Origin of the sequence: Streptomyces sp. NBC_01264 (genome assembly GCF_026340675.1) — a bacterium.
GTDB lineage: Bacteria > Actinomycetota > Actinomycetes > Streptomycetales > Streptomycetaceae > Streptomyces.
On the sequence record NZ_JAPEOX010000002.1, the window covers coordinates 1,707,088 to 1,819,975 of the forward strand.

The window sequence follows — 112,888 nt, forward strand, 5'->3', positions numbered from 1 at the left end:
GCCCACGAACTCGGCCACAACCTCGGCCTCATGCACGACGAGCGCACCATGAACAGCCAGCTCCAGCCGATCGCGGACGCCAACAACGTCTCCATCGACTACGTCAAGCGCTACCTCAACGTGCCGCCGGTCCCGGCGGGCCAGGGCTACATCACCCCCGACGCCAAGTGGTTCACGACCATGGCCTACAAGGTCACCTGCCAGCCCTACGCCGAGCAGATCAACACCCCGGACCCCAGCTGCCAGTACACCAACACGTACTCCACGCCCCGCCTCAGCGCCGGCAGCACCCTCCTGGGCCAGCGCAACACGGCGGACGCGGCCGCCGCCCTGAACCAGACCACCCCGGCCATCGCCGCCTACCGCACCGCCAGGACCAGCTAAGAGGCATCACCCACAGCGGGCCGGCTCCTGGCGCATCCAGAAGGCCGGGTTCGCCGTGGGCGGTGATCAGCAAGGGAGGATGAGGAGCCTGAATCGCCCACTGCACACGCGCGCATGGGGCGGGTCGTCCATCACGACCGAGTTCCCTCCTCTGGAGAGCCATGAGCTTTGACATCTTCGTGATGCGGTTCGACAAGGGCGAGACGGCTCCGCTGGACATGGCCGTCGCCCACGAGGTCCTCGGCCCCTTCGCGGTGGCGCGGGACCCCGAGGCGGACGTCCTGTGGGTGAGGACGGCGGAGGGCGAGGAGGCTGACGTCTACCTCCACTGTCGCGAGACGAGACCCGGCACCAGTTGCCGGCGGCCATGGTGGACGACTACCCGGTGGTCGTCGCCCGCACCGGCGCGGAGATCGACCGTGCGATCAGGACCGCCTGAACGGACCGTAGACGCCGCGACGGCCCCTTCCCGCTACCGTCGCCCTCCGCGAGCCCGCCGCGTGCCGCCTGGCCCAGGATCACACCGGTTCCAGCAGGACAGCCTGCAGGGTGCCGCTCACGATCGGGGCCTGTGGCAGGGAGAGGCCGAGGAAGTCCGCGACGATGCCCAGCGCCGTGCGGTGTACCTCCCTGTCGTCCCGTTCCGGGTCGGGGAGGCCGGCGGCGGTGAGCAGTTCCTGGAGGCGGGCGGCCGTCGCGGGGTCGCCGTCGACCCCCTGGTAGCCCCACGAGGCGTCCAGGTACAGGTTGCAGGCGCTCAGGAGGCGACCGTCATGGCAGTACTCGAACCGCGGCGGGACCGGCTTGCCGTTCTCCTCCTCGTACTCCAGGAGGCAGACGTGTACGCCGTCACGCGAGACCGGTGCCAGGGGGCCGAACTCGCCCGGCCAGCCGCCGTACGCGACCGCGTACGTCCACTCCCCGGCGCGTCCGAGCCGCAGCCCGATGCCGTCGAAGGGATCGCCGTAGGTGTCGTCCATGAGCTCCAGGAGGGAGTCTCCGGTGTGCTCCCCGACCGCCACGACCATGTGCTCGGCGTCGTACAGGACGGTCGCGGCGAGACGGTCGGCGAGTTCTTCCGGCGACAGCACGCGGGCGAGCACCACGTGGTAGCCCCCGAAGGCGATGGACTGAGGGGCAGCGAGCCAGGTGGTTCCGTCTGTCATGACGGCCATCCTGGCTGCTGCCTCTGACAACTGGGATCGAACCGGACGGCAGCGCCCTGACGCACCTGGAGCAGCACACCTTCGCCACCCTCCTGGCCGCCGACTGCCCGGCGACAACACCCTGTTCTGACGGCGCCGCCGTCACGCCTTTCCCGTCCCGAACGCGGCTTCAGGCGTTCAACGCGGGAATGATCTGCGTTCCGTAAGCGTCGATGGTCGCCTCCCTCGCGTCGTGCATGTCGTAGACGGCGAACTGGTCGACGCCGAGCGCCTGCAGGGCGCGGAGCTTCTCGATGTGGGCCGCGGCCGGGCCCAGGAGGCAGAAGCGGTCGACGATCTCGTCGGGGACGAAGTCGGTGGACGGGTTCCCGGCGCGGCCGTGGTGGCTGTAGTCGTAGCCCTGGCGGGACTCGACGTACTCGGTGAGCTCGTCCGGGACCATCCCGGAGTGCTCGCCGTAGAGTGAGACGAGGTCGGCCACGTGGTTGCCGACCATGCCGCCGAACCAGCGGCACTGGTCGGGCGTGCGCGAGATCGTCCCCCACGTACGCCGGGGCCGCCACGCAGATGGTGATCGCGGCGGGATCGCGGCCGGCCTCCACCGCGGCCTGCCGTACCGCCTTGATCATCCACTCCGTGAGGTAGAGGTCCGCGAGCTGGAGGATGAACCCGTCGGCCTTCTGTCCGGCGAGTGCGAGGGCCTTGGGCCCGTACGCCGCCATCCACACGGGCAGCTTTCCCTCCCGGATCCAGGGGATCCGGATCGGATTGCCGTCCACGAGGGCCTCCCGGCCCTCCGCCAGGTCCCGGATGACGTCGATGGCCTCCCCGAGGCGGGCCAGGGTGTTCGGCGCGCGACCGGCGACCCGCATCGCCGAATCGCCGCGCCCGATCCCGCAGACCGTACGATTGCCGTACATGTCGTTGAGGGTCGCGAAGGTGGAGGCAGTGACCTCCCAGGTGCGGGTGCCCGGGTTGGTGACCATCGGACCGACGTGCATGCGCTGCGTGTTGGCCAGGATCTGGCTGTAGATGACGAACGGCTCCTGCCACAGCACGGCGGAGTCGAAGGTCCAGCCGTTGCGCTCCGCGCGCTTCATGAGGCTGACGACCTGCGAGGCGGGCGGGTCGGTTTGCAGGACGAGACCGAAGTCCATGCATGGCTCCTTGCTGCTGCGTGCGGGCTTACGGCTTACAGGTACTGGCAGGTGGAGCGGGGGATGAAGGCCCCGTGGCCGGCCCGGCCGGTGAACTCGCGCCGATCGATGACGAGTTCACCGCGCGAGAGGACCGTGTCGACGCGTCCGGTGATCCGCTTGCCCTCGTACGCCGAGTAGTCCACGTTCATGTGGTGCGTCTCGGCGGAGATGACCTGCTCGGCGTGCGGATCGTAGGGGACGATGTCGGCGTCGGAACCCGGCGCGATCGTGCCCTTCTGCGGGTAGAGGCCGAACATCCGGGCCGGGGTCGCGCGCGCGATCTCGATCCAGCGGCGGCGGCTGATGTGCCCGTCCAGGACGGCCTGGTGGAGGAGGTCCAAGCGGTTCTCCACACCGGGGAGACCGTTGGGAATCTTGGAGAAGTCGCCCCGGCCCAGCTCCTTCTGGCCCCGGAAGCAGAACGGGCAGTGGTCGGTGGAGACCACCTGGAGGTCGTTCGTCCGCAGGCCCCGCCACAGCGCCGCCGGGTGCTCGCGCGGACGGAGGGGGGTGGAGCAGACGTACTTCGCGCCCTGGAAGTCCGGCTCCTCCAGGTTGTCGGTGGACAGGAAGAGGTACTGCGGGCAGGTCTCGCCGAAGACCGGCAGGCCCTTGTCCCGCGCCGCCGCCAGCTCCGCGACCGCTTCCTCCGCCGAGACGTGGACGACGTAACGAGGTGAGCCGGCCACCCGCGCCAGCTGGATGGCACGGTGGGTGGCCTCGGCTTCGAGGAGGACCTTGCGGACCTCGCCGTGGTGGCGGGGGTCCGTCTCCCCGCGTGCCAGGGCCTGTTCGACCAGGACGTCGATCGCGATGCCGTTCTCGGCGTGCATCATGATCAGCCCGCCGTTGCCCGACGCCCGCTGCATCGCCCGCAGGATCTGCCCGTCGTCGCTGTAGAAGACCCCGGGGTACGCCATGAACAGCTTGAGCACTCTAGGAACCCTCAAAAGCGATCGCAGGCTGTCCATGCTCTCGATGGAGAGGGAGCGGCGGAGTGGTCAGCGGTGCGGGCCCGCATCCCGGTTCACGGCCGTGCGGCGCAGGTCGTCGTCGGCGAGGGGTTGCAGGGCGCCGCTGGTGTCCAGGCGGTAAAGCAGGACCAGCGGCGGTCCGACGAGCACGATCGCGATGACCGTGACCAGGAGCAGCCAGCGCAGTGTCGTCGGTGCTCCGGCCGCCTCGTCCACGGTCAGCGAGGTGGGGATGAGATAGGGGCGCTGGGCCAGCCCCCAGGCGATGACGACGAGGGCGACGCTCCCGACCGCGGTGATCCTCGCCCAGCCCGTGGCCGTGCGGTGGAGCAGCACGGCAGTGGCCGCGGCGCAGGCGGCGGCCGCCAGGACGAAGGCCAGGCCGACGCCGCTGGTGAGGCCGTCGTAGACGTAGCGCGCGTCGTCGTGTGTGACGACGAGGCCGACGGCGGTCAGGACGGCGATGCCCCCGAGACTGCACCAGGCCCGCAGCCGGAAGTACTGGACGAGGTCGGGGGCGTCGAAGCGGCGGGCGTCGGCGGTGAGGAACACCGCCCCCAGGAAGGCGGTCGCGGCGACGGTGAGCAGGCCGCAGAGCACGGAGGTCCCGTTGGACCACGCGTCCGCGGACGCCTTCGTCCCCGGAGCGACCCGGCCCGTGGCCAACCCGCCGACGACCGCCCCGAGGAAGAAGGGCACCAGGAGGGAGGAAACGGCGAAGGTCCTGCCGTAGATCCTGCGGTGCGCGAGGCGTGTCATGGGTTTGCGGAGGGCGAAGCCCGCACCGCGTAGGGCGAGCCCCAGGGCCGCGAGCGCCAGGGGTAGCCACATGGCGGTGAAGAGCGTCTGGAACAGGACCGGAAAGCCCGTCCACATGAACACCAGGACGAAGATGAGCCAGACGTTGTTCGTCTCCCAGACGGGCTCCATGGCGTGGTCGATCAGCCACCGGGGCCGCTTGCCCCGTACGGCGCCGCCCGCGAAGAGGTCCCAGAACCCGGCTCCGTAGTCCGTCCCGCCCGCACAGGCGTAGGCGGCGACCGCACCCAGGAGCACCCAGGCCACGACGTCCTGGATCATCGCCCTCCTCCGTCACCGCGTGCGGAGCCGTGATCGTGATCCGGTGCGGCCGCGACGGTCGCCCGGCGGGGCCCGTAGGGGGCGTCGCTTTCCGGAGTGCCGGCGGCCTGGGCAGCGCCCTCTTGTTCGTCCGCGATCCGCCAGCGGGTGCGCATGGTGAGCAGGACGCCCAGGAGGGTGCCGAAGATCAATGCGTAGACGACGATGACGACGGCGAGCATCGTCCACAACGACGCGGCCCGGGTGTCCGTGACGGCTTCGGACACCCGCATGTTCTCGTACACGATCCAGGGCTGGCGCCCCACCTCGGTGGTGATCCAGCCGCATTCCACCGTCACCAGGCAGGCCACCCCTGCCACGGCGGCGCACCGGAAGAACCACGGGGAACTCGGCAGGTCGCGTCGTCGCCACCAGCACCAGCCGTACCAGAGCGCGAGCAGGAGGAGAGCGCTCCCGATCGACACCATGATGTCGAACGCCCAGTGGGCGATGGTGGCCTGGACCGCCGTGGGGCGGTCGCTCGCGGGGACCGACGACAGGCCCGTCACCCGGGTGTCCGGGCTGAAACCGGCGAGGATCGAGTCCAGTTGGGGGAACTTGAGCCCGCCGGAGACCGTTCCGTCCTCGTGCAGGCGTCCGAACAGGATCTCCGGTTGGTGGGTGCCGGTCTTCCAGACCAACTCGGTGGCGGCGAACTTCACCGGCTGCTCCTGGAACACCGAGCGGGCGATGGAGTCCCCGAGCACGAACTGCACGGGGGTGAGGATCGCGGCGACGGTGAACGGAACGGTGAAGCCGAGCCGGTGGTAGTGGTCACGCCGGCCGCGCAGCCAGCCCACCGCGTAGACCCCGGCCACGACGTAGCCCGCCGTGAGGACGACACCCGCCACGAAGTGCCAGTACTCGGGGCCGAAGATCGGCGTGAAGATCGCCTTGCGGACGTCGATGTCCACGGGGTTGCCGCCCGCGTCGAGCGAGAAGCCGCGCGGCGTGTTCATCCAGGAGTTCGCGGCGATGATGCCGAACGCGCCCATCAGTGCCGTCAGCGGCAGGGGCAGAGCCAGCCAGAAGTGCGTCCACGGCTTCAGTCTCCGCCAGCCGTAGAGGTAGATGGCGATGAGGATCGCCTCCAGGAAGAACGCCCACGCCTCGACCCCGAACCCGAGGCCGAAGACATCGCCCCACCGGCCCATGAGGCCCGGCCAGAGCAGGCCGAACTCGAAGGAGAGCACGGTCCCGGTGACGATGCCGATGGCGAACTGCACGGCCATGACCGCCGACCAGCGCCGCGCGAGCAGCAGGGCGACCGGATCGCCCTTGCGCAGCCCGCGGTAGTGCATCAGCAGGGTGATGGCGGGCAGAGCCACGCCGAAGGGAACGAGCAGGATGTGGGAGGCCAGGGTGAAGGCCATGAGCTGGCGGGCGGGGAGCAGCTGCGCAGGGGTGTCCGCCAGGATCGCGATCGCGCTGTTCATGTGAGGCTCGGCAGTTCGTGTCGGACGGCCGGAGGAGGAACAACGGGCGTTCGGCCACGGTCACTGCTGCTGGCTTCCACTAAACCGCTCCCTGGGTGCTGGCGGGGACACGCAATCCGCGCCACCACGACAGCACCACCGGATTGCCACGGCCCGGTGGCACGACTGCCATTGACCCAATGGGGTGTTCTCCCGAACCGAACGGCTCAACTGGGGTGCGGGAGACACGGTCGGCGCCCGGCTGACCGTAGGGCCTCTCAGGCTCCCGGTCCGCTCGGCCTCTCGGTGGCGGCGGAGGCGGAGGCGGAGTCCTCGGCGTAGTAGCGCCCCAGGAGCTCCCGCTCGGCGTCCCGGTGCGGGAACATGAAGAAGATCAGCATCGCACCCAGGCCGATCGCGGCCAGGCCGACGGTGTACGCCCAGTCGTCGCCGTGGAGGAACGACCGGCGTGCTGCCTCGACGATCTGGTCGGTGTACTGGGGGTGCTGCTGGGCGACCTGCCCGGCGGAGGCGAACGACTTCGTCAGCTCGCTCTGGACCTGGTCCGACACGTCCTTGCTCTCTCGGGAGGTGGCGATCGCCGCGCTGAAGGCCGAGGCGTAGCCGGCGGTGAGGAGCAGCCCCATGATGGACTGCATGACGGCCCCGCCGAGGTCCCGTTGCAGGTCGGCGGTGCCGGAGGCCATGCCGGCCCGCCGCACGGGCACCGATCCGGTCAGCGAGTGGGATGCGGGCGTCCCGGCGAGGCCGGCGCCGATCCCGGTGAGCACGTAGGCGAGGCCGATGTGCCAGTAGCGGCTGTGCTCGCCCCAGAACAGCAGCATCCAGCCGAAGGCGAGGAAGAGGAACGCGTAGCCGATCAGCAGGGTCGTGCGGGCGCCGCGCGTCTCGACCAGCTTCGCGGACCGTGGCGCCACGAGCACCATCATCACGACGAGGGGGAGGATGGCGGCGCCGGCTTCGACGGGGTTGTACCCGAGCACGTTCTGCAGGTACTGCTGGCTGATGAACGCCGATCCCATCATGGAGCCGTACACGATGATTCCCGCGCATGCGGCGACCCAGAACGTGCGCCGTCCGGCGATGTGGAGGTCGTACAACGGGTTGGGGGCCCGGCGCTGACGCCTGAAGAACGCCGCTCCGGCGGCCAGGGCGATCACGGCGAGGCCGACGACCAGGGCTCCCTGGTGGGGGACTGCGGCGAAATTGATCGCCAGTACCAGTCCCGCGATCAGGAGGACGGACAGGATGCCGCCGAGGTTGTCCACTGGTTCGGCCGACTCGTTGACGTGTGCGGGGACGAACAGCAGGGCCATGACCAGTGCGACCACGGCGAGGGGCAGGGTGATCAGGAACACCGATCCCCAGTAGAAGCGTTCGAGCAGTGCGCCCGCGATCACCGGCCCGAGCATGGAGATGCCGCCGCCCAGGGCCGACCACAGCGCGATCGGCTTCGTCCGCCCGGGCCCTGCCCACAGGGCGGTGATCAGCGCCAGGGTGGTCGGGTAGGCCATGCCGGCCGAGAGCCCGCCGAGGATCCGGGCCATCACCAGGACCGTGTCGTTCGGTGCGGACGCGGCGAGCAGGCAGGCGGGGACGGACAGGGCGGTGCCGAGGAGCAGCAGCAGCTTGCGCCCATGGCGGTCGCCGACCGCGCCCAGGTAGAGGACCGATGCGGCCAGGCCGAGGGAGTACCCCACGGCGACCAGGTTCAGCGAGCTCTGGGAGGAGTCGAAGGCCTTCCCGATCGCGGGCAGCGCCACGTTGGCCACCGACAGGTTCAGGTTTGCCACTGCGGCAACGATGATCAGGGACGCCAACACGAGCGATGCCCGCGCCGGGGCCTCACTCGGGACGTCGATGCGGGGCGCGCCGCTTTTCGACATGGAACCTCCGGGGCGGTGTTGGGCGCTGGCGAGAGTCTTGCCTGATCTACCGTGCCGAACGTCGCCCCGTGGGGATGACACGCCCACCGGTCTCGCTGTCGCCGACCATCACGCCGAGTGCCTCGCGGCCGTCGTCTTACAGCGGGAAGTCGCAGTCTGCGGGAGAGGGGGCGGTGCGAAAGAAGTGACTGTCCGCGCGAGAGCCGCCGGCAACCTGTTGCGGGGCCGACCTCCTGGTCGGCCCCGCGCCCTCGCGAAAGTCAGCGGAACGTCGGGATGACGTCGGCGCCGTACGCGTCGATGGTGGCTTCCCGGGCGTCGTGCATGTCGTAGACCGCGAACTGGTCCACGCCCAGATCCCGCAGGGCCCGGAGCTTCTCGATGTGGGCCGCGGCCGGGCCCAGGAGGCAGAAGCGGTCGACGATCTCGTCGGGGACGAAGTCGGCGGACGGGTTCCCGGCGCGGCCGTGGTGGCTGTAGTCGTAGCCCTGGCGGGACTTGACGTACTCGGTGAGCTCGTCCGGGACCATCGAGGAGTGCTCGCCGTAGCGGGAGACCAGGTCGGCGACGTGGTTGCCGACCATGCCGCCGAACCAGCGGCACTGGTCGCGGGCGTGGGCCAGGGCCTGCGCCGAGTCGTCGGCCGTGACGTACGCCGGGGCCGCCACGCAGATGGTGACCGAATCGGGATCGCGGCCGGCCTCCACAGCAGCCTGGCGGACTGCCTTGATCATCCACTCGGTGAGGTAGGGGTCGGCGAGCTGGAGGATGAACCCGTCCGCCTTCTGCCCTGCCAGGGCGAGGGCCTTCGGCCCGTAGGCCGCCATCCAGACCGGAAGTCTCCCGTCCCGGATCCAGGGGATCTTGATCGGGTTCCCGTCTACGACCGCTTCGCGGCCCTCCGCCAGGTCCCGGATGACGTCGATGGCCTCCCCGAGGCGGGCCAGGGTGTTGGGGGCCCGGCCCACGACCCGCATCGCGGAGTCCCCGCGGCCGATCCCACAGACCGTGCGGTTGCCGTACATGTCGTTGAGGGTGGCGAAGGTTGAAGCGGTCACCTCCCAAGTACGGGTGCCGGGGTTGGTGACCATCGGGCCCACGTGCATGCGCTGCGTGTTGGCCAGGATCTGGCTGTAGATGACGAACGGCTCCTGCCACAGGACAGCGGAGTCGAACGTCCAGCCGTAGCGGAAGCCATTGCGCTCGGCGCGCTTCATGAGGCTGACGACCTGGGAGGCGGGCGGGTCGGTTTGCAGGACGAGGCCGAAGTCCATGCATGGCTCCTTGCTGCTGCTGTGTGCGGGCGTGCGGCTTTACAGGTACTGACAGGTGGAGCGGTGAACGAACGCCCCGTGACCGGCCCGCCCGGTGTACTCCCGGCGGTCGATGACCACCTCGCCGCGCGAGAGCACGGTGTCGACGCGTCCGGTGATCCGCTTGCCCTCGTACGCCGAGTAGTCCACGTTCATGTGGTGCGTCTCGGCGGAGATGACCTGCTCGGCGTGCGGATCGTAGAGGACGATGTCGGCGTCGGAACCCGGCGCGATCGTGCCCTTCTGCGGGTAGAGGCCGAACATCCGGGCCGGGGTCGCGCAGGCGATCTCGATCCAGCGGCGCCGGCTGATGTGCCCGTCCAGGACCGCCTGGTGGAGCAGGTCCATACGGTTCTCCACCCCCGGCAGCCCGTTCGGGATCTTCGAGAAGTCTCCCCGGCCCAGCTCCTTCTGCCCCCGGAAACAGAACGGACAGTGGTCGGTGGACACCACCTGAAGATCGTTCGTCCGCAGCCCCCGCCACAGCGCCGCCTGATGCTCGCGCGGGCGCAGCGGAGTCGAGCAGACGTACTTGGCGCCCTGGAAGTCGGGCTCTTCGAGGTTGTCGGTGGACAGGAAGAGGTACTGCGGACAGGTCTCGCCGAAGACCGGCAGGCCCTTGTCCCGCGCCGCCGCCAGCTCCGCGACCGCTTCCTCCGCCGAGACGTGGACGACGTAAAGAGGTGAACCGGCGACCCGCGCCAGCTGGATGGCACGGTGGGTGGCCTCGGCTTCGAGGAGGACCTTGCGGACCTCGCCGTGATGGCGGGGGTCCGTCTCCCCGCGTGCCAGGGCCTGTTCGACGAGGACGTCGATCGCGATGCCGTTCTCGGCGTGCATCATGATCAGCCCGCCGTTCCCCGAAGCCCGCTGCATCGCCCGCAGGATCTGGCCGTCATCCGAATAGAAGACTCCCGGATACGCCATAAACAATTTGAACGAACTTACGCCTTCTTCGACGAGTCCATCCATTTCCTTGAGGGAGTGCTCATTGACGTCGGACACGATCATGTGGAACGCGTAGTCGATCGCACATTGCCCGTCGGCCTTCGCGTACCAGGTGTCCAAGCCCTCTCGGAGGGAGTGCCCGGGTGTCTGCACCGCGAAATCGACGATCGTCGTCGTCCCGCCCCAGGCTGCGGCTCGGGTCCCGGTCTCGAACGTGTCCGACGCGAAGGTGCCGCCGAACGGCAGCTCCATATGCGTGTGTGCATCGACCCCACCCGGGATCACGTACTTCCGCGAGGCGTCGATCACCCTGTCGGCGGTCCACTGCTGGCTGCCCGCTGTCGCCATCGCCACGACACGGCCGTCCTCGATCAGAACATCCGCATGCAACTCGTCGGAAGCCGTAATGACAAGGCCGCCGGTAATGAGGGTTCTAGTCATGGCCGAGAATTCCCTTCGCCTTGCAATTCCGAACCAAGAGGGGTGCCGACCGGACCACCGAAAGGAATGCGCTGGTCCGGTCGCCGGCACAAGCCGTGGCAACGCCGGGAGCCCACGCCGCTGGGCACCGCGTCGTTCAGCACGAGGCGCCCGCACCCACTGGGTCGCCGAATCGCCGAGGAAATTCCTGGTCACGCGAGCCAATGAAACCCTTGAAGGAGGTGACCCCCTCCCCCACCAGGTCCATCTCCTTCAGGGTCCGCTCGTTGACGTCCGAGAGGATCATGTGGAAGGCGTAGTCGACGGCGCACTTGCCGGCGGCCTTGTCGTACCAGGTGTCGAGGCCCTCGCGCAGGGCGTGCCCCGGTGTCTGGACGGCGAAGTCCACGATGGTGGTGGTGCCGCCCCAGGCGGCCGCGCGGGTGCCGGTCTCGAAGGTGTCGGAGGCCGCGGTGCCACCGAAGGGCAGCTCCATGTGGGTGTGGGCGTCGACCCCGCCGGGGATGACGTACTTCCCGCTCGCGTCGATCGTCCGGTCGGCCGTCCACGTCTCGGCGGCCGCCGTGCCGTGTGCGGCGAGGGCGGCGACCCGGCCGTCCTCGATCAGCACGTCGGCGTGGAGCTCGTCGGACGCGGTGATGACGAGACCGCCGCGGATCAGGGTGCGGATGCTGCTCATGTACGTCTCCCCCGGTTCTAGTTGAGGGTGCGGAGGGCCTCGGCGAGGATTTCGGCGCCCTCTTCCGCCTCGGCGACGGTGAGGGAGAGCGGCGGCGCGATGCGCAGCACGCTGGTGTTGTGGCCACCGCCCTTGCCGAGCAGCAGGCCGCCGGCCCGGGCGGCCTCCAGTACGGCGGCGGCCGCGTCCGGGTCCGCCCGGTCGGTGCCGGGTTCGGTCAGTTCCAGTCCGGCCATCAGGCCCCGGCCGCGTACCTCGCGTACGGCGGGCACGGTCGCGGCGATGGCCCGCAGCCGCTCCAGCAGCAGACCGCCGACGCGGCGGGCGTTGCCCTGGAGGTCGTGTTCGAGGAGGTAGGCGAGGTTGGCCACGCCCGCCGCCATGGTGACCGGTGAACCGCCGAAGGTGGAGATGGAGTTGGAGTCGAGACAGTTCATCACCTCGGCGCGGGCCACGACTCCGCCGATGGACATGCCGTTGCCGATGCCCTTGGCGAAGGTGATGATGTCCGGCGGGCCGTTCTGGTCGTGGGCCTGCCAGCCCCAGAAGTGCTCGCCCGTCCGGCCCCACCCGGTCTGCACCTCGTCGCTGATCCAGAGGATGCCGTGCCGGTCGAGGACCTCGCGGAAGGACCCGTAGAGCCCGTCGGGAGGCGAGGTGAAGCCGCCCACGCCCTGGATCGGCTCGGCGATGAGCGCCGCGACCCCGCCCCGGGCCTGGCCCAGTACGTCCTCCAGGTCGGCGACGGCCGCGGCGGTGAAGGCGGTGTCGTCGAGGTGGGCGAAGGGGCCGCGGGTGCGGACCGCGCCGTGGACGTAGTACGTCTGCAGCGGCGAGAGGCTGGTCGGGGACCAGCCTCGGTTGCCGGTGATGGAGACGGTGGAGAAGGACCGGCCGTGGTAGCTGTTGCGCATCGCCAGGATCTGGTTGGAGCGGCGGTACGTCGTCGCGAGCATGAGGGCGGTGTCGTTGGCCTCGGTGCCGGAGGTCGTGAAGAAGACCCGGGCGTCGGGGATGCCGGACAACGCCGCGACACGCTCGGCCAGTTCGATCATCGGGCGGTTCAGGTACAGGGTGGAGGAGTGGATGATCCGCCCGGCCTGTTCGGAGACGGCCTTGGTGACCTCGGGCAGGGCGTGGGCGGTCATCGTGGTGAGGATGCCGCCGAAGAAGTCGAGGTAGCGGTTGCCGTCCGCGTCCCAGACGTGACGGCCCTCTCCGTGGGTGAGTTCGATGGGGCGGTCGTAGTAGAGCGCGAGCCAGTCGGGCAGGACGGAGCGGTGCCGGCTGTGCAGGGGGATCGGGTTGGTCACGGCTGTACGAGTCCTCCGTAGGCGTCGGGGCGGCGGTCGCGGTAGAAGGCCCACTGGTCGCGGACCTCCTTGATGAGGTCGAAGTCGAGGTCGCGGACGAGGAGTTCCTCCTCCTTGTCGCTGGCGACATCGCCTACGAACTGGCCGCGCGGGTCGACGAAGTAGCTGGTGCCGTAGAAGTCGTTGTCGCCGTACTCCTCCTGGCCGACGCGGTTGATGGCGGCGACGAAGTACTCGTTGGCGACGGCCGAGGCGGGCTGCTCCAGCTGCCACAGGTACCCGGACAGGCCGCGCGAGGTGGCCGAGGGGTTGTAGACCAACTGGGCTCCGGCCAGGCCCAGTTCGCGCCAGCCCTCCGGGAAGTGCCGGTCGTAGCAGATGTAGACGCCGACCCGGCCGACGGCGGTGTCGAAGACCGGGAAGCCGAGGTTGCCCGGGCGGAAGTAGTACTTCTCCCAGAAGCCCCTGACCTGCGGGATGTGGTGCTTGCGGTACTTGCCGAGGTAGCTGCCGTCGGCGTCGATGACCGCGGCGGTGTTGTAGTAGAAGCCCTCGGATTCCAGCTCGAAGACCGGTACGACGATCACCATGCCGGTCTCGCGGGCGAGGGCCTGCATCCGCTGGACGGTGGGGCCGTCGGGGACCGCCTCGGCCCAGCGGTAGTGCTCGGACTCCTGGACCTGGCAGAAGTAGGGGGCGTTGAAGACTTCCTGGAAGCCGATGATCTTCGCACCCTGGGCGGCCGCCCTACGGGCGTGCTCCTCGTGTTTGGCGATCATCGACTCGGTGTCTCCCGTCCAGGTGGCCTGGACGAGTGCGGCGCGGACGACTTGGGCCATGAGCTGCTCCTCGCGACGGGTTACGCCGGCTTCTACGCACGTAGAGGGTGTACGACGGCTGCGCGTAGGGAGTTGAAGGTAGGCCTCGGCCAGGCCCGGGGCAAGACCGCCTTGCGCGGTTGGAGTAGTCGATCACCAAACGCAGGAGTTACGTCGGCACGTGGTCGTTTCCGGTCAGGCGACGGGCAGATTCGCGACTCGAAGGGCGTGCAACAGGTCGCGGTGATGAGCCCCCGAGAGGGCTTCGGCGGCGCGGAGCAGCCGGGGAGCGAACCAGCGGGGATCCCGGCGCGCGAGCCGGGCCGCCTCCTCGGCGGTGCGGACCCGGACGAACGCGGCGAGCAGCGCGTCGGCCTCCTCCGTGCGGCCGGCCTCCGCCAGCACGAGGGCCGCCTCGGCGATCTCGGCGGCCGGCCGGGCGGCGCCCTGGCGCAGCAGGGCTTCGCGGTCGGCCGGTCCGAGCGCGACGGCGGCCGCGGCGAACCGGGCGGGCGGCAGCGAGGCCGCCTCCCAGAGCAGGGTGGCCCAGTCCGCGGCCAGCCCGGCCCGCCCCAGCTCCTCCCCCAGCGGGGCCAACCGCTCTGCGGGCCCGGCGGCGGCCTCGCAGAGCAGGGCGTGCGCCTCCCCGCTCCGCCCCTGGCTCCGCAGGGCCACGAGCCCCTCCACGAAGCCCCGGGGGGCTCCGGGCCACCGGGCGGACGCGCCGTGCGGGCTGCCGCCGTGCGCCGGGTCGGGCCACTGTGCCGCCGCGCCCTCCGGGCCACCACCGGGCCCCGAACCACCGGACACACCCTGCCCGCCGGCCCCGGGAGCGGGGGCCTGCCACTGCGCGGGCGTCCCTTGCGTGCCGTCGGCGGAGGCAGGACCGGCCCACATCCCGGAACCACCGTGCGGGCCGGCGTCGGAACCCGGGCCGGGCCAGTCGGCGGAGCCGTCGGGGGCACGGTCCGGCCACGGGGCGGGCTCACCCTGATGGTGGGGCCGGGGGCCCGGGTCGGGGGTACGGTCCGGCCACAGCACCGGCTCACCCTGCCGGTGGGGGCGGGGGCCCGGTTCGGGGGCGGGAGCCCTGCCTGGCGCGGGAGCACCGGGCGCGGGCCGGCTGCCGGGCGCGGGATTGTGGCCATGCAGGGGGCTGCCTCCAAGCTGGGGGTTGCCGCCGAACACGGGGTCGCCGCCGAGCGCGGGAGTCATGCCGGGCGCGTGAGCCCTGTCAGGCGCGGGAGCGCCGGGCGCGGGCCGGCTGCCGGGCGCGGGATTGTGGCCATGCAGGGGGCTGCCTCCAAGCTCGGGGTTGCCGCCGAACACGGGATCGCCGCCAAGCGCAGGGGCGCCGCCGGGAGCCGGACCGCCGCCGGGCGCGGGGTTGTGGCCCGTGCTCCACGCCGGGGTCGTGGGCCGATGGCCGCCCCGGCCCGTCGGGCCGGAGTCGTCACCCCACCGGCCGGCCGCGGGGCTCCAGGCCTCCTCTTCCGTCGGCCTGCCTCCGGAGTGCCCGCCGGCGGGCCCGGACCCGGCGTGGCCGCTCTCGCCCGCGGCGGCGGACGACTGCCCGGGGAACGGCCCTTCGGAGCCCGCCCGGGCGGGCTCGTACAGAGCTCCCCGTGCCGGACCGGCGGCAAGCCCGGCCCCGTCCGTCGAGGCGTTCCGCTCCGGCCCCGGATCTCCCGCCGGGGACGGCTCGGCCGCCGGGTGGGCGGGCCGCCCGAAGCGGGCGCCGCGCAGGGGCGTGTCGGACGAGGACTGCCCCGGGGGCACGGTGACGGCCCCCGCTTCGGACACCGCCGCCCCCGCGTACCGGGCCCCGCCACTGCGCCGCGCACCGCGCAGCCACCGGCCCTCGGCCCGCCCGACCGGCTCCCCCGCTGCTTTCGGCGCCGGGCCCGATGCCGGGGCGGATGCGGCGCCCGACGCCCGCCCCGGCGCCGCGCCCGCAGCCGTGCCCGAAGCTGTGCCCGACACCGCGCCCGAAGCCGTGCTCGACACCCACCCGGACGCCACGCCCGAAGCCGCGCCCTGCGCCTCCCCGGGATCCCCGGGATCCCCCGGATCCCCGGCCCACCCCGCATCCCCGGACTCCGACGTCGCGCCGCCGCCCATCCCTTCCCGCGGCCCCGGCCACGCCGCGCCCGGCGAGGTCGCGGCGCGCTGGGCGGGCACCGCGCCCAGGGGCTCCGGCCGCGCCGTCGACGGGTACCCGGGCCAGTCTTCCTCCGGCCGGCCCGTCGCCCCCGGGGCCACCGCCTCCAGGCGGCTCGTCAGGTCCTCGTGGCGGGCCGCCGCGCGGGCGCCGTCGTCGCGGGTCCAGGAGAGTTCCCGGGACAGGGCCTGTGCCTGCGCCGGGTCCGCCGTTTCGGCGAGCCGCGCCGACAGCACGCGCAGGGCGTCGCGGGCCCGGGCCCGCTGCTCCGCGGCCGAATCGAGCAGCGTGCGCAGTTCCTCCACGCCGCCGGGCAGCCGGTCCCAGACCCCGACCGCCGCGGCCCGCAGACCGGCCGCGTACTGCGCCTCCCGCGCGAGCGCCGTCGCGCCCGTCGATCCCGCCAAGTCACCGAGCAGCGACTCCAGTACGTCCCAGGGCGGCATCGCCGCCCCGTCCAGACAGGCCCGCATCCCCTGGGGGTCCCGTCGCAGGAACTCCCCGTACCAGCCCGCCCCGGGATCCAGTCGTTGCGTCAACCCCCGCATGTATCCGGAGAGTTGGCCGATCACCTGCGAAGTCGCGGTCTCCATACCCGCATTGGACCCCACCCGTGTTACGGGCGGGCTACAGGAGTCTCAAAGCTTGACGGCAGGCGGGGCAAGCCTGACCGCGATCGCGGTGTGCGGGCGCCCGCGCCGGACGATGGCGGCCGGCACGTCCAGCAGCCAGAACTGCCAGGTGTACTTGCGCCCCATCAGCTTCCGCACCCGCTTCAGCCCGGCCGCGTCCAGCAACCGCGCCTCGCCCTCGGCGACCTCGGCCCCTTCGGCCACCCGTCCGCGTACGTCACAGGCCACGACGGTGACCCGCCCGTCGTTGCGGATCCGCTTCACCTTCCACGCGTCGTCGCGCGTCCACACGTACAGCTCGTCGCCGTCCACGACCGCCCACACCGGCGTGGCCACGGCCGTGCCGTTCTTGCGGAAGGTGGTGAGACTGACGTACCTCGCTCTGCCCAGCTCATCGATCGTCATGCGCCCGACCCTACGCCGCCCGGTCGGCCGGAGCGGTCCGCTGGTCCGCCGGAGCCCGGTCACCGCCCGGCCGGAGCCGGTCAGCGGGAGGTGACGGCCCGCTCCAGCAGACCCCGCAGCAGGTCCTGCTCCTCCGGGGCGAGCCCGGACACCGGCGAGTCCACGGCGAGGAGGCCCAGGAGCCGGGTCCGCAGGGCGGCGCGCTCCCGCACGTGCTCGGCGATCCGGGGCGCTGGCCCGTCCGCCAGCCCGCACAGCTGCCGCTCGGCGATGACCTGGTGCTCGGGAGCCACCCGGAGTACCTGGACCCCGCGGGCCACCTCGTGGCGGGCGTCGACGGCCTGCTGGTGGAGCACGGCGGCCGCGCGCTGCTGATCGACGCGGGCTTCGGCCCGCAGACGCCCCGCGCCCCGGACGGCCCCGTCGGCGTGATCCACGGGGGTGCGCTCCCGGACGGCCTGGCCGAACTCGGCGTCGCCCCAGGGGACATCGTGGGACCGCCTCGACCTCCTCACCACGGAGGGCACGACCGAGCGGGTCGCCGCGCGTGCGCACGCTCGACGACGGGCAGGAGACCTTCCCCGGGGTCCGCGTGCGGATCACCCCCGGGGCACACCGTCGGGCACGCCGAGTACGTGATCACCGGGGGCGGCCGGCGCCTGATCGCCTTCGGTGACGCCGTGCACTCGCCGATCCAGATCTACCACCCCGACCGGTCCTCGGCCTTCGACCACGACCTCGCCCGGACCGCCGTCCACCGCCGCCACCATCGGTTTCGGCGTCCACTTCGCCGACGTGGTGTTCGGTCAGGTCCGGCAGGACGGGGAAGGCGGCCAGAGCGGGACCTCAGGCGGCCGGCGCCGCCGGCTCCCCGTGGGTGAGGGTCTCCCACGCCACGAACAGGTCGTCCGTCCCGGCCGGCCGCGTCTTCTCGACCAGCTCGCGGGTGTACGGGAGTTTCGCGCCCGTCCGCACCGCGTAGTGGTGGAGGGCGACTTCCAGGTCGGGTCCCATCGTGCGCTCCAGCTTGCCGCCGCACAGCCACCCGGGGGCCTGGGCCCCCAGTTGGTACTTCGCGTGGAACTCCAGTGCCGCGCGGAGCCGCTCGCCCTGTTCCCCGTACAGGTCGACGCCCTGGTGCCAGGCCGTCTCCGCGATGTGCGCGGACGCCGCGAGCGCGTAGCCGACGTGCATCAGGTTGCGGCAGGTCTCCTGGGCGACGCCGTCGACGTACGCCCCCTGGCCGAACCAGTACGCCGCCACCTTGTCCGGCGAGTCGATGCCGGTGCGCGGCGGCGCCAGCGGGTGCGCGCCGTCCCGCTCGAGGTAGAAGTAGGCCGGGACGCGGTCGCGGAACCGGTCCAGGGACTCCTGGAAGACGGCCCGGTCCTCCAGGAACACGGAGATGCTCAGATCCGCGTCCGTCATCGCCAGCTCCCAGTTGCCGTTGTACGCCGGCACCTGCGCGCGGACGGCCGGGAGGTAGGCCGTGCGCAGCATCTCCTTGAAGCGGGCGACCCGCCCCTCCCCCCAGGCCGGGTGGTCGGCGTGGACGATCTCGGCGGCGCGGGCCCAGGTGGAGCCGGACCAGGCGGCCTGGAGCCCGGCGTTGTCCTCGGTGTGGCGCTTCATCACGGCGGACCAGCCGTCCATGATCTCCACGGCCTTGCGGGCGTGGGAGGCCTTGCCGTTCACCGACCACAGCAGGGCGTGGGTGTACGCGGCGATCGCGTCCTGCCGTTCGTCGAGGCAGGACTGCGGCCCCGAGTTGAAGGGGCAGGGCACCACGTCGGCCGGGTGGGCCCGGTAGTCGAGGGAGGCGTAGCGGCTCTTCAGGAGCGCCTGGTACGCGGAGTTCCACGGCTCCTTGCCGGCCGCGACCATCTGCTTCGCGTGCTGGAGCCGGGTGTGGCTGACGACGACGCCCGGGTGGCGGAAGACCACGTCGCCCGGGTCCCCTGCGTGGGCCCGGCCTTCGGGGGCGGCGCAGGCCGCGAGCAGCAGGCCGCCCGCGAGGAGGGCGCCCACGAGTCCGAGGCCGATTCGCTTGGATGTGGAAGCGTTCATGTCTGACACGCCTTCACGCTTGCCCCGCGCCCCGGCCCTCCCACCGCCGATTGGGCCGTTCGGCCCGCCGGGCCCGCTCTTACGGCACGCCGAAGGGCGGGCCCGTCGGCCGAACGGCCGCGACCCGCCCGCCCTCCCGGACCTCACACGGGCACGAGGGCGCAGCGCCGCATCACTTCGTCCAGCGAGAGCCCCAGGGCCCCCGCCAGGGCGGCGACGGTGAAGAAGGCCGGGGTCGGGGCCCGGCCGGTCTCGATCTTGCGGAGGGTTTCGGCGGAGAGCCCGGCGCTGGCCGCGATCTCGACCATGCTGCGGCCACCGCGGGCCGTGCGCAACAGGGCGCCGAGGCGTTCGCCGCGCTCGCGCTCTTCGGGGGTGAGGGGGGTACGGACCATGCCCTCATCCTACCCCGGGACCCAATAAGTATCCCGTTACAGTTATACCGGTATAGTTATTGGCATGGTGGAACTCAAGACAGACCGATCGATCGACCGGATGCGTGCCGCGGGCCGCGTCGTCGCACACGCCCTCGCCGCCGCCTGGGACCGGGCCGCCGTAGGGGTCTCCCTGCTGGAGCTCGACCTGGCCGCGCGCGAGGTGCTCCGCGAGGCCGGCGCGAGCTCGCCCTTCCTCGGCTACCGGCCGCGGTTCGCCCCGGTCCCCTTCCCCGCGGTGATCTGCGCCTCCGTCAACGACGCGATCGTGCACGGCATCCCGACCGACTACCGGCTGCGCGACGGCGACCTGGTCAGCATCGACTGCGGCGCGAAACTGGACGGCTGGGTCGGCGACGCCGCCGTCAGCTTCACCGTCGGCGCGGCCCGCCCGGCCGACCTGCGGCTCATCTCGACCGCCGAGGCCGCCCTCGCCGCGGGCATCGCCGCCGCGCGGCACGGCAACCGCATCGGCGACATCGCCCACGCCATCGGCACCGTCTGCCGTTCCGCCGGGTACGGCATCCCCGACGGCTTCGGCGGCCACGGCATCGGACGCTCCATGCACGAGGAGCCGGGCGTACCCAACGAGGGCCCGGCGGGACAGGGTACGAAGCTGCGTGCCGGCATGGTCATCGCGATCGAGCCCATGCTCATCGCGGGCGGTACGGACGACTACGCCTGCGACCCGGACGGCTGGACCCTGCGGACCGTCGACGGCAGCCGCGCCGCGCACGCCGAGCACACGGTCGCGATCACCGCCGCCGGCCCGAGGATCCTCACCGCCCTGTAGGGTCTACGGCCTGCCGAAGGCCCACGGCTCCCGAAGGCCTACAGCTCCCCGAAGGCCTACCGCCCCCCGTACGGGCGCACCACCATCGCCGAGCCTCCGCCCCGTCGGCTCGTCTCGGCCGCGGCCAGCCACCGCCCGTCGGGCAGTCGCTGGACCCCCGTGGCCGCGCCGATCTCCGGGTTCTGCCGGAAGCCCTGGCCGAGGGCCTCCAGCTCCGCCCGGACCGGGCTGTTCCACAGGCCCGGCTCCAGCTCGGTGGTGGTCTGGTTGCGCTGGCTGGCCCGCGGCGCCGCGATGGCGTCGACCAGCGGCAGCCCGCGGTCCAGGTGCCCGGTCAGGGTCTGGAGCACCGTGGTGATGATGGTCGCCCCGCCCGGGGAGCCCAGCGCCAGCACCGGGCGCCCGTCCTCCAGCACGATGGTCGGCGACATCGACGAGCGCGGCCGCTTGCCGGGTCCCGGCAGGTTCGGGTCGGGGACGCCTGGCGCCGCCGGGGCGAAGGAGAAGTCGGTCAGCTCGTTGTTGAGCAGGAAGCCGCGCCCCGGGACGGTGATGGCGCTGCCGCCGGTCGACTCGATGGTCAGCGTGTAGGAGACCACGTTGCCCCAGCGGTCGGCGACCGTCAGGTGCGTGGTGTTCTCCCCCTCGTACGTGGTCGGGGCGGCCTGCCCGGAGCCGCCGCAGGCGGCCGGCTTGCGGGGATCCCCCGGAGCCAGCGGACTGGTCAGCGTCTTGGCCGGGTCGATGAGGCAGCCGCGCGAGTCCGCGTAGGCCTGCGAGAGCAGCTCCTTCGTGGGCACGTCCTCGGCGGCCGGGTCGCCGACCCAGCGGCCCCGGTCCGCGAAGGAGATCCGGGAGGCCTCGATGAAGCGGTGCAGGTACTGGGCTTCGCTGAGCGCGCCGAGGTCGGTGCGCTCCAGGATGTTCAGCGCCTCGCCGACGGTGGTGCCGCCGGAGGAGGACGGGGCCATGCTGTAGACGTCCAGGCCCCGGTAGCCGACCCGGGTCGGGTCCTGCCGCTTGGTCTCGTACGCGCGCAGGTCCCTGGTCGTCAGATCGCCGGAGCGGACCACGCGGGTGGCGTCCGGGTCCACCGGGGGCGTGCGCACGGCCCGGACGATGTCCTCGGCCAGCCTGCCCCGGTAGAGCGCGCCCGCGCCCTTGCGGGCGAGCTCGGCGTACGTGGCGGCCAGGTCGGGGTTCTTGAAGGTGGAGCCGACCACCGGGAGGGCGCCGCCGGGCAGGAAGAGCTCCCGCGTGTCGGGGAAGTCCCTGAACCGGGCCTCGTTGAGCTCGGTCTGGGCCCGGAAGGTGGAGTCCACGGTGAAGCCCTCGCGGGCCAGTTTCTCGGCGGGCTTGAGGAGTTGGCCCAGTGGACGGGTGCCCCAGGACTCCAGCGCGCTCTGCCAGGTCGCCGGCGTACCGGGGACGCCGACGCCACGGCCGCTGGTCTGGCCCTCCGCGAAGGGGATCGGCTTCCCGTCCTCCTGGAACAGCTCGGCGGTGGCCGTCGCCGGGGCCGTCTCGCGCCCGTCGATGGTACGGACCCGGCCGGACCGGGCGTCGTAGTACACGAAGTACCCGCCCCCGCCGATCCCGGCGGAGTACGGCTCGGTGACCCCGAGCGCGGCGGCCGTCGCGACGGCCGCGTCCACGGCGTTGCCGCCGGAGCGCAGGACGGCGATGCCCACCGCGCTGGCATCGGCGTCGACGCTGGCGACGGCTCCGCCGTAGCCCGCGGCCACCGGGACCTTCGGCGGTGCGGCGCCCAGCGACGACGGGGCGGCCGCCCCGGTCGAGACGAGCGCCCCGGCGAGGGCGACGAGCGCTAAGTTACGTGCGGCGGGACCACGCATTCGGTTCCTCCAGTCGACTGCCTGTCAGACCTTGGAGCGGCAGCCTAACTTCCGTGCACCCACCGCGTCATGACGGCGGCGTGAGGACTACGATCCGCCGCATGAATGAGGACGTCCGCAACATCGTGCTCGGGGTGATAGCCACCGCATGCAGCGGCGGGTTCGGCTGGTTCACCCGGACCTATCTGTGGCGCCGCGCCCTGCGCCGCAAGCAGGCCTTCTTCGGACTGCCGGCCGGCTCGGACTGCCTGTTCGTGGTCAACCGGCAGATGGGCGGCACCGATTCCTCCCTGCACCGCAACGATGCCTTCGCGCTGCTGGAGATATCCGCCCTGATCAAGGACTGCGGGGCGAACGTGCAGATCGTCACCCACGACGGAGCCCGTCAGGGCTTCGGCGAGCGGGCCGAGTTCTGCGTGGGCGGGCCCTCCTCCAACGCCCGGACCACGGCCCATCTGGCCTCCATGCTCCCCGGGGTGCGGATCATCGTCTCCAGCGAGCCGGTACCGGACCGCGGGGCCATCACCGTGGGCGGGGAGACCTACCGCTGGCAGAAGGGCCTCGTCGAGCACGTGCTGCTGGCGCGCCTGACGACCGGGCAGGGGTCCCGGCCGGTGTTCCTGCTGTGCGGGCAGACCGCCATCAGCAATCAGGCCGCGGCCCGCTACCTGGCCCGGTACCACCGGAAACTGGCCGACTCCTACGGGGACGACTCCTTCTGCGTCCTGCTCAAGGTGATCAACTCCGATGCCTACGGCCCCGATGTCACGGAGCTGGTCGCCGACGTCACCGGCCCGGCCCGGACACCCGCAGCGGCAGCCGTGTGATCCCGTTGATGAAGTTCGACACCAACCGGCGCGGCGGACCTGCCAGTTCGGGCGCCGGCATGGAGGCGGCCCACTCCTCGTGGAGCACGCGCAGCTGGAGCCGGGCGAAATGCGCGCCCAGGCACACGTGCGGGCCGTCGCCGAAGGAGACGTGCGGGTTGGGGGCGCGGCCGAGGTCGAGGCGGTCGGGGTCGGTGAAGACGCGCTCGTCGTGATTGGCGGAGGCGTGGAACACCACCACCTTGTCACCGGCCCGGATCCGCTGTCCGGCGAGCTCGGTGTCGGCGGCGGCGGTGCGGCGAAAACTCAGCACCGGCGGGTGCACGCGCAGGAGTTCCTCCACGGCCCGGGCCGGAGGGACCCGGCCGTCGGCGAGGGCGGCGTAGGCGCCCGGGTCGCGGGCCAGGGCGAGCAGGCCGCCGGGCGCGGCGCTGCGCACGGTGTCGTTGCCCGCGACGGTGAGCAGGAAGAAGAACATCTCCAGCTCCGCGTCCTGGAGTCCGGCGAGCGCGAGGGCGGTCATCACGTCGTCCCCCGGGTGGGCCCGTTTGTACGCGGCCAGCTCGCGGGCGTAGGCGAACATCTCCCCCAGCAGCGCGGGCGAGCGCGGGTTCAGCGGCTTCCCGTCCGGGCCGAGGAGCGGCGCCGGTGCGTCCTCGGGGTCCTGGTACCCGATGATCCGTACGGTCCACTCCAGCAGCAGGCCCCGGTCGGCGGCCGGGACGCCCAGCAGGTCGGTGAGGTTCAGCAGGGCGTACTCGTCGGTGACGGTGCGCACCAGGTCGGCGGCCCCGTCCTCGGCGCCGTCGCGGGCGGCGCGCAGCAGCGTACGGGCGCGGCCGCGGACCCGGGCGGCGAAGGCGTCGACGCGGGCCGGGGTGAAGGCGCGGGCCACGGTCCGGCGCAGGGTCCCGTGCTCGGGGGGATCCTGGTTGAGCATGGTGCGCCGCAGGAACGGCAGGTCGGCCGGGTCGGGGTCGCGGATCTGGGTGGCGCCCAGGTGCGAGGAGTACGTCTGGTGGTCGCGCAGCACCCGGACCACGTCGGCGTGCCGGGTGACGGCCCAGAAGCCGGGGCCCGCGGGCCAGCCGAGCACCTCGGGCTCGCGCTGCCAGGCCACCGGCCGGTGGTCGCGCAGCAGGCGGTAGCGCTCGTACGGGACGCCTTCGGCGTAGAGGCGCGGGTCGAAGACGTCGGGGGCCGGTCCTTGGTCCATGCGCCACACGGTGGCGGGGCGCGGCCCGGCCCGCAAGGGGGCTCCGCGGACCGTGACCGACGTGACGGCCGCGACCGACGTGACGGCCGCAACCGACGTGACGGCCGTCGCCGACGTGACCGACGTGCCGGCCGGCCCGGAGTCAGCCCTGCTGGTCCGCGGCGGTCCCCGGCCGGGTCTCGCACACCGCGGGCCGTTCCCTGGACTCGGTGCCGATGAGGAGGATCTCGGGGGCCGGGCTGGTGTGCGCCGCCGCGAGTGCCGTGCACGCCAGCTGGCGCAGGGCCGCTCCGGACAGCGGCTCGACCGGGATGGGCAGGACGACGCGCAGGGTCTTCCCGTCGCTGTCGGACTTGACGGCCGCCCGCGCGTAGCCCGTGCCGTCCGCGGACCTGATCTCGCGCACCGGGATCTCGGTGGTCAGACCGGCCTCCCGCGCGGCCTCGCCCGGCCCCTCCAGCAGGACGCCGATCGTGAAGCCGATGTCCGGCCGCTGCATCCGGTCGGAGACCGGGACCGGGACGAGCGCGCCGTCCGGCGCGATGAAGTACAGCAGGCCCGGGTCCGGCGCGGTGGCCAGTTTCACGGTCCCGGCGCGGCCGCTCTCGACGACCCCGGTGGTGGCGATGCCGCAGCCGGTGGCGAGCAGCAGCGGGACGGTCAGCGCGGCCGCGGCCGCGGCCCTGCGCACCCTGGTCATACGCGGGCCTCCAGCGGCATGTCGAGGGTGAAGAGCGCGCCTCCGCCGGGGCCGTTGGCGGCGCGCAGGGTACCGCCGTGCAGGCGGACGTTCTCCAGGGTGATGGCCAGTCCCAGGCCGCTGCCCGTGGAACGGGTGCGGGCGGCGTCGGCCTTGAAGAACCGGTCGAAGATGTGCGGCAGCACCTCGGGGGCGATGCCGGGCCCGCTGTCGGCGACCTCGACGAGCAGCCGTGCCCCCTCGGGCCCGCTCCCGGTGCGGACCGAGACGCGGACCGGGGTCCCGCCGTGTTTGAGGGCGTTGCCCACGAGGTTGGCGAGGACCACGTCGAAGCGGCGCGGGTCGAGCCGGGCGCGGACGTCCGGGGGCAGGTCGGTGCTGACCCGCCCGTCGGTCCAGTGGCGGCGTTCCAGGGTCTTGGTGACGGCCTCGGCGACGTCCACCTCGTCGAGGTTGAGCTCGGCGGCGCGGGCGTCGAACCGGGAGATCTCCATGAGGTCCTCGACGAGCACGGCGAGCTTCCCGGTCTCGGCGCTGATCAGGCGCAGCGCCTTGGCGGTGTCGGCGTCCAGGTCCTCGGCGCCCTCGTCGAGCACCTCGGTGACGGCGAGCATCCCGGCGAGCGGGGTGCGCAGTTCGTGGGAGACGTCGGCGGCGAAGCGGCGGGCGCGGGCCTCGGCCTCCCGGAGTTCGCTGACCGACTGTTCGAGTGCGCGGGCCGTCTCGTTGAAGGTGCGGGCGAGTCCGGCGAGTTCGTCGGCCCCGCGCACCTCGATCCGGGTGTCGAGCCGGCCGCGCCCCAGCCGCTGCGCGGCCTTGCGCATGTCCCGTACGGGCCTCAGGACGCTGCGCGCCGCGAGCAGGGCGGGGATCAGGGCGATCGCCAGGCCGGGTACGGCGCCCATGCGGGCGGCGGCGACCAGGGCCTGGACGGTGGTCTGCTCGCTGTCCAGAGGCACGACGGCGTAGAAGACGGCCCCGGTGTTCTCGTAGGCCTCGCCGTACTTGAAGACGGCGGGCATGCCCACGACGAGGGAGAGGTTGCCGTTCCGGTCCTCCGTGCGCTGGAAGGCCCCGTGCGGATGCGAGGTCACCTGGCGGCGGAGCTGTTCGGTGACGGAGGGCGAGGTGGTCGCGCCGCCCTGGTTGGAGGTGGCGCGGAGCTTTCCGTACTCCCCGTAGACGATCCAGGGGTGCGGCTGGCCGCGCTTGCCCAGTTCCCCGACGAGCCGCTGGAGTTCGGCCTGCCCCATGGGCAGTTGGGTGTACTGGGAGTCGACCAGGTCGCGCAGGGTGCTGACGGCGGTGTCCTGGCTCTGCTTGAGGATCGCGTTGCGCGCCTGCTGGTAGGTGAGTGCGGCCGTGCTCACCGCGCAGATGGCGGCGACCAGCAGGAAGGCGGCGATCAGCCGGGTGCGCAGGCCCAGCGGTGCGAAACGTCTCATGCGCGGCGCTTACAGCGGGCCGAAGCGGTAGCCGAAGCCGCGCACGGTCTGTATGTAGCGGGGGGCGCCGTCGGGGTCCTCGATCTTGTGGCGCAGGCGGCGTACGCAGGCGTCCACCAGCCGGGCGTCGGCGTGGTAGCTGTGCTCCCAGACGTATTCGAGGAGCTGCTGGCGCGAGAAGACCTGCTCGGGCGAGGCCGACAGGTGCAGCAGGAGCTTGATCTCGCTGGGGGCCAGCGGGAGGCGCTCGCCGTTCCTGGCGACGGTGAGCCCGGCCCGGTCGACGGCCAGCTCGCCGTGGAACTCCACGTCGGGGCGGCTGCCCGCGGGCTCGCTGAGGCGGCGCAGCACGGCCTTGATGCGGGCTTCGATGACCTCGGTGCGGGCGGGTTTGACGATGTAGTCGTCGGCGCCGGCCTCCAGGCCGACGACTATGTCGAAGTCGTCGCCGCGTGCGGTGAGCATGATGATCGGGACCTGGCTGGTCTCGCGGATCCGGCGGCAGACCTGGACTCCGTTGATGCCGGGCAGCATCAGGTCGAGCAGGACGAGCTCGGGGTGGAAGCTCGCCATGAGTTCGAGTCCGGCCTCGCCGGTCTCGGCGGCGCTCACGTCGTGGCCTCGGCGGCGCAGGCCGAGACCCACGCCCTCCCTGATGGAAGGGTCGTCCTCGATCAGCAGTACGCGTGGCATCGGGTCAGTATTCCAGGGTCGTCGATCGGTCCCCTCCCGCTTTCGGCCGATATGGGCGGCCGGGAGCGGGTCCGGCCTAGCGGCCGGTTCTGCGCCGTACGGAGGCCAGCAGGTCGGTGATCTCCGTGATCCGCAGGGGGCGGGCGAGGAGTACGACGACGAGGACGATCACCACGGTTCCCGCCGCGGCCCCGGTGATGTTCCCGAGCATCCCGGGGAGGTCCGCGAACCGGTCGGCGGAGCGCGCCGCGGCGTACCCGGCGACGGCCGCCGGGGCGCAGGCGGCGAGGAGCCGCAGGTGGGTCCGTACGGCGGTGTTCCGGCGTTCCTTACGGGTCCCCGCACGCGGGCCGAGCCGCCGGGACAGCACGTACGCGGTGACGGCCGCGCCCACCACGTAGGCGACCGAGCAGGCCGCGGCCATGCCCGTGACCGCCCAGCGCGGCGGCAGCAGGAGGTACGCGGCGGCCGACAGCCCGGCGTTGAGGGCGGCGATGGAGAGGTTGAGGAAGAAGGGGGTCCGGGTGTCGGAGAGGGCGTAGAAGCCGCGGGAGAGCACGTACTGCGCGGAGTAGGCGATGAGGCCCGGTGCGAAGGCGGCGAGCATGCCGGCCATGACGGTCACGTCGGCGGCGCCGGTGCGGCCGTGCTCGAAGACGGCGCCGATCACCCAGGGGGCGAGGGCTGCGTAGAGCGCGGCGGCAGGGACGACCAGGGCCGCGCTGGAGCGCAGCGCGTAGGAGACGTCCTTGCGCACGCCCGCGAGGTCGCCGTCGGTGGCGGCGGCGCTCATCCGGGGCATGAGGGCGGTGACGAGGGAGACGGTGATGATGCCCTGCGGGACCATCCACAGCAGGTAGGCGTTGCTGTAGGCGAGGTAGCCGGCGCCGCCCGCGAGGCCCTCGGCGACGGCGTGCTCGCCGGTGGCGGTGGAGAGCCGGGTCACGACCCAGTACGCGATCTGGTTGGTCAGGACGAGCATGACGAGCCAGCCCGCGTTGCGCAGCGGGCGGGCCAGGCCGCTGCCGCGCCAGTCGAAGCGGGGCCGCCAGCGGAAGCGGGCGGCGCGCAGCGAGGGGATCAGGCCGAGGGCCTGGACGACGATGCCGGCGGTGGTGCCGATGCCCAGCAGCCGGGTGTCGGAGGCGCTCAGCGTTCCACCGGACCCGTTCGAGAGGGTGAGGAACAGCGCGAAGACGGCGATGACGACGAGGTTGTTGAGGACCGGGGTCCACATCATGGCGCCGAACCGGCCGCGGGCGTTGAGCACCTGCCCCAGCAGCGTGAACAGCCCGTAGAACAGGATCTGCGGGAGGCAGTACCGGGCCAGGGCCACGGTGGTGGACTGCTGGGCGCCGCTGTAGCCGGTGTACGCCGAGACGATCAGCGGGGCGGCCAGGACGGCGGCGGCGGTGAGCACCACCAGCGCGGCCGTGCAGACGGTGAGCAGCCGGTCGGTGTAGGCGGCGCCGCCGTCGGCGTGCTCCTTGGCGGCGCGGACCAGCTCGGGCACGAAGACGGCGTTGAGGGCGCCGCCGATGAGCAGGATGTACAGGATGTTCGGGACGGTGTTGGCGACCGCGTAGCCGTCGCCGAGCAAGGCGGTGCCGAGCGCGGCGCCGATCACGGCGGAGCGGACGAAGCCGGTGGCGCGCGAGACGATCGAGCCGGCGGCCATGAGCGCGCCGCTGCGCAGCACCGAGGTCTTCTTCGGTGCCGCGCTGTCGGTGCCGGGGCCGGTCGCCGCCGCGGCGGCGGTGTCCTGCGCGGCCGGGGTGCCGGCCGCTCTGGGGTCTGCGAGGGTCACCGGCGGGCCATGTACGCCTGGAAAGCCTTGTAGAGGGCCGTGTTGGCGTATCCGTCCATGGAGGTCTCCCACTCGCCGAGGGTTTCGACGACCTGCCCGCCGGTGCCGAGCTTCCAGCGCAGCAGCCCGAAGGAACGTTCGTCGGGGTCGAGGGTGGAGGGTACCCCGCGCATGTCGTATTCGTCCGCTCCGAGGGCATGTGCGTCACACATCATGCGCCACTGCAGGGCGTTGCTGGGGCGGACCTCGCGGCGGTGGTCCGCGGAGGCGCCGGTCTGGTACCAGACCCGGCTGCCGGCCACGATCATGGTGTGCGCGGCGAGGATCTCGCCCTGGTGGATGCCCAGGTAGAGGCGCATGCGGCCGGGTTCCTCGGCGTTCAGGACCTCGTACTGCTGCTGGTAGTACGCGAGCGAGCGGCCGAGGCGGAAGCCGTCGCGTTCCTCGGTGATGCGCAGCAGCCGGTAGAACTCGGGGAGCTCGGCGGCGCCTCCGAGGACCGTCTCGACCCCCGCCTTCGTGGCCTTGCGCACATTGCGCCGCCATTCCTGGTTCAGTCCCGACCACAGGTCGTCGAGGGTGCGCCCGGCGAGCGGGACGCGGAAGACGTGGCGGGGCTGGGCGTCGCCATCGTCCTCGCCCCCGCAGCGCTTCCAGCCGCGGGTGCGCAGCCGGTCGGCGAGCGCGGCGCCGACCGGGTCGACCTCGGTGGCGAGCACGTCGGAGATCTGCCGGCCCGGGCCGGTGCCGGCCTTGGCGGCGGCCGCGTCCCAGCGGCGGTAGGCGGGGGTCGGACCGATGCGGACGGCGAAGGCGCCGGAGGCCTTGAGGTGGTTCTTGAGGGGGGTCAGCCAGCGGTCGATGTCGGGGTCGGCCCAGTCGGCGACGGGCCCTTCGGGCAGGTAGGCGAAGTATTTGCGGGTGCCCGGGAATTGACGGTAGAGAACGAGCCCGGCCCCCTCCAATTCACCGCCGGGGTAGTGCCATCCGACCCTTTCCGAGCGCCAAAGGTCCTTTACGTCACCCCAGGACGGGTACTGGAGAAAGCTGGCCCGGCCATGCCGGGAAAGGAATGCCTGATATTCCGGAACGGACAGCGAGCGCACGGTGAGCTCCCTGTCCCGGCTTCGGGTCTGCTGCGGCTGGGTGGGGGTCACGAGCAGTGCACACACGGCTGACCGGCCTTCCTGTACGTCCTGTACGCCCAAATCGGTGGATGTACAGGACTCTCACAGGTGCCCGTGACCGCCGTGTCCGGCGATTGTGACCGGACGATGACCGTATCGCTGCGGTCCATGTCACATGGGAAATCCTGAAGTTTTCCTGATCTCCCGCAACCTAGAGTTGTTCCGTGCGCATCTTCTTTTGCGGACGATCATTACTTCGGAGGGGTTTTCGTTGAGCCGCACACGCCGGGTCTTCTCTGTACGCAGCCGCACCGCCATCGCGGCCGGTACCGCTTTGCTGGCCGCCTCACTTGCGGCCTGCGGTGGTGGCGCCGCCGCGGGTGGCGGAGCCAAGGCTGAGATGAAGGAGAAGCCGGCCATGGCGGTCTCGGTGAACCTCACCGGCGACCAGGTGAAGGCGGGCGCGCCGGTGACCGTGACGATCGCGGACGGGAAGCTCGCCTCCGTGAAGGTCACGGACGCCAAGGGCGGGGAGCTGCCCGGGCAGATATCCGAGGACGGCAAGACCTGGACCTCGCAGGGCAACGCCCTGCCCTCGGCGGAGTACAAGGTCGAGGCCCAGAACACGGACAGCCAGAGCGCGACCACCACGTTCAAGACCTCGGCTCCCGACAAGGTGAACAAGGTCTCGATCAACATCTCCAAGGGCGCCACCGTGGGTGTGGCCATGCCGGTCTCGATCGTCTTCGACAACCCGGTGAAGAACAAGGCCGAGGTCGAGAAGCAGCTCAAGGTCACCACCTCGGACAACACCGTGGGCTCCTGGGGCTGGATCAAGGACTACTCGGGCCGGGACCGGGTGGACTGGCGCCCCAAGGAGTACTGGAAGTCCGGCACCGACGTGAAGGTCCAGATGAACCTGAACGGTGTCGACTCCGGCCCGGGCGGTGGGATGTTCGTGAAGGACTACAACACTGAGTTCAAGATCGGCAAGGACCGCCAGATCAAGGTGGACCTCAACTCCAAGCAGATGTCGGTCACCGAAGGCGGCCAGACCGTCGACACCATCCCGATCTCGGCCGGCACTCCGGGCGGCAAGAAGGCCTCCTGGGACGGCAAGATGGTCCTGATGGCGAAGGAGGGCACGATCCGGATGAACTCCGAGACCGTGGGCCTGGGCGACGCCTACGACAAGGACGTCGACTACTCGATCCGGCTGACCTGGTCGGGCATGTACGTGCACGCCGCGCCGTGGAACACCGCCAACTTCGGCCGGGCCAACACCAGTTCCGGCTGCGTCGGGATGAGCGACGCCAACGCCAAGGCCTTCTTCGCGGCGGCGCAGGTCGGCGACCCCTTCGAGGTCGTGGGCAAGGGCTCCAAGGGCAACCCGGACCCCGGCAACGGCTACGGCGAGTGGAACATGACCTGGGAGCAGTGGCAGGGCAAGAGCGCCGTGACCGGCACCGGCACCCAGCAGGTCGGCTGACCCCTGCCGACCGGCCCCCACCGACAACCCCTGCCGACTGACCTTCGTTCAATCGTTACCGGCACGTAACTTACTCACGGGTTACTAGCGGTAAGCCCCTCCCGTTACCGTCGGGTCACTTTGACACCCGGCACACGCGAGGAGCGATCGATGGTCCGCACGGTCCGCACCACCAGCACCGCGACTGCCATGGCGGTCGTACTGGCAGCAGCCGCCCTGGGGCTGGCCCCCCATCAGGCCCAGGCGGCTCCCGCCCGCACGACCGCCATCACCTCCGAGGCCTCGTCGGCGATCACCTTCCACGACATCCCCGGCTCCGGCGGCATCACCCTCAAGGGCAACGTCTTCACCCCGGCGGGCGCCCGAGCCGGCATGAAGTACCCGCTGATCGTGCTGCCGACGAGCTGGGGCATGCCGCAGATCGAATACATCGCCCAGGCCAAGCAGCTCGCCGACTCCGGCTACGTGGTGGTCAGTTACACCTCCCGCGGCTTCTGGCTCTCCGGCGGCGAGATCGAGACCGCGGGCCCGAAGGACATCGCCGACGTCTCCGCCGTCATCGACTGGGCGCTCGCCAACACCCCGGCCGACGCCGCCCACATCGGCACGGGCGGGGTCTCGTACGGCGCCGGCATCAGCCTGCTGGCCTCCGCGAGCGATCCGCGCATCAAGGCCGTGGTCGCGCTCAGCGGCTGGGCCGATCTCATCGAGTCCATCTACTCCGGCCGCACCCAGCACCTCCAGGCCGCCGCCCTGCTCGGTGGCGCCGGCTTCCTCACCGGGCGGCCCGGCCCCGAACTCCAGCAGATCCTCGGCGACTTCCTCGGCTCGAAGCTGGACCGGGAACCGCAGATGATCGAGTGGGGCAAGAAGCGCTCGGCCGCCGAGAAGGTGGACGCGATCAACGCCAACGGCGCCGCGATCATGCTCGGCAACGCCTGGGGCGACACCATCTTCCCGCCCAACCAGTACGCGAAGTTCTTCGAGAAGCTGACCGGCCCCAAGCGCCTGGAGTTCCGCCCCGGCGACCACGCCACCGCCGAGCTGACCGGGCTCCTCGGACTGCCCAACGACACCTGGACCAACGCCCACCGCTGGTTCGACCGCTACCTCAAGGGCGCGGCCAACGGCGTCGACACCGAGGCCCCGGTGCAGATCAAGCCCCGCAGCGACGGCGGGTACGAGGGCTACACGGACTGGAAGTCCGTCGGCTCCGGCGGCGCCGAGAAGTTGATGCTCTCCGACAGCGAGCACCTGTTCACCGGCATCGACTCCGGCGCCAACGGCGGGATCGTCATGCTCTCCAGCCTGCTCGACCAGATCGCCCAGGCGCCGCCCGCCGCCTCCATCCCGCTGCTCCCCCGCGCCTTCGCCGCCGTCTGGCAGTCACCGCGCTACGAGAAGGAGCGCCGCGTCCGGGGCACGGTCAAGGTGCACACCACGCTGACCCCCTCGAAGTCCGACGGCACCTTCGTCGCGTACCTCTACGACGTGGGCCCGCTCGGCATCGGGAAGCTGATCAGCAACGCCCCGTACACCTTCCACGGCAAGCCGGCCGGTCAGTCCTTCGGCGTGGACCTGGAGCTCTTCTCCACCGCCTACGACGTCCCGGCCGGACACCGCCTCGCGGTCGTCGTCGACAGCGTCGACCCGCTGTACATCGAGCACAACCCGACCGGCGCGCAGCTGACCTTCTCCTCGCCGCGCACCGATCCCTCGTACGTCTCGGTGCCGCTGCGCGAGCAGTGATCCACGGCTGCAGCCGGGCCGGGTGTGGCTCAGGGGGCTCCGCCCTCGGGTCAGATCCGGCCCGGCAGCGCCGCTGAGGGGTCGGCCGTGTCGATGTCGATGCCGACCGCCTTGGTCTTGGGATTGCCGCGCTCGCGCCGGGCCACCCAGGTGGCGAACCAGGAAAGGAGCATGCACATCCCGATGTAGATCGGCGAGATGATCATCACTACGGGGATGAAGGGCAGGTCGTAGTCGAGGTTGGCGGCGATCAGCTTGCCCGCGTGCAGGAACTCCTCATAGGTGATCAGGTAGCCGAGCGAGGTGTCCTTCAGGGCGACGACGAGCTGGCTGATGATCGTGGGCAGCATCGCCCGGATCCCTTGCGGGGCCAGGATGTAGGTCATCACCTGGGTCTTGCGCATGCCCAGGGCGTACGCGGCCTCGCGCTGGCCCTTCTCCACCGAGTTGATGCCCGTCCGGAAGACCTCGGCCAGCACCGAGCCGTTGTACAGGGTCAGTCCGGCGACCAGCGCGGGCAGCGGCTGGACCTTGAGCGCGACGAAGATGAAGAAGATCATCACCAGCACCGGCATGGCCCGGAAGAACTCCACGCACAGCGTGGACAGCCAGCGCACCGGCCGGTGGACCGAGAGCCGGCCGGTCGCGAGCACCGCTCCGAGCACGAGCGAGAGCACCGAGGCGTAGGCGAAGGCCTTGAGGGTGTTCCAGAGGCCCTTGAGCAGCAGTTCCTGGATGCCCTTGTAGGTGAAGGGGCTCCACTTGGCGGCGGTGAACTGGTTCGTGTCGAAGAGCAGGTAGAGCAGCCAGCCGAGCAGTCCGAGGATGACGGCCGTCGAGGCGATCCCGTAGAAGAAGTGGCGGCGCTGGGCGCGCGGGCCCGGCAGGTCGTAGAGGGCGGTGGACTCCAGGTCACCGTGGAGCGCGTGCGCGGTCATCGGGCGACTCCGAAGCGCTTCTCGAGCACGTTGAACAGCGCGCTGATGGACAGGGTGATGATCAGGTAGCCCACCGCGATCCAGACGAAGGTCCAGATGATGCTGTAGCCCAGCTCGTTGAGGGTCTTGTACGTGCCCAGCAGCTCGGTGACGCTGAACGCACCCGCGATCGCGGAGTTCTTGGCGAGCGCGATCAGCGTGGAGCCGATGGGCGGGATGACGGAGCGGAAGGCCTGGGGCAGGACGACCGTGCCCAGGGTCTGGCCGAAGGACATGCCGAGGCTGCGGGCCGCCTCGCCCTGGCCCTTGGGCACGGTGTTGATGCCCGAGCGCAGGGCCTCGCAGATGAAGGCCGAGGTGTAACAGCCCAGGGCCAGCACGGCGAAGAGCTGGAAGGGCAGGACCAGGCCGAAGCGGGGCAGGCCGAGCAGGACGGCGAAGAAGAGCAGGGTGAGCGGGGTGTTGCGCAGGATGGTCACCCAGACGGTGCCGAAGACCCGGAAGGAGCCGACGGGGGCGACGCGGAAGGAGGCCATCAGGAATCCGAGGACCAGGGCGACGAGGGAGGCGTAGACCGTGAGTTCCACGGTGCCCAGGAAGCCCTTCCCGTAGAGCGAGAAGTTTTCGGTGAGTACGTCCATGGCGGTGCGCTCTCCCCTCAGCTCGCCGGGTAGCGGTCGATGGCGGGCGGTGTCGGCGCGGGCTCGCCGGAGAGGCCGAGCGTGGCCTCGTAGGCCTTCTTCCAGTTGCCGTTCTTCTCGTTCTCGGCGAGGGCGTCGTCGAGGGCGAACCGCAGGGCGTTGTCGGAGCGCGGAACGCCGATGCCGTAGGGCTCCTCAGAGAAGGGTTTGCCGACCACCTTGAGCTCCTCGGGGACCTTGGCCGCGTAGCCGAGGAGGATGGAGTCGTCCGTGGAGACGGCGTCGACCTGATAGGTCAGCAGGTTGTCCACGCAGATCGAGTACGTGTCGTAGGCGACGAGTACGGCCCGCGGGAACTCCTTCTGGAGCCGCTGGTAGGGGGTGGAGCCGACGGCGGAGCAGACCTTCTTGCCGGCGAGGTCCTCGGGGCCCTTGATCTCCGTCTCCCCCTTCCGCACGAGCAGGGACTGCCCGGCGAGGAAGTAGGGGCCGGCGAAGCCGACCTGCTTCTTGCGGTTGTCGTTGATCGTGTAGGTGCCGACGTAGTAGTCGATCTGGCCGTTCTGCAGGGCCGTCTCACGGTTGGCGGAGGCGATGGTCTTGAACTCGATCGACTTGGGATCGAAGCCCAGCGAGGCGGACATCATCTTGGCGATCTCGATGTCGAAGCCGGAGTAGCGGCCGCTCGCCGGGTCCTTCTCCCCCATGTACGGCTGGTCCTCCTTGGCGCCGACCACGAGGTGACCGCGCTTCTTGGCCTTCGTCCAGGTCGGGGAGTCCGGCAGCTGGAAGCCGGTGGCGACCTGGTAGACGGGCAGGTCCTCGGGCTGCGGTCCCTTGACCTGCGGACTGCCGGACTTCCCGCAGCCGGCGAGGCCGCCGACGAGGAGGAGGGTGGCGGCGAGGGCGGGCAGGACGCGGGTACGCGGGGCTCGCATCGGAAGCAGTCTCATCGGGCCGCCCCTCAGTGCTTGAGGATCTTGGAGAGGAAGTCCTTGGCCCGGTCGCTCTCGGGGGCGGTGAAGAAGGCCTCCGGGGTCCGGTCCTCGACGATCTTCCCGTCGGCCATGAACACGACGCGGTTGGCGGCGGAGCGGGCGAAGCCCATCTCGTGGGTGACCACGACCATGGTCATGCCCTCCGCGGCGAGCTGCTGCATGACCTCCAGCACCTCGTTGATCATCTCCGGGTCGAGCGCGGAGGTGGGCTCGTCGAAGAGGAGGGCCTTGGGGTTCATGGCGAGCGCGCGGGCGATGGCCACGCGCTGCTGCTGACCGCCGGAGAGCTGGGCCGGGAACTTCTCGGCCTGGTTCGCGAGACCGACCCGCTCCAGGAGCTCGCGGGAGCGCTTGTCCGCCTCCTCCTTCTTGCGCTTCCTCACCTTGACCTGTGCGAGGGAGACGTTGGCGAGGACCGTCTTGTGCGCGAAGAGGTTGAAGGACTGGAAGACCATCCCCACGTCCGCGCGCAGCGCGGCGAGCTCCTTGCCCTCGGCCGGCAGCGGTTTCCCGTCGAGCGTGATCGTGCCCGACTCGATGGTCTCCAGCCGGTTGATCGCCCGGCACAGGGTCGATTTCCCGGAGCCGGAGGGGCCGATGACCACCACCACCTCCCCGCGGCCGACGGTGAGGTTGATGTCCTGGAGGACGTGCAGTTGTCCGAAGTGCTTGTTGACGTCCCGCAGCTCGATCAAAGGATCGACGGCCATACGCTGCCCTGCCCACTTGTCGGTGTGTCGAGGTCAGCGCAAACTATCCAGCCTCGGAAGGGCACTTCACCGCGACACGCCTAAAAGCCGTATAAAGGCCCACGAGGTCAGCCTTCCGTGGAGATCGGCCTCCCGGAGGCGGCCGGGCGTCAGCCCTCCGAGGCCTCGGCGTACGCCTGGCTGAGCTCGGGGGATCCCGTCATCGCCCAGGAGACCCCCGACTCGACCACGTTGAGCTCACGGCCCGAGGCCAGCCTGATCATCGGCTGCCCGTTGGGCCACACATGCCAGGCGGCGCCCGGAACGGAGCGGACGATCACGGTCCCGAGGTAGAACCCCGCGTCGTTGCCGAGCCACGGGGTGATCTCCGGGTCCCGGCGCCAGCGCGGCATCAGCTGGTCGATCTCCTCCAACGAGCCCGGAGTCCCGTCCAGTTCGAGCCCGGCCTGGCGCGCGTGGGCGCGCAGCATCTCGCATTCCGCGAACAACTCGTTGATGCCCTCGGGATCCTCCGCGAGAGCCGCGGCGAGTCCCGCGCCCCGGTCCGTTTCATGTCGGTTGATCCAGTTGGCCAGAAAAGGGATGTTCATGGGGTCAGCCTGACACCAGGATCCGCGACCGGCCATAGGGCGCGCCTGAGGATCACAGGCCCTGAGGACAATCCGCGTGCACCGGATGCTCACCGTCGGAGAGACTGGCCCCATGAACCCCGAGGCCCCAGCCACCCCGCGGGAACGGGCCCTGCGCCACGTCGCCGGGCTCTCGTCCGGCGATCCCGTGGATCCGGCCCTGCGCGTGACCCTCAACTTCCACCCGGACCGGCAGGTGCGCGGCACACCGATCCTGGACGCCCTGGCACGGGAGGGCACCTACAGCTCACAGTTCGTCACGGGCGTGGGCAACGGCGGTCTGACCGCCCACCCCGGCGGTGACCGGTGGCGCTGGGAGAGCAGGATCTTCGCCGAGGCCTACGACGAAGCACCCGCCCACGAGCGGCCCGTCTACGGGGCCCTGAACTTCCGCCGCAAGCCGGTCGGCGGTGCGCCGCGCTTCGGGTCCGCCCACTTCCGGCTGACCGCCGGGTCCCTGGCACGGACCACGTTCTGCTATCCCGACAGCTTCCTCGAACCCACGGACTTCGGTGTCGCGGACCGCATGCCGCTGATCGCGCTGGCCGAGGCCGACGACCAGGACGCCCTGGACGACTACGTCGAGGCGCAGGTGCACGGACCGGTCGAGCTGGACCGCGATGTGGAGGCGCTGGTCCTGGACCCGTGCTACCGCGGCACCGCGGTGGAGGCCGCCGCGCTTCGCCTGCCCTGTCCGCTGGAGTGGCACGGCGGGTTCGAACTTTCCGTCGGGGAACTGCGGCTGCACCCCGACTACCGCGGACAGGAGTACGTGGACCTGGGCGCGACCATCGCGGCCGGCGGACGGCTCGATCCCCGGATCATCGGGGAGGCCCTGCTCGCCGGCCACGACGACGAGCAGGCCCTCAAGAAGGTGTGGCACTGCCTCGCCCGCTTCGGGGCTCCCGCGGGGCGGGGTCAGGCGGCCTAGAGCTCCAGGTCGACGACGACCGGTGCGTGGTCGGAGGCGCCCTTGCCCTTGCGCTCCTCGCGGTCCACGTAGGAGTCGGTGACGGCCTTGGTGAAGGCCTCGTTGCCGTAGACCAGGTCGATGCGCATGCCCCTGTTCTTCGGGAACGCCAGCATCCGGTAGTCCCAGAAGGTGTACGGCCGGTCGTACTTGAGCGCGCGCGGGAAGACGTCGGAGAGCCCGGCCGCCCGCAGCGTCTCCAGGGCGGCCCGCTCGGCGGGGGTGACGTGGGTCAGGCCCTCGAAGACCGCCGGGTCGTAGACGTCCTCGTCGGTCGGGGCCACATTGAAGTCGCCGAGCACCGCGAAGGGGCGCTCCCCCGCCGCGTCCTGCGCGACGGCGGCGGACAGGGCCCGGAACCAGTCCAGCTTGTAGCCGTAGTGGTCGTGCTCGACCTCGCGCCCGTTGGGCACGTACACCGACCAGACGCGCACGCCGCCGCAGGTCGCGGAGATGGCGCGGGGCTCCTGGACGCCCTCGTAGTCGGGCCCGCCGGGCAGCCCCACGACCACGTCCTCCAGCCCGACCTTGGAGAGCAGGGCCACGCCGTTCCACCGGCCGGTGGCGTTGACGGCCGACACGTAGCCCAGCGCGCGGAGCTCCTCGTACGGGAACTGCTCCGCGGAGCACTTGGTCTCCTGGATGCACACGACATCCGCGGCGGAGCTCTCCAGCCAGGCCAGCAGGCGCGGCAGCCGGGCGGTGATCGAGTTGACGTTGAACGTGGCGATACGCATGCCGTCCAACCTACCGCCCGGCACCGGCAGTCACAGGTCGGCCGCGTGCCCCGGGGTGAGCCGGCCGTACTCGGCGCCGCCGAGGTTGCCGATCTGGTTGGCGTAGATCGGCAGCACGAGGTCGGTCAGACCGGCGTCGTGGATGGCGAGGGTCTGGCGCGGTTTGACCTCGCGGACGTAGTCGATCACTTCGGCGATCTTGTTCCAGGGCGCGTGCACCGGGAGCATGAGGGTTTCGACGGGGGCCGCGGGCACGGTCAGCGCGTCCCCCGGATGGAAGACGGAACCGTCCACCAGGTAGCCGACATTGGTGATCCGCGGGATGTCCGGGTGGATCACGGCGTGCAGCTCGCCGTGCACCTGGACCTCGAATCCGGCCGCGGTGAAGGCGTCCCCGTGGCCCACGGTGTGGACGCGGTCCGGATAGGCGGGGGCGAGCTTCTCCGCGACGCTGCGCAGGGTCCACAATTGCGCCGCCGGGTTCGCGTCGAGGGCGGCGCGCAGCCGGCCCTCCTCGAAGTGGTCGGGGTGCTCGTGGGTGACGAGCAGGACGTCGGCACCGAGGCCGGCGTCCGGTTCGCTGAAGGCGCCCGGGTCGATGACGAGCACGCGCCCGTCCTTCTCCAGCTGGACGCAGGAGTGCAGCCGCTTGGTGAGCTTCATGATCCCAAGGCTAGCCGCGCGGGCGCCGGGGCACGTCGAGAAGACGCCGGAAGACGGAGCCGACCGGATTCGAACCGGCGTCCTCGCGATGTTGGAGACCGCGCGCGACGACCTCTGCGCTACGGCCCCGCCCCGAGCGGCACTCTACCCGCGCCGGCCGGAAGGCCTACGGCACGGCCTTGGAGACCACGTAGACCTTGGGGTACCCGGGGTGGCTGAGGTCGACGGTGATGTCACGGGTGGGCCGGCGGTCCGGGCCCTCCAGGGTGATCCCGGCCCAGCTGCCCTGCGCGTCCCAGTTCCAGCCGGCGATCCTGGTGTCGCTCGGGGAGATCGACACCCCGTCGGTCAGGTCCTCGCGGCTGGTGCCGACGGCCGCCAGGAAGGTGTCGAGCTCCTCCGGGGTGAGCCCGAACTGGACGTACAGCCGGCTGGTGTGCCAGTTGTTGGTCTCCAGGTACCCGACCCGCGAGGCCGTCGCCGGGATCGGGACCTCGTAGATGCTGCGCTGGACCTTGGAGGGCCAGCCGGTGCGGACCTTGGCGGCTCCCACCTTGGAGGCCTTGTCGCGACCGCTCTGGCGGCTCTGCTGGGCGGAGACGGCGAGGTAGCCCGCCGGGACGCCGACCAGCAGCAGGATGATGATCGCCGTGATCCAGCGGCGCCGCACGACGTGCTTGCGGTCCTCGGCGGGGATCGGCCCGCCGGACCGCTCGTCGGGCGACGGGGCCTGGCGGGGCAGGGAAGGCGGTGTCACTGCTGGTCCTGGTCCTCGGGGCCGGTGGTGGTGTCGCGCCGGCCGAACTGCGCGTAGCGCTCGTACCGCTCGACGCGCCGGCGCGTGGCGCGGCGGAAGCGGCGGGCGACGAGCCGGGAGAGGTCGGCGGCGCCGACCATGCCGGCCTCGGGGCCGAGCTGGGCCTTGGCGATGCGGGCCTCGGGGCGGTAGCCGCGGCCGGTGAGGTGGCGGCGGAAGGCCTCGCGGGCGGGGCCGATCAGCAGGTCGTCGGCGGCGCTGACGCCGCCGCCGATGACGAAGCAGGAGGGGTCGAGGGCGGCGGCGAGGTTGGCGATGCCCACGCCGAGCCACTGGCCGATGTCCTGGAGGAGCTCGACGCACATGGCGTCGCCCTCGCGGGCCAGCTCGGTGATGAGCGGCCCGGTGATCTCCGAGACGTTGCCGCCGACCCGGGCGATGAGGTTGTGGGCGACCGGGGAGTCGGCGGCGGCCAGCTCGCGGGCCTCGCGGACCAGGGCGTTTCCGGAGCTGTACTGCTCCCAGCAGCCGCGGTTGCCGCAGGGGCAACGGTGGCCCCCGGGGACCACCTGCATGTGGCCGAACTCGCCCGCGACCCCGTAGCGGCCGCGCTTGACCTGGCCGCCTTCGAGGATGGCCCCGCCGATACCGGTGCCCAGGGTGATCATGACCAGGTGGTCCTCGCCCCGGCCGGCGCCGAAGCGCCACTCGGCCCAGGCGGCGGTGTTGGCATCGTTGTCCACCATGACCGGGACCGCGAGCCGGGACTGGAGCGCGTCGCGCAGCGGTTCGTCGCGCCAGGCCAGGTGCGGGGCGAACAGGACGCGGGAGCGGTCGGCGTCGACCCAGCCGGCGGCGCCGATGCCGACCGCGTGCACGTCGTGCCGGTCGGAGAGGTCCAGGACCAGCTCGACGATGGTGTCCTCGACCACCTTGGGGCTCTTGGACTTGTCCGGGGTCTCGGTCCGGATCTTCTCCAGGATGACCCCGTCGGCGTCGACGACCCCGGCCATCACCTTGGTGCCGCCGATGTCGATGCCGACGGTCGGAACGCGCGGTGCGGTCAGGTGCGACCTGCGCTCACGGGTCCCGATGGTCCGCAGCACGGTGCCCCGCGCCGCCCCCCGGTGGGCGAGCGTGAAGTCCCGGTACGTGCTCATCGAGTCGTGTCGTCCCTCAGGGTGCGGCGGGGCCCTGAGTGGGGCCCGGTGCCTGGTCGGATGGAGTGGCCGGCGGGGAGGCGGATGCGGTGTCGGATCCTGATTCTGCCACCCGCTCCAGTTCGTGGCTCAGTTCGTCGAGCTCGGAGCCGCCCGCCATCTGCCGGGTGAGCTCGTCCAGGGTGATCGACTCGCGGGTGTGGCTGCCCGCCATGGTGCCGCGCTTGAGCAGCACGAAACGGTTCCCCACCAGGTACGCGTGGTGCGGGTTGTGGGTGATCAGGACCACGCCGAGACCCGCGTCACGGGCCGCGGCCACGTACTTGAGGACCACCCCGGACTGCTTGACGCCGAGGGCGGCGGTGGGCTCGTCGAGCACCAGGACCTTCGCGCCGAAGTGGACCGCGCGGGCGATGGCCACGCACTGCCGCTCGCCACCGGAGAGGGTGCCGATGGGCTGGTCCACGTCCCGCAGGTCGATGCCCATGCGCAGCAGCTCGGCGCGGGTGGTCTCGCGCATGAGCTCCACGTCGAGCCGGCGGAAGGGGCCGCGGCCCTTGGTGGGCTCGGAGCCGAGGAAGAAGTTGCGCCAGACGGGCATGAGCGGGACCACGGCGAGGTCCTGGTAGACGGTGGCGATGCCGTGGTCGAGGGCGGCGCGCGGGTTGGCGAGCACGGTCTCCTCGCCCTCGATCTCGAAGGTGCCGGCGTCGTGCCGGTGCAACCCCGCGATGATCTTGATGAGGGTGGACTTGCCTGCGCCGTTGTCGCCGAGGACGCAGGTGATCTCGCCGGCGGAGACCTCCAGGGAGACGCCCTGGAGGGCGCGGATGTTGCCGTAGTACTTGCTGACGTCGGTCAGCTTCACCAGGGCGGGTGCGGTCCCGGTCTCGGGTGCGGTCTCGGTCATCACTTCGCCTCCGCCCGCTTGCGGACCCATGCGTTGAGCAGCGTGGCCAGGAGCAGCATCGCGCCGAGGAAGAACTTGAACCAGTCCGGGTTCCACTGGGCGTACACGATGCCGTTGCTGGTCATGCCGAAGATGAAGGCGCCCACGGCGGAGCCGATGGCCGAGCCGTAGCCGCCGGTCATCAGACAGCCGCCGATGACGGCCGCGATGATGTAGAGGAACTCGTTGCCGACGCCCTCGCCCGACTGGACCACGTCGAACGAGAAGAGGATGTGCTGCCCGGAGATCCAGGCGCACAGGGCGACGCCCATGTACAGGCCGATACGGGTCTTCACGACGGGTACGCCGGTCGCGCGGGCGGCGTCCGCGCCGCCGCCGACGGCGAAGATCCAGTTGCCGGCGCGGGTGCGCAGCAGGATCCAGGTGGCCACGGCGACCAGGACCAGCCACCACAGGATGGTGACCTTGAGGGTGACCGAGCCGAAGGTCCACTGCGAGGCGAAGAGCGCGCGGGCGGAGGGGAAGCCCTCCATGTCGGCGATGGTCTTGGTGGAGACCGAGCCGCTGATCAGCTTGGTGAAGCCGAGGTTCAGGCCGGTCAGCATCAGGAAGGTGCCGAGCGTGATGATGAAGCTGGGCAGTTTCGTGCGGGTCAGCATGAACCCGTTGAAGAACCCGATCCCCAGGGTGACCAGCAGCGATACGAGGACGCCCACCCAGACGTTGGCGGTCATCTGGTAGCTGAACATCGAGCTGAGCAGCGCCGACGAGGTGACCATGACCCCGGCGGACAGGTCGAACTCCCCGCCGATCATGAGCAGGGCCACCGGGACGGCCATGATGCCGATGGTGGAGGCCGAGTACAGGATCGTGCTCAGGCTGGAGGCCCGCAGGAAGCTGTCGGCGGCGAAGGAGAAGAAGACGAAGACGGCGGCAGCGCCGACCACCGCGCCGAGCTCGGGCCGGCCGAGCAGGCGGCGCAGCAGCGAGGTGGGCGCGAGCCTCTCGTCGCGCGGGCCGGCGGCGGGAGCGGGGGTCTTGGTGACGGTGGTCATCGGCTGCCCCGGTTGATGAACTTCTCCAGGGTGGCCGCCTCGGCCCCGGTGACGATCTGGGGTCCGGTGAGCACGGGCCGGCCACCGCCGAGCACGTCGGCGTTGTAGCGGTAGAGCCAGAGCAGGTCCACGGCCTCGTATCCCTGGAGGTAGGGCTGCTGGTCGACGGCGAACCCGAGGGCGCCGGACTTCAGGTCGCGGGCCACGGAGGCGTTCAGGTCGAAGGTGTCGACCTCGGCCTTGCTGCCCGCCGCGTCCTTGGCCTTGACGGCCGTGGGGGCGAAGGGCGCGCCGAGGGTGACGATCGCGTCGACGGAGGGGTCGGCCTGGAGCTTGGCCTGGAGGGCCGCCTGGACGGACGGCATGTTGGTGCCCTCGACGTACAGGTTCTCCATGGTCCCGCCGGACTCGGCGAAGGTCTTCTTCGCTCCGGCGCAGCGCTGCTCGTGGCCCACGTTGCCCTGCTCGTGCAGGACGCAGACGGCCTTCTTGCGGCCGCGCTTGCCCAGCTCGGTGCCGACCGCCTCGCCGGCGATGACCTCGTCCTGGCCGATGTGGGTGAGCGCCCCGTACTCGGCGGACTGGGCCGATCCGGAGTTGACCGTGATCACCGGGATGCCGGCCTTGGTGGCCTTGGCCAGGACGTCCTTGAGGGCCTCGGGCTTGGCGAGGGAGACGATCAGCCCGTCGACCTCCTGGTCGATGGCGTTCTGGACGAACTGGGCCTGCTGCTGCGCCTGGTCGTCGTGGGCGTAGACGAAGTTGATGTTGTCCTTCGCCGCGGCCTCCTTGGCCCCCTTCTGCACGATGTCCCAGAAGGTGTCGCCGTCTCCCGCGTGGGTGACCATCGCGAAGGTCCAGCGCGGGGTGGAAACGGCGGGCCGGCCCGCCGCCTCGGCCTTCGCGCGGTCCTCGGCGCGCTTGCCGCCCGTACTGCTGCAGCCCACGAGGGAGGCACCCAGTACCGCCGCGAGCACCGCGCCCACGAGGCGTACCCCTGTCCGAACCCTAGCCACGTCTGCCCGTGCCTTTCGCCTGTCGGGCCGGCCCGCGAGCGCTGTCCCGCCGCGGTAGCCGGTCGCCGAAACGGTCATATGTTTCAAGCCGCAGCCGCCCAGTATCCGTCACAGTGCACCATGCAAGGTCATCGGGGCCATTGCGGACCGTGCCGGACACAGCGGGACAGATTGACAGCTCCCCCGGACGGGGCCACGTTGAGTGCATGCGCATCGGGCTCATCGGAACGGGCCGGATCGGTTCCTTCCACGCGGCGGCACTGGCCCGGCAGGCGGACGCGGGATCGCTGCTGCTCGCCGACGCCGACCCCGCGCGGGCGGTGCGCCTCGCCGACCGGCTCGGGGGCACCGCCGCGCCCACCGTCGAGCAGATCTTCACCTGGGGCGTGGACGCGCTGGTGGTCTCCTGCTCCACCGAGGGGCACGCGGACCTGGTCGTACGGGCCGTCCGCGGCGGGCTGCCGGTGTTCTGCGAGAAGCCGGTCGCCCCGGACCTGGAGCGCACCCTGGCGGTGCTGCGCGAGGTGGCGGCGGTCGGCGGGGTGCTCCAGCTCGGGTTCATGCGCCGCTTCGACGCGGGCTACACGACGGCGCGCGCGCTGGTCCGCTCCGGGGCCCTGGGCCGGCTGCACACCGTGCGGACCACGACCGCGGACCCCTCGCCGCCGAGCGCCGAGTACCTGCGGACCTCGGGCGGGCTGTTCCGGGACTGCCTGGTGCACGACTTCGACATGGTCCGCTGGGTGACCGGGCACGAGGTGCGCGAGGTGTACGCGACCGGGTCGGACGCGGGACCGGCGCGGTTCCGGGAGGCCGGCGACGTCGATACCGTCGCCGCCGTCCTCTCCCTGGACGACGGGACGCTGGTCTCCAGTACCGGTACGCGGTGCAATGGCGCCGGGTACGACGTACGGATGGAGCTGGCCGGGGAGCTGGACCAGGTCTCCACGGGGCTGGACGACCGTACGCCGATCGCCTCGACCGAACCGCAGGGCCCGCCTCCGGCCACCAAGCCGTGGCCGGGGTTCCTGGAACGCTTCGCTCCCGCCTACGAGGCCGAGCTGGCGGCCTTCGTCCGCCTGGTGCGGGGCGAAGGACCCAATCCGTGCGACGGCGTCGAGGCGCTCGCCGCGTTCCGGGTGGCGGAGGCCTGCGAGCTCTCGCGGCGGGAGCGGCGCCGGGTGGCCCTGGAGGAGCTCCCCGACCTCTGAGGCCCGCGAGCCGGTCCCCGGGGCGTCCCGCCTTCGCGGCCCGCCGCTCCCGCCCGTCCGGTGCACGCCGGCTACCAGGACACCGGGTGGCGGGTCGTCCCCCGGACCAGGGTCCCGGGCGCCCATTCGAGAACGGCCGGCTCCTCCCGGAGGTCCGGGAAGCGCTCCACGAGGGACCGGATCGCGATGCGGCCCTCCAGCCGGCCGAGCGGGGCGGCGACGCAGTGGTGGATGCCGTGGCCGAAGGCGATGTGCCCGCCGCGGCCGGGGCGGCGGATGTCGAAGGTGTCGGGGCGCTCGAAGCGGGCGGGGTCCCGGTCCGCCGCGGCGAGGCAGACCAGGATGGCGGAGCCCGCCTCGATGAAGGTGCCGCCGATCTCCAGATCCTTGCCGGCGAAGCGGAAGGTGGCCGTCTCGACCGGGCCGTCGTAGCGCAGGATCTCCTCGACGGCGCCGTCGATCAGCCCGCCGGGATCGGCGCGCAGGGCGGCGAGCTCGCCGGGGTGGGCCAGGAGCGCCCGTATCCCGTTCGAGACCAGGTGCACGGTGGTCTCGTGCCCGCCGACCATCATCAGGACGGCCATGGCGACCAGCTCCCGCCGCGAGAGCCGGTCTCCACCGTCCCCCCGGCTGGTCACCCAGTCGCTGAGCAGGTCCTGCCCCGGGTCGGCGATCCTGGCGTCGACGAGCTCGGCCGTGTAGGCGGTCATGGCGCGCACGGCCGCGTTCTCCGACGCGACCCCGGTGGGCGAGACCATCTCGGTGATCCAGCCGTGGAAGGCGCCGCGGTCGGCCTCCGGGACCCCGAGGAGCTCGCAGATCACGGTCATCGGCAGCGGCTGGGCGAAGGCCTCGATCAGGTCGGCGCGGCGCCCGGGAAGCTCCTCCATCGCGTCGAGCAGTCCGTCGACGATCTCCTGGATGCGCGGGCGCAGCCCCTCGATCCGGCCCGGGGCGAAGGAGCGGGAGACCAGCCGGCGCAGCCGGGTGTGGTCGGGCGGGTCGGCGCGCATCATGTTGGCGCTGGCCTCGGTCCGCTCCCGGTCGGTGTAGAGCCCGGAGGTCAGCCAGTTCTTGGACACCGCGGGGTGGGTGAGGGCCTGGCGGGCCTCCTGGTGACCGACGATCAGCCAGGCCCCCTGCCCGTCCGCCGCCTTCACCCGGTGGACGGGTCCCTGCGCACGCAGTCGCGCGTAGTGGGGGTACGGGTTCTCGTTGAAGTCTTCGGCGATCGAACTGAGGTCCAGAACCGGCATGTCGCCACCCTAGACCGGGAGTTGATCCTCCCCGAGCGGCTTTCGGCCATTCGTTCAGCCAGCCGCGCGACGCCCCCAGGCGGTGCCCGCGAGCACCAGCGCGACCCCGGCGAAACCGGCCGCGCCGAGCCGCTCGCCGCCCAGCGCGATGCCCGCCGCGGCGGCCCACAGGGGTTCGGTGCCGAGCAGCAGGCTGACCCGGGAGGGCGAGGTGCGGCGGACGGCCCACATCTGCACGAAGAAGGCGAACAGGGTACAGAAGACGGAGAGGAAGACGAGTCCGGCCCACTCGGCCGGGCCGAAGTCGGCGGCGGCCGCCCAGGGGCTCGCGCCGGTGCCGGGCATCAGGGCCAGTACGGCGAACACGGCGACCGCGGTCCCGAGCTGGACGGTGGTCAGGGAGAGCGAGTCGGCTTCCTGCACGGCCTTGATCCGCGCCATGAGCAGGACGTGCGCCGTCCGCGCGAGCGCGGCGCCGAGGATGAGGAGGTCGCCGAGGCTGGGGGTACTGAAGCCCGCCCCCTGGGTGAGGAGCACGACTCCGCAGACGGAGACGGCCGCGGCGCCGAGGAAGGCGGGCGAGGGGGCCTGGCGCCGGACCGCCGACTCGGCGAGCGGGGTGAAGATCATGGTCAGGCTGATGATGAGCCCGGCGTTGGTGGCGGAGGTGTGGACGACCCCGTAGGTCTCCAGCAGGAAGATCCCGCCGAGTACGAGCCCCAGCACCCCGGCGCCGCGCAGTTGGGCGGGGGTCAGCGCGCGCAGCTTTCGCCGGCCGGCGACGGCGAGGACGGGCAGGACCAGCGCGAAGCGCAGGACGAGCACCGCGATCACGGTGTGGGTGGTGGTGACGCCCTTGGCTGCGAGGTAGCTGCCGCCCCAGACGACGGCGACCAGCAGGACCGGCAGGTCGGCGAGCCAGGCCCTGCGGGGGGCGACGGGTACGGGTACGGGCGCGGCGATGGTGGACACCGGTTCTCCAACGGCAGAAGGCAGGTGGAGACTTCGGCGGCTCGCACGGGGGAAGGGCCCAAGTTACCCGAGCATGATCGGCCGGTCGAGCCCTTTGATCCCCGGCCGGACCCCGGCCGGACCCCGGCCGGACCGCTCCGGGGCTCGGCCCGCGGGTCGGTGCGGACGGGCCGGGGCCCGGTGTCACTCGAAGGTGCCGAACGCGGCGCGCCCCTTCGGCCGGTAGCTGTGGATGGCCGTACCGGCCGAGGTGGTGCGGGAGCCCGTCAGCTCGTAGGCCGTCGGCAGCCCGCCCGTCGGGAACAACCGGCGCCCGCCGCCCAGGAACACGGGGAAGACCAGCAGGTTCAGCTCGTCCACCAGGTCCCGCGCCAGCAGCCACTGCGCCAGCGCGCCGCTGCCGTGCACCTGCACCTCCCCCTCGGTCGCGTCCTTGATCCGTACGACCTCGCTCTGCAGCTGCTCCCCGTCGATCGCGGCGGCGGGGCCCCAGGCGGGCTCCTTGAGCGTGGTCGAAGCCACGTACTTGGGCAGCCGGTTCAGCCTGCTCGCGACCGGGTCGGCGGGGTCGTCGTGCTGCGGCCAGTACGAGGCGAAGATCTCGTAGGTCCGGCGCCCGAGGAGGAAGGCGCCGGCGCGGTCGAAGACCTCGGTGATGAACTCCCCCATGCCCTCGTCGGCGAAGGGCACGAGCCAGCCGCCGTACGCGAACCCGCCGCTGGAGTCCTCCTCCGGGCCCCCCGGGGCCTGCATCACGCCGTCGAGGGTCAGGAAGGTGGTGAGGGTCAGCTTTCCCATGGCACTGCGCTCCTTGGCTCCGGTACGTCCGCTGTCACGGGTTCAGACTCCCGGGCCGCCCGGAACTCATCGTTCCGGCGCGCTCGAACGCGATGTCCGTTTCCCGCCAGCGCCGTTGCCCTCCGGGCGATTTCATTGAACTCGCAACCAAACGAGCGGGAGGAAACACCATGAACGGCAATGCGGTGGCCCTGGTGACCGGTGGCAGCAGGGGGATCGGCGCGGCGACCGCGCTGCGCCTGGCGCGGGACGGGGCCGACGTGGCCCTGACCTACGTCGACGACGCGGAGGCCGCACGGGCCGTCGTCGGCAAGATCGAGGCGCTCGGCCGGCGCGGCCTGGCCCTGCGCGCCGACGCGGGGGACGCGGAGGCGGCCTCCGGGGCGGTGGAGGAGGCGGTACGGGGCCTGGGCCGGCTCGACGTCCTGGTGAACAACGCCGGGGTGGGCGTGCTCGGACCGCTGGAGGGGCTCACCCCCGCGGACGTGGACCGGGTCCTCGCGGTCAACGTCCGGGGCACGTTCCTGGCCTCCCGGGCCGCGGCCGGCCGGATGGGCCGGGGCGGGCGGATCATCACCGTCGGCAGCTGCATGACCCAGCGGGTGCCGGGGCCGGGCGGCACCCTGTACGCGATGAGCAAGGCGGCACTGACGGGCCTGACCAAGGCGCTCGCGCGGGAGCTCGGCGCCCGCGGGATCACCGCCAACCTGGTCCACCCGGGCCCGGTCGACACCGACATGAACCCGGCGGACGGCCCCTACGCCGCCGCGCAGTCGGCCATGACGGCCCTGGGCCGCTTCGCCGCTCCGGAGGAGGTGGCCGCCATGGTGTCCTTCCTCGCGGGCCCGGACTCCGCTTACGTCACGGGCGCGGAGTTCTCGGTGGACGGCGGCCACGCGGCGTAGGCGGTCCCAGGCCGTCAGGGCGGCCGGGGCCGTCAGGCCAGCCAGTGGCCGTCCTTCATCAGGTCGCGGCCGGCGATCTCGTCGGCCTCGCGCCAGGCCTGGATCCACACGGGCGTGATCCGGAAGTACGGGTAGGGCGTCTTGAGGCTGCTCGGGTCGAAGCCGGCGTGCGCCGCGAAGGCCTCGATCTCGCCGGGCGCGAGCTCCGCCGCCTCCAGCTTGGTCACGGTGCCCCCCACGAGGACCACGTCGCGGGTCGCGCCGAACGCCAGCCGCACCCGGCCGCTCGCCGCGAGGTTGCGCCCGGTGGGCAGGTTGCGCCCGGTGGACACCAGGAAGCCCTCGCCGTCCCACCGGAACGACAGGGGTACGAGGCAGGCGACGCCCTCGGCGTCGGCGGTGGCGACCCACACGTCGACATCGCTCGCGAACCGGGCCAGCGCGTCCTTGCGCCGCTGCTCCGTCGTGCGTGGCGTGCTCTGCGTCATCGTGGCCCCCTGCGTGATCGCCGTCCGCTGTAGCGGCAGGCTAGCGGGCCCGGCGGTCGGCACGGCCCGCGGGGGTGCAAGTACGCATGCCCACAAGGCTCTTGGGGCCCGAAGCTCTTGGGACCCAAGCCCCTCGGACCCGCAGTCCCTGGGGCGCCGGCACCCCACAGGCACGAACCCCGCAGGGGCGCGCCGTCGAAACGGTGCGCCCCTGCGGGGTGTTCGCGCATGCCCCGGGGGTGTCGGCCCCCGGGGCGGTCACGAGGGTGGCGTCAGCCGCCCAGCTCCTGGTGGCGGGCGGTGTGCGCGGCGGTGCCGGCCTCCGTCAGCGCACCGAAGAGGCGCAGGCGGGAGAAGCCGCCGTCCGGGAAGATGTCGATGCGCACGTGCGTGCCGACCGCCGGGGCGTCGAGCACGAAGCGGTGGTTGGTGTCGGGCTGCAGGCGGGTGCGCGGCAGGAACTCGGTCCACTCGCCCTCCTCGCCCGTCTTGATGGACAGCGAGGCCCAGCCGGCCGAGTTGCCCTTGAGGTACGCGGTGTCGATCTCGACGGCGCGGATCTCGGACTCGGCGACGAGCTGGTAGCGGATCCAGTCGTTGCCGTTGTCACGGCGACGGGCGGTCTCCCAGCCGTCGTCCATCTTGCGGGAGCGGCCCGGGTTGATGGTGTTGGTCGGCGGGGAGTAGAAGCGGTTGGAGGCGTCCTGAACGGAGCCGCCGTTCTCCAGGGCCACCACGTCGAAGGAGCCGAGCGCCGCGAGCCACTTGGGGTCGGGAACGACCTCGCCGTAGACGCGCAGGCGGGCGATGCCGCCGTCGGGGTGCTGGTTGACGCGCAGGTGCGTGAAGCGCTGCTCGGAGTCGATCTCGAAACCGTTGGCCGCGTGGCCGCCGACGGGGGTGCGGGCGACGATGGTCGTCCACTTGATGTCGTCGCCCTGGAGCTCCGCCGGGGTCGGCGCGAGGGCGCCTTCCCAGTTGGTGGCCTCCACGGAGACGGCCTGCGGCATGTTGCCGCGGAAGTGGGCGGTGTCGACGACGATGCCGCGGATGACGCCGGGGGCGCCCAGGCGGACGAGCGCCCAGTCGTGGTCCTCGGGGGTCGGCCAGGGCTGGGTGGCGGAGATGCCGCGGCGGCGGCGGGTCTCCCAGCCGTCCATGACCTTGCCCTTGTGGCCGAAGTCCTCGGGGTCGAAGTGCGCGGCCTCGGAGATCAGCAGGTTCTCGCGCTGGGCGAAGAACTCGTCGTTGGCCTCGATGACACCGGCGCCGAGCTCACGGGCGGCGAGGTTCGCGTACTGGGTGAACGGGAAGTCCGCGCTGCGGTAGTCCGCGTACGGGTCGCCGCCTCCGTACGGGTTCGCGTTACCGGTGAAGGATTCAATCGCCACTGTCAGTTCTGCCTTTCGAGGAGTCGGCCGGTGGGCTCGGTCGGGGTGCCGTGGTCGGCGATCTGCGTACCGCGCAGCCAGGTGGACTTCACGACGCCGTGCAGGGTCTTGCCCGCGTACGCCGTGACCTGGTTGCGGTGGTGGAGGTGGGCCGGGTCCACAGTGAACGTTTCTTCGGGGGCCAGGACGGCGAAGTCGGCGTCGCGGCCGGCCTCGATCGCGCCCTTGCTCGCCAGACCGGCGAGGGCGGCCGGGGCGGCGGACATCCAGCGGACGACGTCCTCGAGGGTGCGGCCGCGCTTCTGCGCCTCGGTCCAGATGGCCGGAAGGCCCAGCTGGAGGGAGGAGATGCCGCCCCACGCGGTGGCGAAGTCACCGGTCTTGAGGTCCGCGGTGGACGGGGAGTGGTCGGAGACGATGCAGTCGATCGTGCCGTCGGCGAGCGCGTCCCACAGGACGTCCTGGTTGGCGGACTCGCGGATGGGCGGGCAGCACTTGAACTCGGTGGCGCCGTCCGGGACTTCCTCGGCCGTGAGGGTGAGGAAGTGCGGGCAGGACTCGACGGTGATCTGCACGCCCTCGGCCTTTGCCGCGGCGATCAGCGGCAGCGCGGAAGCGGAGGACAGGTGCAGGACGTGAACGCGCGCGTTCAGTCGCTTCGCCTGGTCGATCAGGTTCTGGATCGCGGTGTTCTCGGCGTCCTGGGGACGGGAGGCCAGGAAGTCGGCGTACTTGGGGCCCGGGTTCTGCGGCGCGGACTCCAGGTGGTGCGGGTCCTCGGCGTGCACGATCAGCAGGCCGCCGAAGCCGGTGATCTCGGCGAGCGAGGCGGCCAGCTGCTCCTGGTCGAGGAGCGGGAACTCGTCCACGCCGGAGGGCGACAGGAAGCACTTGAAGCCGAAGACGCCGGCGTCGTGCAGCGGGCGCAGGTCCTTGACGTTGTCCGGCAGCGCACCGCCCCAGAAACCGACGTCCACGTGCGCCTTGGTCCGGGCCACGTCCTGCTTGACCACCAGGTTGGCGGTCGTGGTGGTCGGCGGCAGCGAGTTCAGCGGCATGTCGAGGATGGTGGTGATGCCACCGGCCGCGGCGGCGCGGGTGGCCGTCCAGAAGCCTTCCCACTCGGTACGACCGGGGTCGTTCACGTGGACGTGGGTGTCGACCAGGCCGGGGAGGAGCACGTCGTCGCCGAAGTCCTCCAGCCGGGCACCGGCCGGTACGTCGGCCTCGTACGGCAGCACGGCCGCGATCTTCCCGCCGGCGACGGCCACCGAAGCGGCACGCGTCCCCTCGGGGGTGATGACGCGCGTCGAGCGCAGTACCAGTTCCACAGCCAGGTCGGACACCGGAACCTCCCCATCTACTTCCACAGAGCGAAATTCAACGTTCTGTTGACGGAGTCTTCACGTCGATCCGGAACCAGTCAAGAGCGCCCGGACGGACCACTGACGACCGCGTATCGCAATTGGATGTTTCCACAGGATGGAATTAAGATTTCGCTATGCAGAATGTAGCTACCACCACCAGGAACCGGACGGGTAACTTCCCGAGGACGTCCACCACCAGGACAAACCGCCTCTGACCGGCGGGGACGGCATCGCCCCGGCTCTAGGGCCGACGCAGACCGACCGGTAGGCTGCTTGCTTGCCTGCCAGCACCGAAAGGACCGCGCCCGTGCCGACGTCCAGCGCCAGCACCACCGACGCCTCCACCAAGCCCACCGCCGCCAGCGGTGGCGTCCAGTCCCTCGAGCGCGCCTTCGATCTGCTCGAACGGATGGCCGATGCCGGGGGCGAAGTCGGCCTCAGCGAGCTCTCCGCCGCCAGCGGTCTGCCGCTGCCCACCATCCATCGCCTCATGCGCACCCTCGTGGCGTGCGGCTATGTCCGGCAGCAGCCCAACCGACGGTACTCCCTCGGACCCCGGTTGATCCGCCTCGGCGAGTCCGCGTCGCGGCTGCTGGGCACCTGGGCCCGCCCCTACCTGGCGCGCCTGGTGGAGGAGACCGGCGAGACCGCGAACATGGCCCTGCTCGACGGGGACGAGATCGTCTACGTCGCCCAGGTGCCGTCCAAGCACTCGATGCGCATGTTCACCGAGGTCGGCCGCCGGGTGCTGCCGCACTCCACCGGCGTGGGGAAGGCGCTGCTCGCCTACACCCCCGCGGACGAGGTACGGGCCCTGCTCTCGCGGACCGGGATGCCGGCCGCGACCGAGAAGACCATCACCACCCCCGAGGGCTTCCTGGATGCCCTGGAGGTCGTCCGGCGGGTGGGCTACGCGGTCGACGACAACGAGCAGGAAATAGGAGTCCGCTGCCTGGCGGTCTCCGTGCCGAACTCGCCGACCGCCGCCGCGATCTCCATCTCCGGCCCGGCCGGCCGGGTGACCGAGGCGGTGGCCGAGTCCTTCGTGCCGATCCTCCAGGGCGTCGCGGCCGAGCTGTCGGTGGCCCTGCAGAGCCAGAACCCGGCGTAGGCCCTGGCCTGGCGGTAGACCCGAAAGAGCCCGGCGCCCCTCCAGGGGGCGCCGGGCTCTCGCGTACTCCCCCGGCGCACCGGGACCGGCCGGGCCAGCACGGAGCAGCCCCCTCCGGCCGGGCCGCCGGAGAGGGCCGCGCAGGTGATCGCGCCGGTCAGGCCGCCGGGACGGCGTCCGCCCCCTGGGTCAGACGGCCGTCCGTCATCAGCGCCGTGGCGTCCATCCGCTCCAGGTGCGCGTGGTCGTGGGTGACCAGCACGGTGGCGGTGGAGCGCTCCCGGGTGAGGGTGACCAGCAGGTCGAGGACCGCGGCGCCGCGCTCGTGGTCGAGGGCGCTGGTGGGCTCGTCGACCAGGAGCACGGCGGGCTCGTTCATCAGGGCGCGGGCGATGTTGATCCGCTGGCGCTGCCCCCCGGAGAGCTGGTGCGGCCGCTTGTCGGCCTTGTCGGCCAGGCCCACCGCGTCCAGCAGTTCCAGGGCCCGCCGCCGTACGGCCCGCGCGGGCCGGCCCGAGAGGTGGGCCATGACCTGGAGCTGTTCTGCGGCGGTGAGCGAGGCCAGCAGGTTCGGCTGCTGGAAGACGATGCCGATCTTCTCCCGGCGCAGCGCCGACTTCTCGCCCGGGGAGAGCTCCGAGGTGTCCGCCCCCGCCACGACCACCCGGCCGGTGTCGGGCGTGACCAGGGTGGCCGCGACCGCCAGCAGGCTGGACTTCCCGGAACCGGAGGGACCGACCACCGCCGTCAGGGTGCCGGCGGGCACCTCCAGCCCGACCGCGTCCAGCGCCGTGAGGCGCCCGTCGCCGTCCGGGTAGGTGAGGGTCACGTCGTGCACGAGCAGGGTCATCGGGCGCTCCCGAGAGCGGTCAGGGGGTCTACGGCGGTGATCCGCCGGATGGACAGGGCGGCGCCCAGCGCGCCGAGCGCGATCATGACGGCGGCCGGGACCAGCACGGTAGCGGCGTCGAGCACGAAGGGCACGTCTCCGCCGCTGATCAGCGCTCCGAACCCGGCCGCGAGCGCGGTGCCCGCACCGGTGCCGAGCGCCAGCATCACCACGGCCTGCCCGAGTGCGTCCTTGAGGAGGTACGGGGTGGAGGCACCCAGTGCCTTCAGCACGGCGATGTCCCCGCTGCGCTGGATGGTCCACACCGTGAAGAAGGCTCCTATGACCAGGGCCGAGATGGCGAAGAGGAACCCGCGCATCAGCTGGAGCGAGCCGTTCTCGGAGGTGTAGGAGCCGATCGCGCTCAGGGCCTCGTCGACGGTCTGCGCCCGGGTGGCGGTGGCCTTGTCGCCGGCCGCCCAGTCGACTCCGTCCTTGCCGTCCAGGGCCACGACGGTGGCGAGGGTGTCGATGGAGGTGCCCGGGTTCCCGACGCGCTGCCAGTCGTTGAGGTCCATCCAGACGACCGGGGTGTGGCTGTAGGCGGCGGTGCCGGAGACCGCGGCCACGGTCATCTCGACCTGGCCGATCCGGAGCTTGGATCCGGCGCTCAGCCCGCCGAGCTCCTCGGCGGCCTTCTCGGTGAGGACCACCTGCCCCTGGGTGAGCCCGCTCCCCCGGGGTGCGAGGGAGCCCGCCGGATCCACACCGAAGACGGACACGCCCGCCGTGCGCTCACCCGAGACGACGTTGGTGGTGCGGATGCCCAGCGGCTGCGCCGAGGTCACCCCGGGCCGCTCCCGCCAGGCCAGCCAGGCCTTCTCGGGCACCTGGGAGTTGGTGAAGGAGACCTTCTGGTCCCCGGCGGGCGCGGCGAACGCGAGGCGGGTGGTGGCGGGCAGGCCGGTGATGGCCGAGATGTTCTCCCGGGCCAGTCCCGCGGTGAGCCCGGACAACAGGCCGACCAGCAGCGTGATCAGCAGTACGACCGAGCCCATCAGGGCGAAGCGGCCCTTCGCGAACCGTAGATCTCTCCATGCGACGAACATGTTCCCCACCTTGGTCTTCCGCGTGGACACAAGGCATCGCGCCACAGTAGGGATCCTCGTATCGAAGGGCGCACCGAGACATCAATCCTTTGGTTGACCGGGGCTCCCGGACCCGGACTTACGCTGGTCAGGCCATGACTCCTCCCCTCCCGCCCCCCGCCACCGCCGACCCGGGCGTCCGCGCCCTCACCCCCGTCTCCCGCGTCCTGCGGCTGTGCCTGCACGCGCTGCTCTTCGGCCTGCTCGCCCTCGCCGCCGGGCGGGCCGTCGCCGACTCCGCCCCGCGCGCCGGCTGGGTGGTCGCGGCCTGCGCGGTACTGGCCGCCGTGTACCTCGCGGGCGTACGGACCCCCGCGGTGCACAGCTCGGCGCGCGCCGGGGCGGTGTGGCTGGCCGGATTGTGCGCGGCCTGGGCCGCGCTGCTGGTGGTCTCCCCCGACGGGCTGTGGATCGCCTTCCCGCTGTACTTCCTGGAGCTGCACCTGCTGCGGCTGCGCTGGGGCGTGGCGGCCGTCGCGGTGACGGCCGCCGCGGCGATCGGCGGGTTTGTGGGACATCACAGCCTCGCGCACAGCACCGCGGTGACCCCGGGGGCCTTCCTCGGGCCGCTGCTGGGCGGCGCCGTGGCGGTGGCGACCGTACTGGGCTACCAGGCGCTGTACCGGGAGAGCGAGCGGCGCCGCGAGCTGATCGAGGAGCTCATCACGACCCGGGCCGAGCTGGCCGCGGCCGAGCGGGACGCCGGCATCCTGGCGGAGCGGGAGCGTCTGGCCCGGGAGATCCACGACACCCTCGCCCAGGGCCTGTCCTCCATCCAGCTGCTCCTGCGGGCCGCGGAGCGCACCCTGCCCGAGGGCTCGGCGGCGCTGCCGCACATCGGCCGGGCCCGGGAGGCCGCCCAGGAGAACCTCGCCGAGGCGCGTCGGTTCGTACGGGCCCTCACGCCTCCGGACCTGGAGCACGGGTCGCTGCCGGCCGCGCTGGAACGCCTGTGCTCGGGAGCACCGGGCCCCCGGGTCCGCTTCTCCCTGAGCGGCACCCCGCGCCCCCTGCCCACGCCCTACGAGGTGGCGCTGCTGCGGATCGCGCAGTCGGCGCTGGCCAATGTGGTGCGCCACGCGGGGGCCGGGCGCGCCGAGATCACCCTGACCTTCATGGACTCCTCGGTGACCCTGGACATCGTCGACGACGGCAAGGGCTTCGACCCCACGTCCGCGCCCTCCGGCGACGGCGGCTTCGGGCTGCCCGCGATGCGCTCGCGCGCCGAGACCCTCAGCGGCCTCTTCACGGTCGAATCCGCCCCCTGCCAGGGCACCGCCGTGGCCGTCACCCTTCCCCTGCCCGCGGAGGCCCTGTCATGACCATCCGGCTGCTCCTCGCCGACGACCACCCGGTGGTCCGGGCCGGGCTGCGCGCGGTGCTGGACACGGAGCCGGACTTCGAGGTGGTGGCGGAGGCGGCGACGGCGGAACGGGCGGTGGAGCTGGCCGCCTCCGCCGGGGTCGACGTGGTGCTGATGGACCTCCAGTTCGGCCCCGGCGGCGGCATGCACGGCTCGGCGGCCACGGCCCTGATCACGGCCGCGTCCCCGTCGCCCCGGGTGCTGGTCCTGACCACATACGACACGGACGCGGACATCCTGGCGGCGGTGGAGGCGGGCGCCTCGGGCTACCTCCTCAAGGACGCCCCGCCGGAGGAACTGGCGGCGGCCGTCCGCACCGCGGCGGCCGGCCAGTCGGCGCTGGCCCCGGCGGTGGCGCTGCGCCTGATGGACCGCATGCGGACCCCGGCGGAAGCCCTGACCAAGCGCGAGCTGGAGGTCCTCCAGCTGGTCGCGGACGGCCTGTCGAACCAGCAGATCTCCAAACAGCTCTTCCTGAGCCAGGCCACCGTCAAATCCCACCTGGTCCACATCTACGCGAAACTCGGCGTCGACTCCCGAACCTCGGCAGTAGCCGCAGCGGCGACCCGCCGCCTGATCCGCACGCCGTAGGTTTTTCAGCCCGTCCGGCGTTTGAGGACCGGGTCCGGGCGGGGCCCGGGGAACGGGCGAAGGGCGGGTAGGGGATCCCGCCCCGCAGGGCCCACCCACCCGCACCGGGGGCCGGTGGGCCGGGGCGGGGCCCGGGGGATATCCCCCGCCCGCCTCCACCGGCCCCCCGGCGGGTGGCCACGGCGCGGAATCGACAGCATGCGAGGTGTCGCAGCAACCGACCCCCGAAGGCGAGCCGCCATGACCACCACCGCGCCGCAGGCGACCCGCACCGCCTACGCCCTCTGGCTCACCGCCGTCGCCGCGGGCGCTTTCGAAACCGTGCTGGCGATCGGCAGGATGGCCGCCGACGGCACCGGCTCCCCCGGAGAGATCGGCGTCGGCCTCGCCATCCGCCTCAGCGTCTTCACCGCCGCCGTCCTCGTCGCCCGCCGCATGCGCGACGGCGCCCGCTGGGCCCGGATCGTCCTCGCCCTCGGCCTCGGCGTCCTCGGCACGGCCTCCATGGTGCTCCAGCCGCTCGGCCACCTCCTGGACGGCGGCTCGATCGTCGCGGCGGCCGAAGGGGCCGGCGCCCTCGACTGGGTCTTCGGCGCCAGCCGGGCCGTCCACGTGGGCGCGGTGCTCACGGCGGTGCTCCTGATGTTCCTCCCGGCGTCGAACGCCTGGTTCCACCGGACGGCGTCGCAGCCGAAGGCACTGCGCCGGCCGGTGGCCTAGGCCGTCTCGGCAGTGCGGCCGGGCACGGCACCGGACACCGCGGGCCCGGCAAGATCCGAAAGAGACGGCCTACGCCACCCAGTACGGCCGCTCCACCGCCGAAGGCAGCGGCACGCCCCCGTGGAAGGCCTCCGCCAGTCTCCGTACGCCCTCGTCCAGCCGGTCCGCCGGCAGCGTGTACGGGATCCGCAGCCGGTGCTCGAAGGTCCCGGGGTCCACCCCGAACCGCGCGCCCCGTCCGATGGTGACCCCGGCCGCCGCCGCCCGGTCCGCCAGCGCGGAGCTGACCGGCTCGCCCAGGTCCACCCAGAGCGAGAGTCCGCCCGGCGCCACCTGCCAGGACCACTCCGGCGTGTGCCGCTCCAGCGAGTCGATCAGCGCCGCCCGCTGCCCGCGCACCTGCTCCAGCCGCGCGGGCAGCGTCCGCTCCAGGCCCTCCAGCAGCGGGAGCGCCACCAGCTGGTCCAGGACCGAGCCGGTCATGTCGGCCGCCACCCGTACCGCCGTCAGCTCCGTGATCATCTTGGCGGTGGCCCGGATCCACCCGACCCGCAGCCCGCCCCAGTGCGTCTTGCTCAGTGAGCCTATGGTCACCACGTGATCGGCCCCGCCCTGCGGCGCGAGCGAGGCCAGCGGGGCGGGCGCCGGCACGTCGAGCGCGATGTCGGCGATGGTCTCGTCGACCACCAGCCAGGTCCCGGTCCGCCGGGTCGCCGCCAGCAGCCGCAGCCGCTGTTCCTGCGGCATCAGCGCACCGGTCGGGTTGTGGAAGTCGGGGATCACGTACGCGAGCCTCGGCACGGTCTGGCGCAGCGCGGACTCGGCGATCTCCAGGTCCCAGCCCGCGTCGGAGACGGCGATCGTCCCGGTGCGCAGCCGCGCGTGCCGCAGGGCGTCCAGGGCGTTGGCGTAGGTCGGGTTCTCGGTCATCACCCGGTCCCCGGGGCGGCACAGCAGGCTCACCACCAGGGCGAACGCCTGCTGCGCGCCCGCCGTGACGAGGATCTGCTCCGGGCGGGTCGCAAGGCCCCGCCGGGTGAACCGCTCCGCGACGGCGCTCCGCAGGTCGGGCAGCCCGAAGGGGTGGTAGCCGGGGCCGCGGGCGAAGGCCGGGAGTCGGGGCGCGGCCCGGGCCACGGCGTCGGCGAGGGTGTCCTCGGCTGCGCCCATGGCGGCGATGGCGAGGTCGATGCCGGGGTCGCCGTCGGCCTGGTAGCCGCCGGCGCCGACGATGGCGTGCGCGCCGACCGGGCGGTGGCCTTCGGGGAGCTCGGTCCAGGTTCCGGAACCGCGGCGGCTGCGGACGTAGCCGCTCTCGCGCAGGAGGTCGTAGGCGCCGGTGACGGTGGCCCGGCTGGCGCCGACCGCCTCGGCGAGCTCGCGTTCGGCGGGCAGGCGCACGTGCAGGGCGATCCGGCCGTCGAGGATCAGGGTGCGGACGGCATCGGCCAGGGCCCGGTACCCGGGGCGGGCCAGTACCTCCGCCGGAAGCAGGGCCGCGAGCTGGCGGCTGCCTACCATCCTGTCCGCCGTCTGGACCACTCGCCCGTTTGCCATGCCAACCTCCCCTGATTGGCTCTGCCTGCCAGGCCAATCCAGGTCCAGAATCGCTGCATTGGCCGCCGATTGGCAAGGGGATGCAGATGTTGACGAGGCTGACCGACCGTGACGAACGGGCCCTGCTCGTTGCCGCCGAGAACCGGATCGCCGAACCCCTGCACGTGGGGGCCGCGCTGGTGCGCGTGGGGGCAGCGCTGGCCGCCGTACGGCGCCTCCTGCGGCGCGAGCGAGAATCGGTGACATGTCACCCCACAGCAGCACCCCAGAGCAGCACCGAGGCCGGCCCTCCGCGACGGACGGCGCCGGGTCCGCTCCCCCGGTGATCGCAGGCCTGCTCCTCGCGGCGGGCGGCGGGCGGCGCCTGGGCGGCCGCCCGAAGGCCCTGCTGACCTACCGGGGCCGCCCGCTGGTGGAGAACGCCGTACGGGTCCTGCGCGAGGCGGGCTGCGGCCCGCTGCACGTGGTGCTCGGCGCCTCCGCGGCCGAGGTCCGCGAGCGCGCGGACCTGAGTGGCTGTGTGGTGACCGACAACCCGGACTGGGCCGAGGGCATGGGCTCCTCCCTGCGGGTCGGCCTCGCCTCGCTGGCCGGTACGGGCGCCCGCGCGGCCCTGGTCTCCCTCGTGGACCAGCCGGGCATCGGCCCGGAGGCGGTGGCCCGGGTCCGGGCCGCCTACCGCTCCCCGGCGAGCCTGGTCGCGGCGGCCTACGACGGCGAGCGCGGGCACCCGGTGCTCTTCGGGGCGGACCGCTGGCCGGACATCGTGATGACGGCCACGGGCGACAAGGGCGCGCGGGTGCACCTGACGAAGTATGCGACGGAGCTCACTCTGGTCGAGTGCGGGGACGTCGCGGAGGCCTTCGACATCGACACCCCTCCCGACCTGGCACGACTGGCCTGAGCAGGCTGTGACCACGATGGCACTGAGGGCCACCAGAGACCGGCCGGGATCCGGAATCTGTCGACTCAGAGAATCTCGACATCAACAAACCATTGAACTTCCACCATGAGGAAATTACTATCCACTGGTCAGAAGCGCCCTGAACCCCCAGACGGCGCCCGCGACCGTATCCCGGAACTCTCCACACCCGACGGCACTGCGTGCCGTCTCGCGCGAGCATTCCCCCGCGGCCGCCAGGCACCGCCGCTGAAGGAGTGACAGATATGTCCGCACCAGCGCCGTCATCGCTGGCCATCGTCGACGCCGAGCCCCTGCCCCGGCAGGACGAGGTCCTCACCGACGCGGCTCTCGCCTTCGTCGCGGAGCTCCACCGGCGGTTCGCCCCCCGCCGCGCCGAGCTCCTCGCCCGCCGCTCCGTGCGCCGCGCCGAGATCGCCCGCACTTCCACGCTCGACTTCCTCCCGGACACCGCACAGGTCCGCGAGGGCGACTGGAAGGTGGCGCCGGCCCCGGCCGCGCTGAACGACCGCCGTGTGGAGATCACCGGTCCGACGGACCGCAAGATGACCATCAACGCCCTGAACTCGGGCGCCAAGGTCTGGCTCGCCGACTTCGAGGACGCCTCGGCTCCCACCTGGGAGAACGTGGTCCTCGGCCAGCTCAACCTGATCGACGCCTACGAGCGCCGCATCGACTTCACCGACGCCCGCACCGGCAAGGCGTACGCCCTCAAGCCCGCCGAGGAGCTCGCCACCGTCGTGATGCGCCCGCGCGGCTGGCACCTCGAGGAGCGCCACCTGCAGTTCGAGGGCGGCCCGGCCTCCGGCTCGCTGGTCGACTTCGGCCTGTACTTCTTCCACAACGCCAAGCGCCTCATCGAGCTCGGCAAGGGCCCGTACTTCTACCTGCCGAAGACCGAGTCCCACCTGGAGGCGCGCCTCTGGAACGAGATCTTCGTCTTCGCCCAGGACTACGTCGGCATCCCGCAGGGCACCGTCCGCGCGACCGTCCTGATCGAGACGATCACGGCCGCGTACGAGATGGACGAGATCCTCTTCGAGCTGCGCGACCACGCGGCGGGCCTGAACGCCGGCCGCTGGGACTACCTCTTCTCCATCGTCAAGAACTTCCGTGACGGCGGCGAGAAGTTCGTCCTGCCGGACCGCAACGCGGTGACGATGACCGCCCCCTTCATGCGGGCGTACACCGAACTCCTCGTCAAGACCTGCCACAAGCGCGGCGCGCACGCCATCGGCGGCATGGCGGCCTTCATCCCGTCCCGCAAGGACGCCGAGGTCAACAAGGTCGCCTTCGAGAAGGTCAAGGCCGACAAGGACCGCGAGGCCGGCGACGGCTTCGACGGCTCCTGGGTCGCCCACCCCGACCTGGTCCCGATCGCGATGGCCTCCTTCGACGCGGTCCTGGGCGAGAAGCCCAACCAGAAGGACCGCCTCCGCGAGGACGTCTCCGTCGCGGCCGGCGAGCTCATCGCGATCGACTCCCTCGACGCGAAGCCCACGTACGACGGCCTGCGCAACGCCGTCCAGGTCGGCATCCGCTACATCGAGGCGTGGCTGCGCGGCCTCGGCGCCGTCGGCATCTTCGGCCTGATGGAGGACGCCGCCACCGCCGAGATCTCGCGCTCACAGATCTGGCAGTGGATCAACGCCGGCGTGGTCTTCGAGAACGGCAAGCTCGCCACCGCCGACCTCGCCCGCGAGGTCGCGGCCGCCGAACTCGCCGCGATCCGCGCCGAGGTCGGCGAGGAGGCCTTCACCTCCGGCAAGTGGCAGCAGGCCCACGACCTCCTGCTCCAGGTCTCCCTCGACGCCGACTACGCGGACTTCCTCACCCTCCCCGCGTACGACCAGCTCATCGGCTGACACCCCACCTTCGGCTGAATCGCACAGCAGCCGAAACCATGACAGCGCCCCCGAAGCCTTCCTGCTCCGGGGGCGCCGTCGTGTGTCCGGCCGTGGGCGCCTCCGCATGGTTGCGCCGAACGACCGGTCGGTTGTTACTTGTTCGTAACTTGCCTGTACCTAGCGGTAACAACGTGCGGGGTGGCACCTTTCCGATTGCCACCGGCCGGAGGTAACCCCCACTTACCCAGCCATGCGCCGGAGTTGTTCCTGGCTTCCGCATGGCCGACCGCAGGAGTTCCGCAGTGATGGGATTGCGCAACGACAGCAAGGACCGGGCCCGTCGGGTGCGACGACTGGCCGGGATCGGGATGGCGGTGCCGCTCGTCGCCGGAGCGCTGGTCGCCGGAGGAGCCGGGACGGCAGTGGCCGGGCCGGGGAGCGGACCCACGGCCGTGGTGTCCCTCGGCGACAGCTACATCTCCGGGGAGGCCGGCCGCTGGAAGGGCAACAGCCTGACCAACAGCGGGAACCGGACCGGCACCGACCGGGCCTGGGTCAGCGGCAGCAGCTACGACCCCGGCAAGGTCTACGGGGCCACCGCCGGCGGCTGCCACCGGTCGGACTCCGCCGAGGTGAAGAGCGCCGGGCCGATCGCCGACGTCGCGATCAACCTGGCCTGCTCCGGTGCGGTCTCGCAGAACGTGTTCCGCGCTTCCAACGGGGGTGTCGCCTTCAAGGGCGAGGCCCCGCAGGCCGATCAGCTCGCCGCCGTGGCCGCGAGCAACAACGTCAAGGTGATCGCGCTGTCCATCGGCGGCAACGACCTCGGCTTCGCCGACATCATCAAGGAGTGCGCGTACGACTTCGTGCTCTGGAACTCCTACTGCTACGACGATCAGCAGGAAGGGGTGGACGCGAAGATCGACGGGGTCATGGCCGGCGTCGGCAAGTCCGTGGACGAGGTGCGGGCCGTCATGCGCGGCGCCGGGTACGCCGACTCCTCGTACCGGATCGTGCTGCAGTCCTACCCCTCGCCGATCCCGCGCGGCGCGGAGAACCGGTACACCCAGAGCGACTGGAGCCGGCTCAACACCGGCGGCTGTCCCTTCTGGAACAAGGACTCCGACTGGGCGCGGGACTCCCTCGTGCCGCAGATCGCCGGGCGGCTGAAGGCGGTCGCCGCGGCGAAGGGCGTCCAGTTCCTGGACCTGAAGGACATGATGCAGGGGCGCGAGGTCTGCGCGAAGGCGAGCAAGCAGGTGACCACCGCGGCGCCGGCCTCGGCGAAGACGAGCGAGTGGGCCCGCTGGATCGACAGCAGCGAGACGCAGGGGCTGGTCCAGGAGTCCATGCACCCGAACCACTTCGGGCAGCTCGCGGCCGGTCGCTGCCTGGCGCTGGCCGTGGCGCAGCCGGCGACCGGCGGATTCGGCTGCAAGAACACCGCCGGGGCCGATCAGAGCGGGATGTACCTGACCCCGGCTCCGTAGGTCCGTAGGTCCGTAGTAACGATCCGTCGCGGCCCGGCCCTCGCGGCCTCGCCGCGGCGGGGTGCGGTAGTACTACGCGGACTCGTTGAGGACGGACAGGATGTTGCCCGCCGGGTCCTTGAACCAGGCGATGGACGGCATGCCGCGTTCCGTCGGGCGGACGATGCCCCTGTCGTCGGCGTCGAAGCCTTCGTAGCGCTCGAGGGCGACGTCTCGCGCGGCGAGTTCGTCGACCGTCTTGTCGATGTCGTCGACGGTGAAATTGAGAATCGTGAAGGTCGCGGGCTCGTGGTGCTCCCATGGTCCTCCCGGGCCCGGCGGTCGTCGACCGGTAAACCGGGTGATCATCCCGGCCGCGGGGTGGCATGCTCGCCCCCATGACAGTCCGTGGCGCGCGTCCCAGTCTCTACATCTCCGTCGACATCGAGGCCGACGGGCCCATCCCCGGGCCGTACTCGATGATCAGCTTCGGGGCCGCCGTGGCGGGGCGGCAGGACGGGGCTTCGTATACGGCCGCCGATCCGGAACGGGACACCTTCTACCGGGAGTTGCGCCCGATCAGTGAGGCGTACGTACCGGAGGCGCTCGCGGTCAGTGGGCTGGACCGGGACCGGCTGCTGCGCGAGGGGGCCGAACCGGTCCTTGCCATGGCGGAGTTCCGCGCGTGGGTGCGGGAGGTCTCCGCGGGGGCACAGCCGGTGATGTGCGCGTACCCGGCCTCCTTCGACTGGACCTTCCTGTACTGGTACTTAAAGAGCTTCGGCGGCGACAGCCCCTTCGGGCACTCGGGTTGCCTGGACATGAAGACCCTGTACGCGGCAAAGGCCCGGGTCCCGCTCCGCGCCGCCGTCAAGGGGCGCATGCCGCGCGAGCTGCTCTCGCGCCGGCCGCACACCCATCACGCGCTGGACGACGCGATCGAGCAGGCCGAGCTGATGAGCAACCTGATGACGTGGGTGCCGCCCGGTCAGGCCCGCTAGCCCGCCAGTTCCGGCAGGAGTTCGCGCAGTGGTGTCCGGGCGCCCGAGGCGTAGGCCGCGCGGAAGGCCTGGGGGGTGAGGCGGGCGCGGAGCGTGGGCTGGACGCGGGGGGTCCGGGCCGCGCGCGGGCGGGTGCGGGAGACCGCGCCGAGGAGGCGGGCGGCCTCGGCGTAGCGGCCCTGGTCCGCCTCCAGTTCGGCGAGGAGTTCCACCGAGAAGGCCTGCCCGAGGGTGTCGTCCAGCGCGAACTGGATCCGTAGGGCGCCGAGCAGTTCGGTACGGGCCCGTGCCGGGTGGCCCTCGTGGCGCTGGACCAGGGCGTGGGCGTAGCTCACCCAGGACCGGGCCCACAGGTCGGCCGGGCCGTCCGGCGGACCGCCCGGCGGACCGTCCTCGACCGGGACCGAGGCAGGGTCCGTACGGGCGGCCGCCAGGGTGCGCGCTGCGCGCAGGACTTCGCGGCCGGGACCGAACTCCGGCTCCGCCGGGAGGAGTTCCAGGCCCTCCCGGCATTCCTCCGCGGCGTCCTCGTACCGTCCCTCCCACAGCGCGATGGTCCCGCGCAGGTGCGCGAGGTACGCCAGGCAGGCGTCCTCCCCCTCGTACACAGCCGCGGTCCACGCCTCCACCAGCAGCGGATCGGCGCCGTGCGACTCCCCGAACGCGGCGACCAGCCATGCCGCGAGCCACAGCGCCCGGGCGGGCCGGGGAGCGGGATGCACGGCCAGGGCCCGTTCCACGTGCCGGCGCCCCTCCGCCGCCATCCCGCAGGCGGTCCACAGGAACCACAGCGACACCGCGATCTCCAGGGCCGCCCCCGGCCCTCCTGCGGCGAGCGGGTTCATCGCCGCGCGCAGCTCGGGGAGTTCCCGCAGGGCCAGGGCGCGCGCCTCCCGCTGCGCGCCGGCGCGCCACAGCTGCGCGGCCCGCTCCGCCACCACCCTGGAGCGTTCGCGGTGGCGCCGGGCGGTCGTCGCGCCGTCCCCGGCGGGTCCGTGCGCGAGCCGCCGGGCCGCGTACGCCCGTACGGACAGCGGCAGCCGGTAGCGGCCCTGGCCGGCGTCCGCGAGCAGGCCCGGGGCCAGCCGGAGCAGTGCCTCGACGGCGGAGTCCGGGGTGAGCGCCCCGAAGCCGCACACCTGGGCGACGGCCGCCCTGTCGAAGGATCCGGCGAAGACGGAGAGCCGCTCCCAGAGCAGGCGCTCGGCGGGCGAGGCCAGCCGCAGCGAGCGTTCGGCGTCGCCCCGGGTGCTGCGGCCGGCGCCGCCCGCGAGGAAGCCCAGCGGGTCGGAGCCGAGTCTGCGGAGCGCCTGCGCGGGCGCGTACTGGTGCGAGCGCCCCGCCGCGAGCTCCAGTGCGCCCGGGATCCCGTCGAGCGCCCGGCACAGCGCGGCCACGGCGCCCGCGTTGCGGTCGGTCAGCTCGAAGAAGGGGTCCGCGCCGCGCGCCCGCTCCTCGAAGAGCCGTACGGCCGCGTAGCCGGCGACGTCGGCGACCGGGAACCGCCGGGCGGGGTCGGGAGCACCGTGCCCCGGCGCGACCGACGGCGACAGCGACGGCGGCGGGGACGGCCACGGGGACAGCGGCTGCACGGAGGGCGCGGTCGGCACCGACAGCGGCGGTACGGCGAACACCGTTTCCCCGGGGATCCGCAGGCGCCGCTGCGACGTGGCCAGAATCCGTAGCCCCGGCAGGCGCAGCAACCCGGCCGCGAGCCCCGCACCGGCCTCCCCAAGCTGTTCGCAGCCGTCGAGCACGAGCAGCGCCTCACGCCCCGCGAGGCCCTCCGCGAGCTCCGCTCCGAGACCCTCCCAGCACCGCTCGGGCAGGGCCGCGAGGTCCGCCCAGACGACGTCCAGGCCCTCGCTGTCGCCGAGCGTGCGGACGGTGCGCACCGCGAGCCGGGTCTTGCCGATGCCGGCCGGTCCGGTGAGCGTGACCAGGCGTTCCGTGGCGAGCAGGAAGGCGAGGGCGGTGAGCTCCCGCTCCCGCCCGATGAAGCTCGACAATTCGGCGGGCACCGCCTGCCGCACGCCCGAGCCGGCCTCCCCCACACATCCTCCCGCGATGCTTGAAACGTGCGCACCGACGTGTGGTCAACAGGTGAGCGCGCAAAGAGAGATGATCGGGTCATCTTCCCGTTGTCCCGTCACCGACCGGGAGAACCACCAAGGAGAGGGTATGAACTCGGCCATTTCCGCCATCGACGACACGGACCGGGCGCTCGTCCACGCACTCCAGCTCGCACCCCGCGCGAGCTGGGAACTGCTGGGTCCGGTGCTCGGCGCGCGCCCGGACACCCTGGCGCGCCGCTGGGAGCGGCTCACCGCGTCCGGCGAGGCGTGGCTGAGCGGACTCGGGCTGCGCACCGGCGCCACGAAGCCCTGCATGGCGTGGGTGGAGGTCACCTGCGCGGCGGGCACCTCGCCCTCGGTGGGGGACGTGCTCGTCGCGGATCCGCACGCCCTGGGGGTCGAACACACCACCGGGGGCCGGGACCTGCTCGTCTTCGTGGCCGTACCCGACCTGCCGACGCTGTACTCCTACCTGTCCTCCCGGGTGCAGCGGATCCCGGGCGTGGTCGGCACCCGGACCTCGATGGTGACGGCCGTGCACTACGCCCCGGACCGCTGGCGCCTGGACCAGCTGACCCCGACCCAGATCGGCCTGCTGACCCGGCGGACCCGGCGGCCGGCGGGCTCCGCCGCCCCGGACCGGTCGTCGGTGGTACCGCTCCAGGAGGAGGACCGGCCGCTGGTCCTGGCCCTGGCCTCGGACGCCCGGCGCACCGTGGCCTCGCTGGCCCGGGAGTTCGCGATGAGCGAGTCGACCGTACGGCGCCGGCTGGCGCGGCTGGAGAACGGGCAGAGCCTGCGCTACAGCTGTGCGCTGACCTCCTCGCTGTCGGGCTGGCCGGTCTCGGCGACGCTGTGGGCGGAGGCCTCCGAGTTCGAGCTCGCCGACTGCGCGGCGGTCGCCGCGGGGCTGCGCGAGACCCGGATCTGCATGTCCGTCAGCGGCCCCTGGAATTTCATGATCAGCGCCCGGCTGCGCACGGTGGAGGACCTGTCCCGCTACACGGCGGAGCTCACCCGACGGCTGCGCGGCCTGCGCATCACGGACTCGGCGGTGGCCCTCCAGGTCCGCAAGACGGAGGCCCAGGAACTGGACCGCCACGGCCACCGCGTACGCACGGTCACCCCGGACATCTGGTCGGACCCGGTCCTGGCGGACTCCAGCCCCGCCGGCGTTTGAGGCGCGGGGTCCGGGGCAGAGCCCCGGGAACCTCGGCCGGAGTCTGCCCGCGACGTCGCACTCGGCGCCGCAGACGCGTACGGCGGTGCGGACGCCAACCCCGCAGTGGGTGACGTACGCACCGCCGTATCGCGCGCACGGACCGGACCGGCCCGGTCAGCGCTCACCGGCCGGGACCAGCCCGGTCAGTGCACCGGTACCGGATCCGGCGCGGCCGAGGCCGAGCCCTTCTTGGCACCGAGGTGGTTGAAGGCCAGGTTCAGCGCGATGGCCACGACGCAGCCGGTGCTGATCCCGGAGTCCAGGACGACCAGGAGGTCCTCCGGGAAGGCGTGGTAGAAGCCGGGGGCCGCGATCGGGATCAGGCCGATGCCGAGCGAGGCGGCGACGATCAGGGCGTTCTCGCCCTTCTCCATGGCCGCGCCGGCCAGGGTCTGGATGCCGCTGGCGGCCACCGAGCCGAAGAGGACGATGCCCGCGCCGCCGAGCACGGGCAGCGGTACGACTCCGATGACGGAGGCGGCGATGGGACACAGGCCCAGCAGGATCAGGATGCCGCCGCCGGCCGCGACGACGAACCGGCTGCGGACCTTGGTCATGGCGACCAGCCCGATGTTCTGCGCGAAGGCGCTGCACATGAACCCGTTGAACAGCGGGCTGAGCGCACTGCCCAGGGTGTCGGCGCGCAGGCCGCCCTCGATGGTCTTCGCGTCCGCCGGGCGGCCGACGATCTTGCCCAGCGCGAGGATGTCGGCGGTGGACTCGGTCATGCACACCAGCATCACGATGCACATGGAGATGATCGCGGCGACCTGGAACTGCGGCGCCCCGAAGTGGAACGGCGTGGGGAAGCCCACGAGATCGGCGTTCCTGACGGCGTCGAAGTTCGTCATGCCCAGCGGCAGCGCTATGAGCGTGCCGGCGACCAGGCCGAGGAGGATGGAGATCTGTTGGAGGAAGCCGCGCAGGAACTTGCGCATCAGCAGGACGATCGCGAGGGTGACGGCGGCCATGGCGATGTTCTTCATCGAGCCGTAGCCGGCGGCGTGACTGTTCCCGCCCTGCGACCAGTTGAAGGCCACGGGGAGCAGTGAGACGCCGATCAGGGTGATGACCGTACCGGTGACGACCGGTGGGAAGAACCGGACCAGTTTGCCGAAGTACGGGGCGGCGAAGAAGCCGATGACTCCGGCGACGATGATCGCGCCGAAGATGACCGGGATGGCGTTGTCGCCCTCGCCCTTGCCGATGGCGATCATCGGGGTCACTCCGGCGAAGGAAACGCCGTTGACGAAGGGGAGTTTGGCCCCGATCTTCCAGAACCCGAGGGTCTGGAGGAGGGTGGCGAGCCCCGCGGTGAAGAGGGAGGCCCCCATCAGGAAAGCGGTCTCGGTGGCGGAGAGGCCCACGGCCGGACCGACGATCATGGGCGGGGCCACTACACCCGCGTACATGGCGGCCACGTGCTGGAGACCGCTGGTGAACATTTTCAGCGGGGGCAGGGTCTCGTCGACCGGGTGTTTTCCCCCCGGGTCCTGGGAGACCTGCGGTACTGCGACTGCGTCTTTGCGAAACCTGGGCGCCTGGGCCACGGCTTCCTCCGAACTGTTTAACACGCCGGCAGGGACGTGATGTGTCTGGGAGGTGGTGCGAAAGCTGTGCGAGTCGAGCTGTATGGAGTTGTGGGTGATGCGGTGAACCGGTGATGCGAATATTTGTTCGAACGGATGTGGAAACGATTCGCCCGAGTCGTTTCCACGCACGGGCGGCCCGGGGCCGCCGGGCAAGGAAGTCAAAAGTGAGCTGGAGGTGCCGTAGCAGTGGCGCGGTACACGAGCTGCGGGGCCAGTGGCACGAGTCACCGCTCCCGGGGCGCCTTCGGAAAAACCTCGGGCGCCACCCGGGAACAGCTGCCACGGACCCCGCTCGGGTCCGCGGCCGCCGGCCGGGGGCCGTCCCCCCCGGCCGGACTCCGTGGGATCAGGCCTGCGCGGAGATCCGCGCGAGGCGCTGGGCCTCTTCCCGCGTGGACACCGCGATGGCGTCCTCGTCGGCGAAGAGCAGACGGTTGTTCTCGACGATCTGCTTGCCGTTGACGAACGACGCGGTGACCGGGGCCGCCGCACCGAAGACCAGCGCCGTGACCGGGTCGGCGATCGAGGAGTGCAGGAGGGTGTTCAGGTTCCAGAGCACCAGGTCGGCGCACTTGCCGACCTCCAGCGAACCGATGTTCGAGGCGCGGCCGAGGACCTGGGCGCCACCGAAGGTACCGAGGCGCAGGGCCTGGCGGGCGTTGAGCGCACGCTCGCGGTGAACCGGGTTCAGGCGGTTGATGAGCAGCGCGTTGCGCAGCTCGGTGTGCAGCTCACCGGACTCGTTGGAGGCGGTGCCGTCCACGCCGAGGCCGACCGGGACACCGGCGGCGAGCATGTCCGGGACGCGGGCGATGCCGGCGGCCAGACGGGCGTTGGAGGACGGGCAGTGCGCGACACCGGTCTTGGTACGGGCGAACGCGGCGATGTCGGAGTCGTTCATGTGGACGCTGTGCGCCATCCACACGTCCTCGCCGAGCCAGCCGGTCGACTCGAAGTAGTCGGTCGGGCCCATGCCGAACAGTTCCTTGCAGAACTGCTCTTCCTCGACGGTCTCCGAGCCGTGCGTGTGCATGCGCACACCCAGGCGGCGGGCCATCTCGGCGCCCTGCTTCAGCAGCTCGGTGGAGACCGAGAAGGGGGAGCAGGGGGCGACGGCGACCTGGGTCATCGCGTCGAAGGAGGAGTCGTGGTACTTCTTCACGGTCGCCTCGGTGTCCGCGAGGGCACCTTCGAGGGTCTCGACCGCGTGGTCCGGCGGCAGGCCGCCGTCCTTCTCGCTGCGGTCCATGGAGCCACGGGCGAGGGTGAAGCGGACGCCCATCTCGGACGCGGCGCGGATGATCGACCCGGAGAGGTCGCCCGAGCCCTTGGGGAAGACGTAGTGGTGGTCCATCGCGGTGGTGACGCCACCCTTGGCCATCGCGGCGAGGGAGCCCTGCGCGGCCGTGTACGTCATCTGCTCGTCGATGCGCGCCCACGTCGGGTACAGCGCGACCAGCCAGTTGAAGAGGTTGTGGTCGGTGGCCAGACCACGCGTGATCCACTGGTAGAAGTGGTGGTGCGTGTTGACCAGACCGGGGGTCACGAGGTGCCCGGTGCCGTCGATGCGGCGGACGACGTTCTCGAGGTTCTCGGGGGCCTTGCCCGCACCGACGAACTCGATCTTGTTACCGGCGAGCACCACATGACCCGAGGCGTACTCGGTGTCGTTGGCGTCGACGGTCGCAATCGCACAGTTTTCGATGACGATGCGCTCTACGGCGCTGTCATTGGCTGCCGATGCTGCCATGGGACTTCCTCGTGCTTTCAGTGGCGGTGCGGGCACGGCAAAACCCAGGGGATTTGAGTGCCGGAGCCGGGGGCCTTGACAGCTGACAGTACTGCCGCCCCGTGTGGTGCGTCCGGGTGCCGATTCAGGAAGTTCAGAAGTGTGTCGAAAGTGCTGACGGGTGTCGCGCCGCCCCGGGGCCACTGCGGAGCCCCGGGACGCGCGTGCCACATCAGAGGTTGGTCATGTCCACGGGGATACGGGCGTCTACGCCGTCGCGGAGGACCGTCGCCTCGATCAGACCGTACGGACGGTCCGCGGCGAAGTAGACCTCGTTGTCGTTCTTGAGACCGAAGGGCTCGAGGTCGACGAGGAAGTGGTGCTTGTTCGGGAGCGAGAAGCGAACCTCGTCGATCTCCGAACGGTGGTTGATGATGCGCGAACCCATCTGGTACAGGGTCTGCTGCAGCGACAGGGAGTAGGTCTCCGCGAAGGCCTGGAGCATGTGCTTCCGGGTCTCGGCGTAGGACTTCTCCCAGTTGGGCATCCGCTGCTCGTCGTCCGACCAGTTGAAGCGCCAGCGAGCCGAAACCTGGGTCGCCAGGATGCGGTCGTAGGCCTCCTTCAGGGTCGTGTACTTGTCCTTCACGTAACCCCAGAACTCGGAGTTCGTGGAGTTCATGACGACGAGGTCCTTGAGGCCGGAGATGACCTCCCAGTTCTTGCCGTCGTACGTGATCTGGGTGACCCGGGTCTCCATGCCCTCGCGGACGAAGGAGTGGTTCACCTCGTCGGAGCCGATGAACTTGGAGTTCGCGTCCGAGGTCGCGATCCGGGACCAGGAGTACTCCTCGATCCGGATGCGGGCCTTCTGGATCGGCTCCTGGCTGTTGACGAACCAACGCGCCAGGTGGATGCCGAACTGCTCGGCGGACTCGATGCCGTACTCCTTGGCGAACGCGTACACCGTGTTCTTGGTGGTGTCCGTCGGCAGGACGTTGGCGTTCGAGCCGGAGTAGTGGACGTCGTCCATGTCACCCGAGAGGGCGACCGAGACGTTCAGGTCCTTGATGTGGTGGGTGTCGCCGTCCCGCGTGATCTTGACTACGCGGTTCTCTGCTTTGCCGTACTGGTTCTGGCCCAGAATGGTGGCCATGCTAGCTCCCTCGGTAAACGGAGTAGCCGAACGGGTTGAGCAGCAGCGGTACGTGATAGTGCTCGCCCGGGTTCACCGCGAAGGTGATGGTGACCTCGGGGAAGAACGCACCGCTGTCCCTTACGCGGGGGGCGTCCTGCTGTGCCTCGGCGGCTTGCTTCTTGGAGAAGTACGTCTCGGTCTCGAAGTCGAGGCGCACGTGGGTGGTGCCCTCCGGCAGCGCCGGCAGGTCCTTGCAGCGCCCGTCGGCATCGGTGGCGGATCCGCCCAGGGCCGCCCACTCGCCGTCGAGACCCGTACGGGCCGACAGGGAGATCGCGACGCCTTCGGCGGGCTTTCCGATGCTGGTGTCCAGGATGTGCGTGGACACCGACGCGGTGGTCTCAGTGCTCATGCTCGGTCTTACTCTCCTTCTACGGTTTCCACGAGGCGGGTCAGGCGGATCCGGTTGATCTTGACGAGCTCGCCACGAGCGATTTCCCGCTCCTGTTCCGGCGAGTTCTCGATCCGGACCTTGACCGCGTCCCGCATGAACTCACCGGTCGCACCGGTGGCGCAGATGAGGAAGACGTGGCCGAACTTCTCCTGGTAAGCCAGGTTCAGTTCGAGGAGCTCGGTCTTGAGCTCCTCCGAGGCACCGGCCATGCCGCGCTGCTCGCGGGCGGAGGTCGGGTCTCCCGGCTTCGGCCGGCCGATCGGCGCGTGTCCACCCATCGCCTCGCCCAGGTCCTCCGCGGTGAGCTCGGCCATGGCGGCCTCGTTCGCGGAGAACAGGGTGTCGACGGTGGTGAAGGGGCGCTGGGCGAGCAGCTTGCTGCCCCATGCCGAGCTGGCACACACCTCGTGGAGCTCGGCCGTGGCCGCGCTGTCGTCCAAGGCGTTGAACCGGGTGAGACCCGGGGTCGGACTCGAAGTCACGGTAGGCCTCCGTGGCCTGTTGTTGCTTTGACGGGCTGCGCATAGCTAACGCCCTCGACAACACGGCGTCAACACTTTGTTGAAACTTCCCGTACACAAAAGCCGCCGCCCGGGTGAATTGGGCGGCGGCTCGTCACGGTGAGTCAATCAGGATTCACTCTTGGTTGGTCACTGTGGACCCTTTGGGAGTGTTTGAGTCCCTGTTCAAGTAGTTGTAGACCGTGAAGCGACTCACGCCCAGGGCCCCCGCAACCGTTTCCACGCCGTGCCGGACCGAGAAGGCGCCGCGCGCCTCCAGTATCCGTACGACGTCCTGCTTGGACTTCCGGTCGAGCTGGGACAACGGTACGCCGTGCCGACGCTCCAGCGCCGCCAGGATGTGGTCCAGCGAGTCGGAGAGCTGCGGCAGCCGTACGGCCAGCAGATCCTGACCCTCCCAGGCGAGCACGACGTCGTCGGGCTGGGCCAGGGACGGATCCATCAGCTCGCCGCCCATCGCGTCCACCAGCGGCTTGACCGCGGCGACGAACGGGTGGTCCCGGGGCTCGGTCATGGCGTGTCCTCTCCGATCACATTGACCTGGAGCGAGACGCGCGTGGCTCCGGCCTCCAGGGAGTTCCGCAGCAGCGCGGTGACCGCGGTCAGCACCGCCTCGGACTCCCCTTCGGCCGTGTTGCCGAACGGGCCGACATCCACCGCGTCCAGCTGGGCCGTCTGAATGACCTCGCGAGCGGCTACGGCATGGGCAGGGGCCTCTTCTAGATCGAAGGGCTCGGTCGTGAACTCCACTCTCAATCGCACGCGCTCAAGCTACCCGGCAGTCCGGACTTTTCGGGAGGCGGTACTTGACAACCGGGCCGCCCTGCTTGCAGTCTTCCATCAGGCAGAAACTAACTTCCGCAATACGGAAGGAGCGCACACCCCTCATGGGATACACGGACCAGCGCTTCGATGTAAATCTTTCGATCCTCTTCACGGAACTCCCGCTCCTGGAGCGTCCCGCGGCTGCCGCCGCAGCGGGCTTCACGGCGGTCGAGCTGTGGTGGCCCTGGATCGAGACCCCCACCCCCGCTCAGGAGGAGCTCGACGCCCTCAAGACCGCTCTTGAGGACGCCGGCACCCAGCTGGTGGGCCTGAACTTCTACGCCGGCCAGCTGCCGGGTCCCGACCGCGGTGCGGTTTCGGTTCCCGGTGAGGAGTCGGAGCGCTTCAACGCCAACATCAACGTGGCGGCGGACTTCGCCGCCTCGGTCGGCTGCAAGGCGCTGAACGCCCTCTACGGCAACCGCGTCGAAGGCGTGGACCCGGCCGTTCAGGACGAGCTCGCCCTGAAGAACCTGGTCGTGGCGGCTCAGGCCGCGGACCGCGTCGGCGCGATCCTCCTGATCGAGACCCTGAACAAGCCCGAGTCGCCGCTCTACCCCCTGGTGAGCGCCCCGGCCGGCATCGAGGTAGTGGACAAGGTGAACGAGGCCACCGGCCTCGGGAACGCCAAGTTCCTGCTCGACCTGTACCACCTGGCGATGAACGATGAGGACCTCTCCGAGGTCATCGAAAAGTACGCCGCCAAGACCGGACACGTCCAGATTGCGGACAAGCCGGGACGAGGTGCCCCCGGCACCGGCGAGCTGCCCCTCGAAGAGCTGCTCGATCAGCTCCAGAAGGCCGGCTACCAGGGCTTTGTCGGTCTCGAGTACAAGGCCGCCGACGCCGCCGCCTCCTTCGCGTGGCTGCCGGCCGAGGCCCGCGCCGCGAAGTAAGCGGAAAAGTCCGGGCGAACAGCCAGGCACCTGACGAACTTTTCGTACGAAGCATTAAGAGAAGGACCCTCATCATGAGCAACCTCCCCAAGATCGCATGGGTCGGCCTTGGCATCATGGGCTCCCCCATGGCCGAGAACCTCCTGAAGGCCGGCTACTCGGTCACCGGCTTCACGCTGGAGCAGGACAAGCTGGACCGCCTCGCCGCGGCCGGTGGCTCCGCCGCCGGTTCGATCGCCGAGGCCGTCAAGGACGCCGACGTCATCATTACGATGGTGCCCGCCTCCCCGCAGGTCGAGGCCATCTCCTACGGTGAGAACGGCATCCTCGAGAACGCCAAGTCCGGCGCGCTGATCATCGATATGTCGTCGATCACCCCGCAGACCTCGATCGACCTGGCGAAGAACGCCGCCGCCAAGGGCATCCGCGTCATCGACGCCCCGGTGTCCGGTGGCGAGGCCGGTGCCATCGAGGCCGTCCTGTCGATCATGGTGGGTGGCGAGCAGGCCGACTTCGACGAGGCCCTGCCGGTCCTCGAGGCCCTCGGCAAGGTCATCGTCCTGTGCGGCCCGCACGGCTCCGGCCAGACGGTGAAGGCTGCCAACCAGCTCATCGTCGCGGTGAACATCCAGGCGTGCGCCGAGGCCGTCGTCTTCCTCGAGAAGTCGGGCGTGAACCTCGAAGCCGCTCTGGACGTGCTCAACGGCGGTCTGGCCGGCTCCACGGTCCTGACCCGCAAGAAGGCCAACTTCCTGAACCGCGACTTCAAGCCCGGTTTCCGGATCGACCTGCACCACAAGGACATGGGCATCGTCACCGACGCCGCCCGCAACGTCGGTGCGGCCCTCCCGGTCGGCGCGGTCGTCGCCCAGCTGGTCGCCTCGCTGCGCGCCCAAGGTGACGGTGGCCTGGACCACTCCGCGCTGCTCCGCGCGGTCGAGCGCCTCTCCGGCGCCCAGATCTGAGCTCCGCTCGGATAGGCGGCCCGGTCACGATCCCGATCGTCCCGATCGGCGGGCCGCCGCCCGCCCCGCTCGCGGGGCCCTGAGTTTCCGGATGGTGCCGGCGCTGACACCTGTCCTGTCGCGCCCAAGTGCCGGCACCGTCCGGATCACCTCTCCCCTCCTCTTTCTTTCAACAAACTGTTGACGTCGAGTTCATGCCGAAATTAGGCTGTTCCGCATGACGGAAGACGGATTCCGTCAGCAGTTCCCCGTACGGAAGGTCACCATGTCGAAGCGCACGCTGACGACCGAGTCTGGCGCCCCGGTCGCCGACAACCAGAACTCCGCTACCGCCGGCGTCGGTGGCCCCCTGCTGATCCAGGACCAGCAGCTCCTGGAGAAGCTCGCCCGCTTCAACCGCGAGCGCATCCCGGAGCGCGTGGTGCACGCCCGCGGTTCCGCGGCGTACGGCCACTTCGAGGTGACCGACGACGTCACCGCGTACACCAGCGCCGCGTTCCTGAACACGGTCGGCAAGAAGACCGAGACCTTCCTGCGGTTCTCCACCGTGGCCGACTCGCTGGGTGGCGCGGACGCGGTCCGCGACCCGCGCGGCTTCGCGCTGAAGTTCTACACCGAAGAGGGCAACTACGACCTCGTCGGCAACAACACCCCGGTGTTCTTCATCAAGGACCCGATCAAGTTCCCCGACTTCATCCACTCCCAGAAGCGCGACCCCTTCACGGGCAAGCAGGAAGCGGACAACGTCTGGGACTTCTGGGCGCACGCCCCCGAGGCGACGCACCAGATCACCTGGCTGATGGGTGACCGCGGTATCCCGGCGTCCTACCGCCACATGAACGGCTACGGCTCCCACACGTACCAGTGGACCAACGCCCAGGGCGAGGCCTTCTTCGTCAAGTACCACTTCAAGACGAACCAGGGCATCCGCTGCCTGTCGGGCGAGCAGGCCGCCGAGCTCGTCGGCTCCGACGCCAACTCGCACCAGACCGACCTGCTGCAGGCCATCGAGCGCGGTGTGAACCCGAGCTGGACCCTGTACGTCCAGGTCATGCCGGCCTCCGAGGCCGCGGACTACCGCTTCAACCCGTTCGACCTCACCAAGGTGTGGCCGCACAGCGACTACCCGCTGCAGCGCGTGGGCCGTCTGGTCCTCGACCGCAACCCGGACAACGTCTTCGCCGAGGTCGAGCAGGCCGCGTTCTCCCCGAACAACTTCGTCCCGGGCATCACCGCCTCGCCGGACAAGATGCTCCAGGGCCGCCTCTTCGCGTACGCCGACGCCCAGCGTTACCGCCTCCGTGTGAACCACACCCTGATCCCGGTCAACGCTCCGAAGGCGACGAAGGCCGACAACTACGGCCGCGACGGCGTCATGGCGCTGCGCAACGGCTCGCGCCACGACAAGAACTACGAGCCCAACTCGCACCAGGGTCCGGCCGAGACCGGTCTGGCGCTGGGCGCCCCGAAGGCCGTCTCCGGCTACACGGGCACCCACGAGGCTCCTGCCCACACCAAGGACGACGACTTCTTCCAGGCCGGTGAGCTCTACCGCCTGATGTCGGAGGCCGAGAAGCAGCGTCTGGTGGCGACCATCGCCGGCGGCCTGTCTCAGGTCACCCTCGAGGACGTCATCGAGAAGAACCTGGCTCACTTCCACGCCGCGGACGCCGACTACGGCAAGCGCGTCGAGGAGGCCGTCCGCGCCCTGCGCGACGCCTGAGCCGAAAAGCTGCGCCGGGATCCTGACGGGAGGTCAGGATCCGGGTGCTGAGCCCGCACTGCGGACCCGGATGAGGGGTGGTACGCGGTGAGGGCAGGACGAGGACCGTGGCGAGCGTGCGAGCCAGTGCGGTGGTAATGGGTTCCGAGGCCCGTCTCTTGACCTGAGGGAGACGAAGCCGGAGTTCTCGTCGCCGTTCGCCACGGTCCCAGCCAAACCACTCCTCTATGTACAGGGGCCACGCACAGAGTCCCCTGTATTTAAGGAGAACCTCCCCCACTTACTCCGCCCGGCGGTGCGAACGTCCTGTCGCGCCAGCCTCGTACCGTCGGGCGGTAACAAGCAGCACACACTCAAAGAGCCGAGTCACGGACGGTCCCGTGACTCGGCTCTTTGTCATGCCCGGGTGCTGCCGGGGCCGGCCAACCGTGCTCTACGGGAGCAGGGCCAGGGCCTCCTCGAGATTGTGCTCGGCGATGCCCCGCATGAACTCGCGGTCGGGAAAGTCTCCGTCGAGGAGGCGCAGCGGGCCGGCCACCAGGGAGAGGCGCATGGCCAGCGCGTAGAGGGCGAGTCGCCGCGGGTCGAGGCCGGGGCGCGCCAGGGCCCCGTAGCGCTCGTGGAAGCGCAGCCGGAGGAAGACGTGCTCCCACTCCACGTCGAAGTACATGAGGCCCTCGATTTCGATGAGGACCGCTTCCCCGTCCTCGGTCACCAGGACGTGGTCGGGGCCCAGTTCCCCGTGGATCAGGCCGTGTTCCGTGCGCGGCGCCACCAGGGACCGGAGGGTTCGGAGCCTGTCGTCGAGCCGGCCCCGCGCCGCCGCGATCCTGGCGTCCCGGCCCGCCGCTTCGTCGAGGTCGCTCAGGGCGCGGTCGAGGACCAGCTGCTCGCAGGAGCTTCCCAGGGCGGCGCCTCCGCGCTCCAGCAGGTCCACCCTGCCGTAGCGGGGGGCGAGGGAGCCGTGCATCAGGCCCAGGGTCCGGGCCAGGTTGGCCAAGGCCTTCCGCGCGGCGGCGGGGTCGGTGTCGAAGAGGGCTTCCAGCGTGCCCCCCGGGACGTCCTCCACCACTGCCACGTCCGCCGCGTACCGCTGCCTGCTGCCGTCCGCCAGCAGCAGCCGGGGTACGCGCGCCCCGAGTCCGTGCAGGAGCCGCTGGGCGGCGAGGAAGGGCTCCAGTCCGGAGGCGGGCGCGAAGGGGTCCGTACCGTCGGCGCCCTCCCCCGCGGCGCCGCCGGGCCAGAAGTTCTCCTCGTCCGCCCAGCTGTAGACGATCACGCTCGGCGTCCCGGCGCCCGCGAGCCGGACCCGGTACACGCCCTTCTTGCTCCCGCCCCGCAGGCGTTCCACGCCGGTTGTGCCGACCGCTCCTCCCAGTGCGTCCCGTACCACTCCCGACAGGTCCTCGGCCTCCGCGAATCTGCGCATCGGGCGAATCTACCGGGGCGGCGCGGCGCGGGCGTGCCGCCTGGTGGAACGGGGCCGGGACCTGGGGCCCGTAGGGAACGCGGAACGGCCCCCGTTCCTCCTGGAGGAGGGACGGGGGCCGTTCGGTGGTGCTAGACCAGCCTGATGGGACTAGGCGGGCAGGGTGTTGCGGAGCGCGGTGGGGGCGTGACCCAGCTCGGTCGCGACCTCTTCGAACTCGGTGACGTCGCTCATGTCGACCGTCTTGCTCATCGAGATGTTGGTGATGCGCTCGAGGATGGCCTCGACGACGACCGGGACCTGGTGCTCCTGGGCCCACTTCTTGGCCGTCTCGAAGGCCTCGCCCAGCTTGTCCGGGTCGGTGACGCGGATCGCCTTGACGCCCAGGCCCTCGGCGACCTTGACGTGGTCGACGCCGTAGACACCCAGCTCGGGGGTGTTGATGTTCTCGAACTCGAGGTTGACCTCGAAGTTGATGCCCAGACCGCCCTGCGCCTGACGGATCAGACCCAGGTAGGCGTTGTTCACGAGGACGTGGACGTAGGGGACCTTGTGCTGGGCGGCGACCGCCAGCTCCTCGATCATGAACTGGAAGTCGTAGTCGCCGGACAGGGCGACGATCGGGGTCTCCGGGTCCGCGGTGGCGGCACCGATCGCGGCCGGGATGGTCCAGCCGAGGGGGCCGGCCTGGCCGCAGTTGATCCAGTTGCGCGGCTTGTAGACGTGCAGCATCTGCGCACCGGCGATCTGGGACAGACCGATGGTGGTGACGTAGCGGGTCTCGGGGCCGAACGCCTTGTTCATCTCCTCGTAGACGCGCTGCGGCTTCATGGGGATGTTGTCGAAGTGCGTGCGGCGCAGCAGCGTCGCCTTGCGCTCCTGGGCGGAAGCGGCCCAGGCGCTGAAGTCGGGCAGCTTGCCCTCGGCCTTGAGCTCCTTGGCGATCTCGACGAAGAGCTCCAGGGCCGCCTTGGCGTCCGAGGCGATGCCGAAGTCCGGGGCGAAGATCTTGCCGATCTGGGTCGGCTCGATGTCGACGTGGACGAACTTGCGGCCCTTGGTGTAGGCGTCGAGGTTGTAACCGGTGTGACGGTTGGCCCAGCGGTTGCCGATGCCGAAGACGAAGTCCGACTCGAGGAACGTCGCGTTGCCGTAGCGGTGCGAGGTCTGGACACCGACCATGCCGGCGGCCAGCTCGTGGTCGTCCGGGATGACGCCCCAGCCCATGAGGGTGGAGATGACCGGGACGTTCGTCAGCTCGGCGAACTCGACCAGCAGGTCGGAGGCGTCGGCGTTGATGATGCCGCCACCGGCGACGATCAGCGGACGCTCGGACTCGAGCAGGAACTGCAGGGCCTTGCGGGCCTGGGCGCGGCTGGCGCTCGGCTTGTAGACCGGCAGCGGCGTGTAGGTCTCGGGGTCGAACTCGATCTCGGTCAGCTGGACGTCGATCGGGAGGTCGATCAGGACCGGGCCCGGACGGCCGGAGCGCATCAGGTGGAAGGCCTCCTGGAACACGCCCGGAACCTGGGCGGCCTCCAGGACGGTCGTCGCCTTCTTGGTGACGGGCTTGGCGATCGAGGCGATGTCGACGGCCTGGAAGTCCTCCTTGTGGAGCTTCGAGACCGGAGCCTGACCGGTGATGCACAGGATCGGGATGGAGTCCGCGATCGCGGAGTACAGGCCGGTGATCATGTCGGTGCCGGCCGGGCCCGAGGTGCCGATGCAGACGCCGATGTTGCCGGCCTTGGCGCGGGTGTACCCCTCGGCCATGTGCGAGGCGCCCTCGACGTGGCGGGCCAGCGTGTGCGCGATTCCGCCCACGTTCTTGAGCTCGCGGTAGAACGGGTTGATCGCAGCACCGGGAACGCCGAACGCTTGTTCGACACCCTCAAGCTTGAGGATCTCCACTGCAGCGGCGGCGGCTGTCATACGAGGCATCGAGTTCTCCTGCGGGTCTGGCGGTCAGGCTTTTCCGTAATTCGGAAGTTTTGTTCTGCTATACGGAACAAGCTAAGCGGGGACTCCCCGCAACGTCAAGGCGGTACGGCACCCCGGAACCCACCAAAAGCCACGTCTTGGGCAGTGAGTTGTACGAAAAACCAGGGCTCGGCTGAAAATCGGGGGTCTGCCCACCCCTGCGGTGGCAGGTGGTGGACCATGGGCCTACGCACAGCGACGAAGGGGGTCCAGGTCTCATGGGGGATGCGGTACCGGTGCGCTGCCCGGCGTGCCTGCGCGAGAACGGCTACGCCGCCCCGGTGTTCCCCTGCGCCTGCGGGAACCCGGTCACCCCTCCCCTGGACCTGGCGTCACCGCCCCGGGAGCTGACCCACCGCACCTGGACGGACAGCTGGGTCGCGGTGCGGTGCGAGGCCTGCGGGCGGGAGAGCGAGTGGCCGCATCCGGAGGTGGGGTGCGGCTCGTGTGGCACGGTGGTGCTGGTTCCGGTGCATCCGCTGGAGCCGGTGGGCGGGGTTGCGCGCACTCCCCTTGCTCCCCCTCCGCCCCTTCCTTCTTCCCTTCCTTCTCCGCCTCCCCCTCCTTCCCCTCGCGGGGTGGAGTCGCCGAGGCGGGCGGGACCGCCCGCCGGCCCGGCCCCGGCCGACCCCGCGGTGCCCCGCCCCGCCTTCCGGCCCGTGACCATCCGTACCGCCCGGGACGCCGTGGTCACCGCGGCCCTGTACCTGCGCTGGCTCGGTTTCCAGGACGTGCGCCAGCCCGACGGCCGGCCGCTGCCCTCGACGGCGGTGGACCTGCGGGCCCCCGGCCTGGTCGCCCAGGTGGACCCGACCACGGCCCCGGCCGGGCTGCGGGCGGTGGAGTGCGTCTGGCTGAACGGGCTCACGGCCTGCGCGACCAGCGTCTACTTCTCGCTCGCCGGATATACGGAGGATGCGCGCGCCCGCGCGGACGACCTCGGGATACCCCTCTTCGTCATGGACCTCACGGGCATGCCCCAGCCGGTCAACGACCCGGCGGAGGACCTCCTCGGCATGGGGGCCTAGGCTCGGGGGTATTACGTGCGTTTGCCTGCCGAGGAGAGCTTGATGAGCCTGTACGACATCCCGCTGACCACCCTGTCCGACGAGCCCACCAGCCTCGCCGCGCACAAGGGCAAGGCGATCCTGCTCGTGAACACCGCTTCGCAGTGCGGTCTCACCCCTCAGTACTCGGGGCTGGCCCGCCTGCAGTTCAAGTACGAGGAGAAGGGCTTCACCGTCATCGGCGTGCCCTGCAACCAGTTCGGCGGCCAGGAGCCCGGCAACGCCGACGACATCCAGACGTTCTGCGCGGCCGGCTTCGGTGTCACCTTCCCGATGCTGGAGAAGTCCGAGGTCAACGGCGAGAACCGGCACCCGCTCTACGAGGAGCTGGTGAAGTTCCCGGACGCCGACGGCGAGGCCGGTGACATCACCTGGAACTTCGAGAAGTTCCTGATCTCCCCCGCCGGCGAGGTCGTGGCCCGTTTCCGTCCGCGCACCGAGCCCGAGTCCCCCGAGGTCGTCGCCGCGATCGAGGCGCTGCTCCCCGCGTAGGGCCCCGCACGACCGCAGCCCGGGCCGTTTCCGGCCCGGGCTGCGGGTTTTCCGCGTCAGCGGGTTTCCTGTGTAAGGGGCCGGCGTACGAGCGGGCCCACGAGGCCGCCGCGGGTTACCTGACGACCAGGGCGTCCAGGTAGTTCCGCACGTTGCGGCGGGTCTCCGGCACGCTGTCGCCGCCGAACTTCTCCGCGACGGCGTCGGCCAGCACGAGCGCGACCATGGCCTCGGCGACGATGCCGGCGGCCGGGACCGCGCAGACGTCCGAGCGCTGGTGGTGCGCGGCCGCGGCCTCGCCCGTGGCCACGTCGACGGTGGCCAGCGCACGCGGCACGGTCGCGATGGGCTTCATCGCGGCCCGTACGCGCAGCACCTCGCCGGTGGTCAGGCCGCCTTCGGTGCCGCCGGCGCGGCCGGAGGTGCGACGGATGCCGTCCGGCGTCCGCACGATCTCGTCGTGGGCCCGCGACCCCGGCACCCGCGCGAGGTCGAATCCGTCGCCGACCTCGACGCCCTTGATGGCCTGTACGCCCATGAGCGCGGCGGCCAGGCGGGCGTCCAGGCGGCGGTCCCAGTGGACGTGCGAGCCCAGGCCGACCGGGACTCCGTACGCCAGGACCTCCACCACACCGCCCAGAGTGTCCCCGTCCCGGTGGGCCCGGTCGATCTCGGCGACCATCGCCTTCGAGGCGTCCGCGTCCAGGCAGCGCACCGGGTCCCCGTCCAGCCGGTCCACGTCCGCGGGGGTCGGGTACGAGCCGTACGGGGCCTTGGCGGCGGCGAGCTCGACCACGTGCGAGACGATCTCGACGCCGGCCGTCGCCTCGAGGTACGACCTCGCCACCGCTCCCAGCGCCACCCGGGCCGCCGTCTCCCGGGCGCTGGCGCGCTCCAGGACCGGGCGGGCCTCGTCGAAACCGTACTTCTGCATGCCGGCCAGATCGGCGTGCCCGGGGCGGGGCCGGGTCAGCGGGGCGCTGCGGGCCAGGTCCGCGAGGATCCGCGGCTCCACCGGGTCGGTGGACATGACCTGCTCCCACTTGGGCCACTCGGTGTTGCCCACCATGACGGCGACGGGCGAACCGATGGTCAGGCCGTGCCGGACACCGCCGAGGAAGGTGACCTCGTCGCGTTCGAACTTCATCCGCGCGCCGCGCCCGTGGCCGAGCCGGCGCCGGGCGAGGTGGGCGGCCACCACATCGGTGGTGATCGGTACGCCGGCGGGCAGGCCCTCCAGGGTCGCCACGAGTGCCGGTCCGTGGGACTCCCCCGCGGTGAGCCAGCGCAGCCTGCTCAACTGACGGCCTCCTCGCGCACGGACTGCGGCCGCGCGTGCCCTTCGGGACGGCGGCGCAGCTCGGCGGCCGCGCTGATCAGGGTGAGCAGCACGGTGATCCCCACGCCGCCGAGGATGGCGACCACGGGGGTCGAGCCCGACAGGACGGTCGCGGCCACGGAGGCGGTGAGGGTGTAGCCGACGCCCTGGACGGCGTACTGGATGGAGTAGCCGGCGGTGTGGGCGTGCTCCGGGAGCCGCTCGCGCAGGCTCATGCTGCGGGTCACCATCACGCCCGCCTGGAAGACACCGGCCGCGAGGAAGGCGACGGCGATGCCGACGAGGCTGGTGAACACCGCGGACAGTGCCACGCAGACCGAGGTGATCAGCAGGAAGACCAGGCTCTGGCCGCGCACCGTGCCCGGCCAGGTCCGCAGGCCGTAGAGGAACGCACCGGCCGCGCTGGTCAGGGAGAACAGGGCGAGCAGGGCGCCGGCCCAGTTGACGGTGAGGTCCCGGTATTCCAGGAGCGGGGTGAGGGCCAGTTCCGCGGTGGCGAGCATGGACATCGCGCCGGCGCTCGTGAGGTAGATCGGCCAGGCGGAGGCGAGCACCCGTCCCCGGCCGACGGCCTCTGCCTGCTTGCCGTCCGTGTCCTGACCGGTTTCCTGCCGCGCCGCCTCGTCCTGGGGCCGGTACGCCGGGAGCAGGAAGAGGATGACCGCGGCCGCGAGGAACCCGACCGCTCCCAGTGCCATGGGCGCGCTCGGCGAGAGGTTCACCGCGAGGACGACGACGAGCGCGGGCGCCCCGCCCCAGGTGATCTGGGTCAGTACCGTCTCGGCGCTCAGGGCACGGGACTCGTCCGCCTTGTCCACCAGCGCGATCAGCATCGAGCGCATTCCGCCGGGCCCCGCGGCCGGCGCCGCGCCCGCGACGAAGGCCAGCGCGGCCGTCACGACCACCGAGGTCTCCGGGAACAGGGCGAGCCCGGCGAAGGCGGCGGCGCCGACCGCCATCCCGGCGGCCAGGTGGACGTGGAGCCGCTTGGGGCGCATCCAGGCCCCGAGCACCACCGATCCCAGTACCTCTCCGAGGACGTAGGCGGCGGCCAGTGTCGCTCCCAGCGCGTAGCCGCCGTCCGTGTCGCGGACGAGGAACACCAGGCCCAGGGGGGCGACGGCGATGGGCAGCCTGCCCACGAAGGCGGCGGCCATCCACAGCAGGACGTTCCCCGTGATGATCTTCCGGTAACTCATGGTCCTTCTTCTCTTCCGCTTCTTTGGTGCGGGGGATCGTCGTTGCGGGGATCGCCATCCGGATGCCCGCTCGCTCGTCAGACGAACAGACCGGACAGCACTTCCTCGATCTTCTCCGCGGCCGCCATGTCCTCGGCGACCAGGCAGTACTCGACCGTGCCGCCTTCCCTGCTGTCGTCGGAGGTGATGACGACTCCGGTGCGGGACTCCGGGTCGAAGGCCAGGCCCAGCTCCCGGATCCGGTCGACGGCCTCGCGGAAGGACGGCACCTGCCACTGATGGCGCTGGATGAGGATGCGCTCCCGGAGGAAGTCCGGGCCCACGAGCTGTTCGGCCAGGTAGTTGATGTGGGTGGAGCCGCCGACGCGCCCGTTGAACTCGTTGATCAGGATTTCGCCGCCGGGCGTGACGATGGCGTCCACGCTGATCGGACCGCGGTAGCCCATGGCGCGCACCGTCTCGCACAGCCGGTGCGCCTCGGTCAGGAAGTCCGGGAAGCGCGGGTGGCCGGCCGACTTCGCCGGGATGACCAGGCCGTTGAAGATCGGGCCCATCAGCATCTCGCCGTGTCCGAAGAGCTCGGTCCCCTCCTCGCCGATGCGGAACTCCGCGTAGACGGGCACGCTGTCGGGGGTGTAGTCCTCGACGACCACCGGACGGCTGTCGCCGTCCGAGTACCAGGCCCACCGCTGGTCCAGGTGGCGGGCGAGGTCCTCCCGGCTGTTCAGTACGGTGACTTCGGGAGCGCCGATCGGGGTGACGTCGGCGTCGCGGCTGAGGATGGCGTTGCCGTAGCCGGCGACGTGGAAGTCCTTCTTCACGATGGCGTGGCGGTCCTGCCCGAGGAGTTCCCACAGGAACTCCTCGGCGTCGGCCCGGGTGAAGGCCACCACACCGTTCGGGATGGGGTTGCCGATGCCGGCGGCGACGGCCCGGAACGTCGCCTTGCTGTTGAGGAGTTGTCCGCCGCCCTGGTGGATGTAGCCGAATCCGGGGGTCGTCGCGCCGAGTTCGAGGGAGCGGGCGAGTGCCACGACCGGGCTGTCGTAGTAGATCGGGAAGACCCGGACGACACCGGACTCGGCGGTGGCGCGCCGCAGTTCCTCGACGAACTCCCGGTCCTCCCAGCGGTCCGGGGTGAGGACGTCGACCCCGAGCCCACCCGCCGGCGGCGCGAGGACGGTGATCCGGTCGCGGTCCGCCCCGGTCAGCGCGGTGACGTAGGCCAGGAACTCCTCGCTGGGCACGTGCGGTACGACGAGGACGTCGCCCTCGGCGGCGTACCAGATCATGCGCTGGGCGGTCACGCCGGCCGTCCTGCGGTGCTCGGCGGTGAGCTCCTCCAGGTCGCCGACCATCTGGGCGGTGCGGTTGTTGGCTATGAACAGGGTGCTCATCGGATCTCCGGGGTCGTTGCGAGCCGCGCGAACCGGTCGGGCTGCCGGCTCTGCTGGATCTGGTCGGTGACGGTCCGCGTGGGCAGGACCACGGCGCAGCGGCCTGCGGCGTAGTCCAGGGCCATGCGGTGGTCCTCCGCGGTGAAGTCGGCCACGGCGTCGGCGACCAGGAAGGTCTGGATGTCGTTGGTGTACGACTCGACGGCGGTCGCCAGGCATCCGATGTGGGCGTAGATCCCGCAGATGACCAGCTGGTCGCGTCCCTGCTCGCGGAGGAACGCGAGGAGACCGGTGCGGTGGAAGGCGCTGTAGCGCCACTTGGTGTACACCTGGTCGCTCGGCCGCGGTGCGAGGCCGTCGACGACCTCGCGCTGTTCGGGGCCGACCGTCATGCCCGGTCCCCAGAAGTCCCGCAGCAGACCGCGGTCCTGCTCGCTCATGCCTCCGGGCTGGGCGGTGTAGGTCACGGGAATGCCCTGGGCGGCGCACTGCTCGCGCAGCGTCCGGACGTTGGCGGTGAGGGAGGTGACGGGGTCGGTGCCGGCCGGGAAGGCGTCGACGAAGTACCGCTGCATGTCGTGGATGAGCAGGACCGCGCGGTCGGGGTCGACCTTCCAGTCGGCCTTGTTGGCCGGGAGTTCCGCGTCGAGCGGCATGGGGTAAGGCGCAATGGCCGGAAGTGCCACGGGGGTTGGTGCACCTTTCACTGGTGGGGCCAGGACTCGGCGACGGTGATGGACTGTCCGAGGTTGAGACGGGGGTCGCACAGCGTGGTGTACGCGGCGCCCAGGGAGCCGAGCTCCGCTTCGTCCGCCCAGCATTCGACGACCGGGGCGGCGGTGGCCTCCAGGTGCAGTCCGCCCGGTACGCCGCCCTCCTGGAGCACGGCGGAGTGGAACCCCCGGACCTCGCGGACGGCGGTGGCGACGGACCGGGTCTTGTGGCCGCTCGGGGCGGTGACGGTGTTGCCGTGCATGGGGTCGCACAGCCAGATCACCGGATGCCCCGCGTCCCGTACCGCCGCTACCAGGGCGGGAAGGCGCTCGGCGACGAGGTCGGCGCCGAGTCGGGGGATCAGGGTGAGCCGTCCGGGCTGGCGGTTTGGGTCGAGGCGTTCGCACAGGGCGAGCAGTTCGGCCGCCTGCATGGCGGGGCCCACCTTGCAGGCCACCGGGTTGGTCACCTGGGAGAGCAGTTCGACGTGTGCTCCGTCGAGTTGGCGGGTGCGTTCGCCGATCCACGGCCAGTGGGCGGAGGTGAGGAAGGTCCGGTTGTAGGCGTCGCGGCGCAGCTGGGGCAGCTCGTAGTCGAGTACGAGGGCCTCGTGGCTGGTCCAGAGCGGAGCGCCGCCCTGGCCGTCCCGGCTTTCGCGCAGCAGGCCGAGCACGTCACCGGCCGCCTGGTGGCAGTCGAGCATGCGCAGCGGGTCGGGGGTGCGCGACAGGGGGTCGAACTCCGGACCGTTGACCATCGGCCCGCGGTGGACGGGGAGTTCGAGGTCGCCCCGGCGCTCGGTCGGCTGGGAGCGCGGCTTGGCGTACTGACCGGCGATGCGGCCGACGCGCAGCACCGGCAGTCCGGAGCGGGCCTGGAGCACGCCGGCCAGGCACTCGGCGAGGCCCGCCTTGCGGGCCACCGCCTCCGGGGTGCGGTCGGCGGGGTCCTCCGCGCAGTCGCCGGTCTGGACGACCAGGGCCCTGCCGGCGGCGACGTCGGCGAGCAGGGTGCGCAGGCGCAGGATCTCCCGCGAGGTGACGAGCGGCTGGCTGTCGCACAGCTCGCGGCCGGCCTTGGCCAGGAGGTCCGGGTCGGGCCAGTGCGGCTGCTGGGCCGCGGGCAGGGCGCGCAGCAGGTCGTGTTCGTCGGCGGCGAGCGGCAGCAGACCCGCGTCTGTGGGGCGGGGGCGCGGACGCGGGCGGGCCAGGGTGTTCAGGGTGTTCACCGGTTGCTCCCGGATGAGGTGGTCGAGGTGGCGAGGGCCGCGGTGACGAGTTGGTGGAGCAGCGCGGGTCCGTCCTCGGTCAGCAGGGACTCGGGGTGGAACTGGGCGGTGGCGAAGCCCGGTCCGCGCAGGCCGTGGACCTCCCCGGTGTGCGGGTCGCGGCTGACCTCGACGGCGCCGGCGGGGAAGGGGCCGGCCGGGGTGGTCAGGCGGTCGGTGTCCGAGCGGCCGGCGAAGGTGTTGTAGAAGCCGGTACGGGCCCGGCGCCCGAAGAAGTCGATCTCCTGCTGGAGGCCCTGGTTGGGGGTTTCCTTGCGGACGAGCTCGATGCCGAGCAGCGAGGCCACGACCTGGTGGCCCAGGCACACGGCGACGCAGGGGGTCCCGTCGGCCAGCAGTCGGCCGGCCAGCCGGTCGGCGGCGGCGATCTTGGGGTCCTCGGTGCGCCGGGGGTCGCCCGGTCCGGGGCCCAGGACCACCAGGTCCGCCTGCGCCAGGGCCGCTGCGGAGGCCTCGCGCCAGGCGTGGACGGTCACCGACAGCCCCAGGGAGCGCAGTTGGTGGGCGAGCATCGCGGTGAAGGTGTCCTCGTGGTCCACGACGGCCGCGCGCAGCCCGGCCAGCTCGGGGGCCTCGTACGCGCCGGGGGGCATCGGGTCCAGCCAGAACCGGGCGAGCCGTTCGTTGTACGAGGCGAGCCCCTTCAGGACCTCCGGGTGCTCGCCGAGCCGCCGGGGCGCCTCGGAGGAGGCGGCGGCCGGGGCGGGAGCCGGGGCCGCGGTCCCGGCCGGGTGCTCCCGTAGGACGGACAGGAGTCCGGCGGCCTTCGCGTGGGTCTCGGCGACCTCGCTCCGCGGGTCGGAGTGCCGCACCAGCGTGGCACCGACCCCGATCTCCAGCCGGCCGTCCGTATCGATCTCGGCGGTCCGGATGAGGATCGCGGAGTCCATGGCCCGGCGGCCGGCGCCGTCCCGGCCGACGAGCGCGAGCGCCCCGCTGTAGTAGGAGCGGCCGCGGGGTTCGTAGCGGTGCAGCACCTCGCAGGCGCTCTCCACCGGGCTGCCGGTGACGGTCGGGGCGAACATCGTCTCGCGCAGGATCTCGCGGACGTCGAGGCGGCTCTCGCCCGTGATGAAGTACTCGGTGTGGGCGAGGCGGGCCATCTCCTTGAGGAAGGGGCCCTCCACCCGCAGGCCCGGATCGCAGATCCGGGCCATCATCTTGAGCTCCTCGTCGACCACCATCTGGAGCTCTTCGCGTTCCTTGCGGTCGGCGAGGAGCCCGAGGGCGCCGTCGACGGTGGGTCCCGTCCCGGGATAGCGGTAAGTGCCGCTGATCGGGTTCATGGTGACCGTCCCCGACTCCAGGCTGATGTGCCGTTCGGGCGAGGCCCCGACGAAGGTCCGCTCGCCGGTGTGGACCAGGAAGGTCCAGTACGCACCGGCCTCCCGGGCGAGCAGCCGGCTGAAGAAGGTGAGGGCGGCGGCCGGGGTGTAGCCGTCGATGGTGGCGGTGAAGGCGCGCTTGATGACGAAGTTCGCGCCCGCGCCCTGGCCGATCTCCTCGTCGATCACCTTGCGCACGATCTGCGCGTACTCGTCGTCGGGGATGTCGAACGCCTCGTCGCGCAGGGCGAGGGGCGCGCCGGACAGCTCGGTCAGGAAGCGGCCGGTGGGCAGCGAGTGCTGCTCGCGCACCTTGAGGACGGCCAGCGGGGCGCCGTCGTCGGTGCAGGTGTAGCCGCGCTCGGCGATCTGCCGGTACGGGAGCAGCGCCAGCAGTTCGTGGCCCGCGGCGGCCGCGCCGGGGTCCGGGGCGTCGCCGTCCAGGGGAAGGGCGGCCAGGCGCTCGACCGTGGTGACGTCCCCGAGGAGGAGTTCGAGCCGGTCGGGGCCGGTCGCGTGCGGGCGGTGCAGTAGGGCGAAGGGGGTGCCGTCGAGGGGGACGGTGACGTCTCCGTCGAGTGGGCCGGTGTTGTTGGTGACCATGTCGCTCTTCCTTGTCGAACCGTGTCAGCCCTCGGAGTCCTGCGTGAGATCCGTCAGGAAGCCGTCGATGTGGTGGTGGAGCAGGGGGGCGCGGGTGGCGTCGAGCGCTTCGAAGTGCGTGCACGCCAACTCGCGGACGCGCAGTCGCGGTGCGCGCCGCGCCCACTGGCCGAGTTGGTCGGAGTGCCGCTCGGCGGTGCAGGAGATCAGCAGCGCGGGTCCGGCGTGAGCGGCGGAGGCCCGGTGGGCGTGGGCGGCTTCCAGGTGTGCGGCGGCGACTTCGCGCAGCCGCCGGCCTTCCTCGCCCGCGGCGCCGCCTTCCTCGCCTGCGGCGCCGCCGTCCTCCTCGCCCGGTGGGTGGCCCATGGACCGGCCGATGCGGTCCAGCAGCGCGTCGTGGTCGGTGGCGGACCGGGCGGGGAGCTCGGCGTAGCTGTCCACCATGATCACGACCGGGGCGGCGGCGCCGTCCTCGGCGAGGCGGCCGGCCAGTTCCCAGGCCAGTACGCCCCCGAGGGACCAGCCGACGAGGTGGCGGGGCGGCCGGGGCAGGGCGCGCAGTTCGGCGAGGTAGCGCTCGACCATGGTGGGTACGTCGCGGTCGGGCCGTTCTCCGGCGAGCAGGCCGACGGCGCGGATGGCGTGGACCGGGCCCCGGTGGAGGAGTTCGCCGGCCAGTGGGAAGTACGGGCCGATGCCGCCCCCGGCGGCGGGCAGCAGGACGGTCGGCTCGCCGCCCTCGCTCTCGCCGAGCGGGATGAGCAGGGGTTGGTGTGTGGTCATGCCTGGTTCCTCCGCGCGGCGACCGCCCGGGCCAGGGCGCCGATGGTGGGTGTCTTGAAGAAGTCGAGGACCGGGATCCGTACGCCGTACCGGTTCTCCACGCGGGTCAGGGCGGTCAGTACGTTCAGGGAGTGCGCGCCCTGGTCGAAGAGCGAGCGGTGGACGCTCACGTGCCGGTCGAGCACCGTGCTCCAGATCTCGCGCAGGCCCACGACGAGCGAGGGGTCGAGGCCCGCCGCCGCGCCGGATTCCGTGTCGTACGCGCCGTCCCTGTCGTCGGCGTCGTCCGTGCCCTCCGCGTCGTCCGCATGCTGCTGCTGTGCGGCGAGGAGCTCGGGCAGTGCGCGCAGCAGCGCCGCCCGGTCCAGCTTGCCGTTGTGGCTGGTGGGGATGGAGGCCACGGGCAGGACGTGGGCCGGGACCATGTACGAGGGCAGCGTCGCGGCGAGCGCGGCGCGCACCGTGGCGGGGGCGCCGGGCTGGTCCTTGTCGGGCACGAGGAAGAGTGCCAACTCCCGCTGCGCGCCCTCCTTGTGGGCCGCGGCGACCGCCGCGCGGACGCCGGGGACGGCCAGGGCCGCGTTCTCCAGCTCACCGAGTTCGACCCGGTGGCCCCGGATCTTGACCTGGTGGTCGTCCCGCCCGGCGTACACCAGCACCCCGTGCTCGTCGCGGAACACCACGTCGCCGGTGCGGTAGCGGCGGGCGTCCGGGCCGGTGCCGTACGGGTCGGGGACGAAGCGTTCCGCGGTCCGTTCGGGGTCGTTGACGTAGCCCTGGGCGGGGCATTCGCCGCCGAGCAGCAGCTCGCCCGGCACGCCGGCCGGGGCGAGGTGCCCGGTGACGTCCACGACCTGGGCGCCGACGCCCGGGATCGGGCGGCCGATCGGCACGTGGGCGGGCCAGGGCTGGGTGTCGGCGGTCAGCTCCTGCGCCGTGACGACGTGGGTCTCGGTGGGCCCGTACATGTTGAACAGTCCGACGCGGGGCCGCCGGGCGAAGAAGCCCTGGACGGCTCCGTCCACCTGCAACTGCTCTCCCGCCACACAAATGTGACGGAGAGTGGGGAGACCCTCGTCCAGCTCGTCGGCGGCCAGGGCGAACGGGCGCAGCGCGGCCACCGGAAGGTAGAGGTGGGTCACCCCGGTCTCGGCCACCCTGCGCACCAGGGAGGGCAGGTCGCGCCGGTCCACGGGCTCCCGGGAGACCAGCGTGCCGCCGGCCGCCAGGGTCGGGAAGATCTCCTGGAAGGACACGTCGAAACCGATCGGCGCGTACTGCATGAAGCGCGTGGTCTCGTCCATCGCGAGTACGTCGAGCTGCCAGCGGGTCAGGTTGACCAGGGCGCCGTTGCCCATGAGCACGCCCTTGGGCCGCCCGGTGGAGCCCGAGGTGAACATCGTGTAGACCGGGTCGCCGGGGCCGCGTGCGCCGATGGGCGCCTCGGCGCTCTCCGGCGCCCCGCCGGTCCCCCGGCCCGGCTCCGCCAGCTGCTCGGGGGTGAGCACGGCGGCCGCCCCGAAGGTCCCTTCGCCCACCACGAGCCGACAGCGCGCCTGGGCCGTCATCATGTCGAGCCGTTCGGCGGGCAGTTGGGGGTCGAGGGGCAGGTACGCGGCCCTGCGCCCGAGGATCGCCAGCACGCTCGCCACGGTCTCGGTCAGCCCCCGGGTGGCGACGCCGACGACGCTCTCGTGGCCCACGCCGTGTTCGGCGAGGCCGCGCGCGAGGGCCCGTACGGTCCGGGCGAGTTCGCCGTAGGTGGTGGTGGCGCCGTCCGCGGTGATCGCCGTCAGTTCGGGGTGTGCGGCCGCGGTGGCCATGACCCACTCGTACACGGTGGCGTGGTCGGTGACGTGATCGGCAGCGCGATCGGCAGCGCGGTCACCGGCTCGGGCCGGTTCCGCGGTCAGGACGGGACCGGCGTCGCTGAACAGTTCCGCGAGGGTGCGGCCCGGGTTGCGAGCGGCGCTCGCGACCGCTTCGCGCAGGGAGTCGGCGATGCCCCCCGCCACCGCGGGCGGCAGCAGCGCCAGGTCGTGCTCCAGCTCCAGGAGCCAGCCGCCGGGGGCGGGGGTGGCGAACAGCAGCAGGTCGAACTTGGCGGTTCCGCTGCCGTGCTGACGCACCGACAGTACGGGACCTCCCGGCTCGACCACGGTGCCGTCCTGCATGGCGAGCAGCGCCGAGAAGACCGGGTTGCGGTTGCTGGAGCGGTCCGGGGCGCAGTGCGCGGCGATCCGGTTGAAGGGGATGTGGGACCGGAACTTGGTGTCCTCGACCTCCTCGTCCACCACCTTGACGACGAACTCCTCGAAGGGGGAGGTCCAGTCGACCGGGACGGCCATCGGCAGGGTGTTGACGAAGAAGCCGCACAGGCCGAAGGAGCCGAGGGTCCGCCGGGACATCAAGGTGGCGCCGAGCGTCGCGCAGTCGCCGCCGGAGTGCCGGGCCAGGACCGCCGCGTACGCCGCCGCGAAGAAGGTGAAGGGGGTGACACCGAGCTTCCGGCAGGCCGCGTCGACGGCCTTGGACTCCTCGGCGGTCAGCGGGAGTTCGATGCGTGCGCCCGCGAAGTCCGTTTCGGTCGGGCGGCCCGGCCGGGGGTAGAGCTCGGTCGCGCGGACGGTCGCCAGCCGGGCGGCCAGTGCGGCGGCTTCCTCCTCGGTCTCCTCCTTGGCAGCGGCGGCGAGCTGCGCCTGGAGCTCGGCGCGCAGTACACCCTCGCGGCCGGGGCGCAGCGCCTCCACGTCGAGGGTGCCGGAGAGCGCGGCGGTCAGGTCGCCGGCGAACGGTCCGGCGGAGAACCCGTCGAAGACCGTGTGGTGGACGACGACCAGCAGCGTCGCCGTGGATCCGTCCTCGCTGCGCAGATGGGCCGCGCGGAAGAGCGGTGGATCGTCCAGGGGGAAGACGTGGCCGGACAGCTGCTCCAGCAGTGCGCTGCGACGGCCCGGGAATCGCGCCGCGGGCACCTGCTCGGTGTCCAGCGGAAGGCGTTCGGGCGGCAGCGGCTCGATGAGCGCGGCGTGCGGCGAAGGCGCTTCGTGCAGGCCCAGTCGGAGCGTGGGCTGTACGGCGGTCACCTCGGCGAGCGCGGCGCCCAGGTCCTCGGCCCTGATGCCGGGGTCGAGCCGGAATTCGAGGACGATGTTGTAGAGGTTGCGGGCGGCAACCGTCCGGTCGATGACGAGCAGGCCGAGCTGGGCCTCGGTCACCGGGAACATCTGGGAGTTCTGCACAGGAAGACCTCACGGGTATGCGGGCGGCACCGGCGGGAGATCTCACGCAATCATTCCTTCGCAAAGGTTTCAAATGTAATCGGGGACGCCGATCGAAAGTCGGCCAGACGCGGACGCGCCTCGCGTCCGGCCGCCCCGATGGAGCCGGGGTGGCCGGGCGCGAGGCGCGAGGCGCGTGCGTGGCGGGGCGGCCGGTCAGCGGGCCGCGGCCGCCATCACCCGCTGGGCATAGGCCGCGGCGGCCGGGGCCAGCTGCACCGAGCCGTGGCCCGCGACGGCGTGGACGTCGCGCCAGAAACGCTGGAGGTCGCCGTCCTCGTCCTGGCCCCGGGCTCCCGCGCCGCGGTAGAGCCGCTCCACGGCGGTGACCAGCAGATCGATCGCCACGGCACAGTCGCGCAGGTTCAGCGGCACCTGCGCCGCAGGGTCCGCGCCGGGGTCGGCCGCCCGGTCGGCGCGCCCGGCCGCCGCCTCGAGCAGCAGCCCGGCGGCGTCGATCTCGGCCGAGGAGCGGGCGAGCACCTGCTGGTGGGTGCCGTCCTCGAGCGCCGGGCGGCCGTCGGGGGTCCGCCGGTCGCGGGTGATCGCGGTCCAGGCGCGCAGCGCTCCCCGGGCGGCCCCCCACGCGGGTGCGGCGAAGAGCAGCGAGGCCACCAGGGGGAACGGGACGCGGTGACAGTGGGCCGCCCCCGGCTCCGGCGAGCCGGCCAGCAGGTCCTCGCGCGTCATGGCGCGGTGTGCGGGTACGAAGGCGCAGTCCACGGTGAGGGTGTGGCTCCCGGTGCCGCGCAGTCCGGCATTGCGCCAGGTGTCGTGGATCCGCACGTCGGCGCGCGGTACGGCGAGGATCCGCTGGCGGGGGCCGTCCGTCGCATCCTCGACGGCGGCGAGCAGCACCCACTGCGCATGGCGTACCGCACTGGCCATGGTCCAGCGGCCCGACAGCCGCCAGCCACCGGGAACTTGGGCGACTTCGCCGGACGGCGGCACCACAGCAGCCGCTATGGACACATCGGGCGACTCCTGCCACAGTTCCTCTTGCGCCTCCTGCGGCAGGTGGGCGGCGAGTCGACCGTGGGCCGCCAGCAGCGCGGCGCACCATGCGGCGGATGGGCATTCCTCCCCCACGACGGCCACCGCCTCGATGATTTCGGCGAACGTTCCGGCGGAGCCCGACCAGTGCCGTGGTACGAAGTGCCGGAGGAATCCCGCCTCGGACAACGCCGAGACCACGGCGGGGCGCAGATCCCTGTCCCGTTCGGACTCCTTCGCCTGCCGGGCCGCCTCCGCCGCGGCAAGTCGACTCGCCAGCGGGGGCGTTGTCACGGGCGACGGGTGACTGGACATGAGTGGCGCCTCCTTGGCGGCTGTCAAAGAAAGAATTCACAGAAGAATGTTTTTGGGTGTAGGTTCGTGCCCCAACGCTTCCGCGGCACTTGAGGTAGGCAAGGAGGCCTCCCTCCGATGAAACAGGACAGGTCGCGACGTACTCACGCGCTCGTCTTGGACGCGGCCGCCACGGAGTTCGCGGCTCACGGTTTCGCCCGTACCAATCTGCAGATCGTGGCGAAGCACACCGGACTGACCAAGGGGGCGGTGTACGGCCACTTCTCCTCCAAGGAGGCCTTGGCCGACGAGCTGGTCCGGCTCTTCGAGGAGAGCTGGGGGGACTTGCTGTGCAGCGCCGAGCGGTGCGGGCAGGGACCCGAGGAGGGGCTGCGCGCCCTGGTGCTGGGGCTGACCCGGCACGTCCAGGAGGACGTACGGTTCACGGCGGGCCTGCGCCTGGCCGCCGAGGACGCGCGGGCGCTGGGCAAGACCCCCGCCTTCGTGGGCGGGTTGGGCGCCACGATCTCCCGTCTCGTCCGGGACGCGCAGGAGTGCGGGGTCGTCGACCCCGCACTCGACGCGGAGCCCTTGGGCCGACTGCTGCTCGCCCTCGTACTCGGCATGCACCAGATCACGTCCGCGGGCGGCGCCGATCCCACGCACCAACAAGTCCTGGCCGTAGGGGATTTGATCCTGCTCCTCATCCGGCCCGCGACGTCCTGACCTGCCCGGCCGCACCACCCGCGTCGCGCGCACTGGTCACGTCGCGCGCACTGGTCACGTCGCGCGCACCGACCGCGTCGCCCGCACCGACCGCGTCGCCCGCACCGACCGAGATGCCCGCACCGGCCCCGTTACCCGCACCGCGGACGCCGGGCAGCACGGGCCAGCCCTCGCGGCCCGCGCGGGCGACCAGTACCGGATCGTCGCCGACGACCACCGGGTGCCCCACCGCGCACAGCAGCGGAAGGTCGCTCGAGTGGTCGCCGTACGCGAAGCAGTCACCCGCATCGACCCCGTACGCCCGCATGGCCCGGCTCGCCCGTACGGCCTTCTCCTCGCCGATCACCGGGGCGTCGATCTCCCCCGTGAGCACCCCGCCCGCACTGCGCTGACCGGCGCACAGAACGAGAGCGCCCCCGAGCGCTTCGGCCAGCGGGTCGAGGCAATGGCGGGGCGCTCCCGAGACCAGCGCGATGCGGTGGCCGGCGCGGCGGTGGCGGTGCAGCGCCGCGAGCGTCGGCCGGTGCAGGAGGCCGCCCTTGGCGGCCTCCTGCCGGAACCACGCCCGGCCGGCCGCGGCGAGGGACTCCTGCGTGCAGCCCGCGAAGAGGCGGTAGTACGCGCGGTTGAGTTCCTCGCGTGCCACTCCGTGCTGCCGCCGGGCCAGCAGGTCGGCGCACGCCCGGTCGAAGTCCGAGGATCCGGCGCCCTCGCGCTCCGGGTGGAAGGCCAGGAAGCCGATCATGCTCGTGACGGTGATGAGTGTTTCGTCCACGTCGAAGAAGGCGATGGGCGACGGCTCGTGGCGGGGCACCCGCTACACCCTCATCAGCGGGCGGAGACGGCTGCCGGCCGACCGCCCCTGCGACGGCGTCCGGCTCGAGCGGACTTCGCGGACGGTGGTCTCGACGGCGCACAGGATCTGCTCCGCACGGGGCTGCAACAGTGCTCCCGCCTCGGTGAGTTCGACCGGCAGCCGGCCCCGTCGGTGGAAGAGCTCCACCCCGAGGCCCTGTTCCAGGATCTTGATCTGGCCGGTGACCGTGGACTGCGCGCAGTGCAGGTTCCTCGCCGCCTGGGTGAAGCTCAGCTCCCGCGCTACTTCGCGGAAGGCGCGGAGGTGCTGGAGTTCCACGAGCTCCCCTCCCCCGACGGCTCGACGGAAACCCGCGGACGGTAGAGGGCCGTGCTGCGCGCGATGGTGCGGTCCCCCTGGACGGCGGCCAGTTGGACGCGGCGGAGTCCGTGGCGGCCCGTGGACGGCAGGGCCGCCACACCGCCGACGACCTCGATCACGGTAGGTTCGCGCAGCTCGCCGAACGCGTCGAAACGGACCTCGGAGAACGCGAGGGACCACGGAGCGGCCCGGTGACCGGACTCGCCCTCCGCCGACTCCCGCCCGGTCCCGACCAGATGACATCCCGCCTGCCGGAACGCCTCGACCAAGGCCATGCCGGGCACGTGGTCGCAGGAGTGCTCGAAGTAGCCGGGGTGGTCGCGGTCCACGCGCATGAGGTACCGCCCCGGGGCGGCCGTCCGGTCGACGGACAGCAGGACGTTCTCCTGCCTGTGCCGTCCGGCTTCGGCGGCGTCGAGCATACGGAGCTGCGCGCCGGGCACGCCGGCCGCCGCACCGCGACCGCCGGCCGCGGGGGCACGCCGGTTGCGCAGCACCTCGTACAACTCCGCGCCGACCGCGAGCAGTCGTACCGACACCCGGGCGCAGCGGCGGCCGCCGGTCTCCACCCACGCCTCGAAGCGCGCTCCGATGCGGTTCCCGGACGGGTGGGCCTCGGGCACGAAGCTGCCGTCGAGGACGAGTTCGAGCGGCTCGCCTCCCACCACCAGCGCACCGGGGTCCACGATGTGGAAGTCGAGGTCGCGGAAGATGAAGATGTGCGTCAGCGGGACCTCGTAGAAGCGGTGTGCGGTGTAGATGGCCGCCTGCCGGACGGTCTCCACCAGCAGCAGCGGGTCGCTGCCGCCCTCGGCGTCCGGCTGGTAGAGCGCGTGGTGGCGGGGCCACTGTGCGGCGACCCGTACGCGGTTGCCGTCGCCGCGGCGGCCGTCGGTGAGGAAGACCTCGGCCACCGAGGCGCGGTGGACCAGGGAACGCGGGACCGTCCGGTCGAAGGTCAGGGCACCGTTCCGGGGCGAGGACCCCGGCGACGCCTGCCGGGGCAGGCTCAGCGGATTGGCGCGGGAGACCGGGCCGGGCGCGAGCGAAGGACTGGACAGCAAGACAGAACCCCCAGGTAGATCGATCCTCGGCAATGCACGTCCGATTATCGGATCGAAAATAAACCTGCCAGAAGGTATATTGCAACCCTGGAAAGTTTCCGAACTGCCTTATCGGGGGGTCGACAGAAGCCCCAGAGAGCAACAGGGACACGTCATGAACAGCAGCGACACCACGATCAGCACGGGCTCGACGCGCCAGCAGCCGGCCCGCGAGCTGAAGCAGGAGCGCGCCCGCCGGACCAGGGAGCAGATCCTGTGGGCCGCGGCCGAGGAGTTCCAGGAGAAGGGCTACCCGGTGGTGACGCTGCAGGACGTCGCCACCCGGACCGGGCTGACCAAGGGCGCCGTCTATTTCCACTTCACCAACAAGGAGGCCCTCGCGGTCGCCGTGGTCGAGGAGCACTACGCCCGCTGGGCGCCCCTGGTGACCGAGGTGCGGGAGTCCGAGCGCTCGCCGCTGGACATCATGATCACCGTCCTGGACCGCACCGCGGAACTCTTCCGCGACGACACGATGGTCCAGGCCGGGGCCCGGCTGCAGATCGAACGCTCGCTGATCCAGGCGGACCTCCCCCAGCCGTACGTGGGCTGGCAGGAACTGCTGACCTCACTGGCCGCCGCGGCGGTCGAGGCCGGCCAGCTGCGCCCGGGCACCTCCCCCGAGGCGCTCGCCCGCGTGATCGTCGCCGCGTTCTTCGGCACCCAGCACATCTCCGACGTGCTCACCGGCCGGGCCGACCTGATGGATCGCTACACCGAGCTCCGCGACATCATCTTCGCCGGCGTCACCGTCTGAGGGGCGGTCCGAGCACCTGAGGGCCGGGTCCGATCGTGCTAGGGCCGGATCCGACCGTGCGAGGGCCGGTCCGACCTCGCGAGGGCCGGCCCGACCAGTGGCCTGACGTCGCCGTTCGGGCCGTCGGCAGCTTCCATCGAGATTCCCGATCTCAATTGAAACCTTCGCGAAGGTTGGATTTAGTGGTGGTCGGCCCGAGGGTCTCGGTTGCCATCGCAATCTCTGGAGTGCTTGCCTTATGAAGCTTGAAGCGGTCATCTCGGATGTGCTCGCCATACCCCTGGGGGAAGTCGACGACAGCCTGGGACCTGTGCGCGACGACCGCTGGGACAGCCTGAAGCAGATGCAGCTGATCGTCACCCTGGAAGAGCACTACAAGGTCACCTTCTCGCGGCAGGACCTGCGTGCCATGAAGTCCGTCGGCGCGGTGCGCGAGGTGCTGCTGAGCAAGGGGGTGGCGGCGTGACGCTCACCGGGCAGGCCCCATCGGGTACGGCGCCGGCTGCTCTCGGGGACAGCGACCTCACCTCCCTGCTGATGATCAGGCACTTCGAGTGGAAGCTGCTCGATCTGTTCGCGGAAGGGAAGCTCAACGGTACGACGCACACCTGCCTCGGCCAGGAGTACGTACCGGTCTCCCTGAACCCGCTGCTCACCTCCGGCGACTTCCTCTTCAGCAACCACCGGGGCCACGGCCACTACCTCGCCCGGTTCGCCGACCCCGCCGGGCTGCTCGCCGAGATCACCGGCCGCGAAGGAGCCGTCTGCGGGGGCGTGGGCGGCAGCCAGCACATCTTCCGCGACAGCTACCTGTCCACCGGCATCCAGGGCGAGAGCCTGCCGGTCGCCGCGGGTGCGGCACTGCACTTCAAGCGGGCCGGCCTGCCGCACGTCGCCGTCGTCTACATCGGCGACGGGACCTGGGGCGAGGGCTCGGTGTACGAGGCCCTGAACATCGCCCGGCTGTGGGAGCTGCCGCTGCTGGTGGTGGTCGAGAACAACGGGATCTCCCAGACCACGCCGGGCAGCGTCAACATGGCCGGCACGGTCGCGGGCCGGGCCCGCGCCTTCGACGTCGACCACCACCGGGTGACGAGCAACGACGTACGCCACATCCGCGCCGAGCTGGCCCCGCTCATCGACCGGGTGCGCCACCAACACCAGCCGCTGGTCGTGGAGTTCGACACCGTACGGCTCGGCCCGCACAGCAAGGGCGACGACACCCGCCCCGCGCGGGAGATCGAGGCGGCCCGCGCGCGCGACTGGTACGCCGCGCTGCGCGCGGAGGACCCCGAGCGCTTCGACCGGCACGACCAAGAGCAACGAGAACTGATCGCCGGGGTGGCCGCCGATGTCCTGGCACGCCCGCTGGTGGCTGGAGAGACCGCATGAAGCGCAACGAGCGCGTGGGCGAGAACCTGAACCAGGCCCTGCACCGGGTGATGGAGTCCCACGAGGACGTCTATCTGATCGGCGAGGACGTCCTCGACCCGTACGGCGGTGCCTTCAACATCACCAAGGGGCTCTCGGACCGCTTCGCCGACCGGGTGCTGACCACGCCCATCAGCGAGAACGCCATCCTGGGCGTCGCCAACGGCCTCGCCCTGACCGGCAACAAGCCGATCGCCGAGATGATGTTCGGGGACTTCATCACGCTGGCCTTCGACCAGATCGTGAACTTCTCCGCCAAGTCCGTCTCCATGTACGGCGCCACCCACCTGATGCACCTGGTGGTGCGCTGCCCGGTCGGCGGCCGGCGCGGTTACGGCCCGACGCACAGCCAGAGCCCGCAGAAGCACTTCCTCGGCGTACCGGATCTGCACCTGTTCGAGCTGTCGCCCTTCCACGACAACGCGAAGGTCGTGGAAGGGATGGTCGAACTGGGCAAGCCCTGCATCTTCTTCGAGGACAAGGTGCTCTACACCGAGCGCCGCCACCAAGGCGGCCCGGTCGCCGACCTGTTCTCGCTGGAGTTCACCGGCGAGGACCCCTTCCCGGTGGCCCGGCTGTTCATCGAGGACACCGACCCCGACCTCGTCGTCGTCGCGCCCGGCGGCCTCGCCCAGCGCGCCGTCGACGCGGCACGCGAGCTGTTCCTGGAGCACGAGATCGCCTGCGAGATCCACGTGCCGTCCGCCCTCTACCCGTTCGACGCCCGGCTGTTGGCGGAGCCCGTCGCACGAGCGGGCCGCGTCTGCGTCGTGGAGGACGCCCCGCCCGGCGGCAGTTGGGGCGCCGAAGTCGCCCACCAGCTGTACTCCACCTGCTGGGACAGCCTCCGCGCCCCCGTCCGTCTCGTCCACTCCGCGGACTCGGTGATCCCGACGGCCCTCCACCTGGAGCGCGACGTCCTGGTGAGCAGCGAGTCCCTCGGACTGGCCCTGAAAGAGCTGGCTCAATGATCGAGATCACCGTTCCCAAGCTGAACAACAACGACGCCCAGTACGACCTGGTCGAGTGGCTCGCCGAGGACGGGGCCACCGTCACGAAGGACGACGACCTTCTGACGCTGGAGACCTCCAAGGCTGCCGAGGACCTGGTCAGCGAGCACGACGGAGTGCTGCACCAGGCGGTCAAGGCCGGAGAGCAGGTGCCGCCCGGCGCCGTGATCGGCCGGATCTTCGCCGACGCGGCCGCCCGCGACGCCTTCCTGGCCGCCGCCGGGGCGTCCGCCGCCGAGGCAGCCACCGCCGGGGCAGCCGCCGCGACCCGTACGGACTCCTCCGGCGAGGGCGCGGACTTCGTCCTCACCGCACAGGCACGCACCCAGGCCGCCGAGTCCGGCGTCACCGAGGAGGAGCTGCGCTCCCTCGGCAAGCGGATCATCAAGGGCTCCGACATCGAGGCGCTCCTGGCTCGCCGCGGAGCGTCGGAGGAACTCCCGGCCAACCGGCTCGAGTTGAGCCAGCACCAGCGGGCCATCGGCGCGGTGGTCACCGAATCGCACCGTACGGTCCCGGCGTCCTTCACCGTCGTCCGGATGAGGGTCGACGCCGCCGAGGCCGCCGCCAAGGAGCTCTCGGCACGCTCGGGGACGGCGATCGGCCTGCCCGCCGTGCTGATCACCCAGCTCGCCGCGCTGCGCGCGGACTTCCCCGCCTTCTTCGCCACCTACGACGAGGACGGGTACGCGCTGCTCGCGGAGCAGTCCCACGTGGGCGTGACGGTCGACCTGGGAAACGGCCTGTACATCCCGGTCGTACGGGACGCGGACCGGCTCTCCGCGGTCGAAGTCGCCGAGCAGCTGGAGGACTTCCGCTTCTCGGCGCTGCGCGGGAACTTCCGCGGCAGCGAACTCATGGGGGCGGCCATCACCCTGTCGCTCAACAACGACGAGGACGTGCTGCTGACCCAGCCGATCATCTTCCCCGGCCAGACCTGCATGGTCTCGCTGGGCGGCGTACAGAGCAGCCTCGAACTGGCCGCCGACGGGGGCGTTTTCGCCGCCCGGTACGTGCACGTGGGCCTGGCCTTCGACCACCGGGTCGTCAACGGCAGGGAGGCGGTGCAGTTCCTCCAGGCGCTCAAGGGTGCGCTCCGGGCGCCTGAGCTGGAACGCACGGCGGAGCCGGCGGCGACGGTCGGCTGAGGCCGGGAAGCGGGGCCGGGGCGGGGCGACGGGGCGGGGCGGGGCGGGGCGGGGCGTGAACGGCGGGCCACCACACGGTGAGCCGCGGTTCCCGCTCCCCCTCCCGCCCCCGCCCCTGCCCCCGCTTCCCTTCCCGCTCCCGCTCCGGACGCCCGTCAGTTGACCTGGCGGTCCAGGCCGGACCAGTACGGCTCGCGGAGCTTGAACTTCTGGATCTTGCCCGTGGCCGTGCGCGGGATGGCGTCGCGGAACTCGACGGTCGTGGGCGCCTTGTAGCCCGCCATCCGCTGCTTGCAGTGGGCGATGATGTCGGCCTCCTGGACCGTCGCGCCCTCCGCGAGGACCACGAGGGCCTTGATCGTCTCGCCCCACTTCTCGTGCGGCACGCCGATCACCGCGACCTCGGCGACCGCCGGATGACTGAAGATCGTGTCCTCCACCTCGATCGAGGAGACGTTCTCGCCACCGGTGATGATCACGTCCTTCTTCCGGTCGGAGATCGTCAGGTGGCCGTCGGCCTCGTCGATGGTGCCGCCGTCGCCCGTGTGGAACCAGTCCCCCTCGAGGGCCGCCTCGGTCTCCTCGGGCTTGTCCCAGTAGCCGTCGAGCACCACGTTCGAGCGGGCCAGGACCTCGCCGGACTCCGAGACCTTCAGCTTGACCCCGAGCGCGGGCATCCCCGCACGGGTCAGCTTGCGGGCCCGCTCCTCGGCCGGCAGGTGCGCGTCGGCGGCCCGGGTCCGGTTGAAGGTGAGGAGCGGTGACGTCTCGGTCAGGCCGTAGATCTGGGTGAACTCCCAGCCCAGCTCCTCCTCCACCCGCTGGATCATCCTGCTCGGGGGCGGGGCACCCGCGCAGACGATCCGTACGCGGTCCCGGCCCGGGACCTCGCCCTCCCAGGTCGCCGCCGCATCCAGGACCGCGTTCCACACCGCGGGCGCGCCGCACATCAGCGTGACGCCGTGCTCCTCGACCCGGCGCAGGATCTCCGCCCCGTCGACCTTGCGCAGGACGACCTGCTTCACGCCGAGGCCGGCCATCACGTAAGGCATGCCCCAGCCGTTGCAGTGGAACATCGGCAGCGTGTGCATGTAGACGTCACGCTCCCAGACCCGGGTGTGCAGGCCGAAGGTCAGCCCGTTCACCCAGATGTTCCGGTGCGTGAGCTGCACCCCCTTGGGGCGGGCCGTGGTCCCCGAGGTGTAGTTGACGGTCGCCGTGGCGTCCTCGTCCGGGTACGACCAGGGGCGCGGCTCCACGCCGAAGCGCATCAGCTCGGTGTCTGTCTGCGGCCCGAGGACGAAGCGGTGGCGGGCCTTGACCCCGGACAGCGCCTCGTCCAGCTCCGGGTCGACCAGCAGTACGGAGGCCCCGCTCTGCCGGACCACGTACTCGACCTCCTCCGGCTTCAGGCGGAAGTTCACCGGTACGCAGACGCGCCCGCTCATCGGCACCGCGAACAGCAGCTCGAGGAGCCGGGCGGAGTTGTGGCTGACCACCGCCACGCGCTCGCCCTCGCCGACCCCCAGCGCGTCGAATCCCGCCTGCCAGGCCCGTACGCGCTCACCGAGCCGCCCGTAGGTCGAATCGGGGACCGGCGGGGCGGGCTGGTCCGGCTCGTCCACCACGCCCGGACTGGACGCGAAACCCAGCTCCGCCCGGTCGAGGAAGTCCGTGACGGTCATGGGAATCCGCATGTGCTCACTCCTGGTGTCGCGAACGCTGATGCCTGCCGCACCCCGGTGGCCCGTGGCCCGGTGGCCCGGTCGTGCTGCCCAGCATCGTGCCGTGTCCGGTGCACGGGACACCAGAGCCCGGTCGGCCGCGTCGGGCACGTCAGCCGTCGATCGCCCCGAACCGTACGGCCCCCCGTGCCTCTCCCTCTCCCTCCGTCATGGCGGTGAGGAGCCGCTCGCCCTCGGCCACGATCTCCGCTCGGCTCGCCTTCGAGGCGGCCGAGAACAGCTCGACGGTGAGCTCGGTGCCGGTGCCGGTGCCGTCCAGTTGCCAGAGCCCGGCGAGGAAGCCGTCGAGGAGCAGGGTGCGGTGGGACTGGTTGCCCGTCCAGGTGCGCCCCTTGTACGCGGGGTCGATCACTCGGGTGCGGTCGGCGTGTGAGAGGAGCAGGTTGTCGAACTCGGGGAGGAAACGGGGCGGCGCCGGCCGGTCCGCTTCGGGGCGGGGCGCGTCGGGCAGGTCGAAGAGTTCGACGCCGTTCTCGTCCTGGAAGACGGCGAGGCCGGGCCGCAGCCGCTCGAAGACCTCGCGCAGCCGGGTGAGCCCGGCCCACGTCTGCATGTCCTTGACGGAGGCCGGCCCGAAGGCCCCGAGATACCGCAGGACGACGTCCTCGACAGCCCCCGCTCCCAGCTCCGACTCCGGCTCCGCGTCCTCCCCTCCCCCGTCCCCCACCCACTCCCGCAGGGTGGTGAGCCGGACCTGCCCGCTCTCCCCCCACACCCCGCGCGGGGTGACCTGTACGAGCGGCAGCTTGCAGCGCGCGGCGACGGACAGCGACTGCGGGTCGGCGTCGGGCCACTCCTTGAGGAGTTCCTCCCGTATCTCGCCCATCGTGCGCGGCTCGGCCTCCACGAAGACCCGAGCCCGCTCGGCCAGCCGGTCCAGGTCCACTCCGACCAGGCCCTTGCGGAAGTAGTTGATCTCCCGGTCGCGGGCCGGCTGGACGAGCGGGCGCAGGATGAAGGCGTCCTGGGCCGTGTGGGTGTGGATGGTGGACCTCATCGTGACGATCCGGACCACCTGCCGGGACTCCATCAGCCCGGCGAGCTCGGCGGGCCGGAATCCGGCGAGGCGGGCGTGGAGCTGGAAGTAGGGCGGCTTCACGTTCTGGGCCTGCAGTCCGAGGAGGTGCCGCGTGGCGTCCTGCGCCGACATCTCGTCGCGCTCGAGGAGGAGCTGGCGGGCGAGCGTGGCGCGGTTCAGGGAGCGTGCGTCGAGTACGGGACGCGTCATCTTGGAGGCCATGACTGCAACCTAGCGGCCCTTGCGGACACTTTCTGTCCGCAACTCCAACGCCCCCGCCACCCGCACGGCCCCTCCCACCGCGCTCCCACCGCCCCTCCCACCGCCCTCTTGCGAACGGGGAGACCATTCACCCGGATATCCTGCCTCTTGCCCGTAAACACCCGTTCGACCGGGAGCTGACCTGCGATGCCTGCGAAGCCGGAGCGACCAGACCACCGCCCCACGCCACCGCACTCGCCTGCGCCGACGCCCGCGCCCGCGAAGCGGCCGGGCTGGCGCCGCCCGGCCACCCCCGCCCCCGCTCCCCCGGCCGCACCCCCGCGCGCCCCGAAGCCGGCCCCGTCGGCACCCACCCCCGCTGACCACCGCAGCGTGATCGACTCCGCGGTCTACCGCGACGGCCTCAGGGTCGCCTCCCCCACCACCCTCGCCGACACCTTCCGCCGCCTGCGCGAGGAACCCGACGGCATGGCCTGGATCGGCCTGCACCGCCCCACGGAATCCGAACTCCACTCCCTGGCAGCCGAGTTCAACCTCCACCCACTCTCCATCGAAGATGCCCTGGAAGCCCACCAGCGCCCCAAGCTCGAACGCTACGGAGACACCCTCTTCGTCGTCCTGCGCGCCGCGCGCTACCTGGACGCGCTGGAGGAGGTCGACTTCGGCGAGCTCCACATCTTCGTCGGCCCCGACTTCCTGATCACGGTCCGCCACGGCGCAGCCCCGGACCTCTCGGCGGTCCGCCGCCGCATGGAGGAGAGCCCCGAACTCCTCTCCCTCGGCCCCGAGGCCGCCCTGTACGCCATCCTCGACGCGGTGGTCGACGGCTACGCCCCCGTCGTCGAGGGCGTCCAGATCGACATGGACGAGATCGAGACCGAGGTCTTCAGCGGCGACCCGGAGGTCTCCCGCCGCATCTACGAACTCTCCCGCGAAATGGTCGAGTTCCAACGCGCCACCCGCCCCCTGGTGGGCATGCTCCACAGCCTGATGGCCGGCTTCGCGAAGTACGGCACGGACGAGGAACTCCAGCGCTACCTCCGCGACGTAGCCGACCACGTCACCCACACCAGCGAACGCGTCGACGGCTTCCGCCAGGCCCTGACCGAAATCCTGACGGTCAACGCCACCCTGGTCTCCCAACAACAGAACGCCGAAATGCGAGCCCTGGCAGAAGCCGGCTTCGAACAGAACGAGGAGATCAAGAAGATCTCCTCGTGGGCGGCAATCTTGTTTGCACCCACGTTGGTGGGAACGATCTACGGCATGAACTTCGAAGACATGCCGGAGCTGAAGTGGGCAGGAGGCTACCCCTTCGCAATCCTGCTGATGGCAGTGGTATGCGTGAGCCTGTACGTCATCTTCAAGAAGCGCGACTGGCTCTAGCCGACGAGCGAGCACCACCGATCGAATTCGCTAGAGCAATCACACCCCAGGGCCTAACTCAGGGCCCTGGGGAGAATCTGGGGAGAATTGGCGGCGCCGGGGAGCGAGCCGGACCTCCCCCACCTGCTGCTCCACGCTCTCCGAGCACCTCGGCTCCCCGCGGACAGCCCCCGCTGACCGTCACGGACAGTGCCGCGCGAAGGTCCGCTTGGCAGGGACGAGCACCACGGCTGGCCCTCGTACATGGCCCACCACGTTGACCGATGAACCCATGTCCCTGTCCCAATCCCGAGAGGTGCCCGCCGCCCGCCCGGGGCGCCGATGGCGGCATGGCTGGTCCCCTCCAAAGACGCACCTCGCGCCGCAGTAGGGAAGGGAGCCCCCGCAGGTGACGGCCACAACAACGAAAGCCGTCTCCCGCTCACGCTCGCGGCAGTAGGTTGGGGCCCCACTTTGGATCCCATTGGAGTCAACAGCCGTGAGTCTGAACGATGTTGTTGGAGAGATTGCCGCAGGGTCGGCCGTCGCGCTGGCCAGTGGGGCTGTGACAGGCGGGGCGGCGTGGGTCGGCCTTAAGGTCCGAGAACTCGTACGCCGTGGATCGACCGCCGAGCAGGACGCCGTGATCGCCGTCTTCGATGACCGGGACGCCACGTCGGATGAGCTCGTGGGTCGACTGACACCGCTGATTCGAGTGCACCTCGACGCGCATCCGGAGGCCATCCCCGAGTTCAAGGCTCTGACCATGGCAGGAACTACCTTGTACAACCAGCAGAACACGGGGAGCGGACTGTTCATCGGCGGCGACAACCACGGCGGCCTGACGATCAACCATGGTGGGCTCGCACGTGACTGACCGACCGCCGGAGGGCGAGAAGAAGGTCGTGAACCAGACGAACCACGGTTCGGGCACGTTCGTGGCCGGCAACGTCCTCGGCAGCATCGTTAACCTCTTCATGCCCGCGCAACGACGGGCCCGCCCTGCGCCACCGAGCGGGCCTGAAGTGGCAGAGGACGACTACGACGACATCAGTGGGTCACTGTTCGGATCCGCCTTCCTGGCAGCCGTCTCCGGACAGGTAGTCTCCTACTGCGTCCGCGGGTTGCCCCTCTTCGGCACCGGCCCGACCCCCGGTCTGCCCACGAGGTTCTTGGCGGGGTTCGCCTTCGCCTACGCCTTCTTCGCCTGCGTCGCGATGTTCCTCGCACGGGCCGCGCAAGGTCTCGAAGTGTGGGCGGGACGGTGCGCCGATATCGCCGTCCAAACGAGAGTGCGACCTCTCGCGCAACTGCCGGCCAGCGTGGCCCGGATCTTGGCGCCTGCATCCTCGGGAACAGCGACTACGGCCGCCCTCGTGGCCACCTTCTACGCGTGGGGTGACTTCGGCGGCAGTGTGCAGGAGAGGGCCTACCTCGCGCGCGATGGCGCCGCCATGAATGCCGCGCGGGCACGCGCAGCAGTGCAGAGAGGCTGACCAGAGAGGCGCGAAGAAGGCCGGACTCTCCGCAGGCTCTGCGGGCGAATCACAGGCTTCGTGAAGCCTGCACAGCGAAAACGGGTGCCACAGCGCATGCTGTGACACCCGTTCTCTCACATATGTGCAAGGTTGTCCGGGACGTATTCGGGCACCGTGCCGAGCAGTGCGTCGATGGCCGCGCGTCCCTTGCCGCCGGCCTCCGGCATGAAGTGGGCGTAGTGGTCGAGGGTGATGGTCGGACTTGAGTGACCGAGCCACCGGGCGAGCGTGACGATGGACTCGCCCGCTTCGAGGAGGACCGAGGCGTAAGTGTGCCGGAGCACGTGGAAGCCGTCCTTGCGCGAAGCCTTCCACCGCGCACCCTTCTCCCGTACGGGAATGACTCCGGCCGCGGCGAGGGCCGGCTTCCAGGCCTCGTCGTTGAAGATGTTGGCGCGGATGGCGTTGCCGTACGCCGTCGTGAGGACGAGCGGGAAGCTCTGTTTCTCCCGTTCGGGCTCCGGTCCGCCCCAGGGGAGTTCGACGTCGACCGCCGGATGGTCGAGGAAGTACGCGGCCAGTTCCGTGGCCACCGACCGGGGCATGTCGACGATGCGCGTCTTGCCACCCTTGGACAGAGCGAAGTAAAGGCGCCCGGAGAGGAGTTGCACCTGCCTGCGCACCCGGATGACACCGCGTTCGAAGTCGATGTCCCTCGGCGACAGCCCGAACACCTCTCCCTGGCGCAGCCCACACCCCAGCGCGACGACGACCCGCGATCCGGTAGCGAGGATTGATCACGTCCCGCACCCGCTGCGCCGTTGCCAGCGGCCACGCGTCACGATCCTCGTCCGGCGCCTTCGGCCAACGCACCGTCTTGGCTCGCATCGGGTTGCGGACAAGGCGCTTGTCGTCGATCGCGGTCTCGAAGATATTTCGAGCAGCAGAAGCGGGACCTCTCGGTCGAACACTCCCGGACACTGGACCACTACCGCATCGCCCATGAAGTCAAGGGGCGGGCCGGCAGCAGAGACACCACGACGGAAGAACTCCGGGGCGCCATGGTCCACTACCGGGCGCTGTTCGAGGAACTTCTGAAAGACGACACCGCTTCGCCGGATGAAGAACGCCGCTGAATTCCTAGCAGCCGCAAAGCTGCCGTTCGCCACCGCATGGAGGTGAAGGGACATGCAGAGGGAAGGGCCATACGGGCGCGACGACGAGTACGCCGAGCCCGCTGGAGAGACGCTGTCCACCGAGGACATCGCCCGACCCCAGACAGAAACACCGCAACAGCCCCCAGACGATGACCTGATGGCCGTCTCCGAAGACGAGGGGGCAGCGCCCAGGACCAGGATCACGGACGGCGCCGGCGGCGAGCCGGACACCGCGCCCGGCGAGCAGGACGCGTCGGTGCAGGAGCCCGATTCCGTCCCGCTCCTCGGGGCCCAAGAGGCAGAAGGCCTCCGTACCCGGTGGCAGGAGATCCAGCAGGGGTTCGTCGACGACCCGAAGCAGTCAGTGTTTGCGGCAGACGGACTCGTCGCCGAGGTCATGCAGCTGCTCGCCACCACGTTCGCCGACCACAAGCAGGGCCTCGAAAGCCAGTGGCACCGTGGCGAGGAGGGCGCCACCGAGGACCTGCGCCTGGCCCTGCGCCAGTACCGGTCCTTCTTCGACCGCCTGCTCAGCACCTGACCACCGGCCCGGACCCGCGACTACTTCCGCCCGCCGTGGGGGCTGGACGCAAAACACCGGCCGGTGTCTCCCCTCACGCAGAGAGGATCGCGTGGGCAGCCACCGGCCGGTACGTGTCGCAGGGCCGTCACATGGGGTCGATGTCCCCGAGGCCCCGCTCGCTCTCCTTCTTGCTCTGCTCCGAGAGCCGCGTCGCCTTGTCCTTCAGCCGCTGGCGCTCCGCGGGGTCGGTGGCCCGCTCCGCGGCCTGCTCGAGCTTCGCCGCCTGGTCACGCATCTGCTGGGCACGGCTGCCGGACTCGCCTGCAACGCTCATGATCACTCCTTGGATCTGGGGGAGAGCGGATGCCCCCAGCGAAGCAGCACCCCTACGCCCGCGCATCCCGAACGGTCACCCACCGCTATCCCCGCAGCACAGACCGGGTGCAGGAGGTCACCCGGTCTTCTCAGCGGATGTGTCGGCGTCCGGCGCGACGCCCGCGCATGCCCAGGTGGACCAGGGCCGCCACGAAGAGCAGGATGCCGATGAACAGCAAATAGAGCATGCCTTCGGCAGCAACGCCGATGATGCCCAGCACCATCGCCACGATGACCAGGATCAAGAAAACCTTCACGACGTGGACACCTCCTCGGGCGAGTGGGGCTCAGCGGCGGGCGAGCTGCCGCTCGCCGCCCGCCCCGGGCTGGTAGGTGAGGCCGTAGTGCTGGAAGATGCCCGCCTCTTCCTCGGCGGGCAAGACGTCGTCCGTACCGATCGAAGGGCTCTTCTTCACCAGCGCCTTGTCGTAGTCGACCTTGACGTACCCCGGCCCGACGATCGCGCCACGCAGCGGAACGAAGACCAGCCGGTGCCGGGTGGGCAGCCCCACCAGCACGGTGGCCATGGCCGGCTCGTCGGTGCTGGTGTCCACGTAGACGGCCTCCAGCGCGCCGATCCTGTGCCCGCCCGCGTCGACCACGTCGTGGGCACGCCACTCACGAATGTCCGCTGCCTGGATCATCCTCAGGTCCCTTCGCACGATCACAGCCCGGCCGGTGCACCTCCTAGCCTGCCCCCGCCTGACGGGGGAAACCAGCTCGGCACACCCCAGCGACGCCCCGCCCGTCACACCGGTTCGTGCATCTGCTCCGAGGGGACTCCCGCCAGAGGGCAGCATGACCCGCGTCGCAGGGCCACCGCGTGCCCCAACTCGCAGGAAGACGGTGTCTCTCAAATGCCCTCACCCTCAGCCCGCCTCCCGAGGGAGTCCGTCCGGGCATCCGCTCGGACTGCGGCCGACCGGAGGGTCCTGGTCCACGGGGAAGAGGGTCAGGGTGCCGGTGATCTCCAGGAGGCGCTGGAGCTGGGCGTTGGGGGCCGCCAGGCGGATGACGGTGCCGGTCTCTTGCGCTGCGCGCCGTGCTGCGAGGAGTGCGTTGAGCGCGGAGGAGTCGCAGAAGGTGAGGCCGCTGCAGTCGACCACCACCGTCCTGGCCGGT

The 112,888-nt window shown here is 71.3% G+C and carries 104 protein-coding genes, 1 tRNA gene and 4 pseudogenes (2 of these 109 running past the window's edge); 34 read left to right on the forward strand and 75 right to left on the reverse strand.

Translation table 11 applies throughout. The features are described from left to right. Nucleotides 1-384: the 3' portion of a zinc-dependent metalloprotease family protein gene (locus OG435_RS40720; protein WP_266885119.1), read on the forward strand. The gene continues 1,083 nt to the left of window position 1, outside the view; 384 of the gene's 1,467 nt are visible here — the last part of the coding sequence; the start codon falls outside the window, past its left edge; the stop codon is at nt 382-384. A gap of 518 nt (nt 385-902) precedes the next feature. On the opposite strand, the gene OG435_RS40725 is transcribed toward OG435_RS40720, so the two are convergent. From OG435_RS40725 to OG435_RS40800, 16 genes and pseudogenes are all read right to left on the reverse strand, one after another. Then, nucleotides 903-1,550 carry a hypothetical protein gene (locus OG435_RS40725; RefSeq protein WP_266885121.1) on the reverse strand — a complete coding sequence of 216 codons (648 nt, stop codon included), beginning with the start codon at nt 1,548-1,550 and terminating at the stop codon, nt 903-905. Nucleotides 1,551-1,719: 169 nt separating this feature from the next. Then, a pseudogene (locus OG435_RS40730) lies at nt 1,720-2,707 on the reverse strand (TIGR03842 family LLM class F420-dependent oxidoreductase). 35 nt (nt 2,708-2,742) lie between these two features. After that, a pseudogene (locus OG435_RS40735) lies at nt 2,743-3,678 on the reverse strand (amidohydrolase family protein); the annotation flags it as partial. 72 nt (nt 3,679-3,750) lie between these two features. Then, the gene (locus OG435_RS40740; protein ID WP_266885123.1) at nt 3,751-4,803 is read right to left on the reverse strand and encodes a cytochrome d ubiquinol oxidase subunit II; all 1,053 of its coding nucleotides are present in this window, start codon (nt 4,801-4,803) and stop codon (nt 3,751-3,753) included. Continuing rightward, nucleotides 4,800-6,278 carry a cytochrome ubiquinol oxidase subunit I gene (locus tag OG435_RS40745; protein ID WP_266885125.1) on the reverse strand — a complete coding sequence of 493 codons (1,479 nt, stop codon included), beginning with the start codon at nt 6,276-6,278 and terminating at the stop codon, nt 4,800-4,802. The genes OG435_RS40740 and OG435_RS40745 overlap by 4 nt, the downstream gene beginning before the upstream one ends. Nucleotides 6,279-6,535: 257 nt before the next feature. After that, nucleotides 6,536-8,164, reverse strand: coding sequence for an MFS transporter (locus tag OG435_RS40750; RefSeq protein WP_266885128.1), 1,629 nt, complete (start codon nt 8,162-8,164; stop codon nt 6,536-6,538). A 260-nt stretch (nt 8,165-8,424) separates the two neighbouring features. Further along, nucleotides 8,425-9,438, reverse strand: coding sequence for a TIGR03842 family LLM class F420-dependent oxidoreductase (locus OG435_RS40755; protein WP_266885130.1), 1,014 nt, complete (start codon nt 9,436-9,438; stop codon nt 8,425-8,427). 39 nt (nt 9,439-9,477) lie between these two features. Then, nucleotides 9,478-10,866 carry a dihydropyrimidinase gene (gene hydA, locus OG435_RS40760; protein WP_266885132.1) on the reverse strand — a complete coding sequence of 463 codons (1,389 nt, stop codon included), beginning with the start codon at nt 10,864-10,866 and terminating at the stop codon, nt 9,478-9,480. A 202-nt stretch (nt 10,867-11,068) separates the two neighbouring features. Next, a pseudogene (locus OG435_RS40765) lies at nt 11,069-11,545 on the reverse strand (amidohydrolase family protein); the annotation flags it as partial. 17 nt (nt 11,546-11,562) lie between these two features. Beyond that, complete coding sequence (locus OG435_RS40770) at nt 11,563-12,858, reverse strand: aspartate aminotransferase family protein (protein WP_266885134.1); 1,296 nt, start codon at nt 12,856-12,858, stop codon at nt 11,563-11,565. After that, nucleotides 12,855-13,697: a nitrilase-related carbon-nitrogen hydrolase gene (locus OG435_RS40775; protein WP_266885136.1), complete on the reverse strand. Its 843-nt coding sequence runs from the start codon at nt 13,695-13,697 to the stop codon at nt 12,855-12,857. Before OG435_RS40775 ends, OG435_RS40770 begins: the two co-directional genes overlap by 4 nt. A gap of 174 nt (nt 13,698-13,871) precedes the next feature. Continuing rightward, complete coding sequence (locus OG435_RS40780) at nt 13,872-16,430, reverse strand: hypothetical protein (protein ID WP_266885138.1); 2,559 nt, start codon at nt 16,428-16,430, stop codon at nt 13,872-13,874. A gap of 45 nt (nt 16,431-16,475) precedes the next feature. Further along, the gene (locus tag OG435_RS40785) at nt 16,476-16,874 is read right to left on the reverse strand and encodes a PPOX class F420-dependent oxidoreductase (protein ID WP_266885140.1); all 399 of its coding nucleotides are present in this window, start codon (nt 16,872-16,874) and stop codon (nt 16,476-16,478) included. Between the two features lie 80 nt (nt 16,875-16,954). After that, a complete protein-coding gene (locus tag OG435_RS40790; protein ID WP_266885142.1) occupies nt 16,955-17,401 on the reverse strand; it encodes a hypothetical protein in 447 nt (148 codons plus the stop codon). Nucleotides 17,402-17,720: 319 nt separating this feature from the next. After that, the gene (locus OG435_RS40795) at nt 17,721-18,941 is read right to left on the reverse strand and encodes an alginate lyase family protein (protein ID WP_266885144.1); all 1,221 of its coding nucleotides are present in this window, start codon (nt 18,939-18,941) and stop codon (nt 17,721-17,723) included. A 143-nt stretch (nt 18,942-19,084) separates the two neighbouring features. Beyond that, the gene (locus tag OG435_RS40800) at nt 19,085-19,336 is read right to left on the reverse strand and encodes a helix-turn-helix domain-containing protein (RefSeq protein ID WP_266885146.1); all 252 of its coding nucleotides are present in this window, start codon (nt 19,334-19,336) and stop codon (nt 19,085-19,087) included. A gap of 64 nt (nt 19,337-19,400) precedes the next feature. Here OG435_RS40800 and map point away from each other — a divergent pair, with 64 nt between their 5' ends. Beyond that, entirely contained in the window at nt 19,401-20,168 is a 768-nt protein-coding gene (gene map / locus OG435_RS40805; RefSeq protein WP_266885148.1) for a type I methionyl aminopeptidase, read from the forward strand. A gap of 56 nt (nt 20,169-20,224) precedes the next feature. Here map and ggt read toward each other — a convergent pair whose 3' ends face one another. Continuing rightward, nucleotides 20,225-22,024 carry a gamma-glutamyltransferase gene (ggt, locus tag OG435_RS40810; RefSeq protein ID WP_266885150.1) on the reverse strand — a complete coding sequence of 600 codons (1,800 nt, stop codon included), beginning with the start codon at nt 22,022-22,024 and terminating at the stop codon, nt 20,225-20,227. Nucleotides 22,025-22,125: 101 nt separating this feature from the next. Here ggt and OG435_RS40815 point away from each other — a divergent pair, with 101 nt between their 5' ends. Further along, the gene (locus OG435_RS40815) at nt 22,126-22,851 is read left to right on the forward strand and encodes a hypothetical protein (protein WP_266885152.1); all 726 of its coding nucleotides are present in this window, start codon (nt 22,126-22,128) and stop codon (nt 22,849-22,851) included. Here OG435_RS40815 and OG435_RS40820 read toward each other — a convergent pair. The 6 genes from OG435_RS40820 to OG435_RS40845 form a co-directional block, all read right to left on the reverse strand. Then, nucleotides 22,811-24,067 carry a cytochrome P450 gene (locus tag OG435_RS40820; RefSeq protein ID WP_266885154.1) on the reverse strand — a complete coding sequence of 419 codons (1,257 nt, stop codon included), beginning with the start codon at nt 24,065-24,067 and terminating at the stop codon, nt 22,811-22,813. The genes OG435_RS40815 and OG435_RS40820 overlap by 41 nt on opposite strands. Before the next feature lie 142 nt (nt 24,068-24,209). After that, entirely contained in the window at nt 24,210-24,767 is a 558-nt protein-coding gene (locus OG435_RS40825) for a hypothetical protein (RefSeq protein ID WP_266885156.1), read from the reverse strand. Continuing rightward, the gene (locus tag OG435_RS40830; RefSeq protein ID WP_266885158.1) at nt 24,764-26,212 is read right to left on the reverse strand and encodes a sensor histidine kinase; all 1,449 of its coding nucleotides are present in this window, start codon (nt 26,210-26,212) and stop codon (nt 24,764-24,766) included. Before OG435_RS40830 ends, OG435_RS40825 begins: the two co-directional genes overlap by 4 nt. A 9-nt stretch (nt 26,213-26,221) precedes the next feature. Further along, nucleotides 26,222-26,905 carry a response regulator transcription factor gene (locus tag OG435_RS40835; protein ID WP_266885160.1) on the reverse strand — a complete coding sequence of 228 codons (684 nt, stop codon included), beginning with the start codon at nt 26,903-26,905 and terminating at the stop codon, nt 26,222-26,224. Nucleotides 26,906-26,981: 76 nt separating this feature from the next. Then, complete coding sequence (murJ, locus tag OG435_RS40840) at nt 26,982-28,712, reverse strand: murein biosynthesis integral membrane protein MurJ (RefSeq protein ID WP_430625826.1); 1,731 nt, start codon at nt 28,710-28,712, stop codon at nt 26,982-26,984. Beyond that, complete coding sequence (locus OG435_RS40845; RefSeq protein WP_266885162.1) at nt 28,709-29,884, reverse strand: lipid II:glycine glycyltransferase FemX; 1,176 nt, start codon at nt 29,882-29,884, stop codon at nt 28,709-28,711. Before OG435_RS40845 ends, murJ begins: the two co-directional genes overlap by 4 nt. 226 nt (nt 29,885-30,110) lie before the next feature. Between OG435_RS40845 and OG435_RS40850 the strand changes: the two genes are divergently transcribed. Further along, entirely contained in the window at nt 30,111-31,328 is a 1,218-nt protein-coding gene (locus OG435_RS40850; RefSeq protein WP_266885164.1) for a L,D-transpeptidase, read from the forward strand. A 150-nt stretch (nt 31,329-31,478) separates the two neighbouring features. Continuing rightward, the gene (locus OG435_RS40855) at nt 31,479-33,077 is read left to right on the forward strand and encodes a CocE/NonD family hydrolase (RefSeq protein ID WP_266885166.1); all 1,599 of its coding nucleotides are present in this window, start codon (nt 31,479-31,481) and stop codon (nt 33,075-33,077) included. Nucleotides 33,078-33,127: 50 nt separating this feature from the next. Here the strand turns inward: OG435_RS40855 and OG435_RS40860 are convergent, their stop codons facing one another. The 5 genes from OG435_RS40860 to OG435_RS40880 form a co-directional block, all read right to left on the reverse strand. After that, a complete protein-coding gene (locus OG435_RS40860) occupies nt 33,128-34,015 on the reverse strand; it encodes an amino acid ABC transporter permease (RefSeq protein ID WP_266885168.1) in 888 nt (295 codons plus the stop codon). Next, nucleotides 34,012-34,656 (reverse strand): amino acid ABC transporter permease, encoded by a 645-nt coding sequence (locus OG435_RS40865; protein ID WP_266885171.1) that lies wholly within the window; start codon nt 34,654-34,656, stop codon nt 34,012-34,014. Before OG435_RS40865 ends, OG435_RS40860 begins: the two co-directional genes overlap by 4 nt. A 17-nt stretch (nt 34,657-34,673) precedes the next feature. Beyond that, nucleotides 34,674-35,594 carry a glutamate ABC transporter substrate-binding protein gene (locus tag OG435_RS40870; protein WP_266885173.1) on the reverse strand — a complete coding sequence of 307 codons (921 nt, stop codon included), beginning with the start codon at nt 35,592-35,594 and terminating at the stop codon, nt 34,674-34,676. Between the two features lie 26 nt (nt 35,595-35,620). After that, a complete protein-coding gene (locus OG435_RS40875; protein ID WP_266885175.1) occupies nt 35,621-36,364 on the reverse strand; it encodes an amino acid ABC transporter ATP-binding protein in 744 nt (247 codons plus the stop codon). A 149-nt stretch (nt 36,365-36,513) separates the two neighbouring features. After that, nucleotides 36,514-36,954 (reverse strand): DUF6278 family protein, encoded by a 441-nt coding sequence (locus tag OG435_RS40880; RefSeq protein ID WP_266885177.1) that lies wholly within the window; start codon nt 36,952-36,954, stop codon nt 36,514-36,516. Between the two features lie 112 nt (nt 36,955-37,066). On the opposite strand from OG435_RS40880, the gene OG435_RS40885 reads away from it, so the two are divergent. Further along, nucleotides 37,067-37,924: a DUF3626 domain-containing protein gene (locus tag OG435_RS40885; RefSeq protein ID WP_266885179.1), complete on the forward strand. Its 858-nt coding sequence runs from the start codon at nt 37,067-37,069 to the stop codon at nt 37,922-37,924. Here the strand turns inward: OG435_RS40885 and OG435_RS40890 are convergent. The 8 genes from OG435_RS40890 to OG435_RS40925 form a co-directional block, all read right to left on the reverse strand. Then, nucleotides 37,921-38,700 carry an exodeoxyribonuclease III gene (locus OG435_RS40890; RefSeq protein ID WP_266885181.1) on the reverse strand — a complete coding sequence of 260 codons (780 nt, stop codon included), beginning with the start codon at nt 38,698-38,700 and terminating at the stop codon, nt 37,921-37,923. The two genes, OG435_RS40885 and OG435_RS40890, sit on opposite strands and share 4 nt — an antisense overlap. Nucleotides 38,701-38,730: 30 nt before the next feature. Continuing rightward, the gene (locus OG435_RS40895) at nt 38,731-39,363 is read right to left on the reverse strand and encodes an MBL fold metallo-hydrolase (protein ID WP_266885183.1); all 633 of its coding nucleotides are present in this window, start codon (nt 39,361-39,363) and stop codon (nt 38,731-38,733) included. A 54-nt stretch (nt 39,364-39,417) separates the two neighbouring features. Next, nucleotides 39,418-39,492, reverse strand: a tRNA-Trp gene (locus OG435_RS40900). 37 nt (nt 39,493-39,529) lie between these two features. Continuing rightward, nucleotides 39,530-40,120, reverse strand: a complete 591-nt coding sequence (locus OG435_RS40905; RefSeq protein WP_266885185.1) for a hypothetical protein — start codon at nt 40,118-40,120, stop codon at nt 39,530-39,532. Next, nucleotides 40,117-41,280: an ROK family glucokinase gene (locus OG435_RS40910; protein ID WP_266885187.1), complete on the reverse strand. Its 1,164-nt coding sequence runs from the start codon at nt 41,278-41,280 to the stop codon at nt 40,117-40,119. Before OG435_RS40910 ends, OG435_RS40905 begins: the two co-directional genes overlap by 4 nt. Nucleotides 41,281-41,296: 16 nt before the next feature. Continuing rightward, on the reverse strand, nt 41,297-42,190 hold the full coding sequence (locus tag OG435_RS40915) for an ATP-binding cassette domain-containing protein (RefSeq protein ID WP_266885189.1): 894 nt from the start codon (nt 42,188-42,190) through the stop codon (nt 41,297-41,299). Further along, complete coding sequence (locus OG435_RS40920; RefSeq protein WP_266885191.1) at nt 42,190-43,245, reverse strand: ABC transporter permease; 1,056 nt, start codon at nt 43,243-43,245, stop codon at nt 42,190-42,192. The genes OG435_RS40915 and OG435_RS40920 overlap by 1 nt, the downstream gene beginning before the upstream one ends. Further along, nucleotides 43,242-44,231 carry a sugar ABC transporter substrate-binding protein gene (locus OG435_RS40925; protein ID WP_266885193.1) on the reverse strand — a complete coding sequence of 330 codons (990 nt, stop codon included), beginning with the start codon at nt 44,229-44,231 and terminating at the stop codon, nt 43,242-43,244. The genes OG435_RS40920 and OG435_RS40925 overlap by 4 nt, the downstream gene beginning before the upstream one ends. Before the next feature lie 236 nt (nt 44,232-44,467). Between OG435_RS40925 and OG435_RS40930 the strand changes: the two genes are divergently transcribed. Further along, complete coding sequence (locus OG435_RS40930; RefSeq protein ID WP_266885195.1) at nt 44,468-45,472, forward strand: Gfo/Idh/MocA family protein; 1,005 nt, start codon at nt 44,468-44,470, stop codon at nt 45,470-45,472. Nucleotides 45,473-45,543: 71 nt separating this feature from the next. Here the strand turns inward: OG435_RS40930 and OG435_RS40935 are convergent, their stop codons facing one another. From OG435_RS40935 to OG435_RS40945, 3 genes are all read right to left on the reverse strand, one after another. After that, nucleotides 45,544-46,728 carry a cytochrome P450 family protein gene (locus OG435_RS40935; protein ID WP_266885197.1) on the reverse strand — a complete coding sequence of 395 codons (1,185 nt, stop codon included), beginning with the start codon at nt 46,726-46,728 and terminating at the stop codon, nt 45,544-45,546. 54 nt (nt 46,729-46,782) lie between these two features. Then, the gene (locus OG435_RS40940; RefSeq protein ID WP_266885199.1) at nt 46,783-47,700 is read right to left on the reverse strand and encodes a DMT family transporter; all 918 of its coding nucleotides are present in this window, start codon (nt 47,698-47,700) and stop codon (nt 46,783-46,785) included. Between the two features lie 183 nt (nt 47,701-47,883). After that, entirely contained in the window at nt 47,884-48,498 is a 615-nt protein-coding gene (locus OG435_RS40945; RefSeq protein WP_266885201.1) for a dihydrofolate reductase family protein, read from the reverse strand. Nucleotides 48,499-48,668: 170 nt separating this feature from the next. Here OG435_RS40945 and OG435_RS40950 point away from each other — a divergent pair, with 170 nt between their 5' ends. Next, nucleotides 48,669-49,403: an SDR family oxidoreductase gene (locus tag OG435_RS40950; protein WP_266885203.1), complete on the forward strand. Its 735-nt coding sequence runs from the start codon at nt 48,669-48,671 to the stop codon at nt 49,401-49,403. Between the two features lie 32 nt (nt 49,404-49,435). On the opposite strand, the gene OG435_RS40955 is transcribed toward OG435_RS40950, so the two are convergent. The 3 genes from OG435_RS40955 to allB form a co-directional block, all read right to left on the reverse strand. Further along, nucleotides 49,436-49,891, reverse strand: a complete 456-nt coding sequence (locus tag OG435_RS40955) for a pyridoxamine 5'-phosphate oxidase family protein (RefSeq protein ID WP_266885205.1) — start codon at nt 49,889-49,891, stop codon at nt 49,436-49,438. 272 nt (nt 49,892-50,163) lie between these two features. Then, nucleotides 50,164-51,282, reverse strand: a complete 1,119-nt coding sequence (alc, locus tag OG435_RS40960; RefSeq protein ID WP_266885207.1) for an allantoicase — start codon at nt 51,280-51,282, stop codon at nt 50,164-50,166. 2 nt (nt 51,283-51,284) lie between these two features. Beyond that, entirely contained in the window at nt 51,285-52,619 is a 1,335-nt protein-coding gene (gene allB / locus OG435_RS40965) for an allantoinase AllB (protein WP_430625851.1), read from the reverse strand. A gap of 337 nt (nt 52,620-52,956) precedes the next feature. Between allB and OG435_RS40970 the strand changes: the two genes are divergently transcribed. Further along, nucleotides 52,957-53,760: an IclR family transcriptional regulator gene (locus tag OG435_RS40970; RefSeq protein ID WP_250740510.1), complete on the forward strand. Its 804-nt coding sequence runs from the start codon at nt 52,957-52,959 to the stop codon at nt 53,758-53,760. Nucleotides 53,761-53,917: 157 nt separating this feature from the next. Here the strand turns inward: OG435_RS40970 and OG435_RS40975 are convergent, their stop codons facing one another. Together OG435_RS40975 and OG435_RS40980 are read right to left on the reverse strand one after the other, a co-directional pair. Beyond that, complete coding sequence (locus tag OG435_RS40975; RefSeq protein ID WP_266885214.1) at nt 53,918-54,610, reverse strand: ABC transporter ATP-binding protein; 693 nt, start codon at nt 54,608-54,610, stop codon at nt 53,918-53,920. After that, the gene (locus OG435_RS40980) at nt 54,607-55,698 is read right to left on the reverse strand and encodes an ABC transporter permease (protein ID WP_266885217.1); all 1,092 of its coding nucleotides are present in this window, start codon (nt 55,696-55,698) and stop codon (nt 54,607-54,609) included. The genes OG435_RS40975 and OG435_RS40980 overlap by 4 nt, the downstream gene beginning before the upstream one ends. A gap of 134 nt (nt 55,699-55,832) precedes the next feature. Here OG435_RS40980 and OG435_RS40985 point away from each other — a divergent pair, with 134 nt between their 5' ends. The 3 genes from OG435_RS40985 (at nt 55,833) to OG435_RS40995 (ending at nt 58,411) form a co-directional block, all read left to right on the forward strand. Then, nucleotides 55,833-57,059 carry a sensor histidine kinase gene (locus OG435_RS40985; RefSeq protein ID WP_266885219.1) on the forward strand — a complete coding sequence of 409 codons (1,227 nt, stop codon included), beginning with the start codon at nt 55,833-55,835 and terminating at the stop codon, nt 57,057-57,059. Next, on the forward strand, nt 57,056-57,691 hold the full coding sequence (locus tag OG435_RS40990) for a response regulator (protein WP_266885221.1): 636 nt from the start codon (nt 57,056-57,058) through the stop codon (nt 57,689-57,691). The genes OG435_RS40985 and OG435_RS40990 overlap by 4 nt, the downstream gene beginning before the upstream one ends. 240 nt (nt 57,692-57,931) lie before the next feature. Next, nucleotides 57,932-58,411 carry a hypothetical protein gene (locus OG435_RS40995; protein ID WP_266885223.1) on the forward strand — a complete coding sequence of 160 codons (480 nt, stop codon included), beginning with the start codon at nt 57,932-57,934 and terminating at the stop codon, nt 58,409-58,411. Nucleotides 58,412-58,480: 69 nt separating this feature from the next. Here the strand turns inward: OG435_RS40995 and OG435_RS41000 are convergent, their stop codons facing one another. Further along, complete coding sequence (locus OG435_RS41000) at nt 58,481-59,968, reverse strand: PLP-dependent aminotransferase family protein (RefSeq protein ID WP_266885225.1); 1,488 nt, start codon at nt 59,966-59,968, stop codon at nt 58,481-58,483. A gap of 86 nt (nt 59,969-60,054) precedes the next feature. Here OG435_RS41000 and OG435_RS41005 point away from each other — a divergent pair, with 86 nt between their 5' ends. The 4 genes from OG435_RS41005 (at nt 60,055) to OG435_RS41020 (ending at nt 64,227) form a co-directional block, all read left to right on the forward strand. Further along, on the forward strand, nt 60,055-60,294 hold the full coding sequence (locus OG435_RS41005; protein ID WP_266885227.1) for a hypothetical protein: 240 nt from the start codon (nt 60,055-60,057) through the stop codon (nt 60,292-60,294). Next, the gene (locus tag OG435_RS41010) at nt 60,291-60,872 is read left to right on the forward strand and encodes a nucleotidyltransferase family protein (protein ID WP_266885230.1); all 582 of its coding nucleotides are present in this window, start codon (nt 60,291-60,293) and stop codon (nt 60,870-60,872) included. The genes OG435_RS41005 and OG435_RS41010 overlap by 4 nt, the downstream gene beginning before the upstream one ends. A gap of 263 nt (nt 60,873-61,135) precedes the next feature. After that, nucleotides 61,136-62,755: a malate synthase A gene (gene aceB, locus OG435_RS41015; protein WP_266885232.1), complete on the forward strand. Its 1,620-nt coding sequence runs from the start codon at nt 61,136-61,138 to the stop codon at nt 62,753-62,755. Between the two features lie 287 nt (nt 62,756-63,042). Next, the gene (locus OG435_RS41020; protein WP_266885234.1) at nt 63,043-64,227 is read left to right on the forward strand and encodes a GDSL-type esterase/lipase family protein; all 1,185 of its coding nucleotides are present in this window, start codon (nt 63,043-63,045) and stop codon (nt 64,225-64,227) included. A 72-nt stretch (nt 64,228-64,299) separates the two neighbouring features. On the opposite strand, the gene OG435_RS41025 is transcribed toward OG435_RS41020, so the two are convergent. Continuing rightward, entirely contained in the window at nt 64,300-64,575 is a 276-nt protein-coding gene (locus OG435_RS41025) for a VOC family protein (protein WP_323188005.1), read from the reverse strand. A 29-nt stretch (nt 64,576-64,604) separates the two neighbouring features. Between OG435_RS41025 and OG435_RS41030 the strand changes: the two genes are divergently transcribed. Beyond that, nucleotides 64,605-65,207 (forward strand): 3'-5' exonuclease, encoded by a 603-nt coding sequence (locus tag OG435_RS41030; protein WP_266885236.1) that lies wholly within the window; start codon nt 64,605-64,607, stop codon nt 65,205-65,207. On the opposite strand, the gene OG435_RS41035 is transcribed toward OG435_RS41030, so the two are convergent. Beyond that, nucleotides 65,204-67,261, reverse strand: coding sequence for an ATP-binding protein (locus tag OG435_RS41035; RefSeq protein ID WP_266885239.1), 2,058 nt, complete (start codon nt 67,259-67,261; stop codon nt 65,204-65,206). The genes OG435_RS41030 and OG435_RS41035 overlap by 4 nt on opposite strands. Before the next feature lie 127 nt (nt 67,262-67,388). Here OG435_RS41035 and OG435_RS41040 point away from each other — a divergent pair, with 127 nt between their 5' ends. Then, on the forward strand, nt 67,389-68,462 hold the full coding sequence (locus OG435_RS41040) for an Lrp/AsnC family transcriptional regulator (RefSeq protein ID WP_266885241.1): 1,074 nt from the start codon (nt 67,389-67,391) through the stop codon (nt 68,460-68,462). A gap of 185 nt (nt 68,463-68,647) precedes the next feature. Here OG435_RS41040 and OG435_RS41045 read toward each other — a convergent pair whose 3' ends face one another. The 7 genes from OG435_RS41045 to OG435_RS41075 all read right to left on the reverse strand — a co-directional run bounded on the left by OG435_RS41045 (nt 68,648) and on the right by OG435_RS41075 (nt 74,700). Continuing rightward, on the reverse strand, nt 68,648-70,054 hold the full coding sequence (locus tag OG435_RS41045; RefSeq protein WP_430625852.1) for a nucleobase:cation symporter-2 family protein: 1,407 nt from the start codon (nt 70,052-70,054) through the stop codon (nt 68,648-68,650). A 388-nt stretch (nt 70,055-70,442) separates the two neighbouring features. Beyond that, nucleotides 70,443-71,846 (reverse strand): 8-oxoguanine deaminase, encoded by a 1,404-nt coding sequence (locus OG435_RS41050; RefSeq protein WP_266885243.1) that lies wholly within the window; start codon nt 71,844-71,846, stop codon nt 70,443-70,445. Between the two features lie 211 nt (nt 71,847-72,057). Beyond that, a complete protein-coding gene (gene pucL, locus OG435_RS41055) occupies nt 72,058-72,981 on the reverse strand; it encodes a factor-independent urate hydroxylase (protein WP_031149253.1) in 924 nt (307 codons plus the stop codon). A gap of 1 nt (nt 72,982) precedes the next feature. Continuing rightward, nucleotides 72,983-73,375, reverse strand: a complete 393-nt coding sequence (uraH, locus tag OG435_RS41060; RefSeq protein ID WP_250740538.1) for a hydroxyisourate hydrolase — start codon at nt 73,373-73,375, stop codon at nt 72,983-72,985. A gap of 8 nt (nt 73,376-73,383) precedes the next feature. Then, a complete protein-coding gene (gene uraD / locus OG435_RS41065) occupies nt 73,384-73,899 on the reverse strand; it encodes a 2-oxo-4-hydroxy-4-carboxy-5-ureidoimidazoline decarboxylase (protein WP_266885246.1) in 516 nt (171 codons plus the stop codon). A gap of 154 nt (nt 73,900-74,053) precedes the next feature. Further along, a complete protein-coding gene (locus tag OG435_RS41070) occupies nt 74,054-74,452 on the reverse strand; it encodes a helix-turn-helix domain-containing protein (protein WP_266885248.1) in 399 nt (132 codons plus the stop codon). Further along, nucleotides 74,449-74,700 (reverse strand): thiamine-binding protein, encoded by a 252-nt coding sequence (locus OG435_RS41075; RefSeq protein WP_250740545.1) that lies wholly within the window; start codon nt 74,698-74,700, stop codon nt 74,449-74,451. The genes OG435_RS41070 and OG435_RS41075 overlap by 4 nt, the downstream gene beginning before the upstream one ends. Nucleotides 74,701-74,825: 125 nt before the next feature. On the opposite strand from OG435_RS41075, the gene OG435_RS41080 reads away from it, so the two are divergent. The 3 genes from OG435_RS41080 (at nt 74,826) to OG435_RS41090 (ending at nt 78,347) form a co-directional block, all read left to right on the forward strand. Further along, the gene (locus OG435_RS41080; RefSeq protein ID WP_243339126.1) at nt 74,826-75,659 is read left to right on the forward strand and encodes a TIM barrel protein; all 834 of its coding nucleotides are present in this window, start codon (nt 74,826-74,828) and stop codon (nt 75,657-75,659) included. Nucleotides 75,660-75,733: 74 nt separating this feature from the next. Further along, nucleotides 75,734-76,624: a 2-hydroxy-3-oxopropionate reductase gene (locus tag OG435_RS41085; RefSeq protein WP_250740546.1), complete on the forward strand. Its 891-nt coding sequence runs from the start codon at nt 75,734-75,736 to the stop codon at nt 76,622-76,624. Between the two features lie 265 nt (nt 76,625-76,889). Then, nucleotides 76,890-78,347: a catalase gene (locus OG435_RS41090; protein WP_266886533.1), complete on the forward strand. Its 1,458-nt coding sequence runs from the start codon at nt 76,890-76,892 to the stop codon at nt 78,345-78,347. Nucleotides 78,348-78,780: 433 nt separating this feature from the next. On the opposite strand, the gene OG435_RS41095 is transcribed toward OG435_RS41090, so the two are convergent. After that, the gene (locus OG435_RS41095; RefSeq protein WP_266885252.1) at nt 78,781-79,776 is read right to left on the reverse strand and encodes an aminoglycoside phosphotransferase family protein; all 996 of its coding nucleotides are present in this window, start codon (nt 79,774-79,776) and stop codon (nt 78,781-78,783) included. Nucleotides 79,777-79,926: 150 nt separating this feature from the next. Then, nucleotides 79,927-81,708, reverse strand: a complete 1,782-nt coding sequence (gene gcl, locus OG435_RS41100; protein WP_243339237.1) for a glyoxylate carboligase — start codon at nt 81,706-81,708, stop codon at nt 79,927-79,929. A 266-nt stretch (nt 81,709-81,974) separates the two neighbouring features. Between gcl and OG435_RS41105 the strand changes: the two genes are divergently transcribed. Both OG435_RS41105 and OG435_RS41110 read left to right on the forward strand, forming a co-directional pair. Beyond that, the gene (locus tag OG435_RS41105; RefSeq protein WP_266885254.1) at nt 81,975-82,784 is read left to right on the forward strand and encodes a hypothetical protein; all 810 of its coding nucleotides are present in this window, start codon (nt 81,975-81,977) and stop codon (nt 82,782-82,784) included. Nucleotides 82,785-82,826: 42 nt separating this feature from the next. Beyond that, entirely contained in the window at nt 82,827-83,315 is a 489-nt protein-coding gene (locus OG435_RS41110) for a glutathione peroxidase (RefSeq protein ID WP_266885255.1), read from the forward strand. 115 nt (nt 83,316-83,430) lie between these two features. On the opposite strand, the gene aroC is transcribed toward OG435_RS41110, so the two are convergent. From aroC to OG435_RS41155, 9 genes are all read right to left on the reverse strand, one after another. After that, nucleotides 83,431-84,615 carry a chorismate synthase gene (gene aroC, locus OG435_RS41115; protein ID WP_266885256.1) on the reverse strand — a complete coding sequence of 395 codons (1,185 nt, stop codon included), beginning with the start codon at nt 84,613-84,615 and terminating at the stop codon, nt 83,431-83,433. Continuing rightward, the gene (locus OG435_RS41120; RefSeq protein ID WP_266885258.1) at nt 84,612-85,853 is read right to left on the reverse strand and encodes an MFS transporter; all 1,242 of its coding nucleotides are present in this window, start codon (nt 85,851-85,853) and stop codon (nt 84,612-84,614) included. The genes aroC and OG435_RS41120 overlap by 4 nt, the downstream gene beginning before the upstream one ends. Nucleotides 85,854-85,930: 77 nt before the next feature. Next, nucleotides 85,931-87,250, reverse strand: a complete 1,320-nt coding sequence (locus OG435_RS41125) for a peptide ligase PGM1-related protein (protein WP_266885260.1) — start codon at nt 87,248-87,250, stop codon at nt 85,931-85,933. Continuing rightward, a complete protein-coding gene (locus OG435_RS41130) occupies nt 87,247-87,906 on the reverse strand; it encodes an isochorismatase family protein (RefSeq protein WP_266885262.1) in 660 nt (219 codons plus the stop codon). The genes OG435_RS41125 and OG435_RS41130 overlap by 4 nt, the downstream gene beginning before the upstream one ends. A gap of 47 nt (nt 87,907-87,953) precedes the next feature. After that, nucleotides 87,954-89,132 (reverse strand): 3-deoxy-7-phosphoheptulonate synthase, encoded by a 1,179-nt coding sequence (locus tag OG435_RS41135; protein ID WP_266886537.1) that lies wholly within the window; start codon nt 89,130-89,132, stop codon nt 87,954-87,956. A gap of 56 nt (nt 89,133-89,188) precedes the next feature. Beyond that, a complete protein-coding gene (locus tag OG435_RS41140; RefSeq protein WP_266885264.1) occupies nt 89,189-91,180 on the reverse strand; it encodes an anthranilate synthase family protein in 1,992 nt (663 codons plus the stop codon). 24 nt (nt 91,181-91,204) lie between these two features. Beyond that, nucleotides 91,205-91,963 carry an alpha/beta fold hydrolase gene (locus OG435_RS41145; RefSeq protein ID WP_266885266.1) on the reverse strand — a complete coding sequence of 253 codons (759 nt, stop codon included), beginning with the start codon at nt 91,961-91,963 and terminating at the stop codon, nt 91,205-91,207. Continuing rightward, nucleotides 91,960-95,205 (reverse strand): non-ribosomal peptide synthetase, encoded by a 3,246-nt coding sequence (locus OG435_RS41150; protein ID WP_266885268.1) that lies wholly within the window; start codon nt 95,203-95,205, stop codon nt 91,960-91,962. Before OG435_RS41150 ends, OG435_RS41145 begins: the two co-directional genes overlap by 4 nt. Before the next feature lie 195 nt (nt 95,206-95,400). Beyond that, the gene (locus OG435_RS41155) at nt 95,401-96,552 is read right to left on the reverse strand and encodes an acyl-CoA dehydrogenase family protein (RefSeq protein WP_266885270.1); all 1,152 of its coding nucleotides are present in this window, start codon (nt 96,550-96,552) and stop codon (nt 95,401-95,403) included. A gap of 117 nt (nt 96,553-96,669) precedes the next feature. Here OG435_RS41155 and OG435_RS41160 point away from each other — a divergent pair, with 117 nt between their 5' ends. Then, complete coding sequence (locus OG435_RS41160; protein WP_266885272.1) at nt 96,670-97,257, forward strand: TetR/AcrR family transcriptional regulator; 588 nt, start codon at nt 96,670-96,672, stop codon at nt 97,255-97,257. Here OG435_RS41160 and OG435_RS41165 read toward each other — a convergent pair. From OG435_RS41165 to OG435_RS41175, 3 genes are read right to left on the reverse strand one after another with little or no spacing between them, the layout of a single operon-like run. After that, nucleotides 97,235-98,071, reverse strand: a complete 837-nt coding sequence (locus OG435_RS41165; protein ID WP_266885274.1) for an HAD family hydrolase — start codon at nt 98,069-98,071, stop codon at nt 97,235-97,237. The two genes, OG435_RS41160 and OG435_RS41165, sit on opposite strands and share 23 nt — an antisense overlap. A gap of 3 nt (nt 98,072-98,074) precedes the next feature. Beyond that, the gene (locus OG435_RS41170; RefSeq protein ID WP_266885276.1) at nt 98,075-98,392 is read right to left on the reverse strand and encodes a LysR family transcriptional regulator; all 318 of its coding nucleotides are present in this window, start codon (nt 98,390-98,392) and stop codon (nt 98,075-98,077) included. Beyond that, nucleotides 98,356-99,498: a ScbA/BarX family gamma-butyrolactone biosynthesis protein gene (locus OG435_RS41175; protein WP_266885278.1), complete on the reverse strand. Its 1,143-nt coding sequence runs from the start codon at nt 99,496-99,498 to the stop codon at nt 98,356-98,358. The genes OG435_RS41170 and OG435_RS41175 overlap by 37 nt, the downstream gene beginning before the upstream one ends. 154 nt (nt 99,499-99,652) lie before the next feature. On the opposite strand from OG435_RS41175, the gene OG435_RS41180 reads away from it, so the two are divergent. From OG435_RS41180 to OG435_RS41200, 5 genes are all read left to right on the forward strand, one after another. Further along, the gene (locus OG435_RS41180; protein WP_266885280.1) at nt 99,653-100,294 is read left to right on the forward strand and encodes a ScbR family autoregulator-binding transcription factor; all 642 of its coding nucleotides are present in this window, start codon (nt 99,653-99,655) and stop codon (nt 100,292-100,294) included. Between the two features lie 238 nt (nt 100,295-100,532). After that, nucleotides 100,533-100,760: an acyl carrier protein gene (locus tag OG435_RS41185; RefSeq protein WP_266885282.1), complete on the forward strand. Its 228-nt coding sequence runs from the start codon at nt 100,533-100,535 to the stop codon at nt 100,758-100,760. Then, entirely contained in the window at nt 100,757-101,686 is a 930-nt protein-coding gene (locus OG435_RS41190; protein ID WP_266885284.1) for a thiamine pyrophosphate-dependent dehydrogenase E1 component subunit alpha, read from the forward strand. Before OG435_RS41185 ends, OG435_RS41190 begins: the two co-directional genes overlap by 4 nt. Then, nucleotides 101,683-102,696, forward strand: a complete 1,014-nt coding sequence (locus OG435_RS41195; RefSeq protein ID WP_266885286.1) for an alpha-ketoacid dehydrogenase subunit beta — start codon at nt 101,683-101,685, stop codon at nt 102,694-102,696. The genes OG435_RS41190 and OG435_RS41195 overlap by 4 nt, the downstream gene beginning before the upstream one ends. Further along, nucleotides 102,693-103,883 carry a 2-oxo acid dehydrogenase subunit E2 gene (locus tag OG435_RS41200; RefSeq protein ID WP_266885288.1) on the forward strand — a complete coding sequence of 397 codons (1,191 nt, stop codon included), beginning with the start codon at nt 102,693-102,695 and terminating at the stop codon, nt 103,881-103,883. The genes OG435_RS41195 and OG435_RS41200 overlap by 4 nt, the downstream gene beginning before the upstream one ends. Nucleotides 103,884-104,038: 155 nt before the next feature. Here OG435_RS41200 and OG435_RS41205 read toward each other — a convergent pair whose 3' ends face one another. Together OG435_RS41205 and OG435_RS41210 are read right to left on the reverse strand one after the other, a co-directional pair. Then, nucleotides 104,039-105,580: an AMP-binding protein gene (locus OG435_RS41205; RefSeq protein WP_266885290.1), complete on the reverse strand. Its 1,542-nt coding sequence runs from the start codon at nt 105,578-105,580 to the stop codon at nt 104,039-104,041. 139 nt (nt 105,581-105,719) lie between these two features. Further along, on the reverse strand, nt 105,720-106,868 hold the full coding sequence (locus OG435_RS41210; RefSeq protein ID WP_266885292.1) for a winged helix DNA-binding domain-containing protein: 1,149 nt from the start codon (nt 106,866-106,868) through the stop codon (nt 105,720-105,722). Between the two features lie 186 nt (nt 106,869-107,054). On the opposite strand from OG435_RS41210, the gene OG435_RS41215 reads away from it, so the two are divergent. The 3 genes from OG435_RS41215 (at nt 107,055) to OG435_RS41225 (ending at nt 109,729) form a co-directional block, all read left to right on the forward strand. Next, on the forward strand, nt 107,055-108,254 hold the full coding sequence (locus OG435_RS41215) for a magnesium and cobalt transport protein CorA (protein WP_266885294.1): 1,200 nt from the start codon (nt 107,055-107,057) through the stop codon (nt 108,252-108,254). Nucleotides 108,255-108,732: 478 nt separating this feature from the next. Next, on the forward strand, nt 108,733-109,110 hold the full coding sequence (locus OG435_RS41220; protein ID WP_266885296.1) for a hypothetical protein: 378 nt from the start codon (nt 108,733-108,735) through the stop codon (nt 109,108-109,110). 28 nt (nt 109,111-109,138) lie between these two features. After that, nucleotides 109,139-109,729 carry a hypothetical protein gene (locus OG435_RS41225; protein WP_266885298.1) on the forward strand — a complete coding sequence of 197 codons (591 nt, stop codon included), beginning with the start codon at nt 109,139-109,141 and terminating at the stop codon, nt 109,727-109,729. A 116-nt stretch (nt 109,730-109,845) separates the two neighbouring features. Here OG435_RS41225 and OG435_RS41230 read toward each other — a convergent pair whose 3' ends face one another. Continuing rightward, entirely contained in the window at nt 109,846-110,445 is a 600-nt protein-coding gene (locus tag OG435_RS41230) for a tyrosine-type recombinase/integrase (RefSeq protein WP_266885300.1), read from the reverse strand. 201 nt (nt 110,446-110,646) lie between these two features. Here OG435_RS41230 and OG435_RS41235 point away from each other — a divergent pair. Together OG435_RS41235 and OG435_RS41240 are read left to right on the forward strand one after the other, a co-directional pair. Further along, nucleotides 110,647-110,847, forward strand: a pseudogene (locus OG435_RS41235) (hypothetical protein); the annotation flags it as partial. Nucleotides 110,848-110,899: 52 nt separating this feature from the next. Next, nucleotides 110,900-111,409 carry a hypothetical protein gene (locus tag OG435_RS41240; RefSeq protein ID WP_266885302.1) on the forward strand — a complete coding sequence of 170 codons (510 nt, stop codon included), beginning with the start codon at nt 110,900-110,902 and terminating at the stop codon, nt 111,407-111,409. Between the two features lie 127 nt (nt 111,410-111,536). On the opposite strand, the gene OG435_RS41245 is transcribed toward OG435_RS41240, so the two are convergent. The 4 genes from OG435_RS41245 to OG435_RS41260 form a co-directional block, all read right to left on the reverse strand. Continuing rightward, a complete protein-coding gene (locus OG435_RS41245; protein WP_266885304.1) occupies nt 111,537-111,725 on the reverse strand; it encodes a DUF6381 family protein in 189 nt (62 codons plus the stop codon). Nucleotides 111,726-111,855: 130 nt separating this feature from the next. Then, nucleotides 111,856-112,023 (reverse strand): hypothetical protein, encoded by a 168-nt coding sequence (locus OG435_RS41250; protein ID WP_266885306.1) that lies wholly within the window; start codon nt 112,021-112,023, stop codon nt 111,856-111,858. 30 nt (nt 112,024-112,053) lie between these two features. Further along, entirely contained in the window at nt 112,054-112,410 is a 357-nt protein-coding gene (locus OG435_RS41255) for a PRC-barrel domain-containing protein (RefSeq protein WP_266885308.1), read from the reverse strand. Nucleotides 112,411-112,635: 225 nt separating this feature from the next. Next, nucleotides 112,636-112,888, reverse strand: partial view of an STAS domain-containing protein gene (locus OG435_RS41260; RefSeq protein ID WP_266885310.1) — the 3' portion only. 152 nt of this gene lie beyond the right edge of the window; the window shows 253 of its 405 coding nt (coding positions 153-405); the start codon falls outside the window, past its right edge — the gene reads right to left on this strand; the stop codon is at nt 112,636-112,638.

Coding starts and splice junctions, on each gene's coding strand:
- OG435_RS40725 (WP_266885121.1), bottom strand. CDS start 1,550: ATGACAGACGGAACCACCTGGCTCGCTGCCCCTCAGTCCATCGCCTTC.
- OG435_RS40740 (WP_266885123.1), bottom strand. CDS start 4,803: ATGATCCAGGACGTCGTGGCCTGGGTGCTCCTGGGTGCGGTCGCCGCC.
- OG435_RS40745 (WP_266885125.1), bottom strand. CDS start 6,278: ATGAACAGCGCGATCGCGATCCTGGCGGACACCCCTGCGCAGCTGCTC.
- OG435_RS40750 (WP_266885128.1), bottom strand. CDS start 8,164: ATGTCGAAAAGCGGCGCGCCCCGCATCGACGTCCCGAGTGAGGCCCCG.
- OG435_RS40755 (WP_266885130.1), bottom strand. CDS start 9,438: ATGGACTTCGGCCTCGTCCTGCAAACCGACCCGCCCGCCTCCCAGGTC.
- hydA (WP_266885132.1), bottom strand. CDS start 10,866: ATGACTAGAACCCTCATTACCGGCGGCCTTGTCATTACGGCTTCCGAC.
- OG435_RS40775 (WP_266885136.1), bottom strand. CDS start 13,697: ATGGCCCAAGTCGTCCGCGCCGCACTCGTCCAGGCCACCTGGACGGGA.
- OG435_RS40780 (WP_266885138.1), bottom strand. CDS start 16,430: ATGGAGACCGCGACTTCGCAGGTGATCGGCCAACTCTCCGGATACATG.
- OG435_RS40785 (WP_266885140.1), bottom strand. CDS start 16,874: ATGACGATCGATGAGCTGGGCAGAGCGAGGTACGTCAGTCTCACCACC.
- OG435_RS40795 (WP_266885144.1), bottom strand. CDS start 18,941: ATGAACGCTTCCACATCCAAGCGAATCGGCCTCGGACTCGTGGGCGCC.
- OG435_RS40800 (WP_266885146.1), bottom strand. CDS start 19,336: ATGGTCCGTACCCCCCTCACCCCCGAAGAGCGCGAGCGCGGCGAACGC.
- map (WP_266885148.1), top strand. CDS start 19,401: ATGGTGGAACTCAAGACAGACCGATCGATCGACCGGATGCGTGCCGCG.
- ggt (WP_266885150.1), bottom strand. CDS start 22,024: ATGCGTGGTCCCGCCGCACGTAACTTAGCGCTCGTCGCCCTCGCCGGG.
- OG435_RS40815 (WP_266885152.1), top strand. CDS start 22,126: ATGAATGAGGACGTCCGCAACATCGTGCTCGGGGTGATAGCCACCGCA.
- OG435_RS40820 (WP_266885154.1), bottom strand. CDS start 24,067: ATGGACCAAGGACCGGCCCCCGACGTCTTCGACCCGCGCCTCTACGCC.
- OG435_RS40825 (WP_266885156.1), bottom strand. CDS start 24,767: ATGACCAGGGTGCGCAGGGCCGCGGCCGCGGCCGCGCTGACCGTCCCG.
- OG435_RS40830 (WP_266885158.1), bottom strand. CDS start 26,212: ATGAGACGTTTCGCACCGCTGGGCCTGCGCACCCGGCTGATCGCCGCC.
- OG435_RS40835 (WP_266885160.1), bottom strand. CDS start 26,905: ATGCCACGCGTACTGCTGATCGAGGACGACCCTTCCATCAGGGAGGGC.
- OG435_RS40855 (WP_266885166.1), top strand. CDS start 31,479: ATGGTCCGCACGGTCCGCACCACCAGCACCGCGACTGCCATGGCGGTC.
- OG435_RS40860 (WP_266885168.1), bottom strand. CDS start 34,015: ATGACCGCGCACGCGCTCCACGGTGACCTGGAGTCCACCGCCCTCTAC.
- OG435_RS40865 (WP_266885171.1), bottom strand. CDS start 34,656: ATGGACGTACTCACCGAAAACTTCTCGCTCTACGGGAAGGGCTTCCTG.
- OG435_RS40870 (WP_266885173.1), bottom strand. CDS start 35,594: ATGCGAGCCCCGCGTACCCGCGTCCTGCCCGCCCTCGCCGCCACCCTC.
- OG435_RS40875 (WP_266885175.1), bottom strand. CDS start 36,364: ATGGCCGTCGATCCTTTGATCGAGCTGCGGGACGTCAACAAGCACTTC.
- OG435_RS40880 (WP_266885177.1), bottom strand. CDS start 36,954: ATGAACATCCCTTTTCTGGCCAACTGGATCAACCGACATGAAACGGAC.
- OG435_RS40885 (WP_266885179.1), top strand. CDS start 37,067: ATGAACCCCGAGGCCCCAGCCACCCCGCGGGAACGGGCCCTGCGCCAC.
- OG435_RS40890 (WP_266885181.1), bottom strand. CDS start 38,700: ATGCGTATCGCCACGTTCAACGTCAACTCGATCACCGCCCGGCTGCCG.
- OG435_RS40895 (WP_266885183.1), bottom strand. CDS start 39,363: ATGAAGCTCACCAAGCGGCTGCACTCCTGCGTCCAGCTGGAGAAGGAC.
- OG435_RS40910 (WP_266885187.1), bottom strand. CDS start 41,280: ATGAGCACGTACCGGGACTTCACGCTCGCCCACCGGGGGGCGGCGCGG.
- OG435_RS40915 (WP_266885189.1), bottom strand. CDS start 42,190: ATGACCGAGACCGCACCCGAGACCGGGACCGCACCCGCCCTGGTGAAG.
- OG435_RS40920 (WP_266885191.1), bottom strand. CDS start 43,245: ATGACCACCGTCACCAAGACCCCCGCTCCCGCCGCCGGCCCGCGCGAC.
- OG435_RS40930 (WP_266885195.1), top strand. CDS start 44,468: ATGCGCATCGGGCTCATCGGAACGGGCCGGATCGGTTCCTTCCACGCG.
- OG435_RS40935 (WP_266885197.1), bottom strand. CDS start 46,728: ATGCCGGTTCTGGACCTCAGTTCGATCGCCGAAGACTTCAACGAGAAC.
- OG435_RS40945 (WP_266885201.1), bottom strand. CDS start 48,498: ATGGGAAAGCTGACCCTCACCACCTTCCTGACCCTCGACGGCGTGATG.
- OG435_RS40950 (WP_266885203.1), top strand. CDS start 48,669: ATGAACGGCAATGCGGTGGCCCTGGTGACCGGTGGCAGCAGGGGGATC.
- OG435_RS40955 (WP_266885205.1), bottom strand. CDS start 49,891: ATGACGCAGAGCACGCCACGCACGACGGAGCAGCGGCGCAAGGACGCG.
- OG435_RS40975 (WP_266885214.1), bottom strand. CDS start 54,610: ATGACCCTGCTCGTGCACGACGTGACCCTCACCTACCCGGACGGCGAC.
- OG435_RS40980 (WP_266885217.1), bottom strand. CDS start 55,698: ATGTTCGTCGCATGGAGAGATCTACGGTTCGCGAAGGGCCGCTTCGCC.
- OG435_RS40985 (WP_266885219.1), top strand. CDS start 55,833: ATGACTCCTCCCCTCCCGCCCCCCGCCACCGCCGACCCGGGCGTCCGC.
- OG435_RS40990 (WP_266885221.1), top strand. CDS start 57,056: ATGACCATCCGGCTGCTCCTCGCCGACGACCACCCGGTGGTCCGGGCC.
- OG435_RS40995 (WP_266885223.1), top strand. CDS start 57,932: ATGACCACCACCGCGCCGCAGGCGACCCGCACCGCCTACGCCCTCTGG.
- OG435_RS41000 (WP_266885225.1), bottom strand. CDS start 59,968: ATGGCAAACGGGCGAGTGGTCCAGACGGCGGACAGGATGGTAGGCAGC.
- OG435_RS41005 (WP_266885227.1), top strand. CDS start 60,055: ATGTTGACGAGGCTGACCGACCGTGACGAACGGGCCCTGCTCGTTGCC.
- aceB (WP_266885232.1), top strand. CDS start 61,136: ATGTCCGCACCAGCGCCGTCATCGCTGGCCATCGTCGACGCCGAGCCC.
- OG435_RS41020 (WP_266885234.1), top strand. CDS start 63,043: ATGGGATTGCGCAACGACAGCAAGGACCGGGCCCGTCGGGTGCGACGA.
- OG435_RS41025 (WP_323188005.1), bottom strand. CDS start 64,575: ATGATCACCCGGTTTACCGGTCGACGACCGCCGGGCCCGGGAGGACCA.
- OG435_RS41030 (WP_266885236.1), top strand. CDS start 64,605: ATGACAGTCCGTGGCGCGCGTCCCAGTCTCTACATCTCCGTCGACATC.
- OG435_RS41040 (WP_266885241.1), top strand. CDS start 67,389: ATGAACTCGGCCATTTCCGCCATCGACGACACGGACCGGGCGCTCGTC.
- OG435_RS41050 (WP_266885243.1), bottom strand. CDS start 71,846: ATGGCAGCATCGGCAGCCAATGACAGCGCCGTAGAGCGCATCGTCATC.
- pucL (WP_031149253.1), bottom strand. CDS start 72,981: ATGGCCACCATTCTGGGCCAGAACCAGTACGGCAAAGCAGAGAACCGC.
- uraH (WP_250740538.1), bottom strand. CDS start 73,375: ATGAGCACTGAGACCACCGCGTCGGTGTCCACGCACATCCTGGACACC.
- OG435_RS41070 (WP_266885248.1), bottom strand. CDS start 74,452: ATGACCGAGCCCCGGGACCACCCGTTCGTCGCCGCGGTCAAGCCGCTG.
- OG435_RS41080 (WP_243339126.1), top strand. CDS start 74,826: ATGGGATACACGGACCAGCGCTTCGATGTAAATCTTTCGATCCTCTTC.
- OG435_RS41085 (WP_250740546.1), top strand. CDS start 75,734: ATGAGCAACCTCCCCAAGATCGCATGGGTCGGCCTTGGCATCATGGGC.
- OG435_RS41090 (WP_266886533.1), top strand. CDS start 76,890: ATGTCGAAGCGCACGCTGACGACCGAGTCTGGCGCCCCGGTCGCCGAC.
- OG435_RS41095 (WP_266885252.1), bottom strand. CDS start 79,776: ATGCGCAGATTCGCGGAGGCCGAGGACCTGTCGGGAGTGGTACGGGAC.
- gcl (WP_243339237.1), bottom strand. CDS start 81,708: ATGACAGCCGCCGCCGCTGCAGTGGAGATCCTCAAGCTTGAGGGTGTC.
- OG435_RS41105 (WP_266885254.1), top strand. CDS start 81,975: ATGGGGGATGCGGTACCGGTGCGCTGCCCGGCGTGCCTGCGCGAGAAC.
- OG435_RS41110 (WP_266885255.1), top strand. CDS start 82,827: ATGAGCCTGTACGACATCCCGCTGACCACCCTGTCCGACGAGCCCACC.
- OG435_RS41120 (WP_266885258.1), bottom strand. CDS start 85,853: ATGAGTTACCGGAAGATCATCACGGGGAACGTCCTGCTGTGGATGGCC.
- OG435_RS41125 (WP_266885260.1), bottom strand. CDS start 87,250: ATGAGCACCCTGTTCATAGCCAACAACCGCACCGCCCAGATGGTCGGC.
- OG435_RS41130 (WP_266885262.1), bottom strand. CDS start 87,906: ATGCCGCTCGACGCGGAACTCCCGGCCAACAAGGCCGACTGGAAGGTC.
- OG435_RS41140 (WP_266885264.1), bottom strand. CDS start 91,180: ATGGTCACCAACAACACCGGCCCACTCGACGGAGACGTCACCGTCCCC.
- OG435_RS41145 (WP_266885266.1), bottom strand. CDS start 91,963: ATGACCACACACCAACCCCTGCTCATCCCGCTCGGCGAGAGCGAGGGC.
- OG435_RS41155 (WP_266885270.1), bottom strand. CDS start 96,552: ATGTCCAGTCACCCGTCGCCCGTGACAACGCCCCCGCTGGCGAGTCGA.
- OG435_RS41160 (WP_266885272.1), top strand. CDS start 96,670: ATGAAACAGGACAGGTCGCGACGTACTCACGCGCTCGTCTTGGACGCG.
- OG435_RS41180 (WP_266885280.1), top strand. CDS start 99,653: ATGAACAGCAGCGACACCACGATCAGCACGGGCTCGACGCGCCAGCAG.
- OG435_RS41185 (WP_266885282.1), top strand. CDS start 100,533: ATGAAGCTTGAAGCGGTCATCTCGGATGTGCTCGCCATACCCCTGGGG.
- OG435_RS41195 (WP_266885286.1), top strand. CDS start 101,683: ATGAAGCGCAACGAGCGCGTGGGCGAGAACCTGAACCAGGCCCTGCAC.
- OG435_RS41200 (WP_266885288.1), top strand. CDS start 102,693: ATGATCGAGATCACCGTTCCCAAGCTGAACAACAACGACGCCCAGTAC.
- OG435_RS41205 (WP_266885290.1), bottom strand. CDS start 105,580: ATGCGGATTCCCATGACCGTCACGGACTTCCTCGACCGGGCGGAGCTG.
- OG435_RS41210 (WP_266885292.1), bottom strand. CDS start 106,868: ATGGCCTCCAAGATGACGCGTCCCGTACTCGACGCACGCTCCCTGAAC.
- OG435_RS41215 (WP_266885294.1), top strand. CDS start 107,055: ATGCCTGCGAAGCCGGAGCGACCAGACCACCGCCCCACGCCACCGCAC.
- OG435_RS41240 (WP_266885302.1), top strand. CDS start 110,900: ATGCAGAGGGAAGGGCCATACGGGCGCGACGACGAGTACGCCGAGCCC.
- OG435_RS41245 (WP_266885304.1), bottom strand. CDS start 111,725: ATGAGCGTTGCAGGCGAGTCCGGCAGCCGTGCCCAGCAGATGCGTGAC.
- OG435_RS41255 (WP_266885308.1), bottom strand. CDS start 112,410: ATGATCCAGGCAGCGGACATTCGTGAGTGGCGTGCCCACGACGTGGTC.